At 66.5% G+C, this 115,343-nt stretch carries 98 protein-coding genes, 2 tRNA genes and 2 pseudogenes (2 of these 102 cut by a window edge); 24 read left to right on the top strand and 78 right to left on the bottom strand.

Features of this window, described 5'->3' with window-relative positions:
* From tatC to F8O09_RS01470, 11 genes are all read right to left on the bottom strand, one after another.
* On the bottom strand, positions 1-56 hold the 5' portion of the coding sequence (tatC, locus tag F8O09_RS01520; RefSeq protein WP_225732801.1) for a twin-arginine translocase subunit TatC. It extends 805 nt beyond the left edge of the window; the window shows 56 of its 861 coding nt (coding positions 1-56); it begins with the start codon at positions 54-56; its stop codon lies beyond the left edge, outside the window.
* A 13-nt stretch (positions 57-69) separates the two neighbouring features.
* Positions 70-384, bottom strand: a complete 315-nt coding sequence (gene tatA, locus F8O09_RS01515; protein ID WP_158031480.1) for a Sec-independent protein translocase subunit TatA — start codon at positions 382-384, stop codon at positions 70-72.
* An 87-nt stretch (positions 385-471) separates the two neighbouring features.
* The gene (locus F8O09_RS01510) at positions 472-792 is read right to left on the bottom strand and encodes a hypothetical protein (RefSeq protein ID WP_158031481.1); all 321 of its coding nucleotides are present in this window, start codon (positions 790-792) and stop codon (positions 472-474) included.
* A gap of 10 nt (positions 793-802) precedes the next feature.
* Positions 803-1,813: a helix-turn-helix transcriptional regulator gene (locus F8O09_RS01505; protein WP_158053699.1), complete on the bottom strand. Its 1,011-nt coding sequence runs from the start codon at positions 1,811-1,813 to the stop codon at positions 803-805.
* Positions 1,810-2,937: a helix-turn-helix transcriptional regulator gene (locus F8O09_RS01500; RefSeq protein ID WP_158053698.1), complete on the bottom strand. Its 1,128-nt coding sequence runs from the start codon at positions 2,935-2,937 to the stop codon at positions 1,810-1,812. Before F8O09_RS01500 ends, F8O09_RS01505 begins: the two co-directional genes overlap by 4 nt.
* A gap of 4 nt (positions 2,938-2,941) precedes the next feature.
* Positions 2,942-3,901, bottom strand: coding sequence for a hypothetical protein (locus tag F8O09_RS01495; RefSeq protein WP_158031484.1), 960 nt, complete (start codon positions 3,899-3,901; stop codon positions 2,942-2,944).
* Between the two features lie 24 nt (positions 3,902-3,925).
* A complete protein-coding gene (locus F8O09_RS01490; RefSeq protein WP_225732912.1) occupies positions 3,926-4,891 on the bottom strand; it encodes a tRNA (adenine-N1)-methyltransferase in 966 nt (321 codons plus the stop codon).
* A gap of 86 nt (positions 4,892-4,977) precedes the next feature.
* Positions 4,978-5,652 (bottom strand): HAD family hydrolase, encoded by a 675-nt coding sequence (locus tag F8O09_RS01485; RefSeq protein ID WP_158053697.1) that lies wholly within the window; start codon positions 5,650-5,652, stop codon positions 4,978-4,980.
* Positions 5,649-6,932, bottom strand: coding sequence for a cysteine--1-D-myo-inosityl 2-amino-2-deoxy-alpha-D-glucopyranoside ligase (gene mshC, locus F8O09_RS01480; protein WP_158053696.1), 1,284 nt, complete (start codon positions 6,930-6,932; stop codon positions 5,649-5,651). Before mshC ends, F8O09_RS01485 begins: the two co-directional genes overlap by 4 nt.
* A gap of 18 nt (positions 6,933-6,950) precedes the next feature.
* Positions 6,951-7,781, bottom strand: coding sequence for an undecaprenyl-diphosphate phosphatase (locus F8O09_RS01475; protein ID WP_158031488.1), 831 nt, complete (start codon positions 7,779-7,781; stop codon positions 6,951-6,953).
* A 150-nt stretch (positions 7,782-7,931) separates the two neighbouring features.
* Complete coding sequence (locus tag F8O09_RS01470; RefSeq protein WP_158053695.1) at positions 7,932-9,311, bottom strand: M20/M25/M40 family metallo-hydrolase; 1,380 nt, start codon at positions 9,309-9,311, stop codon at positions 7,932-7,934.
* A 208-nt stretch (positions 9,312-9,519) separates the two neighbouring features.
* On the opposite strand from F8O09_RS01470, the gene F8O09_RS01465 reads away from it, so the two are divergent.
* A tRNA-Leu gene (locus F8O09_RS01465) sits at positions 9,520-9,607 on the top strand.
* Between the two features lie 135 nt (positions 9,608-9,742).
* On the opposite strand, the gene F8O09_RS01460 is transcribed toward F8O09_RS01465, so the two are convergent.
* From F8O09_RS01460 to F8O09_RS01430, 7 genes are all read right to left on the bottom strand, one after another.
* A complete protein-coding gene (locus F8O09_RS01460; protein WP_158053694.1) occupies positions 9,743-11,029 on the bottom strand; it encodes a CynX/NimT family MFS transporter in 1,287 nt (428 codons plus the stop codon).
* Positions 11,022-11,789, bottom strand: a complete 768-nt coding sequence (locus F8O09_RS01455) for a sulfite exporter TauE/SafE family protein (RefSeq protein ID WP_158031491.1) — start codon at positions 11,787-11,789, stop codon at positions 11,022-11,024. The genes F8O09_RS01460 and F8O09_RS01455 overlap by 8 nt, the downstream gene beginning before the upstream one ends.
* 54 nt (positions 11,790-11,843) lie before the next feature.
* Positions 11,844-13,139, bottom strand: a complete 1,296-nt coding sequence (locus tag F8O09_RS01450) for a Dyp-type peroxidase (RefSeq protein ID WP_158053693.1) — start codon at positions 13,137-13,139, stop codon at positions 11,844-11,846.
* Positions 13,132-13,854, bottom strand: coding sequence for a copper chaperone PCu(A)C (locus tag F8O09_RS01445; protein ID WP_158053692.1), 723 nt, complete (start codon positions 13,852-13,854; stop codon positions 13,132-13,134). The genes F8O09_RS01450 and F8O09_RS01445 overlap by 8 nt, the downstream gene beginning before the upstream one ends.
* Positions 13,855-13,958: 104 nt before the next feature.
* Positions 13,959-14,594, bottom strand: coding sequence for a copper resistance CopC family protein (locus tag F8O09_RS01440; protein ID WP_192497510.1), 636 nt, complete (start codon positions 14,592-14,594; stop codon positions 13,959-13,961).
* A gap of 108 nt (positions 14,595-14,702) precedes the next feature.
* Positions 14,703-15,359, bottom strand: a complete 657-nt coding sequence (locus F8O09_RS01435; protein ID WP_158053690.1) for a hypothetical protein — start codon at positions 15,357-15,359, stop codon at positions 14,703-14,705.
* Between the two features lie 112 nt (positions 15,360-15,471).
* Positions 15,472-17,007: an acetyl-CoA hydrolase/transferase family protein gene (locus tag F8O09_RS01430; RefSeq protein WP_225732800.1), complete on the bottom strand. Its 1,536-nt coding sequence runs from the start codon at positions 17,005-17,007 to the stop codon at positions 15,472-15,474.
* 154 nt (positions 17,008-17,161) lie between these two features.
* Here F8O09_RS01430 and F8O09_RS01425 point away from each other — a divergent pair, with 154 nt between their 5' ends.
* Positions 17,162-17,761, top strand: a complete 600-nt coding sequence (locus F8O09_RS01425; protein ID WP_158053688.1) for a histidine phosphatase family protein — start codon at positions 17,162-17,164, stop codon at positions 17,759-17,761.
* 32 nt (positions 17,762-17,793) lie between these two features.
* On the opposite strand, the gene F8O09_RS01420 is transcribed toward F8O09_RS01425, so the two are convergent.
* Positions 17,794-18,924 (bottom strand): alcohol dehydrogenase catalytic domain-containing protein, encoded by a 1,131-nt coding sequence (locus F8O09_RS01420; protein WP_158053687.1) that lies wholly within the window; start codon positions 18,922-18,924, stop codon positions 17,794-17,796.
* Between the two features lie 166 nt (positions 18,925-19,090).
* Here F8O09_RS01420 and F8O09_RS01415 point away from each other — a divergent pair, with 166 nt between their 5' ends.
* Positions 19,091-20,743, top strand: coding sequence for a helix-turn-helix domain-containing protein (locus tag F8O09_RS01415; protein WP_158053686.1), 1,653 nt, complete (start codon positions 19,091-19,093; stop codon positions 20,741-20,743).
* Positions 20,744-20,753: 10 nt separating this feature from the next.
* Here the strand turns inward: F8O09_RS01415 and F8O09_RS01410 are convergent, their stop codons facing one another.
* Positions 20,754-21,641 (bottom strand): alpha/beta fold hydrolase, encoded by an 888-nt coding sequence (locus F8O09_RS01410; protein WP_158053685.1) that lies wholly within the window; start codon positions 21,639-21,641, stop codon positions 20,754-20,756.
* 67 nt (positions 21,642-21,708) lie between these two features.
* Between F8O09_RS01410 and F8O09_RS01405 the strand changes: the two genes are divergently transcribed.
* Positions 21,709-22,416 (top strand): 3'-5' exonuclease, encoded by a 708-nt coding sequence (locus F8O09_RS01405; protein WP_192497509.1) that lies wholly within the window; start codon positions 21,709-21,711, stop codon positions 22,414-22,416.
* Positions 22,417-22,539: 123 nt separating this feature from the next.
* On the opposite strand, the gene F8O09_RS01400 is transcribed toward F8O09_RS01405, so the two are convergent.
* Positions 22,540-22,797: a type B 50S ribosomal protein L31 gene (locus F8O09_RS01400; protein ID WP_158031502.1), complete on the bottom strand. Its 258-nt coding sequence runs from the start codon at positions 22,795-22,797 to the stop codon at positions 22,540-22,542.
* 63 nt (positions 22,798-22,860) lie between these two features.
* Complete coding sequence (locus F8O09_RS01395) at positions 22,861-23,649, bottom strand: ABC transporter ATP-binding protein (RefSeq protein WP_158053683.1); 789 nt, start codon at positions 23,647-23,649, stop codon at positions 22,861-22,863.
* Between the two features lie 103 nt (positions 23,650-23,752).
* Between F8O09_RS01395 and serB the strand changes: the two genes are divergently transcribed.
* Positions 23,753-24,397: a phosphoserine phosphatase SerB gene (serB, locus tag F8O09_RS01390; RefSeq protein WP_225732799.1), complete on the top strand. Its 645-nt coding sequence runs from the start codon at positions 23,753-23,755 to the stop codon at positions 24,395-24,397.
* 38 nt (positions 24,398-24,435) lie between these two features.
* Here serB and fabG read toward each other — a convergent pair whose 3' ends face one another.
* Positions 24,436-25,152: a 3-oxoacyl-ACP reductase FabG gene (gene fabG / locus F8O09_RS01385; protein ID WP_158031504.1), complete on the bottom strand. Its 717-nt coding sequence runs from the start codon at positions 25,150-25,152 to the stop codon at positions 24,436-24,438.
* A 197-nt stretch (positions 25,153-25,349) separates the two neighbouring features.
* Here fabG and F8O09_RS01380 point away from each other — a divergent pair, with 197 nt between their 5' ends.
* Entirely contained in the window at positions 25,350-25,832 is a 483-nt protein-coding gene (locus tag F8O09_RS01380) for a DUF3099 domain-containing protein (protein WP_158053682.1), read from the top strand.
* Entirely contained in the window at positions 25,829-26,758 is a 930-nt protein-coding gene (locus F8O09_RS01375; RefSeq protein WP_158053681.1) for an SURF1 family protein, read from the top strand. Before F8O09_RS01380 ends, F8O09_RS01375 begins: the two co-directional genes overlap by 4 nt.
* A 64-nt stretch (positions 26,759-26,822) precedes the next feature.
* Here F8O09_RS01375 and F8O09_RS01370 read toward each other — a convergent pair whose 3' ends face one another.
* The 6 genes from F8O09_RS01370 to sufB form a co-directional block, all read right to left on the bottom strand.
* The gene (locus tag F8O09_RS01370) at positions 26,823-28,418 is read right to left on the bottom strand and encodes an ABC-F family ATP-binding cassette domain-containing protein (protein WP_158031507.1); all 1,596 of its coding nucleotides are present in this window, start codon (positions 28,416-28,418) and stop codon (positions 26,823-26,825) included.
* Positions 28,419-28,723: 305 nt separating this feature from the next.
* Complete coding sequence (locus tag F8O09_RS01365) at positions 28,724-29,047, bottom strand: metal-sulfur cluster assembly factor (RefSeq protein ID WP_158053680.1); 324 nt, start codon at positions 29,045-29,047, stop codon at positions 28,724-28,726.
* Positions 29,047-29,814, bottom strand: a complete 768-nt coding sequence (sufC, locus tag F8O09_RS01360) for a Fe-S cluster assembly ATPase SufC (RefSeq protein ID WP_158031509.1) — start codon at positions 29,812-29,814, stop codon at positions 29,047-29,049. The genes F8O09_RS01365 and sufC overlap by 1 nt, the downstream gene beginning before the upstream one ends.
* Before the next feature lie 41 nt (positions 29,815-29,855).
* A complete protein-coding gene (locus F8O09_RS01355) occupies positions 29,856-30,203 on the bottom strand; it encodes a non-heme iron oxygenase ferredoxin subunit (RefSeq protein ID WP_158031510.1) in 348 nt (115 codons plus the stop codon).
* Positions 30,204-30,205: 2 nt separating this feature from the next.
* Entirely contained in the window at positions 30,206-31,363 is a 1,158-nt protein-coding gene (gene sufD / locus F8O09_RS01350) for a Fe-S cluster assembly protein SufD (RefSeq protein ID WP_225732798.1), read from the bottom strand.
* A 15-nt stretch (positions 31,364-31,378) separates the two neighbouring features.
* On the bottom strand, positions 31,379-32,797 hold the full coding sequence (gene sufB / locus F8O09_RS01345) for a Fe-S cluster assembly protein SufB (protein ID WP_158031512.1): 1,419 nt from the start codon (positions 32,795-32,797) through the stop codon (positions 31,379-31,381).
* Positions 32,798-32,959: 162 nt separating this feature from the next.
* Between sufB and F8O09_RS01340 the strand changes: the two genes are divergently transcribed.
* Positions 32,960-33,985, top strand: a complete 1,026-nt coding sequence (locus F8O09_RS01340) for a COX15/CtaA family protein (protein ID WP_158054410.1) — start codon at positions 32,960-32,962, stop codon at positions 33,983-33,985.
* Positions 33,986-34,008: 23 nt separating this feature from the next.
* Here the strand turns inward: F8O09_RS01340 and F8O09_RS01335 are convergent, their stop codons facing one another.
* Positions 34,009-34,401 (bottom strand): MGMT family protein, encoded by a 393-nt coding sequence (locus F8O09_RS01335; protein ID WP_158053679.1) that lies wholly within the window; start codon positions 34,399-34,401, stop codon positions 34,009-34,011.
* Positions 34,402-34,418: 17 nt separating this feature from the next.
* On the bottom strand, positions 34,419-35,456 hold the full coding sequence (locus tag F8O09_RS01330) for a heme o synthase (RefSeq protein WP_158053678.1): 1,038 nt from the start codon (positions 35,454-35,456) through the stop codon (positions 34,419-34,421).
* A gap of 268 nt (positions 35,457-35,724) precedes the next feature.
* Between F8O09_RS01330 and tkt the strand changes: the two genes are divergently transcribed.
* Genes tkt through pgl form a run of 6 tightly spaced genes read left to right on the top strand, consistent with a single transcriptional unit; the run spans position 35,725 to position 44,135 of the window.
* Complete coding sequence (tkt, locus tag F8O09_RS01325; RefSeq protein WP_158053677.1) at positions 35,725-37,869, top strand: transketolase; 2,145 nt, start codon at positions 35,725-35,727, stop codon at positions 37,867-37,869.
* Position 37,870: 1 nt separating this feature from the next.
* A complete protein-coding gene (gene tal / locus F8O09_RS01320; RefSeq protein ID WP_158053676.1) occupies positions 37,871-39,013 on the top strand; it encodes a transaldolase in 1,143 nt (380 codons plus the stop codon).
* The gene (locus tag F8O09_RS01315) at positions 39,010-40,809 is read left to right on the top strand and encodes a glucose-6-phosphate isomerase (protein ID WP_158053675.1); all 1,800 of its coding nucleotides are present in this window, start codon (positions 39,010-39,012) and stop codon (positions 40,807-40,809) included. Before tal ends, F8O09_RS01315 begins: the two co-directional genes overlap by 4 nt.
* A 35-nt stretch (positions 40,810-40,844) precedes the next feature.
* Positions 40,845-42,380 carry a glucose-6-phosphate dehydrogenase gene (gene zwf, locus F8O09_RS01310; protein WP_158053674.1) on the top strand — a complete coding sequence of 512 codons (1,536 nt, stop codon included), beginning with the start codon at positions 40,845-40,847 and terminating at the stop codon, positions 42,378-42,380.
* On the top strand, positions 42,377-43,318 hold the full coding sequence (locus F8O09_RS01305) for a glucose-6-phosphate dehydrogenase assembly protein OpcA (protein ID WP_192496706.1): 942 nt from the start codon (positions 42,377-42,379) through the stop codon (positions 43,316-43,318). The genes zwf and F8O09_RS01305 overlap by 4 nt, the downstream gene beginning before the upstream one ends.
* A complete protein-coding gene (gene pgl / locus F8O09_RS01300; RefSeq protein WP_192497508.1) occupies positions 43,308-44,135 on the top strand; it encodes a 6-phosphogluconolactonase in 828 nt (275 codons plus the stop codon). The genes F8O09_RS01305 and pgl overlap by 11 nt, the downstream gene beginning before the upstream one ends.
* 35 nt (positions 44,136-44,170) lie before the next feature.
* On the opposite strand, the gene F8O09_RS01295 is transcribed toward pgl, so the two are convergent.
* The 16 genes from F8O09_RS01295 to polA all read right to left on the bottom strand — a co-directional run bounded on the left by F8O09_RS01295 (position 44,171) and on the right by polA (position 65,903).
* Positions 44,171-45,403 carry a multidrug effflux MFS transporter gene (locus F8O09_RS01295; protein WP_158053672.1) on the bottom strand — a complete coding sequence of 411 codons (1,233 nt, stop codon included), beginning with the start codon at positions 45,401-45,403 and terminating at the stop codon, positions 44,171-44,173.
* A 19-nt stretch (positions 45,404-45,422) separates the two neighbouring features.
* The gene (secG, locus tag F8O09_RS01290) at positions 45,423-45,671 is read right to left on the bottom strand and encodes a preprotein translocase subunit SecG (RefSeq protein ID WP_158031523.1); all 249 of its coding nucleotides are present in this window, start codon (positions 45,669-45,671) and stop codon (positions 45,423-45,425) included.
* 108 nt (positions 45,672-45,779) lie between these two features.
* On the bottom strand, positions 45,780-46,676 hold the full coding sequence (gene tpiA, locus F8O09_RS01285) for a triose-phosphate isomerase (RefSeq protein WP_158053671.1): 897 nt from the start codon (positions 46,674-46,676) through the stop codon (positions 45,780-45,782).
* Entirely contained in the window at positions 46,673-47,893 is a 1,221-nt protein-coding gene (locus F8O09_RS01280) for a phosphoglycerate kinase (RefSeq protein ID WP_158053670.1), read from the bottom strand. Before F8O09_RS01280 ends, tpiA begins: the two co-directional genes overlap by 4 nt.
* An 8-nt stretch (positions 47,894-47,901) precedes the next feature.
* Entirely contained in the window at positions 47,902-48,912 is a 1,011-nt protein-coding gene (gap, locus tag F8O09_RS01275) for a type I glyceraldehyde-3-phosphate dehydrogenase (protein WP_158031526.1), read from the bottom strand.
* A gap of 249 nt (positions 48,913-49,161) precedes the next feature.
* Positions 49,162-49,782 carry a superoxide dismutase gene (locus F8O09_RS01270; protein ID WP_158053669.1) on the bottom strand — a complete coding sequence of 207 codons (621 nt, stop codon included), beginning with the start codon at positions 49,780-49,782 and terminating at the stop codon, positions 49,162-49,164.
* A gap of 179 nt (positions 49,783-49,961) precedes the next feature.
* The gene (gene whiA / locus F8O09_RS01265) at positions 49,962-50,924 is read right to left on the bottom strand and encodes a DNA-binding protein WhiA (RefSeq protein ID WP_158031528.1); all 963 of its coding nucleotides are present in this window, start codon (positions 50,922-50,924) and stop codon (positions 49,962-49,964) included.
* 6 nt (positions 50,925-50,930) lie between these two features.
* The gene (gene rapZ / locus F8O09_RS01260; protein WP_412973564.1) at positions 50,931-51,878 is read right to left on the bottom strand and encodes an RNase adapter RapZ; all 948 of its coding nucleotides are present in this window, start codon (positions 51,876-51,878) and stop codon (positions 50,931-50,933) included.
* Positions 51,844-53,784: an excinuclease ABC subunit UvrC gene (gene uvrC / locus F8O09_RS01255; RefSeq protein ID WP_158053667.1), complete on the bottom strand. Its 1,941-nt coding sequence runs from the start codon at positions 53,782-53,784 to the stop codon at positions 51,844-51,846. The genes rapZ and uvrC overlap by 35 nt, the downstream gene beginning before the upstream one ends.
* A gap of 2 nt (positions 53,785-53,786) precedes the next feature.
* The gene (gene uvrA, locus F8O09_RS01250) at positions 53,787-56,711 is read right to left on the bottom strand and encodes an excinuclease ABC subunit UvrA (RefSeq protein ID WP_158054409.1); all 2,925 of its coding nucleotides are present in this window, start codon (positions 56,709-56,711) and stop codon (positions 53,787-53,789) included.
* 257 nt (positions 56,712-56,968) lie between these two features.
* The gene (gene uvrB / locus F8O09_RS01245) at positions 56,969-59,107 is read right to left on the bottom strand and encodes an excinuclease ABC subunit UvrB (RefSeq protein ID WP_158053666.1); all 2,139 of its coding nucleotides are present in this window, start codon (positions 59,105-59,107) and stop codon (positions 56,969-56,971) included.
* A 57-nt stretch (positions 59,108-59,164) separates the two neighbouring features.
* On the bottom strand, positions 59,165-59,455 hold the full coding sequence (locus tag F8O09_RS01240) for a GNAT family N-acetyltransferase (protein WP_158031532.1): 291 nt from the start codon (positions 59,453-59,455) through the stop codon (positions 59,165-59,167).
* Positions 59,456-59,510: 55 nt separating this feature from the next.
* Entirely contained in the window at positions 59,511-60,110 is a 600-nt protein-coding gene (gene coaE / locus F8O09_RS01235; RefSeq protein WP_158031533.1) for a dephospho-CoA kinase, read from the bottom strand.
* A 284-nt stretch (positions 60,111-60,394) separates the two neighbouring features.
* On the bottom strand, positions 60,395-61,852 hold the full coding sequence (gene rpsA, locus F8O09_RS01230) for a 30S ribosomal protein S1 (RefSeq protein ID WP_158031534.1): 1,458 nt from the start codon (positions 61,850-61,852) through the stop codon (positions 60,395-60,397).
* Positions 61,853-62,046: 194 nt separating this feature from the next.
* The gene (locus F8O09_RS01225; RefSeq protein WP_158053665.1) at positions 62,047-63,054 is read right to left on the bottom strand and encodes a thiamine-phosphate kinase; all 1,008 of its coding nucleotides are present in this window, start codon (positions 63,052-63,054) and stop codon (positions 62,047-62,049) included.
* Positions 63,054-65,903, bottom strand: a complete 2,850-nt coding sequence (polA, locus tag F8O09_RS01220; protein WP_158054408.1) for a DNA polymerase I — start codon at positions 65,901-65,903, stop codon at positions 63,054-63,056. Before polA ends, F8O09_RS01225 begins: the two co-directional genes overlap by 1 nt.
* A 145-nt stretch (positions 65,904-66,048) precedes the next feature.
* Between polA and F8O09_RS01215 the strand changes: the two genes are divergently transcribed.
* Positions 66,049-66,480 (top strand): PaaI family thioesterase, encoded by a 432-nt coding sequence (locus F8O09_RS01215; RefSeq protein WP_158053664.1) that lies wholly within the window; start codon positions 66,049-66,051, stop codon positions 66,478-66,480.
* Positions 66,481-66,631: 151 nt separating this feature from the next.
* Here the strand turns inward: F8O09_RS01215 and F8O09_RS01210 are convergent, their stop codons facing one another.
* Complete coding sequence (locus tag F8O09_RS01210) at positions 66,632-67,300, bottom strand: ANTAR domain-containing response regulator (protein WP_158038226.1); 669 nt, start codon at positions 67,298-67,300, stop codon at positions 66,632-66,634.
* Positions 67,301-67,403: 103 nt separating this feature from the next.
* Between F8O09_RS01210 and F8O09_RS01205 the strand changes: the two genes are divergently transcribed.
* Positions 67,404-67,486, top strand: a tRNA-Leu gene (locus F8O09_RS01205).
* Between the two features lie 59 nt (positions 67,487-67,545).
* A complete protein-coding gene (locus F8O09_RS10380) occupies positions 67,546-69,237 on the top strand; it encodes an alpha/beta-hydrolase family protein (RefSeq protein ID WP_192497507.1) in 1,692 nt (563 codons plus the stop codon).
* Between the two features lie 12 nt (positions 69,238-69,249).
* Here F8O09_RS10380 and F8O09_RS01190 read toward each other — a convergent pair whose 3' ends face one another.
* From F8O09_RS01190 to F8O09_RS01180, 3 genes are all read right to left on the bottom strand, one after another.
* Positions 69,250-70,533 (bottom strand): SLC13 family permease, encoded by a 1,284-nt coding sequence (locus tag F8O09_RS01190; RefSeq protein WP_158053662.1) that lies wholly within the window; start codon positions 70,531-70,533, stop codon positions 69,250-69,252.
* Between the two features lie 158 nt (positions 70,534-70,691).
* The gene (gene mgtA / locus F8O09_RS01185) at positions 70,692-73,340 is read right to left on the bottom strand and encodes a magnesium-translocating P-type ATPase (RefSeq protein ID WP_158053661.1); all 2,649 of its coding nucleotides are present in this window, start codon (positions 73,338-73,340) and stop codon (positions 70,692-70,694) included.
* 55 nt (positions 73,341-73,395) lie between these two features.
* Positions 73,396-74,838: an FAD-binding oxidoreductase gene (locus tag F8O09_RS01180; RefSeq protein ID WP_158031541.1), complete on the bottom strand. Its 1,443-nt coding sequence runs from the start codon at positions 74,836-74,838 to the stop codon at positions 73,396-73,398.
* 191 nt (positions 74,839-75,029) lie between these two features.
* Between F8O09_RS01180 and F8O09_RS01175 the strand changes: the two genes are divergently transcribed.
* From F8O09_RS01175 to mnhG, 6 genes are read left to right on the top strand one after another with little or no spacing between them, the layout of a single operon-like run.
* Entirely contained in the window at positions 75,030-78,050 is a 3,021-nt protein-coding gene (locus tag F8O09_RS01175; protein WP_225732796.1) for a Na+/H+ antiporter subunit A, read from the top strand.
* Positions 78,047-78,577 carry an NADH-quinone oxidoreductase subunit K gene (locus F8O09_RS01170; RefSeq protein WP_158053660.1) on the top strand — a complete coding sequence of 177 codons (531 nt, stop codon included), beginning with the start codon at positions 78,047-78,049 and terminating at the stop codon, positions 78,575-78,577. Before F8O09_RS01175 ends, F8O09_RS01170 begins: the two co-directional genes overlap by 4 nt.
* Entirely contained in the window at positions 78,574-80,151 is a 1,578-nt protein-coding gene (locus F8O09_RS01165; RefSeq protein WP_158053659.1) for a Na+/H+ antiporter subunit D, read from the top strand. Before F8O09_RS01170 ends, F8O09_RS01165 begins: the two co-directional genes overlap by 4 nt.
* Positions 80,148-80,801, top strand: coding sequence for a Na+/H+ antiporter subunit E (locus tag F8O09_RS01160; protein WP_158053658.1), 654 nt, complete (start codon positions 80,148-80,150; stop codon positions 80,799-80,801). Before F8O09_RS01165 ends, F8O09_RS01160 begins: the two co-directional genes overlap by 4 nt.
* 4 nt (positions 80,802-80,805) lie before the next feature.
* The gene (locus F8O09_RS01155) at positions 80,806-81,111 is read left to right on the top strand and encodes a monovalent cation/H+ antiporter complex subunit F (RefSeq protein WP_158031545.1); all 306 of its coding nucleotides are present in this window, start codon (positions 80,806-80,808) and stop codon (positions 81,109-81,111) included.
* Complete coding sequence (gene mnhG, locus F8O09_RS01150; protein WP_158042904.1) at positions 81,101-81,481, top strand: monovalent cation/H(+) antiporter subunit G; 381 nt, start codon at positions 81,101-81,103, stop codon at positions 81,479-81,481. The genes F8O09_RS01155 and mnhG overlap by 11 nt, the downstream gene beginning before the upstream one ends.
* Positions 81,482-81,501: 20 nt before the next feature.
* Here the strand turns inward: mnhG and pyk are convergent, their stop codons facing one another.
* The 15 genes from pyk to rpe form a co-directional block, all read right to left on the bottom strand.
* Positions 81,502-83,004, bottom strand: a complete 1,503-nt coding sequence (gene pyk, locus F8O09_RS01145; RefSeq protein ID WP_158053657.1) for a pyruvate kinase — start codon at positions 83,002-83,004, stop codon at positions 81,502-81,504.
* Positions 83,005-83,112: 108 nt separating this feature from the next.
* On the bottom strand, positions 83,113-84,588 hold the full coding sequence (locus F8O09_RS01140) for a glutamate synthase subunit beta (protein ID WP_158053656.1): 1,476 nt from the start codon (positions 84,586-84,588) through the stop codon (positions 83,113-83,115).
* Positions 84,581-89,197, bottom strand: coding sequence for a glutamate synthase large subunit (gene gltB, locus F8O09_RS01135; RefSeq protein ID WP_158053655.1), 4,617 nt, complete (start codon positions 89,195-89,197; stop codon positions 84,581-84,583). Before gltB ends, F8O09_RS01140 begins: the two co-directional genes overlap by 8 nt.
* A 199-nt stretch (positions 89,198-89,396) precedes the next feature.
* Entirely contained in the window at positions 89,397-90,347 is a 951-nt protein-coding gene (gene lgt / locus F8O09_RS01130) for a prolipoprotein diacylglyceryl transferase (RefSeq protein ID WP_158053654.1), read from the bottom strand.
* A gap of 36 nt (positions 90,348-90,383) precedes the next feature.
* Positions 90,384-91,187, bottom strand: coding sequence for a tryptophan synthase subunit alpha (trpA, locus tag F8O09_RS01125; RefSeq protein ID WP_158031551.1), 804 nt, complete (start codon positions 91,185-91,187; stop codon positions 90,384-90,386).
* Entirely contained in the window at positions 91,184-92,458 is a 1,275-nt protein-coding gene (gene trpB / locus F8O09_RS01120) for a tryptophan synthase subunit beta (RefSeq protein ID WP_158031552.1), read from the bottom strand. Before trpB ends, trpA begins: the two co-directional genes overlap by 4 nt.
* 174 nt (positions 92,459-92,632) lie before the next feature.
* A complete protein-coding gene (gene trpC / locus F8O09_RS01115) occupies positions 92,633-93,403 on the bottom strand; it encodes an indole-3-glycerol phosphate synthase TrpC (RefSeq protein ID WP_412973579.1) in 771 nt (256 codons plus the stop codon).
* Positions 93,404-93,412: 9 nt separating this feature from the next.
* A complete protein-coding gene (locus F8O09_RS01110; RefSeq protein WP_412973462.1) occupies positions 93,413-93,643 on the bottom strand; it encodes a DUF6704 family protein in 231 nt (76 codons plus the stop codon).
* 5 nt (positions 93,644-93,648) lie between these two features.
* Positions 93,649-94,392: a Trp biosynthesis-associated membrane protein gene (locus F8O09_RS01105; protein ID WP_158053652.1), complete on the bottom strand. Its 744-nt coding sequence runs from the start codon at positions 94,390-94,392 to the stop codon at positions 93,649-93,651.
* On the bottom strand, positions 94,389-95,954 hold the full coding sequence (locus tag F8O09_RS01100; RefSeq protein ID WP_318655738.1) for a chorismate-binding protein: 1,566 nt from the start codon (positions 95,952-95,954) through the stop codon (positions 94,389-94,391). The genes F8O09_RS01105 and F8O09_RS01100 overlap by 4 nt, the downstream gene beginning before the upstream one ends.
* Complete coding sequence (gene hisI / locus F8O09_RS01095; protein WP_158053650.1) at positions 95,954-96,301, bottom strand: phosphoribosyl-AMP cyclohydrolase; 348 nt, start codon at positions 96,299-96,301, stop codon at positions 95,954-95,956. Before hisI ends, F8O09_RS01100 begins: the two co-directional genes overlap by 1 nt.
* Positions 96,298-97,149: an imidazole glycerol phosphate synthase subunit HisF gene (hisF, locus tag F8O09_RS01090; protein WP_158031558.1), complete on the bottom strand. Its 852-nt coding sequence runs from the start codon at positions 97,147-97,149 to the stop codon at positions 96,298-96,300. The genes hisI and hisF overlap by 4 nt, the downstream gene beginning before the upstream one ends.
* Positions 97,150-98,007, bottom strand: a complete 858-nt coding sequence (gene hisG / locus F8O09_RS01085) for an ATP phosphoribosyltransferase (RefSeq protein WP_158031559.1) — start codon at positions 98,005-98,007, stop codon at positions 97,150-97,152. It lies immediately after the preceding gene.
* 152 nt (positions 98,008-98,159) lie between these two features.
* Positions 98,160-98,423 carry a phosphoribosyl-ATP diphosphatase gene (locus F8O09_RS01080; protein WP_158031560.1) on the bottom strand — a complete coding sequence of 88 codons (264 nt, stop codon included), beginning with the start codon at positions 98,421-98,423 and terminating at the stop codon, positions 98,160-98,162.
* Positions 98,424-98,521: 98 nt separating this feature from the next.
* Entirely contained in the window at positions 98,522-99,211 is a 690-nt protein-coding gene (rpe, locus tag F8O09_RS01075; protein ID WP_158053649.1) for a ribulose-phosphate 3-epimerase, read from the bottom strand.
* Between the two features lie 128 nt (positions 99,212-99,339).
* Here rpe and F8O09_RS01070 point away from each other — a divergent pair, with 128 nt between their 5' ends.
* Entirely contained in the window at positions 99,340-101,112 is a 1,773-nt protein-coding gene (locus F8O09_RS01070) for an oleate hydratase (protein ID WP_158053648.1), read from the top strand.
* A gap of 63 nt (positions 101,113-101,175) precedes the next feature.
* Here F8O09_RS01070 and F8O09_RS01065 read toward each other — a convergent pair whose 3' ends face one another.
* The 12 genes and pseudogenes from F8O09_RS01065 to carB form a co-directional block, all read right to left on the bottom strand.
* Positions 101,176-102,525: a sugar porter family MFS transporter gene (locus F8O09_RS01065; RefSeq protein WP_158054405.1), complete on the bottom strand. Its 1,350-nt coding sequence runs from the start codon at positions 102,523-102,525 to the stop codon at positions 101,176-101,178.
* 145 nt (positions 102,526-102,670) lie between these two features.
* Positions 102,671-103,666: an EamA family transporter RarD gene (gene rarD, locus F8O09_RS01060; protein ID WP_225732794.1), complete on the bottom strand. Its 996-nt coding sequence runs from the start codon at positions 103,664-103,666 to the stop codon at positions 102,671-102,673.
* Entirely contained in the window at positions 103,666-105,180 is a 1,515-nt protein-coding gene (locus tag F8O09_RS01055) for a transcription antitermination factor NusB (protein WP_158053647.1), read from the bottom strand. Before F8O09_RS01055 ends, rarD begins: the two co-directional genes overlap by 1 nt.
* Positions 105,177-106,133, bottom strand: coding sequence for a methionyl-tRNA formyltransferase (fmt, locus tag F8O09_RS01050; RefSeq protein WP_158053646.1), 957 nt, complete (start codon positions 106,131-106,133; stop codon positions 105,177-105,179). The genes F8O09_RS01055 and fmt overlap by 4 nt, the downstream gene beginning before the upstream one ends.
* A gap of 102 nt (positions 106,134-106,235) precedes the next feature.
* Positions 106,236-107,381 (bottom strand): hypothetical protein, encoded by a 1,146-nt coding sequence (locus tag F8O09_RS01045; protein WP_158053645.1) that lies wholly within the window; start codon positions 107,379-107,381, stop codon positions 106,236-106,238.
* Between the two features lie 136 nt (positions 107,382-107,517).
* Positions 107,518-109,428 (bottom strand): hypothetical protein, encoded by a 1,911-nt coding sequence (locus tag F8O09_RS01040; protein ID WP_158053644.1) that lies wholly within the window; start codon positions 109,426-109,428, stop codon positions 107,518-107,520.
* 86 nt (positions 109,429-109,514) lie between these two features.
* Positions 109,515-110,717: a methionine adenosyltransferase gene (gene metK, locus F8O09_RS01035; protein ID WP_158031566.1), complete on the bottom strand. Its 1,203-nt coding sequence runs from the start codon at positions 110,715-110,717 to the stop codon at positions 109,515-109,517.
* Between the two features lie 207 nt (positions 110,718-110,924).
* The gene (gene coaBC / locus F8O09_RS01030; RefSeq protein WP_158053643.1) at positions 110,925-112,109 is read right to left on the bottom strand and encodes a bifunctional phosphopantothenoylcysteine decarboxylase/phosphopantothenate--cysteine ligase CoaBC; all 1,185 of its coding nucleotides are present in this window, start codon (positions 112,107-112,109) and stop codon (positions 110,925-110,927) included.
* Positions 112,110-112,243: 134 nt separating this feature from the next.
* Positions 112,244-112,495, bottom strand: a pseudogene (gene rpoZ, locus F8O09_RS01025) (DNA-directed RNA polymerase subunit omega); the annotation flags it as partial.
* 2 nt (positions 112,496-112,497) lie between these two features.
* Positions 112,498-113,061, bottom strand: a pseudogene (gene gmk / locus F8O09_RS01020) (guanylate kinase); the annotation flags it as partial.
* A gap of 32 nt (positions 113,062-113,093) precedes the next feature.
* The gene (pyrF, locus tag F8O09_RS01015) at positions 113,094-113,966 is read right to left on the bottom strand and encodes an orotidine-5'-phosphate decarboxylase (RefSeq protein WP_225732793.1); all 873 of its coding nucleotides are present in this window, start codon (positions 113,964-113,966) and stop codon (positions 113,094-113,096) included.
* Positions 113,963-115,343: the 3' portion of a carbamoyl-phosphate synthase large subunit gene (gene carB, locus F8O09_RS01010; protein ID WP_158038075.1), read on the bottom strand. The gene runs 1,922 nt beyond the window's last position; 1,381 of the gene's 3,303 nt are visible here — the last part of the coding sequence; its start codon lies off the right edge, out of view; the stop codon is at positions 113,963-113,965. Before carB ends, pyrF begins: the two co-directional genes overlap by 4 nt.

Genomic DNA, 115,343 nt, shown 5'->3' with positions numbered 1-115,343 from the left:
ACCAAGTGCTGCGCGATCGACATCGTGCCGTCGCGACTCTTCTTCGTCTGAGACACCGCCGTGCCGGTGTCAGGCGTTCTTCGGCGCGTCGCCCTCAGCAGGCTGTGTGGGCGCCGGCTGAACCGGCTGCTGCTGCACGGGCTGCTGTACGGGCGCCGGCTGCTGCACCGGTGCCTGGCCTGACGTCATTGGCGACGACTGCTCGCTCTGCTGGTTCGACCGAGTCAATTCCTGATCGGCGGCTTTGTCTGCTTCGAGTCCCTTCACCTCTTTGCGGAAGATGCGCATGGACTGCCCCAGGCTCTTCGCCAGACCGGGCAGCTTCGGCGCACCGAAGAGCAGCAGGATGACGAGGACGATGATGATGATCTGCCAAGGTTTCATTGCGGTCGCTCCAAGGGTGTGGGGAATCGTGATCAGTATAGCGGTGCGTTCGGTGTCACCGAGCCGGTGCCGCTGGCTGTGGGAGTGTCAGGATCGAGCCCGTCGCAGACGACGGTACTTCGCCCGAGCCGCACGCGCCGCCATGACGCGACGCCGCTGGGCCTCTTCGATCTCACTCGACGTCAGAGAGAGACCCTCGTCGTCGAGGCTGATCCTGGTATCGGGGCGCAGCCGCTGCTGGAGGAGGCCGATCTGAGCGGTCAGCGGACCCAGCGACTTCGGAATCTCGTCGACGGCGGCCATCAGCTGACGTGCCGACCGACGATACCGCGGCACGCGGACGCAGGCCACGAGAGCCAGCGCCAGCAGCGCCAGGACGACCACGCCCAGAGAGATCCAGAAGAACATGATCACGATCCTACTCGTCAGGTGACTCGTCGGACGAGGCCAGCTCGGCATCCACAGAGGCCGCCAGCGCGCGACGAGCATGGTCGGCCACAGCCTCGCGCACCGATGCCGGAGCGAGGATGCGAACGCGCCCGGGCAGCGAACTCACGTGTCTCACGAGTGCAGGCACCGATGCGACTCGCACCAGGCGGCGCACCGGCCAGCTCACATCGTCGGTCAGACGCTCTCCGAACGCCATGAGCACACCGGCGGCCTCGGCCTGCACCTCGAGAGTGACGGTGATGGGCTCGGCCTCGTCGTCTCTGCTCACGGTGTCGACGGATGCCGAGGTCGACTGGCCGTGATCGGCTGCGATCGGCGGTCTTGCGCTGCGGGCGACCGCCGCCATGCGATCGAGCCGGAAGGTGCGTCGGCGCGGCAGGCCCGTGCTGTCGACGCCGTCGACTCCCGAGAGGTACCAGATGCCCTGGGTCATGCGCACGCGTTCGACGGTGACCGTGCGGTGCGATCGGTGCCCGGAGGCCGAGGTGTAGTCGAACTCCACCGCGCCCCGGTCGGCGCCGCAGGCCCGCAGCAGCGCGATCGTCTCGGCGAAGCGTCCCTCGCTGCGAGCCGTGACCGTGCCGCCGCCCAGTCGAGCGGCGAGTCGGGTGGCCGCAGCGCGTCGCTCGTCGGGCAGCAGTGCGGCCAGATAGTTCAGCGCCGCAGAGAGCCCTGCGAGCTCGGCGGTCGAGAAGCGCTGCACATGGTTCAGACCCACGGAGTTCGTGATCGTCACCCGGTCGTTGAGCTCGAAGTCGTCATAGTCGATGTCAAAGAGGTTGCCTGGATCGTAGGCCGCTGAGTCACCGGGCACACCCACAAGGGGCAGCATGCGCACGGTGTCTCGTACCTGCTCGGCGGGCACGTCGAACCATTCGGAGATCGATTCGACGGTCGCGCCAGGGTTGGCCACCACCCACGGCACCAGCACCAAGGCGAATCCGAGGCGCTGCATGGCTGCGTTCGACTGGTCGCTCATCGCTCGCCCTCTCCGGTGTGGTCGGCCAGCAGACGGCGCAGCTTGGCCTCGACACGGGTGCGCAGGCTCTCGGGCGAGATCACGGTCACCTCGTCGCCGTACCCGGTGATCTCGTCGGCGAGCAGGTCGTAGTCCGTCGTCAGCACGTCGAACGTCGTCTCGGGCGTCGCCGCATCGCCGACGGCATGCAGTCGGTCGCCGAGGCGCACCGCAGCCTCGCTGCCTGGTCGCACCTGCAGCCGGGCGCTCTGTTCCTGGCGCAGTCGCTCGAGGTCGGCGACGACCGACTCAGCCCACTCCTCGCGGCTGCGTTCGGCGGCGATCGTCTGCGCGTCGCGCACACGGCCGCTCTGCAGCTCGCTCTCCTCGAGGGGCCGGACGACTCCGCGGATGCGCTGCAGCAGAAAAGTGCGCCGCAGCTCCGGGGCGTCCAGTCGCTCCGCACGCTTCGGCAGACGGTCGAGGTCGACGCCGTGCACATGCCAGCGGCCGTCGACCAGCACGACCGCCAGCGGCAGCAGCGTGCGCCGCGTGGTGCGCTGATGATCCTGCGTGTGGTAGTCGAAGCGCACGATGCGGCCTTCGAGCACGGCAGACTGGAGCGGCCGCAGGTTCGGTTCGTAGACCATGAGATCGAGCAGACCGCCGACCACCAGCTCAGCCGAACGCTCCTGTGCAGCGTCGGACGCGGCATCGCGGTCAGCGGCGGCGTCCTGGGGCGCGCCAAGGGCTCGGGCCCGTTCTGCGACCCTTCGGCCTTCCGGTGCGTCAAGCCGCGAGAGCAGCAGAGCCGCGGCGGTGAGCAGACCGAGATCGGCGCCGCTGAGCTCGAGGTCTTCTGGCAGCGCATACGCCTGCTCGTCGATGTGATACCGAGTGAGCTGGTTGTCACCGGGAGTCCAGACATCGTCGGCGGCGACGACGTCGATGCCGAGGGCACGCAGCGCGGCTTTGTCCCGTTCGAACCGTCGTTCGAGCGCCGACATCGAGACTCCGGACGCCAAGTCGTCGCTGTACCCCGACACCTCGCTCAGGATCTGTCGCTTCGTGAGGCCGAAGCGTGTGTGCTGGAGGGCCAGTACGAGATTGAGCATCCGCTCCTGCGCGGTCACCCGATCGGCCATGGTCTCACTCAGCAGCCGGAGTGCGTGCCAGCACGTCGATCACCAGCAGATCGCCGACCTGCGACTGATAGCTGGTCGGCACGTGCACGATGACCTGCGAACCGATCGGCACCGACGTGAGGGTGCGCTCCATCAGCCCTAAGAACGCGTCGTCCGAATCGTCCAGCTTCAGCTGAGTGAGCTGTCCGTCGTCCCACGTCGACTGCAGCACCTTGGCGCTGCGGGTCTTCGCCGAGGTGTCGAACATCGTCATCTGCAGCTGCACGGTGTCGCCTGCCTGGGCGGTCTCTTTCGAATCGCCTTTGACCAGCACAGCCGACTCGGGTGCTCCGGCGGATGAGTATTCGTCGCCCAGCACCAGCCCAGGTCGGCCTGTCGTGTCGCGCACCACCTGCGGGAATCCGTTGACCGGTGCCTGTTCCGCGCCGTGGGCCCGAGCCGGGAAGCTGTCTCGCACGGTGCCGATCACGACGACGTCGCCGGCACCGCTGCCGTCCGTCGAACTGGGATCTGCTCCGTCGACGTTGGGCACCACCAGGGTGAAGACGTCACCCACGCGCTGACCTTTGAGCGCGTCTGCGATCGCTCCATAGACAGGAGAGTTCAGACCGCGCAGAAATGACACCGACACAGCGGGGAGATCTGCGGCCTGGCCGAGCGCCTTGCCGGTCTTCAGATTGAACATGCTCACGCCCAGCAGCACTGCGTCCTGATCGACGTCGACGAAGCGGCCGTCGCCGGCGCTGCCGATGCTCAGCTGTGTTCCGTCGACCTGCAGATCCGGCTTCGGGTCGATGCTCGACCGCGAGAGGTCGAAGTCCGAGGCGACCACCGCATCCGACGCGTCGCCGGATGCGACTGCACGATCGGGCTGCGACGAGCACCCCGCGAGCAGCGCACCGACCAGTGCGAGCACACCCACACCGGCGCCGATGGTCGATCTCATGGCCTTCTGTGAACGCATGTGTTCTCCAATCCGTGTGACAGCCTACTCGGCTGCCCGCTGCTCGCGCTGACGCTGCGCCGTGCGCACCGACTTGCGCAGCTTCTTCTCAGACGTGTTCCGCGCACCGACCGAGCCTGGCGTCCAGACGGCCAGGTCGTCGGGGTCGAAGGCGTCTTTGGCCGGTCGGCGAGAGATCTCGGGGAGGTCGACCCCATCGGCCAGCCTGCGAGCCGACGTGAGAAAGCCGGTGTGACCGATCATGCGATGTTCGGGGCGCACGGCGAGTCCCTCGACGTGCCACTCGCGTTCCATCGTCTCGGTGGCCTGCGGCACTGTGAAGCAGCCGCGATCGCGAATCGTCTCGGACACGCGCGACAGCTGCGTGACAGTCGCGACGTAGACCACGAGCACACCGCCGGGTCGCAGAGCCGCCGCCGCCGCGTCGATCGTCTCCCACGGCGCGAGCATGTCGAGGATGACTGCATCGGCCGAGCCGTCGGCGACCACCGCAGGCAGCTCCTGCTGCAGATCGCCGACCGTCACCGTCCAGTTCTCGGGGTGACGGCCGAAGTGTCCGCTGACGTTCGCATCCGCGATCTCGGCGAACTCCTCGCGTCGCTCGAACGAGAACAGTCTGCCGGAATCGCCCAGGCTGCGCAGCAGCCACATGCTCAGGGCGCCCGACCCGACACCCGCCTCGACCACCCGCGCCCCGGGGTGCACGTCGGCCAGCGCCAGAATCTGCACGGCGTCTTTCGGATAGATGATCGCGGCGCCGCGTGGCATCGACAGCACCTCGTCACGCAGCAGCGGGCGCAGCGCCAGGTAGCGCACGCCCTGCGTCGACTCGATCACGCTGCCGTCGGGAGCGCCGATGAGGTCGTCATGACGAATCGCGCCCTTGTTGGTGTGAAACTCGGCGCCGCGCTGCAGAATCAGCGTGTGCATCCGGGCCTTTGGGCCGGTCAGCTGCACTTTATCGCCGACGCGAAGGGCGCCGTGCTGCATCTCGCCTCCTGCGCTCGACGAGTCATGGGCGGTGGCCTCGTGCTGCGGTGCGGCTGGGGTGTGGTCAGTCATCTCGTCTGTCTCGTTCATGCGTTGTGCATCTGCTCTGCGACCGTCTGACGCAGCAGTGCGACGTCGACTCCTTGCAGTGTCTCCCACAGCAGATAGTCGCTCGATTCGGGCAGCGGAAGCACGCAGGGCACCGCGATGGTCAGCAGACCTGCGGCGGATGCGCTGCTCACGCCCGTCTGGGAGTCTTCGAAGGCGATCGTCCCGGCGGCACTCGTGCCCAAGTGTTCGAGCGCGGTGAGGTACGGATCGGGGTGGGGCTTGCCGTGTGCGACCCGATCGCCGGTGATCACATGCTGGAACACGCCGGCTGGGGCCGCCTCGGCAATGGCGCTCGCCGTGTCGGCGTGCGACATCGTTACGATCGACTGCGGGACGCCTGCGTCACGCAGCTCCTGCAGCAGGTCGAGCACGCCCGGCCGCCAGGGAATGCCCAGTGAGGCGTAGCGATCGGCCACGCCAGCGCTCACTGTGCGGATGACCTCTTCGACCGGCAGATCGACCCCAGCAGCGATCACGAGTCGGGCCATGACGTCGAGCGCCGCTCCCACGCTGGCCTTGGCGTCCTGCTCGGTCCAGACTCCGCCGTGCTCGCCGACGAGGTCGACCTCAGACTCTATCCAGTAGCGCTCGGAGTCGATCAGGGTGCCGTCCATATCCCAGCAGACGGCTTCGAGCTCACCTGCGCTCATGCGACATCGGCCTTTCTGGTCAGATCGATGCCAAGCAGCGCCTGCGCGGCGTCCGCGATGAGCTCCGGCGCCTCAGGGCTGTCGGCCCAGGCGTCGAGCACGCTCAGTGCGCGCGGCGCATCGAGGTCGTTGGCCAGGGCCTGGCGAAGATTCGCCAGCACCGGGTTGTCGGCCTCACGACGGTGGTCGCTGCCCTGCATGGCCACCTGATAGGCGCTGCGCCACTCAGCCAGACGCTCCTGTGCCTTGGCCACGTCGGCGTCGTGCCACTCCCAGTCGGAACGGTAGTGATGTGTGAAGACGGCAGCCCGGACGGCATCCGGTTCGATGCCGGCGTCGCGCAGACGGTGTACGAACACGAGATTGCCCAGCGACTTGCTCATCTTGCGGCCTCGGTATGCGACCATGCCCACATGGCTGTAGATGCGGGCCAAGGGCAGCTCGTTGATCGCCGTGGCGTGGCCTGACGACATCTCATGGTGTGGGAAGATCAGGTCTGACCCGCCGCCCTGCACGTCGAAGTTCGGCCCGAGACAGCGTTCGGCGATGACCGAGCACTCGATGTGCCAGCCGGGACGACCGACCGGCAGCCCGATCACCTGCCAGGAGGGCTCGCCCTGTCGTTCGGCTCTCCACAGCAGTGGGTCGAGACGATCACGTTTGCCGGGGCGCTTGGGGTCTCCCCCACGCTCTGCGAAGAAGCGCACCATCTGTTCGAGCGAGTAGCGCGACTCTTCGCCGAGCGTCCACGCGGCCAGCGCCGCGTCTGCGGCGCGCACGTCGAAGTAGATGTCCTCTTCGGCGTCGGGGCTCTCGACGCGATAGGCGAAGCCGCGTTCGATCAGTTCGAGAACCGCCTGACCGATCTCATCGATGACTTCGGTGACTCCCACGAGATGCGCTGGCGCAAGCGCCGACAGCCAGGCCATGTCGGTACGGTAGAGCTCGATCTGTTGGGCCGCCAGAGCCTCCCAGTCGGCACCGGTCTGCTCCGCGCGCTCCAGCAGAGGGTCGTCGACGTCGGTGACGTTCTGCGCATACTGCACGGCGACTCCGCTGTCGACAAGAGCCCGGTTCAGCAGATCGTAGGCGAGATAGGTGGTGGCATGGCCGATGTGCGTGGCATCGTAGGGGGTGATGCCGCAGACGTACAGACGTGCGGTGCGGCCGTCTTCGGACGCCGGCTGCAGCGCATCGCTCGCGTGATCGTAGATGCGCACCGGGCGTGGGGCGGCCGCAGAGGGCAGATGGGGCGGTGCAGGTGTCGACCAACTCTTCACAGTACGAGCCTAACGTTCTCAGGCGGCGATGACGCCGGTGCTCAGCAGAATGATCAGTGCGACGCCGAGCACCACTCGGTAGATCACGAACGGCGCGAACGAACCGCGCTGCAGGTATTTCATCAGACGGTCGATGACGAACCAGCCCACGACGAACGACACGATGGTCGCCACCAGGGTCGGGAGGAACTCAGGAACATCATGGGTCTCTCCGCGAACCGACTCGATCAGCTGGAAGAATCCCGAGATCACTACGGCTGGTACGGCGAGATAGAACGAGTACTTCGCCGCTGTCGGGCGATCGTAGGAGAGTCCGCGGCCGACGGTGGTCGTACCGCCTGACCGAGAGACGCCGGGGATCAGCGCGAGCGCCTGACCCAGCCCCATGAACAGACCGTCTCGCAGGGTCAAGTCGCCGAGGCTCTTGCGCTTCGGCGCCCAGCGGTCGACCGCACCGAGCACGATGCCGAAGACGATGAGCATGATGGCCACGATCCAGAGACTGCGCAGCGTGGTCTCGATCTGGTCTTTGAAGAGCAGCCCCAAGACTCCGATCGGAATGGTGCCGATGATGATGACCCACCCCATGCGCGCATCGGGGTCGTTGCGAGGGATGCGGCCGAACAGCGCTGCGAACCAGGCCCTGACGATTCGGACGAAGTCCTTCCAGAAGTAGACGATCACGGCTGCTTCGGTGCCCAGCTGGATGATGGCTGTGAACGCCGCCCCGGGGTCTTCCGCTCCCGGCAGGAACTCGCCGACGATGCGCAGATGCGCGCTCGATGAGATGGGCAGGAACTCAGTGAGCCCCTGCACCAGTCCGAGGATGAGGGCGTCGAGGATGGACAACAGCACACCTTTCCGGTGATCAGCACTTGGTGATGTCAGGCACGGACGCGAAGAGCGCGCCGTGGCAGGCCCGTCGGCTTCGCACGGGTGCCGCACACCAGACTAGACCACCGACGCCGGCATCCGCCGAACCGGGTGTCACGGGCTCGGTCAGTACCGTTCGAGCAGATCGCCGAGCACCTCTTCGCCGAACAGCAGAGCCGAGAGCGGAATGCGCTCGTCGACCGCATGATACGAACCCGGAAAGTCGAAGTCGTCTGGCACTCGGGTCGGCACGAACCCGTATCCGGTGATGCCCAGCTGAGTGAGACACACGTTGTCGGTGCCGGCGTTCAGCAGATATGGAAGCACGACCGCCTCAGGGTCGTGCAGGGCGATCGACTCCTGGATCGCCTGGACGAAGTCGCCGTCGAACGACGATTCGTAGCCGATGCCCTGTTCGATGATCTCGATGGCGACGTCGGGGCCAGCAGCCTCACGAACCCGCGCGAGCACCGGTTCCTCCTGTCCGGGCAGAGGGCGCACATCGACGAGCGCCTCGGCCGACGCCGGAATGACGTTCTGCATGTATCCGGCGTTGATGACAGTGGGAGTCGTGGTGTTGCGCAGCGTGGCGCTCAGAAACGGTTTCGCGAAGCCCGCGGCGGCGACCACGTCTTCGGGCGGCGTTGAGGCGGGCAGTCCGGCCAGATCGCGGATGCCTTCGACCAGCGCTCGCGTCGTCTCGGTCAGCTCGATCGGCCATTCGATCGCCCCGATCGCAGAGACCGCCCGCGCGATCGCGGTGACTGGGTTGTCATGGTTCACCGCCGAAGCGTGGCCGGCCGTACCGCGTGCTCGCAGCCGCAGCCAGGTATGCCCCTTCTCTCCTGTCTGCAGGAGATACGCCCGTCGGTCACCGACGGTGATCGTGTACCCTCCGACCTCGCTCAGAGCCACTCGAGCATCGGCGAAGAGCTCTGGATGCTGACGTACCAGCCAGGCGGCACCGGCCGCGCCACCGGCCTCCTCGTCGGCGAAGAATGCCAGGATGACGTCGCGTCGCGGTCGTCTGCCCTGCTCGGTGAAGTGCTGCACGTTCGCCAGGATCAGACCGAGCATGTTCTTCATGTCGACGCTGCCCCGCCCCCACAGACAGCCGTCGCGAATGACTCCGGCGAAGGGATCGACGCTCCAGTCGCTCGCGTCGGCCGGCACCACATCGGTGTGGCCGTGCAGCACCAGCGGAGGAAGCGTGCTGTCTTGTCCCGGCCAGCGCGCGATGACGCTGGGACGCGCCGGGGCATCCGGCGTCGCTGCGGGACCGACGATCACGGGGTCGAGCCCCTGCGAGCGCAGGAAGTCTGCGATGTAGGCCGCCGCCGGACCCTCTCCTTTGGCGTTGCCGCCGCCGTAGTTCGTCGTGTCGAAGCGCACCAGGTCGCGAACGATGCGCACCACATCCGGCAGGTCGGCGTCATCGTCACCATGACGAGCAGCACTGACGTGTGAGTCTGAGGGAACGCCTGCAGCGTCGTCATGAATGACCATGACGAAATCGTATCCTGCCGCACGCTGGTGACTGCTCCCGACCGACCACGAGCGTCATCTGTACGGCAGGAGACATGCCCGGGATACACCCACCCGGCACCCTCAGATCGCCGGTCTCAGGCCGATTCGGTGCGACGTGCCCCACCAGTTTTCCCACTTCACGGCAAACGTGCTAATCTCATCTGGTGCCCTGCGGGGCACAGCACCAGCCCGGGTGGCGGAATAGGTAGACGCGCTAGCTTGAGGTGCTAGTCCACAAATTATCGTGGGTAGGGGTTCAAGTCCCCTCTCGGGCACAGAACGAAGCCCCTCGGAATCATCGGTTCCGAGGGGCTTCTCGCATTCTGCCTGGGGGCTGGGCATTATTCCTTGAGTCTGGACGTGACTCTTCCGGCCGGCCCGATGGTCTGGGCGCGGAGGCCGACCCGATGTCAGCGACGTGCTGGATCGCCGACGTAGCCGGGTCGAGTGCCGATGACTGCGAACGGCAGTGAGATCGCGACGCAGGCCAGCAGATAGGCCAACGGCAGCGTCCATCCCCCAGAGAGGTCATGCAGCAGACCGAACAGGAACGGCCCTGCGGCGGCGATGAGATACCCGACGCCCTGGACGAACGCGGACAGCTGAGAGGCATGCATCTGCGTACGCGCCCGCAGGGGGATCAGCACCAGGATCATGCAGAACGTCAGTGGCCCGAGACCGAGCGCTGCCACCCAGAGCATCGACAAGTGGCCCGGTGACACCATGAGCCCGATCAGGCCGACGGCGAAGCAGACCGTCGACACAGCCAGCAACGGGCGAAGCGTCGCCTGGCGGGAGGTCATCGGAGGTATGACCACCCCGAGCAGAATGCCGAGAGCGGTGAACAGCGACAGTCCGAATGCCGCCGAGGCCGCGTCGACGCCGGCGTCGCGCAGCAGCGCAGGCAGCCACGCGAACATGGCATAGACGACCGTCGACTGGGCAGCCATCATGACCGCGATACCCCACCCCTGCCAGGTTCGCCACACTTGCAGGCTCTTCCCGGGCGCATCTGCCGCGCTGACCGTGCTGCGGTTGTCGACGTTGGTGCCGCCGGCAGCGGTCTCGCGCATCGCAGGAGGGGCGGGAGCGTCGCCTGGCTCGGACTCGCGCGGGCTGCGACGGCTCGTCAGGATCACGACGCCCCACAGCAGTGCGGCAAGGAACGCGGGTACGGCCCACGAGGCGAGCCCGATACGCCAGCCGACGGCATGAGACAGTACGACGATGTAGATCGGCGGCACAGCGGTGCTGAGCCCGAGCGTGATGCTGTAGGCCGAGGTCATCGTGCCCACATGACGCGGGAAGAACAGTTTGATGGTCGGCGGTGCCACGATGTTGCCGACGCCGATCGCCAAGAAGATGAGTCCGGTGCTCAGACCGAAGGCGAGGTCGCTGTTCGTCGACGCGCGCAGTACCTGGCCCCCGGCGGTCACGACCATGGCGGCGCCGGCGAGCGCCGGAAGCGACATGCGTCGGACGAGCAGCGGGGTGATCAGACCGGCGCCGGCGAAGAGCAGCTGCGGAAGTGCACCGATCACGCCCTGCATGACGGTGTCGAGTTCGACGTCCTGGTTCACCAAGTCGACGATCGGCGACAGAATCGTCGCCGCACCACGCAGGTTGAGCGCGGTGAGCACGATCGCGCAGGCTGCAAGCAGGCGTCGCTGCTGCTGCCCAGGTGGAGCGTCAACCACGTTTCAGGGCCTTTCTCACCATCTGCAGAGCGCTCAGCACCAGCAGCACGGCGAAGAGGGCCATGGCCAGGCGCGTGTCGATCACGTGCACGAGCCATCCGCCGAAGATGGTAGTCAGCGACCCCGGAAGTCCGATAGCGGCGGCCAGTCGCAGACTGACGTTGTGGTTGCGCAGGTTGCCGTACGTGCCGCTCACCCCGCTCGGGAGCATCGCGATGAGCGAGGAGCTCTTCGCCAGATTCGGGTCGAGTCCGAGCGTCAGCACGAGAACGGGAACGATGATCAGGCCGCCCCCGATTCCGAGCAGCCCTGCCAGCGCGCCGACGAGCAGGCCGAAGCAGACCAAAAGGGCCAGCGTCAGCGGCTGCGGCGCGAACCCGGTGCCCTCGACAGGCAGATCGATGAAGAGCCGAACCGCCGTCGCAACCATCGCCAACGCGAAGAAGAGCTGCAGCACCTTCGGTTTGACGCGCTGCAGCAGCCAGGTGCCGAGAAACGCCCCGAAGAACGACCCGAAGCCGATGGCGAGCCCGGGAACGAGGTCGATCGTGCCATGAGAGGCATAGGTGATCACCCCGACGATGGCGATGGGAACGGTCGCAGCCAGCGACGTGCCGCTGGCAAGACGTTGGCTCAGCCCGAGCATGACCAGCACCGGCACCATGATGATGCCGCCGCCGACGCCGAAGAGCCCGGAGAGCACCCCGGCGAACGCTCCGAGCACAGCGCCCTTGACCATCAGCGATCGCGTAATCTTCACCGAACCAGCCTAGACCAGCCGACGGCGTCTCGAATCACTTCGCTTGGGTCGCACTCAGCCGAGCACGGTCTCGCCGACGTAGCCGCCCACGTCGCAGCCTGGAGGAATCGCGAACGCGGCGGAGCCGATCGGCACGGTCCACTGGTTGAGCAGATCCATGTCGGCGAGCGACTGCTGCACCGGTACGAACTGCTGCATGATGTCGGCCTGCCAGGCACCGAACAGCAGACCGACGTCGGCGACGCCCTCGGCATCCACACCGTCGTCGTAGCTGTAGCCGCGACGCAGGATGCGCACCCGGCCGTCGGCCTGACGGGCGCGACGCATATGTGCGGCAAGGTCGATGACCGGAAAGCCGACGGAGTTCTTGGCGTCGAAGTCCGGCTCGTCGAACTCATCGGTGCCGGTCAGCGGGGCGCCCGAACCGAGACGGCGTCCGATGCTGTTCTCTCGGCCGACGGGGTCGACCTCGTCCCAAGTCTCCAGATTCATCCGAATCCGACGAAGAACGAGCGTGGTGCCGTTCTCTGCCCACGGGGCGAATCCTCCCGATGCGCCCCACACCTGCTGCTCGAACGCGTCGGTGCCGGGACGGGGGTTCACCGTGCCGTCTTTCTGCCCGAAGAGGTTGCGCGGCGTGGCCGTCGGCGGCTCGCTGTGCCGGGCACGCTGAAAGCCCTGCTGACGCCAGGCCACCGTGGCGAAGAAGCGCATGTTCTTGATCATGACTCGTTCGGTATGCGAAAGGGTGATCGGATCATCGCAGCCGATCATCAGCAGAAGGTCTCCGCCGCTGAACTCCGGCCGCAGACGGTCGATCGAGAAGGCGGGCAGGCCTCCCACACCGGGCGGCGGGGTACGACCTGCGAGTTCGAACACGCGCGCTCCGAAGCCGATCGTCACCGTGAGCCGCGCAGCAGGCGTCGCCAGATCGGGGTCGCTCATCGCCAGCGACGGCACGCCCCGAGTCAGACGAGAGGCGTCGTCGCTGATGATGCGCAGTGCACGCCGCAGCTGCTCGACGCCGGTCTCCGGGCGCAGTGTGAAACCGAGGTAGCCGACGTGCGCCGGTGCCGGGGCTTCTACGGCCGCCTGTCGACGACCGTAGAAGGCGACCGTCTCATCGCCGGTGACCACGGCATCCGCCGAGGTCGGCCCGGCGGGCATGAGACGCTCGCGCACCACCCAGCCGCCCCCGGCGCCGACGACCAGACCTGCCGCAGTCGCCCCGGCGCCGGTCAGCAGACCGCGCCGGGTGAATCGACCGGCGCCGCTGGAGGGGTGAGTCGCCGAAGCCGACGAACCGTCAGACCTCGACGGCTCGCTCTCCACGGGGTCGTGGTCAGCCATGGTGGTGCTCCGACATGCCGTCGCCGTTCGTGGCAGTCGGCCCGTCGTCGTCCATCTTCATGTTCGGGTCATCGGTGTAGCTCTCTTTGGCGCCGGTGTACTGACGCACCGGTGCCGCGAACTGTGCTGAAGTCCCGTCTTCGAAGTGCAGAGTGATCGAGACGCTGTCACCAGGCTGCAGAGACTTCTGCAGCGACATGAGCATGATGTGGTTGCCGCCGGGCTGCAGATCGAGCGCACCGTCGGTCGGAACCATGAAGCCGCCCTCTTTCTCGCGCATCGTGGTCGAACCTCCGTCGGCGACGGTCTCGTGCAGCTGGGTCATGCCAGAGGCATCTGACTCCGCAGAGACCAGATGCAGGCTCTGCCCCGTCGTCGAGTGCAGAGAGGCGAATGCGGCTGTCATCGGATGTGCGTCGCCGTCAGCGTCGACCGCTTTCACCCAGGGATCGCAGATCTGCACCTCGCCCGCGGTCTCGCACTGCTGTGCGGCCGCCGAGCTCGAGGCGCTGTCGGAGGCGTTCGAGCTGTCCGAGCTCGACGAGGCCGCACAGCCGGAGAGCATGCCGGCGGCCAGCGCGAGGCCGCTCACGGCCACGCCCCACCGCCTGCCGAGGCCGCCTCGATGCAGCGTCTCCGCCGTCTCGATCGCACGCTGATCTGCCGTGATGCGTCGGGTCTGTGCCGACGACTGTAGGTTGTCGTTGTTCTTCATGATGAGTTCTTTCGGGTTCGCGGAATGCGCGAACCGCAGTTCGCCCGTTCCGCTGTGTCTGTTTCTGAGGGAGGCGGAGTCGAGAGTCGTTCGACCCCACACCGTCACTTCTGGGGGCGGCGGCTGCGCCGAACGCCCAGCACGATCGCTGCCACGCCGATCACGACGACGATGCCGGTGATCACCCAGGCGACGATCGCGCCGCTGTGGTCGACGTCGTCGCTCTGGCCGTCGGCCTGCGCCTCGGCTGATGCGCTTGGTGCGGCGGATGCGTTGCTCGCGCTCGCCTGACCGCTCGCGTCGGGTGTCTCGTCGGCTGCTGGGGCGTCTGGCGACGCGAGGTCGAATGTGAACGTTCCTTCGACGGGATGCCCGTCACTCGAGACCACATGCCAGGCCACGGAGTAGGTGCCGTTGGCCGTGATCGTCACCGGCACGGTCACGACCCTTCCCTCGACGGCCGCCAAGCCGTCGCCGGCGACCGAGGCGCCGTCCGGTCCGTGCACCTGAATCTGGTTCGCGACGCCGGTGAGCACATCGTTGTTGAAAGTCAGTGCGACCTGAGTCGGCGCGGTCGTCAGCGCCGCTCCGGCTGCCGGGTCAGACGACACGAGAACGTCATGGGCGTGTGCGCGGCCTGTCGCCCACGGCTGCAGTGTGAGCAGCAGACCGACGAGCAGCGCGATCGCCGCAGTGAGCGTGGTTCGCGTGCGCGCAGGCGCGATGGATTGATTGTGCATTGAGTGGGTCTTTCGTCTGAGTTCTGAGAACCGATGCCGCATCTCACCAGGAGGGAGCGGGCTGACGCGCGAGACGGCGTCAGCGTGCGGCGCGGCGATGTGCTGGATTCAGAGAAAGACGGGTGGTCCGCGCAGCGTGCGCACACTGCCGAAGCAGCGACGGCGCAGGGTGTGTGCAGCGTCGGCGAACGACACCTGCAGCAGGCGCGCTGTCGCACCCGCAGGCTGCAGGGCGAGCGTCAGCCAGGCGACGACGCCGCTGAGCAGTCGCGTCACGAGACGTTCCGTGCTGGGCAGCATGCCGAGCCAGAGCAGACAGAGAACAATGGCAAGACCGTGGGCGACCAGCATGGTGGGACCCATCGCATGAGCCGGCAAGGATGCGATCGAATGCGAGAGTGCCGTGTCCGACATCGACGTCATCACCGCCGAACCGGCACCGTGATGGTGGGCGCCAGCCACGGCGACAGCCGGCGGCAGCCCTCCCCCTGAGAGACTCGAGGCGCTCTGATCGAGGCTGAGCAGCACGTGAAGGATGCCCTGTCCGAGAGCGACTGCCAGCACTGCGGAACCCCATTGGCCCACGCGCCGCAGAGCGAGCAGCAGAATGGGCGCCGTGAGCACGACGGCAATGACGAAGGCGAACGCAGTCGGGGCATGGTGTTCGACCGCTGTGTGGGCAAGCCATCCCACAGAGACCGAGAACACGGCACTGAGGTAGGCGCGCAGCACTCTGTGCGCGCTCGACTGCCTCTGCCTGTGCATGATGGGCTCAGTCTATCGGTTCTCACGAATGATGTGAGCTGCGCAGACCGAGACAGGGGGCGTGAGCCGAACCCGGCGCACGCCCCTGTCGTCCAAGGTGCTGCTGTGTGGATCAGTCCTGTTTCATCGATCCGGTGTCGAGGAAGCGCTGGTGCCAGCTGAGCGCCTCTGGCAGGATGTGCGGCGTCTGCCCCGCGTTCGGCTGTGCGTTGGCACGGTCGAAGTAGTCGCGCAGCTGGTCGCGGTAGTCGGGGTGCGCGATCGCGATCATGGCCTCCGCGCGCTGACGAGGCGTCTTGCCGCGCAGATCGGCGAAGCCGAACTCCGTGACGACCACCATGGTGTCGTGCTCGGTGTGGTCGATGTGCGACGCGAACGGAACGATCGCCGAGATATTGCCGTTCTTCGCCGTCGAGGGGCTCAGGAAGATCGAGATGTAGCCGTTGCGAGCGAAGTCTCCCGAGCCGCCGATGCCGTTCATCATCTTGGTGCCCATGATGTGAGTCGAGTTGACGTTGCCGTAGATGTCGGCTTCGAGCATGCCGTTCATCGCGACGACGCCGATGCGACGAATGAGCTCGGGGTTGTTCGAGATCTCTTGAGGCCGCAGCAGAATGTGCTTGTTGTAGAAGTCGATGTTGTCACGGAACTCGTTCACTGCATCGGGGCTCAATGAGAGCGCCGTCGCAGAGGCGAGCTCGACGGTGCCTGACTTGATGAGGTCGAGCATGCCGTCCTGGATCACCTCGGAGTAGCATTCCAGCCCCTGGTATCCGGCGCGCTCCAGCCCCGCCAGCACGGCGTTGGCGACGTTGCCGATGCCCGACTGCAGCGGCAGCAGCCGCCCCTCGGGCAGACGGCCCGCGGCCTCCTCCTGTTTGAAGAACTCGACCACGTTGTCGCCGATGGCCTTCGAGCATTCGTCCAGCGGAGTGAACTTGGTGTTGCGGTCGCCGCCCTCGGTCTCGATGACCGCGACGACTTTGTCAGGGTCGACCCGAAGACGACCGATGCCGATGCGGTCGTGCGCCGTGTTGAGCGGAATCGGCTGACGATTCGGCGGGGTGCCGATCGAGTAGTAGACGTCGTGCACGCCGTCGAGCTGCTCAGGCTGCCACTCGTTGACCTCGAGGATCACCTTGTCGGCCTGCTCGATGTAGGTCTTGTTGTTGCCGAGCGAGGTCGAGGGAATCAGGTCGCCGTTCTCGTCGATGCCCGAGATCTCGATGACCGCGAAGTCCAAGTGGTCGAAGAACCCCTCTTCGACCTGCTGTGCCAGATGTGAGAGATGCGTGTCGATGTAGCCGACCTCGCCCGAGTTGATCTGCTTGCGCAGAGCGCCGTCGGTCGAGAAGGGAGTGCGAAACGAGATGGCCTCCTCTTCTGCGAGGATGCCGTCGAGCGCATGGTCGGTCGATGCCCCCGTGTACACCTTGATGCTGAAATCCTGCTCGTTCGCATGCAGTGCATGCGCCCGCTTTGCGAGAGCCTCGGGAACCGCCTTCGGATACCCGGCACCCACGAAGCCGCTGAATCCGACGGCAGCGCCATCGTGAATCAGGGCCGCAGCGTCGTCGGCCGTAACGATCTTGCTGCGGAAGATCTCGCTACGGATACGGTCTGTGTTCTTAACGTCATTGGTAGCCACGCTTCTCATGCTAGCCCACTGGGATGAGGGTCCCCGACCGCCGCAGAGGAATCGTATACAGAGTCTGCGGATACACTGATTTCGGCTCATTCAGGATCGTTCGTCCAGAGTCGAGCGACGGACGCGTGTGCGGCGGGAGGCGAGGAAGGTGCTCATGGATACGACCCTGTGTCTGGTCAGGCACGGAGAGACCGACTGGAACGCGGAGCACCGCATCCAGGGAGGCACCGACATTCCGCTCAACGACACCGGCCGTGCTCAGGCGCTCGCCGCGGCACAGAGCCTCATGCGCCATTCGTGGACCGGGATCTACTCCAGCCCGCTGTGCCGAGCCTTCGAGACCGCCGAGATCATCGCGGCCGAGCTCCGTCTGCCTGCACCGCTGCGCATCCCTGCAGTGCATGAGCGCAGGTTCGGCGAGATCGAGGGGCTCACCCTCGAGGAGCGCATCGCCCGCTTCGGCGACGAGACCGAGGTGCCCGGACTCGAGAGCCGTGCGGACGTCGTCGCTCGCGCACAGCCAGCGCTCACGGCGCTCGCTCACCAGCACCCCGGCGAGCAGCTGCTGATCGTCTCGCATGGCGGCGTGATCGGTTCGCTGATGCGCTTCGTGACGGATTCTCGACGCCCCCGCCCACAGGAGTACATTCACAACGGAAGTGCGAACGAGTTCAGCGTCTCACCGACCGGTCACTGGTCGCTGAGCCGCTATGACGCCCGCCCAGGGCGCACGGAGTACCGCCCGGTTCCCTGAACCTCCACACCCGAGAAGAGGTGAACGGCCGCTCATGCAGCAGCAGCCTCACCCGCACCGTCGAAGAGGATGACTTGACGCACGGCACGGCCGTCGGCGAGTTCGTCCATCGCTTCGTTGATCTGGTCGAGCGTGATGATTCGAGAGATCAGCTTCTCGACGGGCAGCTTGCCGCTGCGCCACCAGTCCGCGAACTTCGGGATGTCGCGTGAGGGCACTGCGGAGCCCAAGTAGCTGCCGATGATCGTACGGGCCTGACCGGTGATCACCGTCGGCGAGACCTCTGAGCGCGCGTCAGGATGCGGCAGACCGACCGTCACGGTGCGTCCGCCCGGCTTGGTCGCCCAGAACGCCGTCTCGAATGCCTTGGGGTGTCCGGCGCACTCGATGACGTGGTCGGCCTTGATCCCCTGCTCTGCGACCTCGGCCGGCGTGTAGACCGCCGTCGCGCCGAGCTCCAGAGCGCGCTCGAGCTTGTCGGGCAGCGCGTCGACGGCGAGCACGTCGCCCTTGCCGACCGCGAGCGCCGAGATGAGCGCCGACATGCCAACGCCGCCGAGTCCGACGACCATGACGGTGTCACCGTCATCAGGCTGCACGGCGTTGAGCATGGCTCCTCCGCCGGTCAGCACGGCGCAGCCCAGCACTGCGGCGATCTCGGGCGGCACGTCGTTGCCGACCGGCACGACCGAAGCGCGGTCGACGACGGCTCGCGTGGCAAACCCGGAGACTCCGAGGTGGTGCTTGACCTCTTCGCCGTCTCGGGTCAGATGATGTGTGCCGTGCAGCAGCACGCCGGCTTCGTTCGCCGCAGTGCCCGGAACACAGGGCAGACGCCCGTCGGTGGCGCATCCCTCGCACTCGCCGCAACGAGGCAGAAAGGTGAGCGTCACTCGGTCGCCGATGCGCAGGTCGGTCACCTCGTTGCCGAAGGCCTCGACGATTCCGGCCGCCTCGTGTCCGAGCAGCATCGGCACCGGGCGGGGGCGATTGCCGTCGACGACGGAAAGGTCTGAGTGGCAGATGCCTGCGGCCTCGATGCGCACGAGCACCTCGGTGGGCCCCGGATCGGTGAGTTCGAGTGTGCTGACCGTGATGGGCTTCGATTCGACGTACGGACGGCTGCGTCCGATCTCTTCCAGCACTGCTCCGGTGATCTGCATGATGGTGCTCCTCTGCTCGCCGTGACACTGCGCGCTGGCCGTTCACGGGACTCCGTTGTCTTGGCGTCGGTCTGCTCCACTGTGGAAGCAGATCACTACTGACAATACGAAGATCGAAGAACTGCAGCGATGGCAGGCAGACCATATGTGAGGCACAATCATATGCGTGACGCACAACCTCGCGCAGGGCAGAGAACAGTTGCAGCAGGTGCTGCTCGACACCGCGGCAGATCTCACCGAGCTGCGCGATCTGGAGGCGGTGCTGCAGGCGATCGTGCATCGCACGCGAGTGCTTCTCTCGACCGATATGGCCTATATCAGTCTGACCGATTTCGAACATGGCGAGACGTACATCCGTCATGCCGAGGGGGTGATCACGCAGGCCTATCGAACGATCCGACAGCCGTTGGGCACCGGTGTGCTCGGGCAGGTCGCCACGGGTCTCGCACCGGTCCAGTCCTCGAACTACGCCGAAGACCCAGAGATCGAGCATCTCGCCGAGATTGACGAGATCGTGCAGGGCGAGGGCGTCCAGGCTGTCATGGGCGTACCGCTCACCGTCACCGGACGCGTCATCGGCGCTCTGCTCGTGGCCGAACGGCACAGTCGTCTCTTCTCAGCCGCTGAGATCGCGGCGGTGGACTCACTCGGACGGTACGCCGCAATCGCGATCGACAACTCCATGCGTTTCGAATCGCTGACCAGGCTCGTCGAGCAGCTCTCCAGCCGACAGCGCCGCGACGCAGACGAGCTCGCCCTGACCACTCACGTGCTCGATCTGGATCGGCGGCTCATGGAAACGGTCATGGGCACGCCGGACGCCGAGCACCTGCTCATGATCGGCCGGTCGGCTCTGGCAGTCGATCTCGCCTTCTACGACGCTGACGGCTCGATGGTCGCCGCCACTTCTGGCCGTGCGCCCGAGGCTGACGCGCAGTCGTACGTCTCCGTGGTCGCCGCAGGTGAGACGCTGGGACGAGTCGTTGCGGATCGACTGCTCAGTGAGACAGAACGCACTCTGCTCGAACGGGTCGCCGTGCACCTGGCCCTCGCGGTGCTCTTCGAACGGGCCGAAGAGGATGCCGACCTCCGTCGTCAGTCTGAGGTCGTCGAAGACATCATCGACGGTCGCGAGCACTCCCGTGAGCGCATCGAACGCCGTCTGAAGCACTGGGGCATCCGTTCTGGGGAACCGCTGCTGTGCGTCGCGATCGAAGTGCCCGACCAAGACCGTCGCCGTCTGCTGCAGCTGCTGAGCGGCCTGCGAATGCGCTGCGTGCTGATGTCGTCGCATTCGGGCCATGTCTGCATGGTGACGGTCGACACGCAGTGGGAGCAGCGCGTCCGCGACCTCTTCGCAGCACGCGGTTGGACGCTGAGAGCCGGCGTCGAGGGCCCCTTCGACGACCCGCGGCTCATCGGCAGCGGGCACGAGCGAGCTGAGCTGGCATTGCATTCCTTGGACACTCTGCAGCGCGACGGCATCGTGCACGGCGAGCAGCTGGGGCTGCTGGGCGTCGTCCTCGGACTGGCTCGACGCGGGCAGACGCCGCAGTCGCTGACGGCGCCGATCGACGGCTTGATCGCCTACGACCACACGCACCACACAGATCTCACGAACACGGCGTACGTCTATCTGGAGTCCGAGGGCAACACGGCGCTCACCGGTGAACTCCTCAGCGTGCACCGCAACACCGTTCGCCAGAGGCTCGAGCGCATCAGCACGGTCCTCGGCGCAGGTTGGGACGCCTCGCCTCGCAGGCTCGGAGTGCATCTGGCCCTGCGCATCCGTGACGCCCAGGTGACGCTCGATCGCTGACCGATCAGGCTCACACCGGTGCGCACACGAACGGTCGAACCCAGCTGTCAGCCTGGCGCCAGGCCTCATAGTGAACAAGATGACCGACGCCCTCGACGACCTCAAGACGAGCGTTCGGGAGAGCCTCGACGAACGTGCGCTGCGACGTGAGCGGCACGATGTCGTCGCGGTCGCCGGCGATGACGAGCACAGGCATGGTCAGTTTGTCGGCATACTCCCCCGTGTCATGTGTGATCGAGGTGTGGAAGGCCTCGAGCAGACCCGACGGAGAGTCGAACACCGAGAAGTACGCCTGGTGCTGAGCATGGATCCACGCTCGCAGCCGAGGGTCATGCGTCTTCGCCATGATCTCACTCATGACCCGCACGACGAGTCGCATCGAGAGCACCCGACGCGCGGCGCCCTCGGGGAGCAGTGCGGTGAGCCGGTAGTAGCCGAGCGCGGCAAGGCTGCCGAGGCGCTGCGGTCCCTGCAGCGCCGGCTGACTGATGGGGTTGATCAGCACGACTCGGCTCGGCTGCAGACCGGATGCGACGGCGGCGCAGACCACGATCGACCCGAACGAGTGACCCAGCACCGGCGCTTCGGGCAGTCCGATGGCAGCGGTGAAACGTCTCAGCCATGTCGCATACGCATCGATGGTGTTGCCTGCGGCGAGGCTCTCGGACTGCCCGAAGCCGGGCAGATCCGGCGAGATGACCCGCATGTCGGGCGGGAGGCCCTTGGCGATCAGGTCGAGGCCTTCATGGGTGCCGCGAAATCCGTGCACAAGCACGATAGTGGGCGTATCCGCGCTGTGCGCGCGCGACTGGTCATTCGACCGGGCGGATGCCGTCTCGCCGTAGACCCAATACGTCGTGGTCGTGCCGTCGATCACCGTCTGCTTGCGCTCAGCCATCCGCTCAGTCTACGTCGCGCCCACGGGAGTTCCGCTCATGTCACAGGTCGCCGCTAGACTTCAGCACATGGAAAACACCCCGAAACTGCCTGAGTGGGCACGCGACCTCTTTGTCTTCGACACCGAGACGACAGGGGTGAACACCGACACCGCGCGCATCGTCAGCGCCTATATCGGCAGACTCGACGCATCTGGAGCCGTCACCGCAGAACGCTCATGGCTGATTGATCCAGGAGTCGAGATCCCCTGGCAGGCGCAGAAGGTGCACGGCATCAGCACCGAACAGGCTCGGGCCGAGGGTCAGCAGGCCGCCGAAGCCGTGGCCGAGATCGTGACCGCTCTCCGTGCGGCACTCGAACGGGGGGTGCCGGTGGTGGCGTACAACGCCCCGTATGACTTCTCGATCGTGCACAGCGAGGCGCTGCGCTATGGCATCGCCCCGCTCGTCAATCCGAGCCCCATCATCGATCCGCTGGTCATCGACAAAGCCGTCGACACGTATCGCCGTGGCAAGCGCACACTCACAGTCACGACCGAGCACTACGGAGTGCGGCTCGACGATGCGCATCATGCCTCTGCCGATGCGCTCGCCGCCGGCCGTCTTGCGCAGGCCATCGCCCAGGCATACCCGGAACGGCTCGATGTGAGCGCCCAGCAGCTGCACACCGACCAGATCGGCTGGGCTCAAGAGCAGGCCGACAGTTTCATCGACTACATGCGCAAGACACGCGGAATGACCGACTTCTGGACGAGTGGCAGCTGGCCCGTCCGCTGACTGCAGCCGACGCCTGGGGCGCACCGGGCGGGCAGGTGTGGAAACACAGCTTGCAGCCCAGAAGACACAGAAAGAGGGACGCCATCTCTGGCGTCCCTCTTTCTGCTATCGCGTGCGAGTGGCTCAGGAAAGCTTGCCGAAGCCCTTGTACCGCGAGTTGAACTTCTCGACGCGACCGGCCGAGTCCATGATGCGCTGCTTGCCCGTGTAGAACGGGTGCGACACCGACGAGATCTCGACGTCATAGACCGGGTAGGTCTTGCCGTCGGTCCACTCGATGGTCTTGTCCGACTTCACCGTCGAGCGGGTGAGGAAGGTGTCGCCGCTCGCCAGGTCGCGGAACACGACCGGAGCGTAGTCGGGGTGAATGCCTTTTTTCATTGAGTGATCCTTTTGTTCGTACTCAGACGATTCTGCACGCGATGCGCATAAGCCAAGCTGACACTATACCAGATTCGCGCGCGCTGCGTAGCGTCCCTCGTTCTCGGTCACAGTCAGCGGCAGCCCGTACAGCTCGCTGAGCCTCTCGCTGATGACGACCTGGTTGATGGGGCCCTGTCGCATGACCTTGCCGTCTTTCAGCAGCAGAGCGTGCGTGAAGTTGCGCGGAATCTCCTCCACGTGATGCGTCACCGACACCAGGGCGGGCGCGCCGGGGGCGACGGCGTACTCCCCGAGCAGCTGCAGCAGCTCTTCGCGCGCACCGAGATCGAGATTGGCCGTGGGCTCGTCGAGCAGCAGAACCTCAGGGTCGCTCATCACCGCCCGAGCGATCTGCACACGCTTGCGCTCGCCGTCGCTCAGCGAGCCGAAGCGACGGTGGCTGAGCGGCTCGAGCTGCCAGTCGCGCAGCATTGAGTGCGCACGGTCGAGATCGAGCTCGTCGTACTTCTCGTTCCAGCGGCCGGTCACGCCATAGACGGCCGTGAGCACGGCGTCGAGCACCGATTCATTCGCCGGAATGCGCGCTCCAGTGGTCGACGATGCGACGCCGATGCGGGGTCTGAGGTCGAAGACGTCGACACGCCCGAGCTGCTCGCCCAGCACGCGCACCTCCCCCGTGCTGGGGTGCAGCTGAGCGCTCGCCACGTTCAGCAGCGTGGTCTTGCCTGCGCCGTTCGGGCCGAGCACCACCCAGCGCTCGTCGCCTTCGACGCGCCACGAGACGTCGTCGAGCAGGGCGCGGCCAGAGCGCCGCACGCTGACATGCTGAAGATCGAGCACTGTAGTCATGGGCTCCAGCCTAGAACATGCCTTCGACTTCTTGGAACGCCGCACCGTGTGTTGACGTCACCCGATGAGCCTGGGGTGACGTCCCTGCCGGTAGACTGGGTCGGTGACCGTCTCAATGCTCGTCGTGACCGATGTCGACTCCACGCTCATCCAGGACGAGGTGATCGAGCTGCTCGCCGATGCGGCCGGCGTCCGTGCCGACGTCGCGGCCGTGACCGAACGGGCCATGCGCGGTGAGATCGACTTTCGTGAGAGCCTGACCGAGCGTGTCGCCACTCTGGGCGGTCTGCCCGAATCTGTGGTCATGGATGTGGTCGACCGTGTGCGGGTCAGTCCCGGCGCCGAGCAGCTCATTTCGGCTGTGCATGCGCACGACGGCCGCATCGGGGCGGTCTCCGGAGGCTTCAGCCAGATTCTCGAGCCGCTGGCCGACCGTCTCGGCCTCGACCTCTGGGCGGCCAATGTGCTCGAGATCGTCGACGGGCGACTGACCGGACGGGTCAGCGGTGAGATCGTCGACGGTCGGCGCAAGGCCGATCTGCTGACGCAGTGGGCCGCGGAGCTCCAGGTTCCGCTGGCACGTACTGTGGCGATCGGCGACGGCGCCAACGATCTGGTCATGATGCGCACGGCCGGCACCTCGATCGGGTATCGCCCGAAGCCGGTGGTGGCGGCGCAGGCCGACCATGTCATCCTGCCGCCCGCAGGGCTGGACTCAGCCGTGCCGTACCTGCCGATCGGCGACTGACCCCCGCCGCTGCCTCGGAAGGCCGGAGCCGCGGGGCGTCAGTGCCCCATCCCGAGGCCGCCGTCGACCGGGATGACCGCACCGCTGATGTAGCCGGCGTCGTCTGAGGCCAGCCAGGCAATCGTGCGCGCCACGTCGTCGACCGAACCGAAACGCCCCGCAGGAATCGCTTTCAGGTATTCGGCCCGCTGCTTCTCGTTGAGCTCCGCCGTCATGTCGGTCTCGATGAAGCCCGGGGCGACCACGTTCGCCGTGATGCCGCGTGCCCCCAGCTCGCGCGTCACCGAGCGTGCGATGCCGATGAGGCCGCTCTTGGCCGCGGCGTAGTTCACCTGGCCCGCTGAGCCGTAGAGGCCGACGACGCTCGACAGCAGGATGATGCGCCCCCAGCGCGCTTTGATCTGCCCCTTGACCACGCTCTTGATCGAGCGGAACACCCCGGTGAGGTTGGTGTCGATCACCGATGAGAAGTCGTCCTCGCTCATCCGCAGCAGAAGTGTGTCGTGTGTGATGCCCGCGTTGGCGACCAGAATCGCCACCGGTCCAAGCTGCTGCTCGACCTCGGACACCGCCGTGTTCAACGACGCCTGGTCGGTGACGTCCGCATGCACTGTCAGTGTGCCCTCGGGCCCGGACCCGTGCCGAGCGGTGACGGCGACGGGATACCCGCGGCGCACGAACTCCTCGGCGACCGCTCGGCCGATGCCGCGGTTGCCTCCGGTGATCAGAACGACGCGTGCTTCGGCTGCAGACATGAGGGACTCCTTGTGATGATCGATTCGGCGAGAAGGATGCGACATGGCCGAGACGGATCGGCCCATGCCCGCTGCATCCGTCTTAGACTATAGTCACGGGCGTGTGTACGCTCGCGTCACCGGCTTCTCGGGTCGGTGCAGCGCAACGGGGCATCTCTGACCCGGTGCGTTCGTCAAGCCCGCAGGAGGTGATCGACATGCCGAACCGCCAGGTCGCCGTCGTCACCCACGCCCCGAACTCTCCCAGAGACGACCGCGTGCGACGCATGGTGCACTACTCGATCGCCATGGGCATCCGCATCGTCTGCCTGCTCGCACTCTTCGTCGTACCGGGCTGGTGGAAGCTCATCCCAGCGTTCGGTGCGGCGTTTCTGCCCTACTACGCAGTGGTCATCGCGAACCTGCCCAAGCGCGTCAATGACGACGGCTTTCAGTCGATCGTGCAGCAGGCCATCAGTCAGGATGCGCACGCGCACAGTGCAGCCGCGGATCGCGCCGAGACGATCACCGTCGACGAGCCCACGTTCGCCGGAGACGACGCGGCGTTCGACACCAGCCAGGACGGCACTCGGTCGCACTCCGATTCCGTTGGCTCAGACTCACGGGCACTCCGTCCGGTGCCGTCAGGCGTCATTTCATCAGCGAGTCAGCATGATCAGCTGACTCTGCATCACGCATGAGCGCGGCGAAGACGCGGCCACCTCTGCTGGCGGCGCTGGGCAAGCTCCGCCCGTGGGAATGGATCGGCTATCTCGCCGGCGTCGTCGTCTTCGCCGTCATCTGCGTGATGCTGTCTCGCTGGCAGTTCGATCGCCGTGACCAGGCTGTCGCCGAGATCGCCAAAGTCACCAACAACTGGTCGGCGCCGGCTGCAGAGCTGCCCGATCTGGTTCCCGGCCTCGACGACTTCGACGAAGCCGACGAATACCGAAAGGTGCTGCTGCACGGCACGTATCTGACCGACGAGCAGCTGCTGGTGCGCAATCGTCCCCTGAACGGACAGCCCGGGTTCGAGGTGCTCGTTCCGTTGCGACTCGACGATGACCCGGCGTCTGCTGACTCGACGACGACCACAGCCGGCCGCGTCTTCTTCGTGAATCGAGGATGGCTCCCCACGGGGTCTGACGGCGACGCTCCCGCCGACGTGCTCGCGCCGCCGTCGGGTGAGGTCGAGGTGGTCGCCCGGCTGCGTCCGGCACAGCCTGAGGTCGACCGCTCGGCCCCAGACGGGCAGATCGCCAGCTTCGCTCTTCAGCAGGTCGTCGACCGATTCGACCTCTCCCCCGCCTACACGGCGGCCTACGGACAGATGGAGTCTGAGTCGCCTGCCGCGGCCGATCGACCGCAGATCATTCCGCAGCCCAGTCTCAGCGAGGGCAGCCACCTCTCGTATGCCCTGCAGTGGATCGCCTTCGCCGTACTCGCCTTCGTCGGATTCGGCTACTCGATCAGGCAGACGCTGCGTCGCATCGAAGAGACCGGCAACGACGAGGTCATCGCGCAGCAGCGCCGCCGTCAGGGCAGCCGTCGACACGACGACGACACCGACTACGAAGACGCGCTGATCGATGCCGCAGCACGACACAGGAGTACTCCGGACGAGTGATGCCGGTCGCTGTCGGGCCGTCCAGCGCGACAGCTCCGACCGGATGCCGCCGCGAACCGCGGCTTCAGGCCAGCGAGATCAGATCGGCGTACTCGGCGGTCCAGATGTCTTCAGTCGCCTCAGGCATGATGACCACGCGCTCTGGGTCGAGCGCGAGCACCGCGCCTTCGTCATGACTGACCATGATCACGGCGCCCTCGTAGTGCGAGAGCGCGTCGAGGATCTGCTCTCGACTGGCCGGATCGAGGTTGTTGGTCGGCTCGTCGAGCAGCAGCACGTTGGCGCTCGAGACCACCAGTCGAGCCAGTGCGAGTCGCGTCTTCTCACCGCCGGAGAGCACACCGGCAGGTTTCAGCACGTCGTCACCGGTGAACAGGAACGAGCCGAGCACGCTGCGCGCCTCGCGTTCGCTGAGATCGGCGCCGTCGAGCATGTTCTGCAGCAGCGTTCTGTCGCCGTTCAGCGTCTCATGCTCCTGCGCGTAGTACCCGAGCTTGGCGCCGTGGCCGAGCTCCACCACACCGGAGTCCGGCTTGTCGACCCCAGCGAGGATGCGCAGCAGCGTCGTCTTGCCCGCACCGTTGAAGCCCAGAATGACCACGCGCGACCCACGGTCGATCGCAAGGTCGACCGAGGTGAAGATCTCAAGCGACCCGTAGCTCTTCGAGATGCCCTTGGCCATGAGCGGCGTCTTGCCGCAGGCGGCGGGCTTCGGAAAGCGGATGTTCGCGACCCGATCGGCCTGGCGCGGGCCTTCGAGCCCTTCGACCAGTTTCTCGGCCCGCCGCTGCATCTGATGTGCCGCCGCGGCCTTGGTGGCCTTCGCACCGAAGCGAGCCGCCTGCTGCTGCAGCTGGGTGGCCTTCTTCTCGGCGTTGGCCCGTTCGCGCTTGCGTCGCTCTTCGTCGGCGATGCGCTGCCTCTGGTAGAGCTTCCAGCCCATGTTGTAGATGTCGATCGTCAGGCGGATCGCATCGAGATAGAAGACACGGTTGACCGTCTCTTCGATCAGTCGCACATCGTGGCTGATCACGATGAGCGCCCCCTGATACTTCTGCAGAAACCCGCGCAGCCACATCACCGAGTCGTGGTCGAGATGGTTGGTCGGTTCGTCGAGCACCATGGTGTCGGCGTTGGCGAAGAGAATGCGTGCGAGATCGACGCGGCGTCGCTGGCCGCCCGAGAGCGTGCCCAGAGGCTGGGCGAGCAGACGATCGTCGAGTCCCAGATTGTTCGCGATCACTGAGGCGTCGGCTTCGGCCGAGTAGCCGTCGAGCGCCTCGAAGCGGTCGGTCAGTCGGCCGAATCGGGCCATCGCCTTCTCGGCGACCTCCGGGTCGGGCGACCCCATGTCGTCCTGCGCCTGTTTGAGCTGGGCAGAGAGATGCCCGAGCTCACGGGCGTCGAGGATGTGATCGAGCGCCTTCTGATCGGGATGCCCAGCTTTTGGATCCTGCGCCAAGTAGCCGAAGACACCTCTGCGCTCGACCTCCCCGTGAGCCGGCAGCAGCTCCCCGGCCAGCACTTTGGTGAGCGTGGTCTTGCCTGCGCCGTTGCGCCCGACCAACCCTACTTTGTCGCCCTTGTCGACGCGGAAGTTCACTCCGCTCATCAGGGTGCGGGCACCCACTCTGATCTCAAGATCTTTAACGGCGAGCACTCGCGGTCCTTCTTCTGCTGTGGTTCTGCGCGGCGTCTGATGCGCAGTGATTCGTTCGCGGTTCTGTGCGGCGGCCGACAGGTGACGTCTGCACGGCTCGGGCGCACGGCGTGTCTGCGCCGACCCGATCAGTCAGTATACGGTACCTGCCTGGCTCCGCGTCAGATGCGCATGACGGGCCGTCTGTCGCACATGCGCCGCAGAGCGGGTCTGGGCGCCCTGCGGCGCCCACGAGATGCGAAGAGCGCGGCCGGACGTGAAATGCTCCACGCCGGTCGCGCTCGTTCGATGGGATGCTGCGGTCGTCAGATCGAGAAACCGAGCGCCCGCATCATGTCGCGTCCCTCAGGTGTGATGCGCTCTGGGCCCCACGGCGGCATCCACACCCAGTTGATGCGAAAGGACGGCACGACGTCTTTCAGCGAGGCGGTGATCTGCTCCTCGAGCACGTCGGTCAGCGGGCAGCCGGCCGAGGTGAGCGTCATGCTGATCACCAGTTCGCCGTCCTCGTCGAACGAGAGGTCGTAGACGAGACCGAGGTCGACGATGTTGACGTCGAGTTCGGGGTCGACGACTTCGCGCAGCGCGTCTTCGATCTCGTCGTACTTCTCTGGCGAGGGCTCAGCCATCAGACCAGGGCCTCGTTGGGATCGAGGAAGCGATCGTAGCCTTCGTCCTCGAGACGGGTGGCGAGCTCAGGGCCGCCTTCTTCGGCCACCCTGCCCTTGACGATCACGTGCACGAACTGCGGCTTGATGTAGCGCAGGATGCGGGTGTAGTGCGTGATCAGGATCAGACCGGTGTCATTGTTCTCGTGCACGCGGTTGACGCCCTCTGAGACGATGCGCAGGGCGTCGACGTCAAGGCCGGAGTCCGTCTCGTCGAGCACGGCGAACTTGGGCTTGAGCAGCTCCATCTGCAGAATCTCATGACGCTTCTTCTCTCCGCCCGAGAAGTTCTCGTTCACGTTGCGCTCGAGGAAGTCGTCGCTCATGCGCAGCTCTTTCATCGAGCCCTTGACCTGCTTGACCCAGTCGCGCAGTTTCGGTGCCTCGCCGTCGATGGCCGTCTTGGCGGTGCGCAGAAAGTTGCTCACCGTGACACCGGGGATCTCGACCGGATACTGCATGGCAAGGAAGAGCCCGGCGCGGGCGCGCTCGTCAGCGCTCTTGTCGAGCATCTCTTCGCCATCGAGCTTCACCGAACCGCTCTTGACGATGTAGCCGGGGTGACCGGCGAGCGAGTAGGCCAGCGTCGACTTGCCCGAGCCGTTGGGGCCCATGATGGCGTGCACCTCGCCCGTGTTGATGGTGAGGCTGATGCCGTTGAGAATCGGCTTCTCGCCTTGGTCGGTCTCGACGCTGACGTGGAGATCTCGGATTTCCAGTGATGACATGGTGTTTCTTTCTGTGAGGTTCAGTTGTTCCGAACGCGAGCTCAGCCTTGGGCGAGCGTGCCCTTCGGATCTATGTAGATGTCGCCGTCTCTGATTTCGACCGCGTAGACGGGAACCGGCTCGTAGGCCGGCAGTGTGAGCGGCTTGCCGGTCGTCAGATCGAACTTCGACCCGTGAGCCCAGCATTCCAGTGTGCAGCCTTCGACGAAGCCCTCTGAGAGCGAGATGTCTCCGTGCGAGCAGCGGTCGCCGATCGCATGCACTTCGCCCTCAGCGGTCTTGACCAGAGCGATCGGCTCGTCACCGATGGTGACGCGCAGCGGAGCCTCCGGGTCGAGCTCGTCAAGCGAGCAGACTCTGACGAGGTGGTTGGTCTCGGTGTCAGACATGCTCACACCTCCGTATGCAGCAGCTCTGCCTCGACAGCCCGCTCCAGACGTTCCTCCAACGGGGCGTAGCCGATGCGCTGGATGACCTCGATCAGGAACCCGCGCACGACCATCCGCTTCGCCTCGTCCTCGGTGATGCCGCGCGACTCGAAGTAGAACAGCTGCTCTTCGTCGAATCGGCCAGTGGCCGAAGCATGACCGGCGCCGATGATCTCTCCGGTCTCGATCTCGAGGTTCGGCACCGAATCGGCGCGAGCCCCATCGGTCAGCAGCAGGTTGCGGTTGAGCTCATAGGTGTCGGTGTCTTCGGCGTCAGCCCGGATCAGCACGTCGCCGATCCAGACGGTGCGTGCGCCTTCGCCCTGCAGCGCGCCCTTGTACGTCACCCGTGATACGCAGTTCGACTCATTGTGGTCGACGTAGACCTGCTGTTCCAAGTGCTGATGCGCGTCGGCGAAGTAGATGCCGTCGAGCTCGACGTTGGCGCCCGGCCCGTCGAAGCGAGCCGACGGGTTCACCCGCACGACGCCTCCGCCGAGGTTGACCACGACGTGTCGCAGATGAGCCGAGCGGCCGATCGTGATGAAGTGCTCGGCATCGTGCACTGCCGTGTCGTTCCACTCCTGCAGCGTGATGACGGTGAGATCTGCCTCAGCCTCGACCACGATTTCGACGTTCTCGGCCAGGTTCGCATCGCCCTGGTTCTCAAGCACGACGATCGCCTTGCTGTGCGGCTTGGCGGTGATCACCGTGTGAGCCGCGCGAGGAACGTCGCCCAGCTGGCCTCGCGTGACGAACACCGGGTCGGCGAGCTCCGCGTCGGCCGGAATCGTGATGCTCAGCGCCTGGGCGAAGCCGCTCCAGGCCGCTGCCGAGACGTAGTCTTCGGGCAGCGTCTGCGACGATCCGACGACTTTGTCTGTGCGAGCCACCCACACAGCGGTGACGCCCTCAGGCGCGGTGAACGTGTAGTCGTACGTGCTGCCGTCGAGTTCGCCGAACAGCGCGGCAATGCGATCGAGCGGCGTGTTCTTCCACACCAGCTCGCGATTGCTCGGCTTGCTGAACTTCGAGACATCGGTCGAGGCGAAGCGCTGGGAGCGAGTCTGCACCGGCACGTCGTACCCGTGGCTGTGCTCTTTCAGTCCTTGCTGTGTCACTGTGTCAGTCACTTCCTAGCCCACTGATCCTTCCATTTGCACTTCGATGAGCTTGTTGAGCTCGAGGGCGTACTCCATCGGCAGCTCGCGCGCGATCGGTTCGATGAATCCGCGGATGATCATGGCCATCGCTTCGTCTTCTGGCATGCCTCGACTCATCAGGTAGAAGAGCTGCTCTTCGCTCACTTTGGAGACCGTCGCCTCGTGCCCCATGGTGACGTCGTCCACGCGGATGTCGACAGCCGGATAGGTGTCGGACCGGGAGATGTTGTCGACCAGCAGCGCGTCGCAGCGCACCGTGTTCGCCGAGTGGTGAGCGTTCTCGCCGAAGCGCACCTCGCCACGGTAGCCGGCACGACCGCCGCCACGGGCGATCGACTTCGAGACGATCGACGACTGAGTGTACGGCGCGAGATGAATCATCTTGGCGCCCGGGTCCTGATGCTGTCCCTCGCCGGCGAAGGCGACGGAGAGCGTCTCACCGCGAGCGTGCTCGCCGACCAGATAAATGCTGGGGTACTTCATCGTGACCTTCGAGCCGATGTTGCCGTCGATCCACTCCATCGTCGCCCCCTCCTCGGCGATGGCACGCTTGGTGACGAGGTTGTACACGTTGTTCGACCAGTTCTGAATCGTCGTGTAACGCACGCGTGCGTTCTTCTTCACGATGATCTCGACCACTGCGGAGTGCAGCGAGTCCGTCTTGTAGATCGGCGCGGTGCAGCCTTCGATGTAGTGCACGTAGCTGCCTTCGTCGGCAATGATCAGGGTGCGTTCGAACTGCCCCATGTTCTCGGTGTTGATGCGGAAGTATGCCTGCAGCGGAATCTCCACATGCACGCCCTTCGGCACGTACACGAACGAGCCGCCTGACCAGACGGCGGTGTTGAGCGCAGCGAACTTGTTGTCGCCTGCCGGGATGACCGTGCCGAAGTACTCTTCGAACAGGTCGGGGTGCTCACGCAGCGCGGTGTCGGTGTCCAGGAAGATCACGCCCTGCTCTTCGAGATCCTGGCGAATCTGGTGGTACACGACCTCGGACTCGTACTGTGCGGCCACACCGGCGACCAGTCGCTGTCGCTCGGCCTCGGGGATGCCGAGCTTCTCGTACGTCTTGCGGATATCTTCGGGCAGCTCTTCCCACGACTCGGCCTGCTTCTCGGTCGAGCGCACGAAGTACTTGATGTTGTCGAAGTCGACGCCGCTCAGATCTGCACCCCACATCGGCATGGGTTTGCGATCGAACATCTGCAGACCCTTGAGCCTGCGCTTCAGCATCCACTCAGGCTCGTTCTTGAGCTTGGAGATGTGGCGAACGACTTTCTCGCTCAGGCCGCGCTGGGCATGTTCGCCGGCGGCATCGGGGTCGGCCCAGCCGAATTCATACTGACCCAGGCCTTCGAGCTCGGGGTTCTTCTCGAGAATCTCGCTCACGGTAGTGTTTCCTCTCTCGCCCTCGTTCAGCGGTTGTTGCCGCCGGGCACGCTCACTCCTCACAGCGAGCAGTCTCCACTCTAGTCTGTGGTTCTCTTACTGCAACGGATATCTCGGGTGTCGCATTCCTCCGCACCGACGAGGTGCGAGATAATGGAAAACATGCATGCCCACGACCGCACAGACGGAGTCGCAGACGCTGCTCAGACAGCCGATTCCTCCGCTGAGAAGCGCCACTCCCCCGCACCACGCCCTTCCGTCGACCCTCTTCTCCGGGTTCCCGGCGTCGGTGTTCGCGCCGCAGCCATAGCCGCGCTGATCGCGAACGTCGTGATCATCGCGACCGGCGGTCTCGTGCGCCTGACCGGCTCAGGTCTCGGCTGCGACACCTGGCCGAAGTGCACCCCAGACGCGTTCACCACCACACCCGAGCAGGGCATCCACGGTCTCATCGAATTCGGCAACCGCACGCTGTCAGGTGTGATGCTGATCATCGCTCTGTGGGGACTCATCGCGGTCTACCGCGGCGCGCGACGCCGTCGCGATCTGATCACCTTGGCCTGGGTGCAGGCGGCCGGCATCATCGTGCAGGCGGTGGTCGGTGGCATGGTGGTGCTGTTCCATCTCACCTGGAACCTCGTCGGCTTCCACTACCTTCTGTCGATCGTGCTCGTCGCGTTCATGGCGGTCTTCGCGATTCGCGCGCATGCTCCGGGCGGCCCCCGTGCTCGGGCAGTGCGCCTGCCGACCCTGATTCTCACGCACGTCATGACCCTGGTGCTCGCGGTGACGGTGGTCGTCGGCGTCTTCGCCACGGGCTCAGGGCCGCACTCGGGCGATCCGTCTGAGGTCGTGCGCACCGGGTTCGACGCCGAGTTCGTCTACCACGTGCATGCCTGGTCAGGCTATGTGCTCTTCGCGCTGACGCTCGTGGTCGTCGTGCTCTCGCTGCGCGAGCACGTCGGATTCCGCAAATGGGCGGTCGCTCTGGTCTGCGTGCAGATCGTGCAGATCGTGGTCGGCATCTCGCAGGCCCGACTGCACCTGCCGGGCAGTCTGGTTCTCGTGCACATGGTGCTGGCCGCCGTGCTCACGGCCGCCGCCGTCGCGACCGTACTGGCGCTGAAACGACCGACCGCCGAGCTCGACGGGACTGCCGCAGGCAGGCCCGCAGGAGCCACCGCCTAGCGCATCCTCGATCTGACGTCCCGTCAGACCCGTGTCAGATCGTGGCCGGGATCGGCGCCGTTCAGTCGCACTTCTGCCACTGGAGCCGCCACGGCTGCCGCCTCAGGGGCGCCACCGGGCTGCGGCAAGGTCGACCGTGCCGTTCCACGCATCGGCGTCTGCTCCCGTTTATAGTGCAGCCGAGCCCGTTCTTCGAGTTCCGCAGGAAGAGAGCCCGTCGACGAGACGACACGCCACCACGGCAGGTCGGCTCCGCTGTCGCGCATGACCCGGCCGACGGCCCGAGAGGCGCGGGATCCGAGCAGCGCAGCGACGTCACCGTATGAGAGGGCCCGACCTGTCGGGATCATCGACACCAAGGCGAAGACCTGTTCAGAGAACGGCAGCGCCTCGAGGTCACGAGTCACGCCCGACATCGGTGAACTCACCCGCCTCAGAATGGCAGGTACAGCAGCGGATCGACCGCGACGGCGAGAAAGAGCAGGCTCAAGTAGGCGATCGAACCGTGGAACACGGTCATCGATCGGCTGCCGTCGCCGCGCAGGCTCTCGGAGTACAGCGCGTGCGTCTGCCACATGAACCAGCCGCCGCTCAGCACCGCGGTCACCGTGTAGATCCAGCCCATGCCGCCGATCGGGACGAGCAGCAGCGAACAGGCCACCAGAGCCCACGTGTACAGGACGATCTGCAGACCGACGACGCTGCGGCCGCGTACGACGGGAAGCATGGGCACGTCTGCGGTCGAATAGTCGTCTCGGTATTTGACCGCCAACGGCCAGTAGTGCGGCGGCGTCCACAGAAAGATCAGCCCGAACAGAATCAGCGATTCCCAGCTGAGCGACTCAGTGACCGCGGCCCAGCCGATGAAGACCGGCATGCAGCCTGCGATCCCGCCCCAGACGATGTTCTGCGAGGTGCGGCGCTTCAGCAGCATCGTATAGACGACCACGTAGAAGAAGATGGCGAAGGCCGACAGAAACGCGGCGAACCAGTTCGTGGTGGCCCAGAGCCAGCCGATCGAGATCAGACCAGCGATCCATGAGAAAGCGAGCGCCTGGCGGTCGGTGAGTTCGCCGGTGACGAGCGGACGATGCTGCGTGCGCTTCATCAGCCGATCGATGTCGCGGTCGAGGTAGCAGTTGAAGGCGTTCGCACTCGCAGCGCTCAGCGTGCCGCCGATCAGGGTGTTCAGCACGAGCCAGATGTTCGGGATGCCGTGGGCAGCGAGAATCATCGTGGGCACGGTCGTGACCAGCAGCAGCTCGATGATGCGCGGCTTGCTCAGTGCGAGATAAGCATGGAACCGACCGGTGAACCAGTCACGCCGCGTGCCGCCGGCGGCGAGCGCGGCCTTCAGACTGTGGTCGGCGGCAGGATGCGCTGTCTGGGGCGCGTCAGACGCTCTCGCCACGACGTCTGCACCGGTCTCGTCTTCGACCACAGCTGCGGGCTTGGACTCTACCTCGGACATACACCCTCATTCGGCAATCGTGGGAACGTGCACTCAGGACCCGCTGGGCAGGCGCAGACGCACAGGTTCTTTACAGTCTAAAGCAGGCGCCTGACAAGCGCCATGCTCGCTCCGCGCGCGTTGCGGGGCTCGCCGCGCGGGGCGTGCAGGCCTCTCGGCTCGTCGACGAGGGCTTCTCTATACTTGTTGCTGTCGTGCGTGCACGGCCGGGTCTGTGCCCGCGCCGGTGTCAGCACATCTGTATCCCGAGATACCGAGGAGACCCCGAGTGGCGACTTTGCAGTGGAATGACACGGACCGAAAGGCAGTCGACACCGCGCGCGTGCTCGCCGCCGATGCCGTTGAGAAAATCGGATCAGGGCATCCGGGCACGGCGATGAGCCTCGCCCCCGTCGCCTATCTGCTCTATCAGCAGTTTCTGCGGCACGATCCGTCAGATCCGAACTGGATCGGCCGTGACCGGTTCGTTCTTTCACCCGGGCACACCTCCCTCACGCTCTACACGCAGCTCTTCTACTCCGGCTACGGCCTCGAGCTGAAAGACCTCGAACAGCTGCGCGCACCGGGGTCGCTGACTCCCGGTCACCCCGAGTACGGTCACACGCCGGGCGTCGAGATCACCACCGGCCCCTTGGGCCAGGGGCTCGCCAGCGCCGTCGGCTTCGCCTACGCGCAGCGCTACGAACGCACTCTGTTCGACCCTGAGGCTCCGGCTGGTCAGAGTCCCTTCGACCATACAATCTGGGTGATCGCCTCGGACGGCGACCTGCAGGAGGGCGTGACCAGCGAGGCCAGCTCGCTCGCCGGCAGCCAGGAGCTCGGCAACCTCGTGGTCATCTATGACGACAATCACATCTCGATCGAGGACGACACGAACATCGCCTTCAGCGAAGACGTCCTCGCCCGCTACGCCTCGTACGGCTGGCACACCCAGCGTGTGGACTGGACCGCTACGGGCGAGTACCGCGAAGACATGCCCGCGCTCTTCGACGCGCTGACCAGTGCCAGAGCCGAGACGAAGCGCCCGTCGATCATCGCGCTGCGCACCATCATCGGCTGGCCCAGCCCGAACAAGCAGAACACGGGCGGCATCCACGGTTCGAAGCTCGGCACCGACGAACTGCGTGCACTGAAAGAGCACCTTGGATTCGATCCCGAGCAGCATTTCGTCGTCGACGACGACGTGCTCGCTCACGTTCGAGAGGTTCGCGACCGCGGCGCTGAACTGCATCGCCGGTGGAACGCCGACTTCCAGGCCTGGCAGCAGCGCGAGCCAGAACGCGCCGCTCTGCTGCAGCGGCTGCAGCAGGGGCGTCTGCCCAGCGAGCTGCAGCAGGCGCTGCCGGAGTTCGAGGCCGGCACGTCGCTGGCCACCCGCGCCGCCAGCGGCAAGGTCATCAACGCACTGGCTCCTCTGCTCCCCGAGCTGTGGGGCGGTTCGGCCGACCTCGCAGGCTCGAACAACACCACGATCACCGGCGCAGACTCCTTCGGCCCCGTCGATCGCGGCACCGACACCTGGCACACGTCGCCCGGTGGACGAGTGCTGCACTTCGGCATCCGCGAGCACGCCATGGCCTCCATTCTCAACGGCATCGTGCTGCACGGCCCGACTCGGCCGTTCGGCGGCACCTTCCTCATCTTCAGCGACTATCAGCGCCCCGCACTCCGGCTGGCCGCGCTGATGGGCGTGCCGTCGATCTTCGTCTGGACACATGACTCCATCGGCCTCGGCGAAGACGGCCCGACCCATCAGCCGGTCGAACAGCTCGCGTCGCTGCGTGCCATCCCGGGATTCACCGTCGTGCGTCCCGCCGACGCCAACGAGACCGCCTATGCCTGGCTCGGCATGCTCGGCCAGCGCAGCGGCCCGGCAGGCATCGTGCTCACCCGCCAGGGCGTGCCCACGTTCGAACGCGCCGAGAGCCCCGTCGGCGATCGGCTGGCCCCTGCTCGCGGCACGCTGCGCGGCGCCTATGTGCTCGCCGAGGCGCGCAGCGGCAGCCCCGAGGTGATCCTCATCGCCACCGGCAGCGAGGTGCAGCTGGCTCTTGAGGCTCGCCTGACACTTGAAGACGAGGGCATCTCGACGCGAGTGGTGTCGGCCCCCAGCCTCGAATGGTTCGAGAACCAGGACGACGACTACCGCGAGAGCGTGCTGCCCGGCAGCGTGCGTGCACGCGTCTCGGTGGAGGCCGGCACGGCACTCACATGGCGCGGCATCGTCGGTGACTTCGGTCGCAGCGTGAGCCTTGAGCACTACGGCGCCTCGGCCGACGCCAAGACGCTGTTCACACAGTTCGGCATCACGGCCTCGGCGGTCGTCGAGGCCGCCCACAGCTCGCTCAACGCCGCACACGCCGGCCTGCAGATCTCAGGCGCTGCCGGCGACGAGCAGAATCAGGAGAACTGACATGACCGCATCCTCCGACGCATCATCAGCCGACGCACCGCTCTCGGCGCTCGGCGACCTCTCTGCAGCTGGCGTGAGCGTCTGGCTCGACGACCTCAGCCGATCGCGCATCCGCACCGGCGATCTGCAGCGGCTGATCAACACCCGTGACGTCGTCGGCGTCACGACCAACCCCAGCATCTTCGACGCCGCACTGGCCGACGGGGCTGCCTACGCCGATCAGCTCGATCAGCTGGCTGCCGCCGGAGCATCCGCAGACGAGGCGGTGCGGCAGCTGACCACGGTGGACGTCGCCGAAGCGGCCGAGCTGCTGCGCCCGATCTACAAGCAGTCGAACGGAGTCGACGGCCGGGTCTCGATCGAGGTCGACCCGTTTCTCGCGCACGACACCGAGGCGACGCTGGCGCAGGCACGAGACCTCTGGCGGGAGATCGCCCGCCCGAACCTGATGGTCAAGATTCCCGGCACCGAAGAGGGTCTGCCCGCAATCGCCGATGCGACGGCAGCGGGCATCAGCGTCAACGTCACGCTGATCTTCGGGGTCGACCGGTACCGCGAGGTCATCAACGCCTACCTGACCGGCCTGGAGCGCGCACACGCCGACGGCATCGACATCTCGAGCATCCACTCGGTCGCCTCGTTCTTCGTCTCTCGCGTCGACGTCGAGGTGAACAAGCGCCTCGACGCGTTGGGCGTCAGCCACGACGAAGGCCTGCACAACACCGCCGCTCTCGCCAACGCACGGGCCGCATATCAGGCGTTCACCGACTCGCTCGACACCGAACGCTGGCGCACACTCGCTCAGCGCGGCGGCAACCCGCAGCGTCCGCTCTGGGCCTCCACCGGTGTGAAAGACCCCGAGCTGCCAGACACCACGTACGTGACCGGGCTGGTCGCAGAGCACACCGTGAACACGATGCCCGAGAAGACCCTCGAAGCCACTTTCGACCACGGAGTCATCGGCCCCGAGCGCATTCCCGACCAAGTCGAAGCCGCTGTCGAGCAGCTCGATCGCCTCGCCGCCGTCGGCATCGATCTGCACGACGTGACCACGGTGCTCGAAGCCGAAGGGGTCACAAAGTTCACCGATGCGTGGACGCATCTGCTCGAAACCGTCGATACCGCTGTCAAGGAGCGCCGATGACCACCGAACCCAGCACACCAGCCGCAACGCCGACCCAGCATCCGCTGCGCGTCGTCACGCCCGGGGCACTCGCCGACCGGGCGCAGCCCGCCCTGCGGCGCCTGATCGACGAGCGCTTCGCCTCTCGTCTCGCCGCAGGCGACGCCACGATCTGGGGTGCCGACGCTCAGCCGGAGGCCGCCAAGCGGCTTGGCTGGGTGCACGCTGACGCCGTCAGCGCGCCCTTGGTCGACGAGATCGTCGCACTGCGCGACCATCTGCATGCGCAGGGCGTCGACCGAATCGTTCTCGCCGGCATGGGTGGTTCGTCACTGGCTCCCGAGGTGATCACCATCGCCGCCGACGTCGCCCTGCACATTCTCGACACGACCGACCCGCAGCAGCTGCGTCGCGTACTCGATCACGACATCGAACGCACCGCACTGGTCGTCTCGTCAAAGTCGGGGTCGACGCTCGAGACCGACTCACAGCGTCGTGCCTTCGCCGCGGCGTTCACCGCTGCCGGCATCGACCCGGCCGAGCGCATCATCATCGTGACCGACCCCGGTTCGCCGCTCGACGCGCTGGCCCGCCAGGCCGGGCACCACGTCTTCAACGCAGACCCGAACGTCGGCGGTCGATATTCGGCGCTGACCGCGTTCGGCCTCGTGCCGTCGGGCCTCGCCGGAGCCGACATCGCAGGTCTGCTCGCCGACGCGCATGCGGCACTCCCCGCACTGCTCGCCGATGCCGAGTCGAACCCGGCTCTACAGCTCGCGGCCGCTCTCGCCGCCGATCCTGAGCATGTCGACAAGTTCGCGGTGGCCTGCGAGGATGCCGGCCGACTCACCGACCTGCCGGCATGGATCGAGCAGCTGGTCGCCGAGTCGACGGGCAAGCTCGGTCGCGGGGTGCTGCCGATCGCCGTGGACACCGGAGAATTCGAGGTCGCCGCCGAAGACCGGCGTGACTCGACGGCCGCTGCGCGACTGGCCGAGCTCACCGGAGCCCCCAAGCCGAACCGCCCGGCCGACGTCGTGCCTGTCGCCGTGGTGGACGCCCTGCCGGATGCCCCTGCCGACCATGCGGTCTGGGTGGCCGGCTCGCTGGGCGCACAGTTCATGACCTGGGAGATCGCCACGGCTGCGCTCGGTCTGCTGCTCGGCATCAATCCCTTCGACCAGCCCGATGTCGAGAGCGCGAAGGCCGCGGCTCGCGACCTCCTCGAGCACCCGGTCGAAGGCGGCGCTCCGCTGCTGGTCGACGACACGCTCGCCCTCTTCGTTCCGGGCACCGACGAGGCGGCCTCGGCCGTCGCATCCGCCAGCACGCTCGAAGGGGCGCTGCGACGGCTGCTCGGCCAGGTCGACCCGGCGCTCGGTTACGTGGCCGTGCAGGTCTATGCCGACCGTGAGGGGCTTGCCGACCTCGGCGAGCGTCGCGGGCGTCTGGCCGCCGCGCTGCGCCGCCCCGTGACCTTCGGCTGGGGGCCGCGCTTTCTGCACTCGACCGGGCAGTACCACAAGGGCGGCCCCGCTCAGGGCGTCTTCCTGCAGCTCACCCGTGTGAGCGACGATCCGCTCCCCATTCCCGAGCGACCGTTCGGCTTCGCCCAGCTCATCCGGGCACAGGCGACCGGCGACGCCCAGGTGCTCGCAGCACACGGTCTGCCGGTGCTGCGCATCGAGGCGTCCGACGACGCCGGGCTGGCACGTGCGCTGGATGTCGCAGTACGGGTCGCATCGCAGGTGACGGACGCCCGTGACTCCTCCGGCGCCGGTCTCTCGGGGCGCGACACGAACTCGCAGTCACGATGACCGCCGGTTCTCGGGGTCCGTTCGAGCAGCTGGCGATGCAGCCCGCTGATCTGCAGCTGAACCCGTTGCGCAGCAGCAACGATCGTCGGCTGCTGCGCATCGCGGGGCCGGCCGCCCTGGTGATCTTCGGCGTCACCGGCGACCTCGCCCAGCGCAAACTGCTGCCGGCGATCTACGACCTCGCCAACCGAGGCCTGCTCTCGCCGGCGTTCAGTCTGGTCGGCTTCGGGCGTCGCGAGTGGAGCGATCAGCAGTTCGCCGAATTCGTGCTGACAGCGGTCAGGAACGGTGCTCGCACGCCGTTTCGTCAGAAGGTGTGGGATCAGCTGGCTGCCGGCCTGCGGTTCGTGACCGGTGCCTTCGACGACCCGGACGCCTACATCGCCCTCGACGACACGCTCTCGGAGCTGGCGCGCACGCGCGGCACTCGAGGCAACGCGGCGTTCTATCTGTCGATCCCGCCGCGCCACTTCTCGGCCGTCTGCGACCACCTGGCTCGTCAGGGGCTGGCCAACCACGACGATCAGACCTGGCGTCGTGTCGTCATCGAGAAGCCCTTCGGGCACGACCTGCGCAGTGCTCAGGCGCTGAACGCGGTCGTCGAGCGGGTGTTCGCGCCAGACGACATCTTTCGCATCGACCATTACCTCGGCAAAGAGACCGTGCAGAACATTCTGGCGTTCCGATTCGCCAACTCGATCTTCGAGCCGCTCTGGAACGCCAACTACGTCGATCACGTGCAGATCACCATGGCCGAAGACATCGGCATCGGCGGCCGTGCGGGCTATTACGACGGCATCGGCGCAGCGCGCGACGTCATCCAGAACCACCTGCTGCAGCTGCTGGCTCTGACGGCGATGGAAGAGCCCACGTCGCTCACCCCGTCTGCCCTGAGAAGAGAGAAGATCAAGGTGCTGGGCGCGCTCGGTCTGCCCGACGATCTTGCGGTGCACACCGCACGCGGACAGTACTTGGGCGGGTGGCAGGGCGGCCGACAGGTGCGCGGCTATCTGGACGAGGAGGGCATCGCGCCCGACTCCGTCACCGAGACCTACGCCGCATTCCGCGTCGACGTGCACACACGCCGCTGGGCCGGTGTGCCCTTCTACCTGCGAGCCGGCAAACGACTCGGCCGCCGCGTGACCGAGATCGCCCTCGTCTTCAAGCAGATTCCGCAGCAGCTCTTCGGCACCCATCAGACCGCCGCGCTCGGCCCGAACGCCCTGGTCATCCGCGTGCAGCCCGACGAGGGCATCACGCTGCGCTTCGGCTCGAAGGTGCCCGACACCAACATGACGGTGCGCGACGTGAGCATGGACTTCACCTACGGCCACTCGTTCGCCGAGGCCAGCCCTGAAGCCTACGAACGGCTGATCCTCGACGTGCTGCTCGGCGACCCGCCCCTGTTTCCGCGACACCGCGAGGTCGAACTCGGCTGGCAGGTGCTCGACCCGATCGAGCAGTTCTGGGCCTCGAACGGCCGCCCAGAGGGCTACCGAGCCGGCACATGGGGGCCCTCCAGTGCCGATCGCATGCTGGCCCTCGACAACAGAGAGTGGCGTCGCCCATGATCATCGATCTCACTGACACAGACACGCCGTCGATCTCGAAGCGGCTGAGTCGGGAGCGCGAGGCCACCGGCTTCAGCGCTCTAGGACGCGTGCTCACACTGGTCGTGATCGCACGAGCCGACGACGAGGCACGAGCGATCGCCACCGCAGTCGCCGCGTCTCAGGAGCATCCGATGCGGGTGCTCGTGCTGATCCCGCAGCCCGAAGCCGACGCCGACCGGCTCGACGCACAGCTGCGCCTCGGCAACGACACTGGCGCCAGCGAGGTGATCGTGATGCGCGCCCTCGGTGCGGTCGCCTCGGCCCTTGACACGATCGTGATCGGTCTGCTGCTGCCCGATGCCCCGGTCGTGCTCTGGCTGGCCAACGGCGATGTGGATGCCCCGCTCGGGTCGCTCGCAGAACTCGCGGCTCGGCGTGTCTCAGACGTCGGCCGCTGCAGCGATCCGGTCGGTTCTCTGCTCGACGCCGCCCGCGCCTATCGACCGGGCGACACCGACCTGGCATGGTCGCAGATCAGCGTGCTGCGCGCCCAGCTCGCGGCGACTCTCGACCAGCCTCCGCATCTGACCGTGACAGCCGCTGCGCTCACCGGCAGCCCGAACTCGCCGGAGTTCCTGCTGCTCTCCGCGTGGCTGGCGCTGCGTCTCGGCGTTCCCGTCGCCATGCACGACTCGACGTCGTCACTGCCGGTGTCCGAGGTCCGACTCACCCGCCCCGACGGAGACATCGTTCTCTGCGGCGATCCGGCCGCAGGCATGAGCCGGCTCACGCTCCCGGGGCTCCCCGAGCAGCAGCTGCCCCTCACCCAGCGCACCGAAGCGGAGTGTCTCTCTGAGGAGCTGCGCCGACTCGACCAGGACCGCGTCTTCGGCGAAGTGCTGCGCTCGGGACTGCCGCTGATTCTCGAAGCACAGGGCGACGATGATGACGCCTGAGCCCGAGTCAGCAGCCGGCGTCACGCGACCGCCGCTCACCCATCTGCAGGTGCCGAACGTCCAGGCGGGCGTTTCCGCGGCCGTCGAAACGGTGCTGCAGCGTCTCAGCGCGTTCGCCGCGAGACGCCGCACCGAGAATCCCTTCGCCGACTCACCGGGTCTGTCCGGCGAACAAGCGGTGTCGGCTCGTGCGTTCAATCTGGCGCTGACCGGCGGCGGATCGGGCTCGGCCGTGACTCAGACACTCGCCGAGCACGCCGAGATCGACTGGTCGATGGTGCACCTCTGGTACGGAGACGAACGGTGGGTCGACCGAGGCTCGGCCGATCGCAACGATGTGGTGGCGCTCGACGCGCAGCACCGTCGAGCAGCCTTCGCCGAAGCCGAGCTGCATCGCATCGCCGCTGCAGACGACGGGATCTCCGTCGAGGCCGCCGCCTCGGCCTATGCCGTCGATCTCGCCACCAATGTGTCGCAGCGCGATCCGGAGTCAGCACTGCCGGCGCTCGACCTCGTGCTGCTTGGTGTGGGCCCCGACGGGCACGTCGCCTCGATCTTTCCCCACCATCAGAGCGCTGTTGCGGGTTCGAGCGACAGCCCCGCCAGCACCATCGCCGTGCGCAGCAGTCCGAAGCCTCCCCCGACTCGGGTGTCGCTGACGCTCAGCACGATCCGCGCCGCCAGCCATGTCGTGCTCATCGCCTGCGGCGACGAGAAGCGTGCTGCCGTTCGAGAGATCCTCGCCGGCGAGCCTCTGCCTGCAGGACTGGCCCGGGGGCGTCGTTCGACTCTGCTCATCAGCACTCCGCAGAGCTGATGCGGCCGCACCGCGGCTGACGCGACGTGGCTCGGTCAGCCGAAGTGCAGGGCGCGGGACTCCTTCGTGCAGAGCAACGCTGCGAAGGCCGCCACCAGCGCGCAGGCGAGCATGACCGCCACGACGGTGTGAAGCGAAATGCTCCCAGTGATCGTGACCATCGGGGTGACCGCAGCTGCCAGTGCATACTGCGAAGCGCCCATGAGCGCGGATGCGATGCCTGCGCCACGCCGCTGTCGGCCCAGTCCCAGCGCCGTGCTGTTGGCGATGATGACGGGGAACGGCGCCCCTGCGAGGCTGACCAGCACGAGCAGAGCCCAGAGAGCCGGTGCGCTCGATCCTGTGCCGGCATCCGTCGCCGACACGACGACGAACAGAACCACGGCGCAGCACGCCTGAAAGACGACGGCGGTCACCAGCAGACGCCACATGCCCAGACGGCGCACGAGACGCGTATTGAGCACGCCGGCGGCCAATGTGCCGACTGCGAAGATCGCCATGCAGAGAGAGAACTGGCGTTCGTCGAGGCCGTAGACGAGCTGAAGCACGACAGAAGAGCTCGAGATCCAGGTGAAGAGCACGCCGAAGCCGAAGACCTGCATGAGGGTGAACCCGATGAACGACCGGTCTCGCATGACAGAGCCGAGCATGCTGCCGACCTCTCGGAGCCCGCCACGCACCCGTCCGGTGGCCGGCAGAGACTCCCCCAGCACGAAGACACTCGCGAGCAGCATCAGCACGGCCACGCAGGTGAGCACCCACAGCACGCCTCGCCAGCCGATGTGAGGAATGAGCAGGCCACCGGCGACCGGAGCGAGCACAGGCGCGAGACCGTTGACGATGCCGATGAAGCCGAAGAGTCTCGCCAGCTGCACGCCGTGGCTGACATCACGAGCGATGGCGCGACCGATGACGACGCCGGCACACCCGCTGAACCCCTGGATGAAACGCCAGATGCAGAGCCACACGATGCTCGGTGACATCGTGGCGAACAGGCTCGAGACGACGAAGAGCGCTCCGGCCGCGAGCAGCGGCCGACGCCGACCGAGCATGTCACTGGCCGGCCCCCAGAACAGCTGCCCGCCGCCCATGCCGAGCATGAAGAGCGAGAGAGTGAGCTGCACCGACGCCTGTGAAGTCTGCAGGTCGCCTGAGACCAGGGGGAACCCCGGCAGGTACATATCGGTCGCCAGAGGTGCGACCATGCTGAGCAGGCCGAGGGCGCCGATCAGCGCCGGCCCGTACTTCGGGGCCGTTGTGTGGGTCACTGTGGAGCTGAGTGTGCGGTCAGATCTGGCCGAAACGAATCATCAGGCCGATGCCGACGATCGAGACGAACCAGAGCACTGAGACCACGACGGTGATGCGATTCAGGTTGCGCTGGGCCACGCCCGACGCACTGAGGCTGCTGGTGGTGCCGCCGCCGAACATGTCGCTCAGGCCGCCGCCACGCCCCTTGTGCAGCAGGATGAGCAGTGTCAGCAGGATGCTGGTCACTGTCAGCAGCACATTGAGCACGATGATGAGAGCAGTCACGATGGCCTTTCGTCGTCAGGATGCCCAGCACGGAGCCGGGCAACATCCGCCAGTATACCGGGGATGTCACCCGACGGCATCTTCCGCACGGCGGCGGGTCGCCAGACGTCAGGCGGTGCGCACGTGACGACGAAACTGAGCGATGCCCGCAAAGCTGGCGGCATCGAGGCTCGCGCCGCCCACCAGGGCACCGTCGATGTCGGGCTGAGCGAGGAAGCCCGCGACGTTGTCGACGGCGACCGAGCCGCCGTAGAGGATGCGCGTGGCCGCTGCGACGGCGTCGGCACGCTCGGCCCCCAGCGGCGCGCGCAGCGCCTCTCCGAGGGCTCCGCGCAGACGCCCGATGACTTCTTGGGCCTGCTGCGCAGTCGCGGCCTTCCCGCTGCCGATGGCCCACACCGGCTCGTAGGCGATGACGATCTCGGCCGTCTCGCCGGCATCCGCACGCTTGGCCAGTTCAGCTGCGAACTCGGACACTGCCCCCTGAAGCTGCTGGACGGGAACCGCCGCCGGGCCTTTCGCCTCAAGGTCGGCTGCCGTCTCACCGACGCAGATCAGCGGAACCAGCCCGTGGCGGATTGCCGCCAGAGCCTTGCGTCCGACCTGAGCGTCGTCTTCGTGGTGGTACGACCGTCGCTCAGAGTGCCCGACGATCGCGTACTTGGCGTCGAGGCGGTTCAGGAAGGCACCCGAGATGTCTCCGGTGAATGCCCCGTGGTCGTGTTCGGAGACATCCTGCGCGCCGAAGGTGATCGGCAGTTTGTCAGCCGCGACCAGCGACTGCACCGACCGCAGGTCGGTGAACGGCGGGAAGACGGCCACTTCGACGTCGTCGAAGTCGTGATCGGCGTCACGCAGCGTCCAGGCGACCTTCTGCACCAGCGCGATGGCGTGCAGATGGTCGATGTTCATCTTCCAGTTGCCCGCGATCAGCGGAGTGCGCTCCCCGACGGGGTGCGCTCCTGCGGAACGGTCCTCGGTTCGTTTGCTGTTGCGCAGACTCATTCGGCCGACCACCCCAGCACGTCGAGGCCGGGCAGAGCCTTGCCTTCGAGCAGTTCGAGGCCGGCGCCGCCGCCGGTCGAGATGTGGCCGAAGTCACGCTCGGTGTAGCCGAAGGAACGTGCGGCCGCAGCCGAGTCACCGCCTCCGACGACGCTGTACCCCTCGGTCTCGGTCAGCGCACGCGCGACGGCACGGGTGCCGCCGGCGAACGCCGCGAACTCGAACACGCCCATCGGGCCGTTCCAGAACACGGTCTTCGACTGCCGGATGACCTCGGCGAACTGTTCGGCGGTCTTGGGGCCAACGTCGAGTCCCATGACGTCGGCGCCGAGATCGCTCGCTTCGATCGCATCGACCGCGGTCACGCGGTGGGCGGCGTCTTCTGCGAAGCGGTCGGCCACGATGATGTCGACCGGAAGCTGCAGGTGCACGCCGAGGCGCTCGGCCTCGTCGAGATAGCCGCGCACGGTGTCGATCTGATCTGCCTCGACCAGGCTCTTGCCGATCTTCTCGCCGCGTGCGGCCAAGAAGGTGTACACCATTCCTCCGCCGATGAGCAGGTGATCGACTTTGGGCAGCAGATTGTCGATGACGGCGAGCTTGTCTGAGACCTTCGCTCCGCCGAGCACGACAGTGTAGGGATGCTCCGGCGAGCCGAGCAGATGGCCGAGGGCCTGCAGCTCGGTCTCGATCAGCAGCCCCGCGGCGTGCGGCAGCAGGGTGGCCAGCTCGTACACGCTGGCCTGTTTGCGATGCACGACGCCGAAACCGTCTGATACGAACGCGTCGCCGAATGCGGCGAGCTGTGCGGCGAACGCACGGCGCTCCTCTGCGTCCTTCGACGTCTCAGCGGCGTTGAAGCGCAGATTCTCGAGCAGTACGACGCCGCCCTCTCCGAGCTCACCGATCTGCTGACGGGCGGAGTCGCCCACGGTGTCGGTCGCGAACGCGACCTCCGTGCCCAGCAGCTCGCCCAGGCGCACGGCCACCGGCTCGAGTGAGAGCTCGGGAACGACCTGTCCTTTGGGGCGCCCCAGGTGGGCCACGATGATCAGGCTGGCACCGGCTTCGAGCAGCCGACGATACGTCGGCAGCGATGCACGGATGCGGCCGTCATCGGTGATGGCGCCGTCTTTGAGCGGCACATTGAGGTCGCTGCGCACGATGACGCGGCGTCCGGCGAGCGAGCCGAGCGATTCAATCGTCTTGAGAGACATGTGCAGGCTCAGCCCAGCTTCGACGCGACGAGCTTGGTCAGGTCGACGACGCGGCTCGAGTAGCCGAACTCGTTGTCGTACCAGCCGACGAGTTTCACCGTGCTGCCGACGACGCGAACCAGAGGGGCGTCGAAGACGGTCGAGTACTGGTTGCCGACGATGTCGCTCGAGACGATGGGAGCCTCGCTGTACTGCAGGTAGCCCTTGAGCGTGGTGGCAGCCGCCTCGCGGTAGACGGCGAGGATGTCGTCGACCGTGACCTGCTTCGACGACTCGATCGTCACATCGGTCAGCGAGCCGTCGGGCACCGGCACGCGCACGGCATAGCCGTCGAGCTTGCCCTTGAGCTCGGGGATGACGAGGCCGATGGCCTTGGCGGCACCCGTCGTGGTCGGCACGATGTTGATCGCGGCCGCGCGGGCACGGCGCAGGTCTTTGTGCTTGGAGTCGACGAGACGCTGGTCGCCGGTGTATGCGTGCACGGTGGTCATGAGGCCGCGTTCGATGCCGAAGGTGTCGAGGAACGGCTTCAGCAGGGGCGCGAGGCAGTTCGTGGTGCACGACGCGTTCGAGATGACGTCGTGTCGCTCGGGATCGTAGAGGTCGTCGTTGACGCCCATGACGAATGTGGCGTCTTCGTGCTTGGCCGGAGCCGTGATGATGACCTTCTTGGCCCCCGCCTCGATATGAGCCCGGGCGTTGTCGGCGTCGTTGAACTTGCCGGTGCCCTCGATCACGATGTCGACGCCCTGATCGCCCCAGCCGAGCTCGCGAGGATCGCGTGAGCTGAGCGCCGTGATCTCACGGCCGTCGACGATGAGCTTGCCCGGTGCCGTCTCGACGTCATGGTCCCAGATGCCGTGCACGGAATCGTACTTGAGCAGGTGAGCCTGGGTCTCCAGGTCGCGAAGGTCGTTCGCGGCGACGATCTCGAAATTGGTGTCCTGCTGGTCGAGAGCCGCACGCAGGACAGTCCTGCCGATGCGACCGAATCCGTTGATCCCAACCCGAACTGTCACGAGCGTTCTCCTTCGATGCTTCGATGCGTCACGTATTCGACGGGAGATGTCCCGCCACAGCCATTCTACTGAACTCCGTCAGGCTCCGCCGCTCGGGCGCTCGAAGAGGCCGACCGTCGCAGCGAGATCCATCCCCCGAAACGCAAAGCACCCCACGGCATCCGTCGGATGCGTGGGGTGCTCGGTCGACCGGGAGTGTCTCTCGGTCTGTGCGCTGAGGCGATCGTCCGCCTCTTCGGCCCGGGACGGTCAGAGGGTGATGATGCCCTGAGTGCCGTTCTTGGCGGCTGCGAAGCGCTCGGCGACGTTCTGCCAGTTCGCGATGTTCCAGATCGCCTTGACGTAGTCGGCCTTCACGTTCAGGTAGTCGAGGTAGAAGGCGTGCTCCCACATGTCGACCAGGAACACCGGCACGGTCGCCGCAGCGTGGTTCGACTGGTGATCGTGCAGCTGCTCGATGATGAGGCGCTGGCCGAGGCTGTCCCATGACAGGGCAGCCCAGCCCGAACCCTGGATGCCCAGCGCTGCGGCCGCGAACTGCGCCTGGAAGTTCTCGAACGAGCCGAAGAACTCGGTGATGGCGGCGTCGAGCTCACCCTCGGGACGCTGCGTGTCGGGGCCGAGGTTGGTCCAGAAGATGGTGTGGTTGACGTGGCCGGCCAGGTTGAAGGCGAGATCCTTCTCAAGCTGGTTGATGTCGCCGTAGCTGCCGCCCTCGCGAGCGGCCTCGAGCTTCTCGAGTGCGCTGTTGGCGCCCTTGACGTAGTTCGCATGGTGCTTGTCGTGATGCAGCTCCATGATCTTTCCGCTGATCGACGGCTCCAGCGCCGAGTAATCGTAGGGAAGATCGGGAAGGGTGTAGACAGACATGACAACTCCTCACAGTTCACAGATGTGACGGTCGAAACCGACCGCCCTGTGTGCGAGTGTACTCAGCTGTGGCGGCGAACGACGCAAGAGATGCGCAATGTCATACGACGTTCACTGACCGCGAAATGCTTGTTCGGTCAATTGCCTGAAGACGGCGTGCGCACCTGTCTGAGGGTCGATCAGCGCACGCTGTCGGGCACGTTGGCCTCGGTGCCCGGCACTCCCAGCTCTTTCGCACGGCGATCGGCCATGGCCAGCAGACGACGGATGCGACCGGCCACGGCATCCTTCGTCAGCACGGGATCGGCGAGGCGGCCCAGTTCGTCGAGACTCGCCTGCCGGTGCTGCAGGCGAAGATCGCCTGCCTGACGCAGATGATCGGGGATGTCGTCGCCGAGGATCTCGAGCGCCCGCTCGACGCGCGCGCTGGCTGCGACGGCTGCCTGAGCCGAGCGCCGCAGGTTCGCGTCGTCGAAGTTCACCAGTCGGTTGACGTTGGCTCGCACTTCACGACGGTGCCGCACCTCTTCCCACTCTTCGAGCGTATGCGTCGCGCCGAGCAGGCGCAGCATCGTCGCGATCGCCTCGGGCTCGCGCACCACCACTCGGTGCGACCCGCGGATCTCGCGTGCCTTCGTGACGACGCCGACGCGACGGGCCGTGCCCACGAGGGCCATCGCCGCCTCAGCGACCGGGCACACCACTTCGAGTGCCGAGCTGCGCCCGGGATCGCTCAGCGAGCCGGCCGCCAGAAACGCTCCCCGCCAGACGGCGCAGGAGATCTCGGGCGAACCGTTGACCAACGCGCTCGGCAGACCGCGCACGGGACGATTGCGGGTGTCGGTCATCCCGGTCTGGCGAGCCAGAATCTCTCCCCCGCGCGGGATGCGCAGCACGTACTCGCCGGGTGCTCCGACGCTCTCGACGAGCTGTGCCGGAGCACCGTACAGTTCGGCAAGGCCGCGCCGCACCCGTTCAGTGAGTTCGGGAGAGTCGAGCACGACCTCGATGACGATATGACCGGAGATGTGATGCAGACCGCCCGCGAAACGCAGCAGACTGGCGAGCTCAGCTGCGCGCAGTCGACCGGTCGGGTATCGGTGCCTCATGAGCTCCTGTTTGACTTGGGCTGTCAGTGGCACCGCAGGTCATTCCTTTCCAAGGTCTCTGTGTGTGACTTCGACGATGAGATCTGGGTGTTTGCGCAGTCTGCGCGCCATCTCGTTCGCCGTGGCCACCGAGCGATGTTTGCCTCCCGTGCACCCGAAGGCGAACATCGCGTGACGCTTGTTCTCACGCAGATATCCGTCTATCACTGTGCCCAGCACACGCTCGTAGTCACTCAGGAACTCCTGTGCTCCTGGCTGGCCGAGCACATATTCTCTCACATCGTCGTCAGCACCGGTGTGCGCTCGAAGCTCTTCGACCCAGAACGGATTCGGCAGAAAGCGCATGTCTGCCACCATGTCGGCGTCGAGCGGAATGCCGTATTTGAAGCCGAAACTGGTGATCGTCACGGTGACGGTGTCGGCCTGGTCGCCGCCGAAGAGGTCAAAGGCACGGTTGGTCAGCTGATGCACGTTGAGACCGGTGGTGTCGATGATGGTGTCGGCACGACCGCGCAGTCCCGCAAGCAGCTGACGCTCAGCCCGGATGCGCTCGACCAGCGTGCCACCGCTCTGCAGCGGGTGCGGACGCCGCACCTTCTCGAATCGCCGAACGAGTTCGGCGTCGCTCGCCTCGAGATAGACCACACGCATCGGCACGGCGAGGCCGTTGAGCGCATCGAGCTGTGCGTCGAGATCGCTGAACACCGTGCCCCCGCGCACGTCGATGACGACAGCCAGGCGACGGATGTCGTGCTCGCCGTCTTCGACGAAGTGCGCCAGCGGAACCAGCATCTTGGGCGGCAGGTTGTCGATCACGTACCAGCCCATATCTTCAAGCGCGTTCGCAACGGTCGAGCGTCCGGCACCTGAGAGCCCGGTCAGGATCAGAAACTCGCTGCGCTCTGCGTTCGGCTGCGCGCCTGCGGACGTCGCAGAGTCCGCCTGCACGGGGTCACTCTGCACTGTCTCGCTCACGCTCGCCTTCATGATCATCAACCTTAGCCCGATTGCGGTGCTGCCATTCAGCGAGTCTCTGGGCCGTCGTCGCGCCGATGCCGGGCACGGCGCAGAGCTCATCGACGCCGGCCTCGGCTACACGGGCCGGAGAGCCGAAGTGACGCAGCAGATCGCGTGCGCGACGGTCGCCGATGCCCGGCACTGCGGCGAGGTCGGTCTCATAGGCTTTGGTGCGGGAGTTGCGCTGGTAGGTGATCGCGAATCGATGGGCCTCGTCACGGATGCGCTGCACCATGAACATCGCCTCGCTGTTGCGCGGGAGGATCACCGGGTAGTCGTCGTCCGGCACCCAGAGCTCCTCGAGGCGTTTGGCGATGCCGGCCAACGCGATGCGGTCGGCGAACCCGTGCTCTTCGAGCGCACGCTTCGCGGCCGCCACCTGAGGTGCACCGCCGTCGACGATGATGAGGCTCGGAAAGTACTGGAACGAGTTCTGCCGAGGGTCTCGGGGAGCATCCGAGGGCGATCCCGCCGGACTCTGCTGCTCCCGCAGATGTGCGAGACGACGTGAGATGACCTGGTGGATCGAGGCGGTGTCGTCGTTGGTGCCCACGATCGAGAACTTGCGGTAGTCCCGCTTCTTCGGCAGGCCGTCTTCGAAGACCACCATCGAGGCCACGACATCGGTGCCGCCGAGATGTGAGATGTCGTAGCACTCCATGCGCAGCGGCGCTTCGCTCATGCCCAGCGCCCGCGCGATCTCGGTCAGAGCGCTGCTGCGCGCCACATAGTCGCTGGCACGCTTCATCTTGTACTGCCTCAGCGCCTCAGCGGCGTTCGTGGTGACCGTCTGCTGCAGCGAGAGCTTCTCACCGCGCTGCGGCACGCGAAGATGGACCGGACCGCCCCGACGACGCTCGAGCAGCTCGGTGACGGCCTCGGCATCCGCCGGCATCGCAGGCAGCAGAATCTGCACCGGCACGGTCAGGGGACGATCCGCATCATCGAGATAGACGTGCTGCAGCGCCTGAGCCAGGAACTCGGAGTCAGGCATCTCGAGCTCTTTGTCGATGAGCCAGGTGCGCACGCCGCGAATGCGTCCGCCGCGAACCATGAACACGTGCACGGCTGCGTGCAGATCGTCGTCGCTGATGCCGAGCACGTCGGCGTTCTCGTGGTCGGAGAGCACGACCGCCGTCGAGGCGAGCACGGAGTCGAGGGCCTGCAGCTGATCACGCAGCCGCGCCGCCTGCTCGAACTCGAGGTCGTCGCTGGCGCGCTGCATCCGCTGCCGCAGGTCACGAATATAGGTCTGATCCTGACCTGCCATGAAGCGGATCACGTGCCGAGCGGTCTCTCTGTGCTCTTCGATCGAGACCCGACCGACGCAGGGGGCCGAGCATTTGCCGATGTCGCCGAGCAGACAGGGCTTGCCGGTGCGCTGTGCGCGCTTCAGCGTGGAGGCCTTGCAGCTGCGCATCGGGAACACTTTGAGCAGTGAGTCGATGGTCGAGCGCAGGTCGTAGACCTTGACATACGGCCCGAAGTATCGATCGCCCTTTTTGTGCCGGCCCCGTGTGATCGTGACGCGAGGGATCTCTTCGGACATCGTGAGTGCGAGGTACGGGTACGACTTGTCGTCTTTGAACTGCACGTTGAACGGCGGATCGAACTCTTTGATCCAGGTGTATTCGAGCTGCAGCGCCTCGAACTCGCTGCCCACGATCGTCCACCGCAGCTCACGGGCGGTCGTGACCATGCGTCGAGTGCGCTCGTGCAGCGTGTGCAGCGGAGCGAAGTAGCTGCTGAGCCGTGCACGCAGGTTCTTCGCCTTGCCGACGTAGATCACGCGGCCGTTGGCGTCGAGCCACCGGTACACTCCCGGCTTCGACGGGATGTCACCCGTGCGCGGTCGCCACGAGAGGTCTTCGGCCACGGTCAGCGGGCCTTCCCCGCCGAACTCGTCGCTGCGCCCTCAGCCGGGGGCGTCGCGGCATTTCGGTCGAAGATCTCGGCCAGGAATGCTCCAGTGTGGCTCTCAGGCACCCGGGCGACCTCTTCCGGGGTGCCCTCAGCGACGACCGTGCCACCGCCCGAGCCGCCCTCAGGCCCCATGTCGATGATCCAGTCGGCGCTCTTGATCACGTCGAGGTTGTGCTCGATGACGATCACCGTATTGCCCTTGTCGACGAGTTCGCGCAGCACGATGAGCAGCTTGCGCACGTCTTCGAAGTGCAGACCCGTCGTGGGCTCGTCGAGCACATAGACGCTTCGCCCGTTCGAACGACGCTGCAGTTCGGTGGCGAGCTTCACGCGCTGGGCCTCTCCGCCCGAGAGCGTCGTGGCGCTCTGCCCCAAGGTCACGTAGCCGAGCCCGACGTCGACCAGCGTCTTCATGTAACGGTGGATGCTGTTGATCGGCTCGAAGAACTCGGCGGCCTGAGCGATGGACATGTCGAGCACCTCGGCGATGTTCTTGCCCTTGTAGCGCACGGCGAGCGTGTCGCGGTTGTATCGAGCGCCGTGGCAGACCTCGCAGTCGACATAGACGTCTGGCAGAAAGTTCATCTCGATCTTGAGCGTGCCGTCGCCGTTGCAGGCCTCGCAGCGGCCTCCCTTGACGTTGAACGAGAAGCGACCTGGAAGGTACCCGCGCGCCTGAGCCTCGGGCGTCTGCGCGAAGAGCTTGCGAATCTGATCGAACACTCCAGTGTAGGTCGCCGGGTTCGACCGCGGAGTGCGGCCGATCGGACTCTGATCGACGTGCACCACTTTGTCGAGCTGTGAGATGCCGGTGATGCGAGTGTGTTTGCCGGCCACGTTGCGCGCATGGTTGAGCTTCTGAGCGAGCACGCGATAGAGGATGTCATTGACCAGCGTAGACTTGCCCGAACCGCTGACCCCGGTCACCACGGTCATCACCCCGATCGGGAAGCTCACGTCGACGTCGCGCAGATTGTTCTCACGAGCGCCCACCACCGAGATCTGTCGCTGCTTCGAGGTGCGGTGTCGCTTCTCGGGCAGCGGGATGCTGCGGCGCCCCGCCAAGTAGTCGCCCGTGATCGAGTCGCGATTCTGCAGCAGGGCCTCGTAACTGCCCGAGTGAATCACTCGGCCGCCGTTGACGCCCGCACCCGGGCCGATGTCGACGATCCAGTCGGCTGCCTGAATGGTCTCTTCGTCGTGCTCGACCACGAGCAGCGTGTTGCCGAGATCTCGAAGCTTGCGCAGCGTCGCGATCAGCCGGCGGTTGTCACGTTGGTGCAGCCCGATCGAGGGCTCGTCGAGCACGTACAGCACTCCGGTCAGACCTGATCCGATCTGCGTCGCCAGGCGGATGCGCTGGGCCTCACCGCCGGAGAGCGTTCCAGCAGTACGCGAGAGCGAGAGGTAGTCGAGGCCGACCTCGAGCAGAAAGTCGAGTCGGGCGCGCACCTCGCGCAGCACCGGCTCGGCGATTGCCGTCTCACGCTGGCCGAGACGCAGGTGGCTGAAGAACTCGGCGGTCTGGTCGAGCGGCATCTTGACGACGTCCCAGATGCTGAGGCCGTCGACTTTGACCGAGAGCACCTCTGGCTTCAGTCGGGCTCCGTGGCACACTGAGCAGGGCACCTCGCGCAGGTACGGTTCGTAGCGATCACGCTGCGCGTCGCTCTCGGCTTCGAGCCAATGACGGTGCACGTAGGGCAGCACTCCTTCGAACCCGCTGGTGTACTTGATCTCGCGTCCGAAGCGGTTGCGGTAGCGCACCTTCACGTTGAAGTCTTTGCCGTTGAGCACCAGCGCCCGGGCTTTCGCACTGAGCTTGTGCCATGACGTGTCGAGCGAGAAGCCGTTCTCATCGGCCAGGCCTTCGAGCACGTGCTCGAAGAAGTGCGAGAGCCCTTTGCTCTGCGTGCTCCACGGCAGAATGGCTCCGTCGTGAATCGACGCCTCAGGGTCGCCGATGACCAGTTCTTCGTCGACGCTCATCGCCGTGCCGAGGCCGGAGCACTCGGGGCAGGCGCCGAAGGGTGCGTTGAACGAGAAGGTCCGCGGTTCGAAGTCGGTGACCGTGATGGTGTGGCCGTTGGGGCACGAGAGGTCTTCGCTGAAGACCCGCTGACGCTCCCCTGACTCGTCGTCATCGGAGCGATCGACGAAGTCGGCGATCACCAGTCCGTCCGCCGCTTTCAGCGCCGTCTCGACCGAATCGGTGAGCCGCGTGTCGATTCCCGGCCGCGCAACCAGACGGTCGACGACCACCGAGATGTCGTGTTTGAAGGTCTTCTTCAGCTTGGGCGCCTCTGAGAGCTGCACAGTCTCTCCGTCGACGACGGCACGTGCGAAGCCCTGGGCCTGCAGGTTGGCCAGAAGGTCGACGAACTCGCCCTTGCGCTGACGCACCACCGGGGCGAGCACTTGGAAGCGCGTGCCCTCTGGCAGTTTGAGCAGTTCGTCGACGATCTGCTGCACCGTCTGACGCTGAATCACCGCGTCGCACACCGGGCAATGCGGAGTGCCCGCACGGCTGAACAGCAGTCTCAGATAGTCGTAGATCTCGGTGATGGTGCCGACGGTCGACCGCGGGTTGCGGTTCGTCGACTTCTGATCGATCGAGACCGCGGGGCTCAGCCCCTCGATGAAGTCGACGTCGGGGCGGTCGACCTGCCCGAGAAACTGCCGCGCATAGGCAGAGAGGCTCTCGACGTAGCGACGCTGCCCCTCGGCGAAGATGGTGTCGAAGGCGAGTGACGACTTGCCCGAGCCGCTGAGCCCGGTGAAGAGCACCAACGAATCGCGGGGAAAGCTCACATCGATGTTGCGCAGGTTGTGCACCCGCGCGCCGCGCACCTCGATACGGTCGTTGGCTCGTTTCTGCATGCGACCGGGATGTGCGCTGCGAGTCTCAGCGGATTCCGACTGGTCTGCCTCTGCCTGCTTCGAGAGGCGAGCCTGCGCCGTCGTCTCGCTCGCTGTGGGTGCTGCGCCGTTCTGCGCGGTGCTGCTGGCCTGGTGCGTCATGATGATCTTCTTCGTGAGGTCGTCGGTGCTGGGGGATGTCGGAGTCGTATGGTTCTGGCGTCGTGCGCGCACTCATGCCGTGTTGCGCTGAGTGCGGATGCCGGAGCGGGGCACACTCATCGGAGATCGGCTTTCTGCACACTGCGCAGTTCGCTCTTCACGTCTTTGAGCTCATCGCGCAGGCGTGCCGCCAGTTCGAACTGCAGCTCTTTGGCTGCCTGAAGCATCTGCTCGTTGAGCTCGGCCGCCAGCTTCGAGAGCTCTTCGACGCCGTGGGCGTCTTCGAATCGGGGGGCCGGGCCTGCGTCTCCGGTGGAGCCGATCGTGGTCTCGACCCCGACGGCGTCGGCGGTCTTCTGATGGCCGCGGCCGTGTTTTGCCGCCGCGCCTCGGCCTTTGCGACCGTGACCCGACATGAGCTCTTGGGTGTCTTGGTCTTCGCGGATGATCTGGTCGGTGATGTCGGCGATCTTCTTTCGCAGCGGCTGCGGGTCGATGCCGTGGTCGTCGTTGTACTGCTTCTGGATCTCGCGCCGCCGATTCGTCTCATCGATGGCTCGACGCATCGAGTCGGTGACGGTGTCGGCATACATGTGCACCTCGCCGCTGACGTTTCGTGCGGCTCGACCGATCGTCTGCACCAGTGAGGTGGTCGAACGCAGGAACCCCTCTTTGTCGGCATCGAGGATCGCTACGAGGCTGACCTCGGGAAGGTCGAGCCCCTCGCGCAGCAGGTTGATGCCGACGAGCACGTCGAAGGTGCCTCGGCGCAGTTCGGTGAGCAGCTCGACGCGGCGCAGCGTGTCGACGTCGGAGTGCAGGTACTCGACGCGCACGCCGTTGTCTGCGAGGAACTCGGTGAGGTCTTCGGACATCTTCTTGGTCAGCGTGGTGACGAGCACGCGTTCGCTGCGGTCAACGCGCTGCCTGATCTGTTCGAGCAGGTCGTCGATCTGTCCCTTGGAGGGTTTGACCACGACGAGCGGATCGAGCAGGCCGGTGGGGCGGATGATCTGCTCGACGACGCCGTCGGCGTGCGACAGCTCGTACTGCCCTGGGGTGGCCGAGAGGTAGACGGTCTGCCCGACGCGGTTTTCGAACTCGCTCCACCGCAGCGGTCGGTTGTCCATGGCGCTGGGCAGGCGGAAGCCGTGCTCGACGAGCGTGCGCTTGCGCGAGGCATCGCCTTCGTACATGCCCCCGATCTGCGGCACGGTGACGTGAGACTCGTCGATGACGGTCAGAAAGTCGTCGGGAAAGTAGTCGAGCAGGCAGTGCGGAGGCTCTCCAGGGGCACGACCGTCGATATAGCGGGAGTAGTTCTCGATGCCGCTGCAGAACCCGATCTGCTCGAGCATCTCGAGGTCGTAGCTGGTGCGCATCTTCAGACGCTGGGCCTCGAGCAGCTTGTTCTGCTTCTCGAATTCGTGCAGCCGCACATCGAGATCGTCCTGGATCTCGCCGATGGCGCGACGCATCGTCTGGTCGCTGGCGACGTAGTGCGATGCAGGGAAGATCGCGACTGTGTCTTCGCTCTTCAATATCTCGCCGGTCAGCGGATGCAGCGACGAGAGCGACTCGATCTCGTCGCCGAAGAGCTCGATGCGCATCGCCTGCTCGTCATAGACCGGGATGATCTCGATGGTGTCACCGCGCACGCGGAAGTTGCCGCGCACGAACTCGACGTCATTGCGCTTGTACTGCATATCGAGAAATCGATGAATCAGCTCGTCGCGGTCGATGCGGTCGCCCACGTGCAGCGACAGCATCGCCTGCAGGTATTCGTCAGGGGTGGCCAGACCGTAGATGCACGACACCGTCGAGACCACGATCACGTCACGCCTGCTCAGCAGTGAGCGCGTGGCCGAGTGACGCAGACGTTCGACCTCGGCGTTGACCGATGAGTCTTTCTCGATGAAGGTATCGGTCTGGGGAACGTAGGCCTCAGGCTGGTAGTAGTCGTAATACGACACGAAGTACTCGACGGCGTTGTTCGGCAGCAGCTCGCGAAACTCGTTGGCGAGCTGAGCGGCCAGCGTCTTATTGTGCGCGAGCACGAGTGTGGGACGCTGCACTCGTTCGATGAGCCATGCAGTCGTCGCCGACTTGCCCGTACCGGTCGCGCCGAGCAGCACGACATCGCGCTCGCCATCGCGAAGACGATGCTCGAGCTGATCGATCGCTTGAGGCTGATCGCCGGAGGGCTGATAGGGGCTGACGACCTCGAACGGTCGTACTTCACGGGTCGGCTGCACGGTTACAGTCTAGTCGCAGAGTCGCCTGATATCGAACCTATGTTCGAATGGACGTCCTCAGTCGGCGAGAATCGAATTCCACTCGGGATGTCGCTCGAACCACCGCGCCGCATACCAGCAGGTGGGTCGGATGCGCAGCCCGCCCTGCTGGCTGATCAGAGTGACGGCCTGTTCGACTGCCTGGCCCGCATAGCCATGACCGCGCAGCGCCGGCGGCGTGAAGACATGGGTCAGCGCGATGACGGACTGTCGGTTGATGGAATAGTCGACTGCGCTGAGCAGTGCACCGTCTTCATCGCGCAGAACGAAACGCTCGGCCTCGATGTCTTGTGTGAATGTGGTGCTCATGGCCTCAATGGTAGCGGAGCCCTTCGGCTTTGTCAGCGACGATGCCGCCGACCGATCAGAGGTATGCCGCTGCCATCTGGTGCCAGATCTGCAGAGCGTTGCGCTCGGTGTCGGCGATCGTTCCGGAGGCGTCGACCACGAAGTCGGCGATCGCCTCACGCTCTTCGTCGCTGACCTGTGCGGCGACCCGCTGAGACGCCTCGACGACGGTGTACGCACGTTCGGCGATCAGACGATCGATCCGAGTCTGTTCCGGAGCGCTGACGGTCACCACGGCGTCGAATGGCTGGGGCAGGTCGGCTTCGACGAGCAGAGGCACGTCGTAGATCACGATCGACTCGTCCGGAGCCCCGGCGATTCGCTCGGCCACGCGGTCGCGCACCCGTGGGTGCACGATGGCGTTCAGCTGCGCGAGCTTCGCGGGGTCGTTGAAGACCTGTTCGGCCAATGCCTTGCGGTTCAGGGTGCCGTCGGGGTTCATCACCTCGTCGCCGAACGTCTCGTGAATCTCGTGCAGAGCGGGCTGTCCGGGTTCGACGACCTCGCGCGACACCTTGTCGGCGTCGATCACACGGGCGCCTTGTCGGGCGAAGATGCCGGCCACAGTCGACTTGCCTGCAGCGATTCCACCAGTGAGTGCGATGACAGTTGGCATGTGTCCACTGTATCGCCCGCGACCCCAGCCACGGGCTCGAACACGGGCTCGACCAGGGGCGCTCCCATCCCTCTGCCGCCGCAGGCGCACCGTCGCAGGACGCCCCTCGTCACAGTTCACGCGCCCGCACTCGCACACCGGAGTGACGGTCACCGCAGAGTGACGCCAGTACGCAGAAGACCGCCCCGCACACCGAAGAACGGTATGCGGGGCGGTCTGTCAGAACTCTCGGAACATCTCAGTGCAACGGCACAGGCCGCTGCGTCTCAGACGCTCCGACGAACTCAGTGCTGTTCGAGCTGCTCCTTGAGCGCGGCGAGCGACGCGTCGTCAGCCAGCGTGCCCTCGTGCTCGTTCGAGCTGTACGAAGTCGCCGAAGTCGACTCGCTTGCGCCGAAGCCGGCCTCGGACTCCTTGGCGTTCTGCTCGGCGACCTGCTTCTTGTGAGCCTCCCACAGAGCCTGAGCCTTGGCGTACTCCTGCTCCCACTTCTCGCGGGCCTCTTCGAAGCCGGGCTTCCACTCGTTGGTCTCGGGGTCGAAGCCTTCGGGGTACTTGTAGTTGCCCTGCTCGTCGTACTCGGTCACCATGCCGTACAGCGCGGGATCGAAGTCGGTCGACTCGGGATCGATGCCCTCGTTGGCCTGCTTGAGCGACAGCGAGATGCGACGACGGTCGAGGTCGATGTCGATGATGCGCACGAAGACCTCCTGGCCGACCTGCACGACCTGCTCGGCGAGGTCGATGTGGCGGTTCGAGAGCTCCGAGATGTGCACCAGGCCCTCGATGCCGTCGGCGACACGCACAAACGCGCCGAACGGAACGAGCTTGGTGACCTTGCCGGGGGCCAGCTGGCCGATGGCGTGGGTGCGGGCGAAGACCTGCCACGGATCTTCCTGCGTCGCCTTGAGAGACAGCGAGACGCGCTCGCGGTCACGCTCGACGGAGAGCACCTCGACGGTGACCTCCTGGCCGACCTTGACCACGTCTGACGCGTGCTCGATGTGCTTCCAGCTGAGCTCCGAGACGTGCACGAGGCCGTCGACGCCGCCGAGGTCGACGAATGCGCCGAAGTTGACGATCGACGAGACGACGCCCTTGCGAATCTGGCCCGGGCGCAGCTCGTTGAGGAACGAGGTGCGGGTGGCCGACTGGGTCTCTTCGAGCAGAGCACGACGCGACAGCACCACGTTGTTGCGGTTCTTGTCGAGCTCAAGGATCTTGGCCTCGAGCTCCTGGCCCAGGTACGGCGTCAGGTCGCGCACTCGGCGCAGCTCAATCAGCGATGCGGGCAGGAAGCCACGCAGGCCGATGTCGACGATCAGGCCGCCCTTGACGACCTCGATGACCGTGCCCTTGACGACACCGTCAGCTTCCTTGATCTTCTCGACGTCGCCCCAGGCGCGCTCGTACTGCGCACGCTTCTTCGACAGGATGAGGCGGCCTTCTTTGTCTTCTTTCTGAAGAACCAGCGCCTCGACCTCGTCGCCGACCTTGACGACCTCGTCGGGATCGACGTCATGCTTGATCGAGAGCTCGCGTGAGGGAATGACACCCTCGGTCTTGTAGCCGACATCGAGGAGTACCTCGTCGCGGTCGATCTTGACGACGGTGCCTGTGATGAGGTCGCCGTCATTGAAGAATTTCAGCGTCTTTTCGACCGCTGCCAGGAAGTCCTCTGATGAGCCGATGTCGTTGACGGCGATCTGCTCGGGGGCCTTCTGGTCGATTTCAGTTGACATTGAGTGGGTACTCCAGTGCGTGTGCTGCTCAGGTCGGGCGAGCTCGGCATTGGCCGCACTCTACTGCTCCCGACGATGGATGTTGGTGTGGACCGCACTCGGCTTGAGCATGATCCATTGTGCAACAATACCGGGTCTGATAAGCACCTGGCAAACACATCACCCGCGACACGCCGCAGTTCTCCAGGCTGACCTCAGCTGTGTCGAAAGTGGTCGAAGCCCAAGTACTCCGTGGGTCGACCGCTGAGCAGCACGCCGTGTTCGCCGCGTTCGATCACGGTGCCCACCGCCTCGAAGCCTTCGGGCAGCGCGGCGTCTGCCGCGAACGTGCCGAGCAGGCCGAAGTCCTCCCCTCCTGCCATGACGAGCTCCCACGGGTCGACCCCGAGAGTGTGACGCGTCCAGCCGAGATCGGCGCAGCGCCCAGCCAGCGCGCCCGAGACGAAGTCGAGGGTGACGTCGGACGCAGCGGCGATTCTGGCGGCGTCGCGCGCGAGCCCGTCTGACACATCGATGAGAGAGTGCGCGCCGTACGCAGCCGCACGCGCACCCAGCGAGACCGGAGGGTGCGGACGCAGCTGGGCATCCACCGCATGCTGAATCGCGCCGGTGCGCTCGAGGCCGCGCAGGTCAGGATCGTCTGTGCGCTCGCCCATCAGAATGCGCAGACCGGCGGCCGCGAACCCGAGCAGACCGGCATAGGCGACGACGTCGCCGAGCAGCGCGCCGCCGCGGGTCACGGGCTCAGCCACCTCGCCGTAGCTCGTCGCCTGCGAGGTGAACAGGCGGGCGTGTGAGAGGTCGCCGCCCCAGATCGACACCTGTGGAGCGAGTTCGTCCACGGCGTCGCGCACACCTCGCGCATACCCGATGAGGTCGGCAACGGTCGCATCGTGTCCGAGCCCCAGAGCCATCACCAGCCCGGTCGGCTGTGCGCCCATCGCCCCGATGTCCGAGAGATTGACCGCTGCGGTCTTCCAGCCGACGTCGTACGCGCTGAACTCGGGGAAGACGAAGTCTTCGTGCTCGATCAGCATGTCGCTCGAAGTGACCAGGCGCAGCCCGGGGGTCACCGTGATGACCGCGGCGTCGTCGTTCTCGACCTCGGTCGGGTGCTCCCCCGCCGGGTACGCCTGACGCAGAATCGCGACGATCTGCTCTTCGGCGAGATCGCCGACACGAGTGGCGAGTGAGACCTTCATCAGTGCGCGGCCTTGTTCCAGCTGGTGCCGGTGCCGATGTGCACGTCGAGCGGCACATCGAGGCTGGCCGCGTTTCCCATCGCGTCGGTGACGAGATCGCGGACGGCCTCCAGCTCGCCGTCGGCCACTTCGAGGATGAGTTCGTCATGCACCTGCAGCAGCAGCCGCGAGCGCAGCCCCTGCGTCGCGAGACGTCGGTCGACGGCCAGCATGGCGAGCTTGATGATGTCGGCGGCGCTGCCCTGAATGGGCGCGTTGAGAGCGGCGCGCTCGGCATTGTCGCGCACCCGACGGTCACGCGAGTGCAGGTCGCCGAAGGGGCGACGTCGCCCGTAGATCGTCTCGGTGTAGCCATCGACGCGAGCCTGCTCGACCACGTTGCGCAGATAGTCGCGCACGCCGCCGAACCGCCGGAAGTAGCCTGACATCAGATCTTTGGCCTCATCGCGCGTGATGCGCAGCTGGTTGGCCAGCCCGAAGGCGCTGAGCCCGTAGACGAGCCCATAGCTCATCGCCTTGACCTTCGAACGCATCTCGGGAGTCACTTCATCGGGAGTCACGCCGAACACCTTCGACCCCACGTAGCGGTGCAGATCCTCACCCGAGTTGAACGCCTCGATCAGGCCTTCGTCGCGCGAGACGTGCGCCATGATGCGCATCTCGATCTGCGAGTAGTCGGCACTGATCAGCGTCTCGTACTCGGGAGCCGAGACGAACTGATCGCGAATGCGCCGCCCCTCTTCGGTGCGCACCGGAATGTTCTGCAGATTGGGGTCGGTCGAGCTCAGGCGGCCGGTCGCGGTGCCGGTCTGCTGATACGTCGTGTGGATGCGGCCGTCGTCTGCGACGGTGCGACGCAGACTGACCACCATCTGGGCGAGCTTGGTCGCGTCGCGGTGTGCGGCGAGCAGCTCGAGGAACGGGTGCTGCGTCTGCTCGTAGAGCGCGGTGAGCGCCGCCTGGTTGGTCGAGTAGCCGGTCTTCGTCTTTCGGGTCTTGGGCATGCCCAGCTCGTCGAAGAGCACCTGCTGCAGCTGCTTCGGGCTGGCCAGGTTCGTCTCGTGCCCGATGACTTTGTAGGCCTCTGAGGCGATGTCGCGGGCTTTGTCGGCGAAGCTGTCGCCGAGCTGTTCGAGCCCGTCGACGTCGACTGCGATGCCGGTCGCCTCCATCTTCGCCAACACGGGCGAGAGCGGCAGTTCGATGTCGCGCAGCACCTGACCGCCGCGAGTGGTGTCGAGCGAGCGCACGAGCTCGCGCCCGAGCACGAGGGTCTGCCATGCGGCGAGCGCGGTGTCGCGGTCTGCCCCCGACGGGCCCGCTGAGCCGTCCGCGTTCGACGAAGCCTCCTCGTCTGCCTCGCCCGCAACGTCGAAGAGCGCGTCATCGGCGACCTCGTGCTCGAACTGCGAGGTGAAGAAGAGGTCTTCGCTCGCGCGCAGCGAGTAGTCGCTGCGCGTCGAGTCGAAGAGGTACCAGGCCAGCTCGGAGTCGAGCACGATCCCACCGACGGCCTCCCCCACACTGCGCTCCGCCGCATCACGCGGCGCGGTGATGCCTGCACGGTCGAGCTCGTGCAGCATCTGCTTGAGGCCGTGCACCGCTTTGGGGTGCTCGCCTGCCAGCCACTGATGCAGAGATTCGCGGGTCGTCGTGTCAGAGCCGTCGGGCAGCGCGGCGACGCGCGACTCGTCTGCCGTGGCGAGCGCCATGGCGATGGGGCCGCCGTCTGCGATCTCGAATGCCAGACCGACCGTGGCATCCGCCCCGAGTGACGCAGCCCAGGCGAGCAGCGCCGTCACCGAGGCGGCCTTGGTCGCGACTGGGGGTTCGGCCGTGATGACAGGCACCGGCAGACCGCCGTTGTGCGTCTGCCCGAACGAGGATGCCATGGTCGCCTGAGCTGGCGCACTCGCGTTCGCACCGGCTCCGTTCGGTCCGGCGTCGATGCCGCTGACCGGCACCGCACGCTGCTTGACCTTGTGCAGCTGCCCGTCGAGCCCCTGCACACGCGCCTTCATGGTGCGCAGCTCGAGTTCGGTGAAGACCTGTTCGACGCGCTCGTGATCGACGCCACGCACTCTGAGATCATCGAGGGTGACGGGCAGCTCGAGATCGCGGCGCAGCCGGTTCAGCCGACGGTTGCGCTCGACGTCGCTGATGTGTGCTCGCAGGCTCTCGCCCACCTTGCCCTTGATGGCGTCTGCGCTGGCGATGATGTCGTAGACGTCGCCGTACTTGTTGATCCATTTGGCCGCGGTCTTGGGCCCCACGCCGGGCACTCCCGGCAGGTTGTCGCTGGTCTCGCCGACCAGGGCGGCGATGTCTGGGTAGTGCTCGGGCGGCACGCCGTACTTCTCGTGCACGGCGTCAGGGGTGAAGCGGGACAGCTGGCTGACGCCTTTGACCGGGTAGAGCAGCGTCACGTTCTCGTCGACGAGCTGAAAGGTGTCGCGGTCGCCGCTGACGACCAGCACGCGCTCGCCGGCCTGCTCGGCGACGAGGCTCAGTGTGGCGAGGATGTCATCGGCCTCGAAGTTCTCTTTGGTGATGACCGTGATGTTCATCGCTTCGAGCACCTGCTGCAGGTGCTCGACCTGACCTTTGAACTCCTCTGGCGTCTCGCCGCGCGTGCCCTTGTACTCGGGGTATTCCTCGGTGCGGAACGAGTGACGCGAGAGGTCGAAGGCGACCGCGATGCGAGTCGGACGTTCTTTGTCGAGGAGGTTCAGCAGCATCCCAAGAAAGCCGTGGATGGCGTTGGTATGCAGGCCCGACTCAAGCTGGAAGCTCTCGGGCGGCAGAGCGTAGAAGGCGCGGAAGGCGAGCGAGTGCCCGTCGATGACCATCAGGGTGTCTCGGGAGGTGTCAGTCACGCCCACCACCTTACCCGGCGAATCACGGAGCGGCCGTGCTCGTCTCATGCGGGCTGCCACGTCGGGTATCCTCTGCTGCACGAGCGATTCCGCACGTCACAGACCCGAAGGAGTGCACATGTCGATCATCGATGCGGCCCGAACGGATGCGGCCCGGCGCCTGCTGGAGCAGCGGGGCACGCTGGGCGAGCTCGCCGAGAAACTGGGCATCACATTGGTGAGCCTCTCAGCCGACGAGGCGGTGGCCACGATGCCCGCCGAGGGCAACCGCCAGCCCTATGGCGTCGTCAACGGCGGAGCCTACGTGACCCTCGGCGAGACCCTGGGGTCGTTCGCTGCGAACGTGCACGCGATCGATCGCGACAAGGTGGCGGTGGGCATCGAGATCAACGCGACGCACACCCGCTCGGTGCGCACCGGCACGGTGACCGGCACCTGCCGGGCGCTGCACCTCGGCGGAACGCTGACCACACACGAGATCACGATCACCGACGAGCAGGATCGTCTGATCTCGACGGTGCGCATCACGAACTTTCTGCGCAACGCGTGACCGGGGAGGCGGACGGTGCGGCTCCCCAGCGCAGATGACAGACGCAGATGACAGACGCCACACCGGTTCATGTCGGTGTGGCGTCTGATCGAGTCTCTGTCTGATCTCTGTCTGAGACGGCGTCTGCGTATCGGTCTGCGACCGTCAGCGGCTATTCGGCGTCGTCATGGTGCGGCTTGGGATGCTCGCTTTTCGAAGCGTGGTGATCGCCCTTGCCGTGGTGGTCGCCTTTGCCGTGCTCTTTGCCATGGTCTGGATCGAGCTGCTGGATGACGGCCTGGGCGACCTCGCGCATCGTGGCGCGACGATCCATGCTGGCCTTCTGAATCCAGCGAAAGGCCTCGGGCTCGGTCATGCCCATGCGCTGGTTGAGCAGGCCCTTTGCGCGGTCGAGCAGTTTGCGGGTCTCAAAACGCTCGACGATGTCGGCGACTTCGTCTTCGAGGGCCTTGAACTGCGCGTGGCGCGAGAGTGCGATCTCGATCGCCGGAATCAGCTCTGCCGGGGTGAAGGGCTTGACCACATAGGCCATCGCGCCCGCCTCGGAGGCCCGCTCGACGAGTTCTTTCTGGCTGAACGCGGTCAGCAGCACGACAGGGGCGATGCCCTCGTCGGTGATGTGCTGAGCGGCGGTGATGCCGTCCATCTCAGGCATCTTGACATCGAAGACGACGAGATCGGGCTTCAGCTCACGAGCGAGCTCAAGGCCCTTCGCGCCGTCGCCGGCCTCGCCGACGACGTCGAACCCGGCGTCTTGCAGGGTGTCGACGATATCCATGCGGATGAGCGACTCGTCTTCGGCGACGACCACGCGTCGCATCGGTTTGGGGGCTGCGGTTTCATCACTCACACGCCTAGCTTACGGTATGATGACGTCGGCCGTGTGTCGTCGGCCGACCACCGGTCGGTCTTCGATGATGCTGGCCCAAGTGGCGGAATGGCAGACGCGGGGCACTCAAAATGCTCTGCCCGAGAGGGCGTGTGGGTTCGACTCCCACCTTGGGCACTGTTTTCTCTATCTGCCACCGGTTTTCGGCGATGACGCGCCACGTCTACACTCGTGAGGTGACCACCACCCCGCGCCAGACGCTCACTCAAGTCGCGCAGCGGATCTTTCGAGTGCTCAGCAGCAACTTCGACCTCGTCGGTCTGGTCATCGGGCTGAACCTCTTCTGGGCGTCGCTCACGCCATCGCTCATGCCTCGCAGCTGGTACTGGCAGGGGCTGATCAGCGGCATCCTCGTCGTGATCGGCTACGGTCTCGGCACGCTCCTAGGTCATATCGTGCGCGCACTGATCAGCTGGCGCCCGTCCAAGGCCCTCGGGCAGCGCGTCTCGCTGGCATGCCTCACGATCGTGATGGTCGTGAACGTCTACTGGCTGTCGATCTATGTCTGGTGGCAGGACAGCGTGTATCCGCTCAGCGGCTTCACGCGCCCCCAGCTCAGCCTCGTGCAGATCATCGGTCAGACCGTGCTGATCGTGCTCATGACCATCGCCGTCGCCTGGGGCATCCTGCTGATCGTCCGAATCGGACGGCGTGCGATCGGCACGTTCTGGCGCTTCCTGATGCACCGCAGCGGCATACGTCGCATGCCTCCGTTCTTCGGCCGCACGGTGGCCTTCGTCGTGGTCGTCGTGGCGCTGGCCCTGGTGTTCGACACCAGCGTGCGCCCCACACTCCTCGGCGTCATGGACAGCTTCTACACCACGAAGAACGACCGTGACGCCGGGCTCGAACAGCCGACCGATCCGCTGCGATCCGGCAGCGACGCATCCCTCGTCTCGTGGAACTCTCTGGGCTGGCCGGGCAAGACCTTCGTGCAGAGCGGCCCGAGCACCGACGAGATCCAGTCGTTCAACCCGGGACAGCCGACGGTCGACCCCATTCGCGTCTACGTCGGCAAAGAGTTCTCGAACAACATCTCGGAACAGGCTCGCATCGCGGTCAAAGAGCTCGAACGCACCGACGCCTTCGACCGTCAGGCCCTGCAGATCGTGGTCACCACCGGCACCGGCTGGGTTGACACTCAGTCGACCAGACCGCTCGAATATCTCTACAACGGCGACGTGGCAACCGTATCGATGCAGTACTCGTTTCTGCCCAGCGCGCTGTCGTTCGTCTTCGACCGCGACCGCGTGGAGCAGACCGCACGCTCGCTGATCACCGGCGTTCGAGAGGCGGTCGACCGGCACGAGGCGCAGACCGGTCATCGCCCCAAGCTCTTCGTCTACGCGCAGAGCCTCGGTGCGTACGGCACGCAGAACGCCTTTCCCGACCTGAGCGATCTCGTGGCGGGCACTGACGGCATCGTCTTCGCCGGCACGCCCGGCATCAGCGAGACGCACCAGCGTATGACCGCCATGCGCAACGGATCGCCCTGCGTCGAGACCGAGGGCCAGTCGGTGCTGTTCGTCGAGCGTCGCGAAGACATCGACGCGGTCTGTGCTGGGCGGCCGCGCCTGATGTACATGCAGAACGTCTCAGACCCGGTGGTGAAATGGCAGAGCAGTCTGATCTGGCGTGAGCCCGACTGGGTGGCCGCCGAGAAGGCGAAGGGGCAGCTCACCCCGTATTTCACGTGGATGCCCGGGGTCACCTATCTGCAGATGACGCTCGACATGCTCATCTCGGGTTGGGCGCCGGCGCTCTACGGCCACAACTACGGATCGAGCGCCGTTCCGGCCTGGCAGCGTCTCTCCGGGGTGCAGTGGGACGACGCACGCACCGACCGACTCATGGACACCATCAGGTGAGTCGTCGGGGTCTCAGCGCATGCCCGCCCACGTCGGCACCGCGGCGACGAGCCACCCGACCGCCGGTCCGATGAGACACATCAGGCCTGCGTAGATCAGCATGCGCCGGTAGTACCAGTCACGGATTCTCTCATCCACGTTGGCCAGCAGCATCGCTCCGTTGGTGGAGAACGGGCTGATGTCGACGATGGTGGCCGAGAAGGCCAGCGCTGCGACGAATCCGGCGATACTCACCTCGCTCTGCTGCAGGAACGGAACGGCCAGCGCGATCACGACGCCGATGATGCCGAGCGACGAGGCCAGTGCCGAGACGAAGCCTGCGAGGTAGAAGAGCAGCAGCGCCGCGATCAGCGGTATCGCGATCGCCTGGATCCCTCCAGACACCCACTCCACGGTGCCGGCCGACTCGAGCACGGCGATGTAGGTCAGCACCCCGGTGATCAGCACGAGCACCGACCATGAGACGCGTTTCAGCGCCTGCGTGCCCTCGGACGGGCTGATGCAGGCCAGCACGATCCCGACTCCGAGGCAGACCACGCCGATGTTGAGGTTGAAGATCAGAACCAGGACGACCATGATCGCCAGACCTGTCAGAGTGAGCAGCTGAGACCGGTTGAGGCGCCCGGAGCGGGTGACTGCCCCGGCTGCGGCAGCAGTGCTGCCCACAGCGGATGCGCGAGTCGCATGCTCTGCCATCTCGGGGTCGTCTCTCCCGCGCAGCACGAACCAGGTGACCAGCGCGAAGAGCACGTTGAGCACGAACGGAATGGCGAAGAGCGAGAGCGGAGCGGTCGGCAGACCCTGCTTCTCGAGGTAGCCGTTGATGAACACCCCGTAGACGCTGATCGGAGAGAAGGCTCCGGCCAAGGCGCCGTGGACGACCAACAGGCCCATCATCAGCTGATTCATGCGGTTTCGCCGGGCGAAGCTCAGCGCCAGCGGAGTGATGATCGCGACGGCGAACAGCGCGCCGCATGCGATCAGCACGGCCGTGAGCGCGAAGAAGATCCACGGGGCCAGGTGGTGACGTCTGCCGATCAGCTTCATACAGCCGCCGACGAGCACTTCGATCGCTCCGTTGTTCTGCGCGAAGCCGAACAGGAACGTCAGTCCCAACAGCGACACGAACAGATCGACGGGGAACCCCGCCCAGATCTCTTTGACGTCCATGCCGAGCATGGTCGATCCGAGGGCGAACGCGGCGACGAATCCGAGCACGCCCATGTTGACGCCTCGCCACGTGGCGAGCACGAACATGACGGCGAGCAGCAGGATTGAGACGATTTCAGGGCTCATGGACGAGTGGCTTTCGGGGGTGTCGCACGAGTGACAGGCGGTATCGCCAGCGTCACTGTGCGGAGGTTGGTCTGCGGCGGCTCGTGGCCAGGGCCCGCCGACCAGTGGTATCGGTCATCGGGCCGAGACGATGATACCGTGCTGACAGCCGACGCCGTTCATCCGCGATGCAGAGCCTCGATGAACCGCCGCTTCAGCAGTTCGTTGCAGGCGAGGTACGCCAGCGAGATCACGATCACGGCGGCCATCAGCATCCCCGAGACCGCATCCAGCCCAAGCACGCCGGCCAGCGGCGAATAGGGCACCCACAGCGTGAACACGCCCACGATCACGCTCAGCACGACCAACCCACGGCCCGGACGAGTGCGGAAGAGCGGCCGGGCCGAACGCATGGAGAAGAGCACGATGAGTTCGGTGATCGTCGATTCGAGGAACCAGGCGCTGCGGAACGTCACGTCGTCGGTGTGGAACACCTGCATCAGCACGACGAAGGTGATGATGTCGAAGGCAGCCGACAGCAGGCCGAAGACCAGCATGAAGTTGCGGATCGCCGCGATGTTCCACTGACCGGGGCGTCTGACCAGCTCGTCGTCGACGCGATCCGACGCGATCGCCATCGAGGGCAGGTCTGTGAGAAAGTTCAGCACCAGAACCTGACGGGGCAGCAGCGGCAGAAACGGCAGGAAGATGCTCGCGACGGCCATCGAGATCATGTTCCCGAAGCTCGCGCTGGTCGTCACACGCACATACTTCAGAGTGTTCGCAAACGTCTCTCTGCCGAGTCGTACGCCGTCGTTGACCACCCCGAGACTCTTGTCGAGCAGCACGACCGAAGCCGCGTCGCGGGCGACCGGATGCGCGGTGTCAACCGAAATGCCGACATCGGCTGCGTGCAGGGCGGGTGCGTCGTTGATGCCGTCGCCGAGATAGGCCACACCGTGCTCTCCCCCGCTGCGCTGGTCGCCACGGTCGAGGTTCAGTCGCAGGGTGCGCACGATACGTGCTTTGTGGGCAGGCTCGACTTCGGCGTAGACGTCGGTGTCGGTCACGGCCGCCGAGAGTTCGTCGTCGCTCATGCGATCGATCTCGGGCCCGGTCAGCACGGTGTCGTCGTCGAGCCGAAGCTCACGGGCCACGTGGCCGGCGGCATAGCGGTTGTCGCCGGTGATGACTTTGACGCGCACGCCGGAGTCGCGCAGCGCAGCGATGTCCTGCTGCACATCGGCCTTGATCGGATCATGGAAGCAGAGCAGGCCGCGCAGGGTGAGCCCCTGCTCGTCGTCGGCGGTCATCCGGTGTTCACCCGGCTCAGCGGCATCGGCTCGACGCGTCGCCAGCCCCAGCACGCGGTACCCTTCGCCGCTCAGCGCGCGAAAGCGTTCGTCGAGTTCGCTGCGGTGGGCGTCGAGCGGCTCGTCTCGGCCGTCGATGCGCACGGTGGCGCAGGTGTCCAGCACTTTGTCGAAGGCCCCTTTACAGACCAGCAGCGGGCCGCGCGCCACGCCTGCCGTGGCATCCGCCGCCGACCCGTCGTCGTCGACGCCGTCGACCAGCACGCTCAGCCGCTTGCGTGAGAAGTCGTACGGAAGCTCCCCCACGGCTCGCGCGCTCGGGGGCACGGTGGCCTGGGCGAGCACCGCCTGATCGAGCGGATTCGCGAAACCGGTCTGCAGCCCGGCGTTGAGCACGGCCAACCGGCCGACCGCCTCGTCAGAGCGCCCCGACGGATCGGCCGCGAGGTCGAGGCCGGCCGACCCGATCGTCACGGTGCCCGTCTTGTCTGTGCAGAGGACCGAGACCGAGCCGAGATCTTCGATGGCGTCGAGCCGCTTCACGATCACTTTGCGGCGAGCCATCTTGCGTGCCCCCGTCGCCAGGCTGACCGAGGTGATGGCCGGCAGCATCTGCGGAGTCAGCCCGATCGCGAGCGCGACAGCGAACATCAGCGCTTCCAGCACCTCGCGACCGAGCACCCAGTTCACGACGAAGATGAACACGGTGAGCACGATCATGAGGCGCAGCAGCAGTGTGCCGAACTTCGTCATGCCTCGCTGGAACTGCGTCGGCCCGGTTCTGCCGGTCAGCTGCGCCGAGAGCCGGCCGAACTCCGTCTGCGTGCCCGTGTGCACGACGAGAGCACGCGCGGTGCCGCTCACGACGTGAGACCCCTGGAAGACGGCGTTGAGACGACCCGAGAGCGCGGCGTCTGCGGCCACGTCGGCATGGGCGTTCTTCTCGACCGGGAAGGTCTCTCCCGTGAGGCTCGACTCGTCGACCAGCAGGCTGTCGGCGTCAAGCAGACGGGCGTCGGCGGGAATGAGCGATCCGGCCGAGAGCACGACGATGTCTCCGGGCACGATCGACGCGACCGGCACTTCAGAGTCGCGCCCGTCGCGTCGGACGATCGCCGTGGTCGCGACTCGACTCATCAGCTCGCGCACGGCGTTCCCGGCGCGATGCTCCTGCCAGAAGCCGAGCAGACCTGAGGCGAGCACGATCAGTATCACGATGAAGCCGTCGACTGCGTCGGCCACGATGAACGAGATGACCGCGGCCACCAGCAGAATGAGCGTGATCGGGCTGCTGAACTGTCGCAGCACTGCCCGAACGACGGCAAATGCTCCCGCGTCAGCGCCGGTTGTGGTGTGTCGCGTGTCGAGACGCTGCGCGGCGGCCCCGGGGGTCAGCCCGGCAACGGGGTCGTCAGTGCCGAGACGCCGAAGCAGGTCTGGAACTGCCACCGCCCACCAGGTGTCTTTGGCCTGGGGAGCATTGGCGGGCGAGACCGAATGAGACCGAGTGCGCATGACCCCAAGTCTAAGTGCGCTCACGACCTCGCGGGCTGAGTGCTCGCTGGGCTGCTCAGAGCTTCTTGCCGGGGTTCAGTATTCCGCGCGGGTCGAACGCCGCCTTCACACGAATCTGCAGAGCCAGGAGCTCGGACGAGAACTCGGTGCCGAGCGCGCTGCGCTTGAGCGTGCCCACCCCGTGCTCGCCGGTGATGGTGCCGCCGAGCTCGATGGTGCGAGTGAGGATCTGCTCATAGGCGCGGTGTGCTCGGGCCAGGCTGTCGGCGTCGCCTGCGACATAGCCGACGATCGGGTGCAGGTTGCCGTCGCCCACGTGCCCGCCGGTCGCCACCGGCGCACCGGTCTCGGCTGCGGCCTGCTCGATCACGCGCAGCAGCTTCAGCAGCCGACCTCGCGGCACCGCGATGTCTTCGGTGAGCAGCGTGCCGAACTCCGCGTAGAGAGCCGGATGCAGCTGACGGCGGATCTCAAGCAGCGCATCGACTTCGGCCGCGTTCCGGGCCAGGTCGATGCGCACCGCATGATGGCTCTCGAAGATGCGCTGATATTCGGCGACGTCTTCGGTGGCGCGCCCGATCTCGTCGGATTCGACGATCAGCATGGCGGCGACGTCATCGGGCAGCTTCGCGTTCGGGTTGAAATGGTTGATCGCCTGAATCGTGCGCTGGTCGAGCATCTCGAGTGCGCTTGGCCTGCGGGCGTTCGACGCCGTCTCGGCGGCTGCGGCGAGCGCGTCCTCCAGCGTGGGAAAGAGCGCTGCAGCGCCGGCGGCCTCACCGGGCAGCGGACGCAGCGCCAGGGTGGCCTGCGTCACGATGCCGAGGGTGCCCTCGGAGCCGACGATCAGACTCGTGAGGTCGAGCCCGGCGACACCTTTCACCGAGTCGTGCCCGGTGCGCACGACGGTGCCGTCGGCCAGCACCACCGTCAGGCTGCGCACTGAGTCGCCGGTGACGCCGTACTTCACGCAGCGCATGCCGCCTGCGTTGGTGACGATGTTGCCGCCGATCGAGCTGATGTGCACCGATCCCGGATCGACTGGATAGAACAGCCCCTGCTCACGCACGGCAGCCGCCAGATCACCGGTGATCACGCCTGGTTGCACGGTGACCAGCTGGTCGTCGACGTCGATGCGCAGAATGCGGTTCATCAGGGTGAGGTCGAGCAGGATCGCACCGGGAACCGCATCGGCACCGCCGACGACCCCGGTACGGGTGCCCTGCGGCACCACGGGAATCACCAGATCGTTGGCGATCGCCATGACGGCGGCGACCTCTTCGGTGCTGGTCGGCAGCACCAGTGCGAGGGCCAGCGCCGGGGAGTCGTCGACGCCGGTGTCGTGGCCGTGGTCGAGCAGCTCGGCGCGGCCGGTGACGACGTGATCGGCGCCGAGAGCCTCGGTCAGGCGAGCGACTGCGCTGCGCTGCGCGTCGCTGAGCAGGACGCTGGAGGATGTTGCGAGTGGGTCTGTGGGTGCATCGGCTGCAGTGTTCATGATGGAGTCAAGCTTACCCTCGTCAGCTTCACGACCTGCCTGCGAACCGCAGGGAGCCGATCGAGCGTCCGAGGCGCCCGAGCCCGGCGGCCACGCCGCTGGGGCCGGAAGCGAACGGGTAGTATTGGGAATATTCTTCCCGACGCATACGTTTGAGACCCTGAATGCCCCCGATCTCGTGAGGTGAGTCCGTGCCCGTAGCCTTCGTCGCAGTACTGGTCGCCATGCTCATAGCCTGGCCATCTGTGCGACGTTGGGGATCACGCGGGTTCATGCCGATCGGCACTGTCGTCGCCGTCGCTTTCCTCGCCCTGCTCGCCGAAGCGCCGAAGGTACTCTCCGGAGCGGTTCCGGCGTTCGATCTGCCGTGGATTCCGCAGCTCGGGGTGAGCCTCTCGTTCCAGCTGGACGCCCTGAGCTGGGCGATGTCGCTGGTCGTCACCGGCGTCGGCGCGCTGGTGCTGTTCTACTGCAGCGCCTACTTCACCGACTCCGAGCCCTCTCTCAGCCGGTTCGCCACGCTGCTGACCAGCTTCGCCGCAGTCATGCTCGGTCTGGTCACCAGCGACGACATCGTCGTGATGTTCGTGTTCTGGGAGGTCACGAGCGTGCTCTCCTACCTGTTGATCGGGCACACCTCTGACCGACGGGAGTCGAGAGGCGCTGCGCTCCAGGCGCTGCTGGTGACGACCTTCGGCGGGCTGATCATGCTGGTGGGCGTGGCCATTCTGGTGGTCGACAACGGCACGACCTCTCTGACTCAGATCGTCGCAGACCCCGCGATGAGCGCCGGCACGCCCTGGGCGGTGCTCATGATCGTGATCGGCGCACTGAGCAAGTCGGCGATCGTCCCATTCCACTTCTGGCTGCCATCGGCCATGGCCGGCCCCACACCGGTGAGCGCCTACCTGCACTCGGCGGCAATGGTCAAGGCGGGCATCTATCTGGTGCTGCGCTTCGCGCCCGGCTACGCCCAAGTGCCGGGGTGGCACGAAGTGCTGGTTCCGCTCGGCCTCGTCACACTGCTGATCGGCGGCTGGCGAGCCCTGCGTCAGTATGACTTGAAGCTGCTGCTGGCCTACGGCACCGTCAGCCAGCTCGGCCTGCTCATCACCGTCGCCGCGATCGGCACCCATGACGCTGCGGTCGCGGCTCTGGCTCTGCTCGTCGCCCACTCGCTGTTCAAGGCCAGCCTGTTCATGATCGTCGGAGTCATCGATCACAACTTCGGCACCCGGGATCTGCGAGCGCTGCGAGGTCTCGGGCGCGGCCATCCGCTGCTCGCGGTCGTCACCGCGCTGAGCGCGGCATCGATGGCAGGGCTGCCACCGATGCTGGGGTTCCTGGCCAAAGAGAGCGCTCTGACGGCCATGCTCGACTGGCAGCACGGCTGGTCGGTCTGGGTGACGGCAGTCGCCGCACTCGGATCCGTGCTCACCGTCGCGTACTCTGCTCGGTTCGCCTTCGGAGCCCTCAGCAGCCGCCCGCGCAAGACCGGATCGTCCAACGTCGACACCAGCACCGTGCACGTGCTCGTCGACTGCAGCCAGCCACAGGCGCACGGCAATGTGGGGCTCATCGGCCCGGTCATCCTCTTGGGGCTCTCGCTGCTGCTGGCGATCTGGCCGACCGGCCTCGACCATCTCGCGACGGCGACCGCCGCGGCGCTGCCCGCCGGTGAGCATCCGCTGCATCTCGCCCTCTGGCACGGCTTCACCCCGGCCTTGGGCATCAGTGTGATCGTCATCGCACTCGGAGCGCTGCTCTTCGTGCTGCGACGACCCGTGGCGAAGCTCCAGGCCAGAGTGCCGGACTGGATCGAACTCTCCCGGTGGTATTCGGCGACGCTCGCCGCGACGGACTGGATCTCGGCTCGGGTGACGCTGTTCGCACAGCGCGGCGGTCTGCCCGGCTATCTGGGCACCGTCTTCGTCGCCTTCGTCGCGGCGCTCGGACTGGCTCTGCTGCGCGTGCAGCTCTGGCCCGGCGAGATGGTGCCGTTCCACTCCGTCGCACAGCTCGGCATCGCCGCCCTGATGGCCGTCGCGGCCCTCGCCGCCGTCCGTGCCCGGCGCCGTCTGCTGGCCATGCTCTTGGTCGGAGCCACCGGCTACGGCATGGTCGCGCTCTTCACGCTGCAGGGCGCCCCCGACCTCGCACTCACGCAGCTGCTGGTCGAGACCGTGACCCTCGTGATCTTCGTGCTGGTCGCGCGTCGACTTCCTCGGCATTTCGAACGAGCCGAAGGAATCAAGCGGGTCTGGCCCAAGGCCGTCATCGCCGTCGCCGTCGGGGCGGTCATGGCCGGCGTCGCACTCGCCGTCGTGGGTGCGCGCAGCCAGACGCCGATCTCAGCCCAGATGCCCGATCTGGCATATCTCGAAGGGCACGGTCGCAACGTGGTCAACGTGCTTCTCGTCGATCTGCGTGGCTGGGACACCATGGGCGAGATCTCGGTGCTGGTCGCCGTCGCCACGGGTGTGGCCAGTCTGGTCTTCGTCACGCACCGCACCGGCAGAGTCCCCTCGATCAGCGCCCAGGGCCAGCGGCGCCGTCGTCTGCAGCGTCTGGCACCCGTCGTCGAACCGGTCACCGGGGCCCTGCCCGTGGTCGACCCCAGCACCGGCCGTCCCGTCAGTCAGACGGCACTGCAGCGCACCATTGACGCGCACGACGAGGTCGACGACGACAGCACCCGCCGAAGCTGGCTGATGGCCGGCCGAACCTTGGCCCCCGATCATCGGTCGCTGATGGTCGAGGTCGTCGTCCGGCTGCTCTTCCTGCCGCTCATGCTGATCTCGGTGATGCTGCTGATCGCCGGGCACAACCAGCCCGGCGGCGGCTTCGCAGGCGGACTCGTCGCCGGTCTCGCCCTGGTGCTGCGCTATCTGGCCGCCGGCCGCTACGAGCTCGGGGAGGCCCTTCCGGTGCCCCCAGGTGTCCTGCTCGGCACCGGGCTCGCCACAGCGGTCGGCACGGGAGCCCTCTCGATGCTCTTCGGCGAACCGTTCCTCACCTCGCTGTGGTGGCAGGCGACGCTGCCGATCTTCGGTGAGGTGAAGCTCGGCACCCCCACACTCTTCGACATCGGCGTCTATCTCGTCGTGCTCGGGCTGGTGTTCGACGTACTGCGCTCACTCGGCGCTGGCATCGACGAGCAGTCCGTCTCGGACGAATCGATCGTCGACGACTGGGCGGAGGGCGTGCGATGAGCGTCTCCCTCACTCTGATCGTCTTGATGGCCGTCATGTACGCCTGCGGCGTCTATGCGATGCTCGAGCGCAGCCTCAGTCGAATCCTGATCGGCTTTCTGCTCATCGGCAACGCGACGAACCTGCTTCTCATCATCGTCGCAGGCCCGCCCGGAGAGGCACCGATCGTCGAAGACGGCGTCACCAGCGACCAGATGGCCGATCCTCTGCCGCAGGCCCTCACGCTCACCGCCATCGTGATCACTTTCGGCATCACCGCGCTGCTGCTGGCGCTGATCTACCGAAACTGGCGGCTGTCTCGCCAGGAGCACACCGAGGAGCACACGGCAGTGCCCGGCTCAGACCTGCATGCCGATGACGAGACCGCCATGCTCGTGCGACAGGCCGCGGGCGATGACGCCGCTCTACACCAGGCCATCGACGCCAGCGACGCGAACGACAGCCGCGACGATGTCTCCGACGCAGACGACGACTCGAGCACCGCATCCGCACAAAACCGCCACGATCGACAGAGAGGCCATCGATGAACATCGCACAGCTGCTGCCGATCATCGTCGCGCTGCCGCTCGCGGCCGCGGCGACCTCGCTGCTGCTCGGGCGGCGCCCCAAGACACAGATCGTGGTCACCCTCGGCACCCTGCTGGTCGTGCTCGGCATCGGCGTCGCCACTCTGGTGGCCGCCGATCATGACAATGTCGTGAGCATCGTGCTGGGCGGCTGGCAGGCGCCATGGGGCATCTCGCTGGTGGCCGACCGGCTCAGCGCTCTGCTCGTCGTCGTCGCCACGACCATGCTGCTCGGCGTCTTGGTCTACGCCATCGGTCAGGGCATCACCGACGGAGACGCCGAGACGCCCGTGACGATCTTCCAGCCGACCTACTTGGTGCTCGCAGCCGGACTCTTCAACGCCTTTCTGGCCGGCGACCTGTTCAACATGTTCGTCGGCTTCGAGATCATGCTCGCGGCAAGCTATGTGCTGATCACCCTCGGCGGAACCGGCCCGCGCATCCGTTCGGGAGTCATCTACATCGTCGTCTCACTGGTCTCGTCGGTGTTCTTTCTCGTCGCGATCGCTCTGCTCTACGGCGCGACCGGCACAGTGAACATGGCGCAGCTCGCCCAGCGCATTCCCGAGCTGCCTGCCGAGACGCAGACCATCGTGCATCTGTCGCTGCTGCTCGGCTTCTGCATAAAGGCGGCGGTCTTCCCGCTGTCGTTCTGGCTGCCCGACTCATACCCGACCGCACCGGCACCTGTGACGGCGGTGTTCGCCGGCCTGCTCACCAAAGTCGGCGTCTACGCGATCATCCGCACCGAGACGCTGCTCTTCGCCCATCACGACGTGAGCGCGCCGCTGATGACCCTCGCATTCTTCACGCTGCTGATCGGCATCATGGGCGCGATCGCTCAGGCCGACATCAGGCGACTGCTCTCGTTCACCCTGGTCAGCCACATCGGCTACATGCTCTTCGGCATCGCCCTGGGCACGCAGGCGGGCATCGCAGCCACGATCTACTACATGGTGCATCACATCACCGTGCAGACCACCCTCTTCCTGGCGGTCGGCCTGGTCGAACGAGTCGGCGGCACCACGTCGCTGACGCGGCTCAGCGGAGTGCTCAACGCCTCGCCGCTGATCTCGGCGCTGTTCCTGGTGCCCGCGCTCAACCTCGGCGGCATCCCGCCGTTCAGCGGGTTCATCGGCAAGCTCGCCCTGATCCTGGCCGGCGTGCAGACGGCCAACTGGCTGACTTGGGTGGTCATCGGAGCGATGATCCTCACTTCGCTGCTGACGCTGTACCCTCTGGCCCGGGTCTGGAACCTCGGTTTCTGGCGACCCGCGATCGACCCCGACCGCCGGCACAGCCGCATGCTCCGATCGCTGCAGGAGAACCCGTTGGCCCCGCCCCGCAGAGTCGCGCAGCGTGACGTGTCGAAGCTGATGATCTCGGCAACCGCAGGCATGGTCGTGCTCACCCTCGCGCTCACGGTCTTCGCCGGGCCCCTGCTGGGCTTCGCCGACCGGGCCGCGACCACCGTGGCAGACCCGCTCTGGATGATCGCCACCCTGCTCGGCCCGCTGAGCGGAGGTGCCGCATGAGACAGAGGCTCAGGGCCGGCTGGCAGGAGCTGCTCACCGTCATCGTGCTCACGGTCGTCTGGTGCCTGCTTTGGGGCAAGCTCGACGCGTTCACCGTGATCGGCGGGCTGGTGATCAGCTGGATGCTGGTCGCGATGTTCTATCTGCCGCCGCTCGAGATCACCGGGCGTCTGCATCCGATCTCGGCGGCCTACGCCTTCGTGCGACTGACCCTCGACATCATCCGCGCCTCGATGATCGTCGCCGTGCAGGCACTCTGGCCCTGGTGGCGGCCCACCGGTGCCGTGGTCAAATTCGATCTGCACACCACCGACGACCTCATCATCACCCTGACGGCTGAGGCGATCTCGCTGGTGCCGGGCTCGCTGGTCGTCGAGATCGACCGCAACAACGGAGTGCTGTACGTACATGCTTTCGGCGTGCGGACTGCGGCCGACATCGAACGCGCCCGCTGTCAGGCGCTCGACCAGGAGGCTCGCATCATCATGGCGTTGGGCAGCTCCGCCGAGCGGCAGGCGGTGCGAGGTCTGGCCGCCCGTCGGCGTGCGGATGCGCGAAGGGGCCCGCATCACGACAGCGGCTCCGACTCGACGCAGGCTCACACATCACCCGTCGATCTGTCGACGCCGACGTCACGAGAGGAGCGCTGACATCATGCCCACCTGGCTCACGATCCTGCTGGTGGTCGTCTACGGGGCGACTGCTGCACTGTGCATTCTGCGCATCGTGCGCGGACCGAGCGTTCTCGACCGCATCGTCGCCTCAGACGTGCTGCTGGTGACGCTGATGTGCGCTCTCGGCACCGAGATGGCCGTGACCGGACACACGCACACCATGCCGATTCTGATCGTGCTCGCGATGTTCGGGGTGATCGGGTCATTCGCCGTGTCACGCTTTCTGGTCACGGCGAAAGATCCGCTGCGCGACGAAGCACCGGAGGAGGCCGCAGATGGACGGTGACACGATTCGCTTCACGATCGCCGGGGTGCTGCTCGGCCTGGGCGCGCTGCTCTCGCTCTCGGCCGCAGTCGGCCTGCTGCGCTTTCCCGATCTGCTTTCGCGCATGCATGCGGCCACCAAGCCGCAGATTCTCGGGCTCATCTGCGTCACCGCGGCGATCGCCGTGCTGAACCCCACTCCCCTGGTGATCGGCACCGCGATCGTGCTCATCACTCTGCAGATGCTCACCGCCCCCATCGCAGCCCATATGGTCGGGCGCGCTCACTATCGCAGCGACGATCTGCGAGACGATCTGCTCGTGGTCGACGAGCTCGCCGAGCACATCGCCGAGGCCGACGAGGAGCACAGCGGCTCCCCGAACGTGCGCTGAACGGTGCCGCGGGGCGATGATCAGCGGATGATCGTCTCTCGACTCTCGGCGACTGCGCTCTGCATCATCTGTGCCGTGGTCTGCCGGTACCCCGGCGCGGCCTGTCCGACCGCCTCGCCGACGGTGAGCACCCGCAGGTCGTTGGTCGACCCGGGGATGCCGGGCGGGCTCCCGGCGGCGACGATGACGCGCTCACCCGGTTTCGCCCGCCCCGAGTCGATCAGATAGGTGTCGACGCTCAGCACGATCTCGTCCGTGGTCTGCAGAAACGGCACGAGCACCGACTCCACGCCCCAGATCGGCGTCATCGCACGCCGAGTCGAATCGTCATAGGTGAAGACCAGCAGCGGCAGCTCGTCACGCAGGCGCGAGACCCGACGTGCCGTGTTGCCGCTGGCGGTGAAGACGCACAGATACTTCGCATCGACATGGTGCGCCACCTCGACGGCCGCGCGGGTGATGGCGCCGGCCAGAGTGTGCGGCTGAGTGCCGAGCGGCGGAATGCGATGCAGGCCGTGCTGCTCGATCGACTCGATGATGTTCGACATCGTCTGCACCGTCTCGACCGGGTGGGCGCCCACCGAGGTCTCGCCGCTGAGCATGAGTGCGTCGGCGCCGTCCAGCACCGCGTTCGCGCAGTCTGACGCCTCGGCGCGGGTCGGGCGTGCGCTGGTGATCATCGATTCGAGCATCTGTGTGGCGACGATCACGGGGCGGGCACACTGACGCGCGAGCTCGATGGCACGCTTCTGCACGACCGGCACCTGCTCGAGGGGCAGTTCGACCCCCAAATCGCCGCGAGCCACCATCACCATGTCGAACGCCTCGGTGATCGTGTCGAGCACCTCGACGGCCTGGGGCTTCTCGATCTTGGCGATCACCGGCAGCCGCACGCCATGGGCGGCCATCACCTCGCGCACCGCGGTGACATCGTCGGGGCTGCGCACGAACGAGAGTGCGATCAGGTCGACGCCGAGGTCCAGTGCCCAGTGCAGGTTCTCTTCATCGCGATCGCTCAGTGCGGGAACATCCACCGCCACACCGGGCAGGTTGATGCCCTTGTGGTCTGAGACACGGCCGCCCACGACCACCTCGCAGGTGACGTCTGTGGCGTCCACGGCAGTGGCTCGCAGCGAGATGTTCCCGTCGTCGATCAGCAGCTGGTCGCCGACGCTCACGTTCTTGGGCAGGTCGGCGAAGGTGGTGCCCACGATGTCGGCGTCACCCGGCACATCGCGCGTGGTGATCGTGAACGTGTCGCCGACGGCGAGGGTCTGCGGCCCCGCAGCGAACTGCGCCAGCCGGATCTTCGGCCCCTGCAGATCGACCAGCACGCCGACCGGTTTGTGCAGTCGAGCGGCGACTTCGCGCACCGTCTCGATGTAGCGCCGGTGCTGCTCGTGGTCGCCGTGACTCATGTTGATGCGGGCGACGTCCATGCCCGCACGGATCATGCTCTCGATGACCTCGGCGTCGTCCGTCGACGGCCCCAGTGTCGCGATGATCTTCGCTCTGCGTCGCATGCCACTCCAATCGGTTCGACAGTTCGTTCTGCCGAGTCAATTCTAGGCCGCTGCGTTGAACGTGAGACGAACGTCGCGGGTCACCGCCGATGTCGGGTCATCGCACGCTCACCGCACGCTCATCGCTCGGTCGTTGGCGGCGACCGGCCGCGGAAGCACGGTCTCGCCCTCGAGGTACTGGTCGACCTGCGCGGCGGCGGCCCGGCCCTCTGCGATCGCCCAGACGATGAGCGACTGTCCGCGTCCGGCGTCGCCCGCGACGAACACGCCGTCGACGTCGGTCGAGTAGTCGTTCTCGCGCTCCAGCGCGCCCCGGCCCGTCGTCGACAGGCCGATCTGCTCGTCTGCGCCGTTGACCTCGGGACCGGTGAAGCCCATCGCGATGAAGACCAAGTCAGCCTGCAGATCGCTCTCGGTGCCGTCTTTCGGGCCTCGCGAACCGTCGGCGCGGTACTCCGTCTCGGCGATGCGCAGCGCACGTACGTGTCCGTCATCGTCGCCGACGAACGCCTCGGTGCAGGCCAGGAACCTCCGCTCGCCGCCGTGTCCGTCGGCCTCTTCGTGCGAGGTCGAGACCTCGAAGAGCTTCGGCATGGTGGGCCAGGGCTCGTGATTCGACCTGGTGATGCCCGGCTGGCGACCGATGGCGAGGTTGGTCACCGATGCCGCCCCCTGTCGGATCGCGGTGCCGATGCAGTCTGAACCGGTGTCGCCTCCGCCGATGACGATGACGTGCTTGCCACGCGCGTCGATCTGGTCGGCGACCTCGTCGCCGGCCACGACTCGGTTCGCCTGGGTGAGATAGTCCATCGCGAAGTGGATGCCGTGGAGCTCCCGCCCCGGCATCGGCAGGTCTCGCGGCGTGGTCGCGCCCGTGGTCACGACGACGGCGTCAAAGCGCTCACGCAGCTGCTGCCACGAGATGTCGGTGCCGACGTTCACGCCGCTGCGGAAGCGGGTGCCCTCAGCCATCATCTGGTTCAGCCGGGCGTCGAGCACTTTCTTCTCGAGCTTGAAGTCGGGAATGCCGTAGCGCAGGAGCCCTCCGATGCGGTCGTCGCGTTCATAGACGACCACAGTGTGCCCGGCACGAGTGAGCTGCTGCGCCGCGGCGAGTCCTGCCGGGCCTGAGCCGACGACGGCCACGCTCTTGCCGCTCAGACGCTCCGGCTGATGCGGCTCGACCCAGCCGCGATCGTAGGCCTGGTCGATGATCGAGACCTCGATCTGCTTGATCGTGACCGCCGGCTGGTTGATGCCGAGCACGCAGGCCGACTCGCAGGGCGCCGGGCAGAGGCGTCCGGTGAACTCGGGAAAGTTGTTGGTCGCGTGCAGCCGTTCGATGGCATCCTGCGGATGCTGGCGCCAGACGAGATCGTTCCATTCCGGGATCAGGTTGCCGAGGGGGCAGCCGCTGTGGCAGAAGGGCACGCCGCAGTCCATGCAGCGCGACGACTGCTCCTGCAGCTGCAGCGGATCCTGGCGCTCGTAGACCTCTTTCCAGTCCATGATGCGCACGTCGACCGGACGCCGCTTGGGCAGGGCGCGATTGCGTACGGTGAGAAAACCATGTGGGTCAGCCACGAGTGACCTCCAAGATCGTGTTCCAGACCTCGGCGCCGTCGGGGTCAAGCCCCTGCGCCTCGGCGTCCGACCGGGCTCGCAGCACACGAGCGTAGTTGGTCGGCAGCAGTTTGGTGAAGTGCGTGACCGTCTCGTCGAAGTCGGCGAGCATGCGCTCGGCGACCGTCGACCCGGTCTCGATGCGGTGACGTTCGAGCAGGTCGTGCAGCAGTGCGATGTCGTCGGCGTCCAGCTCGAGCAGCTGCAGCTCGTTGCCCGCCAGCGCCTCGACGTTGATGCGATCGCGCTCGAGATCATGCACCAGGGCGATGCCGCCCGACATGCCGGCGCCGATGTTCCGGCCTGTGCGGCCGAGAATGACGGCCACGCCGCCCGTCATGTACTCGAGCGCGTGATCGCCCACGCCCTCGACCACGGCGGTCGCTCCCGAGTTGCGCACCAGAAAGCGTTCGCCGACGAGCCCCCGCAGCAGCATCGTGCCGCTGGTCGCCCCATAGCCGATCACGTTGCCGGCGATGACGTTGTGCTCGGCGACGAAGCGGGTGCCTGCAGGCGGGTACAGCACGAGCTGTCCGCCGCTGAGACCCTTGCCGACATAGTCGTTGCTGTCGCCTTCGAGACGCAGCGTGACGCCGTGCGGCAGAAAGGCGCCCAGTGACTGCCCGGCCGAGCCGTGCAGGGTGACGTCGATCGTGCCGTCGGGCAGCCCCTCGGCTCCGTGTGCCATCGTCACGTGATAGCCGAGCATGGTGCCGACCGCACGCTCCGTGTTGCGGATGCCCAAGTCGATGTGCACTGGTTCGCCGGTCTCGATCGCAGCCTGGGAGAGTGCGATGAGCTGATTGTCGAAGTGCTGCTCGAGCTCGTGATCCTGGTTGACCAGATGTCGTCTCGGTGCGTCGGCGGGCAGTTCCGGTCCGTGCAGAATCGGGTCGAGATCGAGCCCCTGAGCCTTGAGCTCCGTGGCGGCCGGGGCCACGTCGAGCAGATCTGTGCGACCGATCAGCTCATCCATGGTGCGCACACCGAGCTCGGCCATGTACTCGCGCACCTGCTGGGCGATGAACTCGAAGAAGGTCACCACGTGCTCGGCCTTGCCGGTGAAACGCGAACGCAGCTCAGGGTTCTGCGTCGCGACGCCGACCGGGCAGGTGTCTTTGTGGCAGACGCGCATCATGATGCAGCCCTCGACGACCAGTGCCGTCGTGGCGAACCCGAACTCCTCGGCCCCGAGCAGTGCGGCGATGATCACGTCGCGTCCGGTCTTGAGCTGGCCGTCGGCCTGCACGACGACGCGGTCGCGCAGCCCGTTGAGCTGCAGCGTCTGCTGCGTCTCGGCCAGGCCGATCTCCCACGGAGTGCCCGCATGCTTCAGCGAGTTCAGCGGGCTGGCGCCGGTGCCGCCGTCATGGCCTGAGACCAGCACCACGTCGGCCTTGGCCTTGGCGACGCCCGCGGCCACGGCGCCGATGCCGTTCTCGCTCACCAGCTTCACATGGATGCGCGCCTTCGGGTTGGCCCGCTTCAGATCGAAGATGAGCTGTTTGAGATCTTCGATCGAATAGATGTCGTGATGCGGGGGCGGCGAGATCAGTCCGACTCCCGCCGTCGAGTGCCGCGTGCGCGCGATCCACGGGTACATCTTCGCTCCCGGCAGCTGGCCGCCCTCACCGGGCTTGGCTCCTTGGGCGAGCTTGATCTGCAGGTCGTCGGCGTGCGCCAGGTACATGCTGGTCACCCCGAAGCGCCCCGAGGCCACCTGCTTGATGGAGCTGCGCCGTTCGGGATCGAGCAGCCTTTCGAGGTCTTCGCCGCCCTCACCGGTGTTGGACTTGCCGCCGATGCGATTCATCGCGATCGCGAGGGTCTGGTGGGCCTCCTGCGAGATCGAGCCGTAGCTCATCGCGCCGGTCGAGAACCGCTTGAACAGCTCGCTGGCCGGTTCGACCTCGTCGATGGGGATGCTCTGGCCGGGCTCGGTGCGCAGACGGAAGAGCCCGCGAATGGTCTTGAGCTCGCGCGACTGGTCGTCGACGAGATCGGTGTACTCCTTGAAGATGTCGTAGCGACGGGTCTTGGTGGAGTGCTGCAGACGGAAGATCGTGTCAGGGTTGAAGAGGTGAGCGGAGCCGTCGCGACGCCACTTGTACTCTCCGCCGACCGGCAGCTGCTGATGCACGGTGGCCGCAGGTTCGAGAGGGTACGCCAGTGCATGGCGTCGGGCATTGTCGTGCTCGATCTCGAGCAGGCCGATGCCGCCGAGCTTCGAGACGGTGCCGGTGAAGAACTCGTCGATAACCTCTTGGGAGATGCCGACCGCTTCGAAGGTCTGAGCGCCGACGTAGGAGGCCACCGTCGAGATGCCCATCTTCGACATGATCTTGAGCACGCCCTTGCCGAGCGCCTTGATCAGGTTGCGCACCGCGGTGTCGGCCGAGACGCCCTGCACCAGCCCGGAGCGCACAAGATCCTCTGCACTCTCCATGGCCAGATACGGGTTGACCGCACTCGCGCCGTAGCCGAGCAGAGTCGCGACGTGGTGCACCTCGCGCACATCGCCGGCTTCGGCGATCAGACCGACTCGGCGGCGACACTCCTGTCGCACCAGGTGGTGGTTGATGGCGCCGATGGCCAGCAGCGAGGGAATCGGAGCCTGTTCGGCTGTCGAGTCGCGGTCGCTGATCACGATGAACTCGACGCCGCGCTGCACGGCGGCAAGCGCTTCGTCGCACATCTCGTCGAGGCGACGGCGCAGACCGGTGACGCCGTCGTGCACCGGGTAGGTCGAGCGCAGCGTGACGGTGCCGGTGAAGCCGCTGCGGCGACCGACGTGCTGGATCTTCGCGAGCTGGTCGTTGGTGATGACCGGAAAGTCGATCCGCACCTGACGAGCCGACGCCGGTTCGAGGCTGAGCAGGTTCTGCTCTGGTCCGATGCCCGCAGAGAGCGCTGTCACCAGCTGCTCACGAATCGAGTCGAGCGGCGGGTTGGTGACCTGGGCGAAGGTCTGGGTGAAGTAGTCGAAGAGCAGGCGCGGCTTCTCGCTGAGTGCGGCGATCGGCGTGTCGGTGCCCATCGCGCCGAGCGGTTCGGCGCCGGCCTTGGCCATGGGGCCGATCAGCATGGCCAGGTCTTCTTCGGTGTAGCCGAAGGTTCGCTGACGACGGGACACCGAGGCACGGGTGTGCAGGATGTGCTCGCGCTCCGGCAGATCCTTCAGAGAGACCTGCACGTCGTCGAGCCATTTCTTCCACGGCTTCTGCTCGGCGAGCGTCTGCTTGACCTCGCTGTCTGGAACGATGCGACCGGCCTTGGTGTCGACCAGGAACATGCGACCGGGCTGCAGCCGCCCGCGGCGCATCACGTTCTCTGGTGCGACGTCGATGACGCCGGTCTCGCTGCCGACCACGACGAGCCCGTCACGGGTGATCACGTAGCGTCCCGGGCGCAGGCCGTTGCGGTCAAGCGTCGCGCCGACGAGCGTGCCGTCGGTGAACGAGATGGCGGCCGGCCCGTCCCAGGGCTCGATCAGGGTGGCATGGTAGGCGTAGAACGCCTTGAGCTCCGGGTCCATGTGCTCGTTGTGCTCCCACGCCTCGGGCACCATCATCAGCACCGCGTGCGGCAGCGAACGACCGCCGAGGTGCAGCAGCTCGAGCGTCTCGTCGAACGACGCGGAGTCGCTGCCGCCATCGGAGACCAGCGGAGTGAGACCGCTGAGGTCGCCGAGCAGCGGGCTGGAGATGTCCGCCTGACGAGCTCTCATGGAGTTGCGGTTGCCCTTCACCGTGTTGATCTCGCCGTTGTGCGCGATCATGCGGAACGGCTGCGCGAGGGGCCACGACGGGAAGGTGTTGGTCGAGTACCGGGAGTGCACGAGGGCCAGTTCGGTCTCGAAGCGTTCGTCAGAGAGGTCGGGAAAGAAGGGCTCGAGCTGCAGCGTCGTGACCATGCCTTTGTAGACGATGGTGCGGCTCGACAGCGACGGGATGAAGACGTCTGTGGTCTTGCTGGCACGGCGCCGAAGCCGGTAGACGATGCGGTCGAGTTCGATGCCGCGAGCGGTCGGCCCGTCGACTCCCAGCCGAGCCACGAAGATCTGCTCGAAGGCCGGCATCGTCTCCCGCGCCTGGGTGCCGATGGCGCTGTCGTCGGTGGGCACTTCGCGCCATCCGAGCACGGTCAGCCCCTCTTCGCGGGCGATGAGATCGATGGTGCGCTTCGCGCGCTCGCGCTGCACCTGATCGAGCGGCAGATAGATCATGCCGGCGGCGTACTCGCCTTTGTCCGGCAGGGCGAAGTCGACGACCTCGCTGAAGAAGCGATGCGGAATCTGCAGCAGAATGCCGGCGCCGTCACCCGTGCCGGCGTCAGAACCGACGGCACCGCGGTGTTCGAGGTTGCGCAGTGCGTTGAGCGCGTGATCGACGATGTCATGGCCGGGTGCTCCGCGCAGGGTGGCCACCATGGCCAGCCCGCAGGCGTCTTTCTCGGCTTCACGTCGGTAGAGACCGGCATCGCCGGGGATGTGACTGAACCGGGTGAACTCGGAGTCGGGCGCTGTGCCCGAATGGCGATGCTCTGCAGTGGATGCGGAGTGACTCTGCATTGTAGGACTCCTTCATGCGCGCCGGCTCAGAAGCGTCTGCTCGTATGCGCTCATGGTCACGAGAGCTCGTGTTCATGACGGCCGTGTTACGGCGCCATGACATCGCATGCTGATCCAGCGAGGAAGTCCAACTTTATCCGGCTATTGTTACCGGAATCTCACATTGTGTTACAGGCACGTTACAGAACCTGCGCCGATGTCAGCTGCGCTCGCTGGCTTTCGAGTCTGCTGCGGAGGCGACCTCGGCATCCGCCGAATCGGCGTCGACGGCAGCAGACGAGACGGCGACCTGCTCGAGCGCCTCGAGCCGGGCCAGATGCTCCGGCCGGTACGGGCTCGGCTCGGCACCGGGGTGACGGCGCGCCTGCACGAACATGATGACCAGGCCGATGACGACGACCGCGACAGCGCCCCACTGGTTCAGACGCGCACCGAGGAAGACGGCGATCGGATCGAGGCGCATACCCTCGACGAAGAATCGGCCGATGCCGTACCAGACCAGGTAGAGACCGAAGAGACGGCCCCACTGCAGCGCGAAGCGGCGCCCGGCCCAGAGCAGCACGAGCACGCCGATGAGGTTCCACATCGATTCGTAGAGAAAGGCCGGGTGGAAGAGCGTGCCTTCGGGCAGTCCCACCGGGAAGGCGCTGTTGCCCGCCGGGATCTGAATGCCCCACGGCAGGTTCGTCGGGGTTCCGAAGAGCTCGTTGTTGAAGTAGTTGCCCCACCGGCCGAGTGCCTGCGCGAGCAGGATGCCGGGGGCCGCCGCATCGAGCAGCGTGGTCAGCCGCAGGCCGGCGAGATGCGTGCCGATGACGGCTCCCACCACGCCGAGCAGCAGAGCGCCGAAGATCGCCAGACCGCCCTCCCAGATGTAGAGAAAGCGCAGCGGGTCGCCGGTGCCGGTGAAGTAGTCGGCCGGATGCGTGAAGACGTGGTAGAGGCGCCCGCCGATGATGCCGAACGGCACCGCCCACAGCGCCACATCGAGCACGGCCCAGCCGTCGGCCCCACGGTGTTTCAGGCGCACACCCGTGACCCAGCAGGCGAGCACGATGCCGATGGCGATGATCACACCGTAGTAGTGGATGGTGAGCGACCCGATGGAGAACGCTCCGGTGCCGGGGGTGGGAAAGCTGGCGAGATTCACGACTCGTATCCTAGTCTCTTCTGCTCGAGCGGCGGTCTAAGCGGTCGCTCGGGATGTCTTGCCGTCAGCGAGCTGCTCGGCGAGCGTCGCGACGGCGGACGCTCCCCCGTCTCGCAGAGCCCGCACGAACGCCGACCCCACGATGGCGCCGTCGGCGTAGCCGAGCACGTCGGCGACCTGATCGGGGCGCGAGATGCCGAGGCCGACCGCAAGGGGGCGGTCGGTGAACGCACGCAGTCGGGCGGTGAGCTTGCCGGCGCGCTCGTCAACCTCGGTGCGGGTGCCGGTGACGCCCATGGTCGACACCACGTAGACGAAGCCGCGCGAGGTGTCGGAGATCAGCCGCAGTCGTTCGTCCGACGACGTCGGAGCAGCGAGAAAGACGTGGTCGAGATCGTGCGCTTCAGCCGCGGTGATCCAGTCGGCGCCCTCGTCGGGCACCAGGTCGGGAGTGATGAGCCCGGCGCCGCCCGCCTGCTGCAGGTCTCGGGCGTACTCTTCGACGCCGTGCTGCAGAACGAGATTCCAGTACGACATGACCAGCACGGGCACGTCGACACGACGGCGGATCGCCTCGATCGCACGAAAGACGTCCGAGACGCGGAAGCCGCGCTCAAGCGCCGCACCGGTGGCCGCCTGGATGACCGGGCCGTCCATGACGGGATCTGAGTACGGCACGCCCAGCTCGATCACGTCGACGCCGTGCTCGGCCATTGCGACCACGGCGTCCACACTCGCGTCGAAATCGGGGAAGCCGACCGGAAGGTATCCGATCAGGGAGCCATGAGCACCGTCGTCACCGGATTCGGCACGGGTGCGCAGCAGCGGTTCGACGCTCATCGGCGTTCCTCCTTGGTCGCGGACTGATTCGTGTCGGCGGGCCTCTGCTCGCCGGGTCCGGCCATCTGCTCGGGGTCGGTGATGTACCCGAAATAGCGTGCCGCGGTCTCCATGTCTTTGTCACCGCGGCCGGAGAGCGAGACCAAGAGCACGGCGTCGGGTCCGAGCCGGCGGCCCTCACGGATCGCACCGGCGACGGCGTGTGCGGATTCGATCGCCGGAATGATGCCCTCGGTGCGCGACAGGTCGCGGAAGGCGCTCATGGCCTCGTCGTCGGTGACCGCCTCGTAGCGGGCACGTCCGATGTCAGAGAGCCATGAGTGCTCCGGGCCGACGCCCGGGTAGTCGAGGCCGGCAGAGATCGAATGGCTCTCGATGGTCTGGCCGTCGTCGTCTTGCAGCAGATAGCTCTTGGCACCGTGCAGGGTGCCGGAGCGGCCGCGCTCGATCGTCGCCGCATGGTGAGGTGTGTCGATGCCTTCGCCGCCGGCTTCGATGCCGAGCAGTGCCACTTCGGGGTCGTCGAGGAACGCGTTGAAGATGCCCATGGCATTCGAGCCGCCGCCGACGCAGGCGATGACTTCGTCGGGCAGCCGACCGATCTTCTCTGACAGCTGCTCGCGTGCCTCGTCGCCGATGACCTTCTGCAGATCGCGCACGATCTCGGGGAAGGGATGTGGCCCGGCGACGGTTCCCATCAGATAGTGCGTCGTGTCGAGGTTGGCGACCCAGTCGCGCAGCCCCTCGTTGATGGCGTCTTTCAGCGTGCGCGAACCGGTGCGTGCAGGCACCACCTCGGCTCCCAGCAGCTCCATGCGAGCGACGTTGAGCGCCTGGCGCTCGATGTCGACCTCGCCCATGTAGATCTGGCATTCGAAGCCGAACACCGCCGCAGCGGTCGCCGTGGCGACACCATGCTGGCCAGCCCCAGTCTCGGCGATCAGCCGTGTCTTGCCCATGCGTTTGGCGAGCAGCGCCTGCCCGAGCACGTTGTTGATCTTGTGCGCGCCGGTGTGGTTGAGGTCTTCGCGTTTGAGCCAGATCTTCGCGCCCCCGGCGAGCTCGCTGAGCCGCGGGGCGAAGGTGAGCAGCGACGGCCGACCGGTGTAGTCACGGGCGAGCCGTTCGATCTCGGCCTGGAACTCAGGGTCGGCCTGGGCCTCATGCCAGGTGCGATCGAGCTCGTCGAGTGCGGTGATGAGCGGCTCGGGCACGAACCTGCCGCCAAAGGCGCCGAAGTACGGCCCTGTCGTCTCGCTGAGCTTCGTCATGCGTTCCTTCCACACTGTTCGTTCACCCACACAGATTGTCCTCTGTGTGCAGGAGTGCCACAAGAATTTGTTCGGCCGGGCCGGCCGCACGAGCGAGGTGCCGGCGGAGGCTGATCGGTCGATCGCCTGCCTGCGACCTGGTCGGGATGTGCGGCCGACTCGGTCGAATCGACTTCAGACCCCGGTGAACTGCGGCAGCAGCTTTGCCGGGTCTCCCGTGACCAAGGCCTGGCCCACCAGCACGGCGTCTGCGCCGGCGGCGCGATAGTCGCGCACGTCTTCTGCGGTGCGCACCGCAGATTCGGCGACCTTCACGACGTCGTCGGGAATCTGTGCGGCGAGGGCGGAGAACCGCGACGGATCTTCGGCGAAGTCTTTGAGGTCACGCGCGTTGACTCCGATGATGCGTGCACCGCTGGCCACGGCTGCCCGCACCTCGTCGTCATTGTGCGTCTCGACCAGTGCGTGCATGCCCAATGACTCGGCCAGTTCGCGCAGAGTGCGCAGCCGGCTCTCTGAGAGACCGGCGACGATGAGCAGCACCAGGTCTGCGCCGGCGGCGCGCGCCTCGACGATCTGGTACTCAGTGGCGATGAAGTCTTTGCGCAGCACCGGCACGCGAACGCGCTGACGCACCGCGCGCAGGTCGTCGAGCGACCCTTTGAAACGCGTGCGCTCGGTGAGCACAGAGATGACCGAGGCCCCGTTGGCGGCGTAGGTCTCGGCGAGCAGCGCCGGATCGGGGATGTCGGCGAGATCGCCGCGCGAGGGGCTGGCACGCTTCACCTCGGCGATCACGTGGATGTGATCGCTTCTGGTCAGCGCCGCATAGCCGTCTCGTGCGGGCGGCTGCGCCGCAGCCAGCGACTGCACCTCTGCGAGCGGCGTCTGCGCCTCGCGCACTGCGGCATCGCCCAGCGCAGCCTCATACAGGCTGTCGAGAATGGTCATCGGTCAGTGCGACTTGTGCGCATACCTCGGGCTGTGCGCACCGAACCCTGCCTTCGAGAGCACGACGCCGACGATCACACCCACGGCAGCGACGATCGCAGCGACGAGCACGCCCACCGGATGACCGGCCACGAACGCGATGGTGCCGATGATGAAAGCCGCCAGCACGATGATCACCGCCGTCCATGCGGCCGGCGAGTTGCCGTGGCCGGGATTGATGATTTCTTCGCTGATCTCGCTCATTGCTCTCCTCGAGGTCTCGGATTCTGTTCAAGTGTACCCGGATCGTCCGGGCCGCCGTTGCGCCTGCGCGCTCGGTCGCCAGCCCCGTCGTCGAGGTCGTCGTCGTTCTCGGTCGGGTCGATTCCCACGGAGAAGGCGTCCCAGGTCTGGGCCGACTCGGCCGCATCCACCGGGCTCGGGCCTGAGACCGACGCTGCGGTCGGCTTCTGAAAACGACGCACGGTGCGCTTCCAGCGTCCGGCGACGACGAAGACCCACACCGCATGCACCACGATCAGCGCTGCTGCGGCCAGCGCCACCCAGACCCAGCCGGTCGACGTCGGCTCGCCCACCAAAGTCGCCAGTGTGCGAGGGCCGGAGACACCGGTCGCCTCGGCCAGCTGGTTCAGGCTGACGGCCAGCGGATCCCTCCACACGGTCTGCACCGACCAGATCGTGACCGCTCCGAGCACGCCCTCGATCACCGCGAGCACCCGCGTGAGCACGACGCCGCTGAGCCCCATCACAGCCGTCACAGCCAGGGCTGTGAGGCCGTAGGCCTGCACCGCTCCGACGGCCTGCTGCCCGGTGACGTGCACGGCTCCGTGGGCCGACCCCACCGACCAGTCCAGCCATGGCTGTGATGCGGACAGGGTCAGCACCCCGGCCAGAGCCAGCCCGATGACGACGACTCCGCCCCGGCCGCTTGCCCGCGATCGGGTCGGCTGCTTCGCCGTGGCCGCTGCGGGATGCTCACTCATGCCCGACCCGTTCGCTCGCGTCGATCGGCGGCGGGTCGCACGGTGGATGCGATGGCCACAGCCCGAAGCGGAGCGGCCGCCTTGTTGCGCGACTCCTGGTACTCGCTCTCAGGCACCGAGTCAGCGACGATGCCGGCGCCGGCCTGCACCGTGGCTCGGCCGCCGCTCAGCACAGCGGTGCGGATGGCGATGGCCAGATCGGCGTTGCCGGCGAAGTCGAAGTATCCGACCACTCCCCCGTAGACGCCGCGCCCGACGGGCTCGAGGTCTTCGATGATCTCAAGCGCCCTCGGTTTGGGAGCACCGCTGAGCGTGCCGGCCGGAAAGGTGGCTGCCAGCACGTCAACGGCGTCGACGCCTGCGCGGGTGACGCCCTCGACCGACGAGCTGATGTGCATGATGTGGCTGAACCGCTCGATGATCATGAACTCGCTGACCCGCACGCTGTGCGGCTCGCAGACTTTGAGCAGATCGTTGCGCGCAAGGTCGACGAGCATGAGATGTTCCGAGCGCTCTTTCTCATCGGCCAGCAGTTCGTCGGCCAGGTGAGCGTCGCGCTCCGGGGTCGTGCCGCGGGGCCGCGAGCCGGCGATCGGATGCGAGACGACGGCCCCGTCGGTCACCTTCACGAGCGCCTCGGGCGACGAACCGACCACATGCAGCAGCTCTCCGTCGGTGCCGCGGTGCGTCTGCAGATACATGTACGGGCTGGGGTTCAGCGTGCGCAGCACCCGATACACGTCGAGCGGGTCCGCCTGCGTCTCGAGGTCGAAGCGCTGGCTGATGACCACCTGGAAGATGTCGCCTGCGACGATGTGCTGCTTGGACTGTTCCACAGCGGCGAGGAAGTCGCCTCTGTCGGTGCGGTGGGCGGCCTGCGGCTCGACGTCGAAGTCCACGTCATCGATTGTAGCCGGCGTGGGCTCGGCGAGCTCTGCGACCAGCGAGCCCAGCGCATCCTGCGACTCCTGCCACAGTGCGTCAAGATCGCTGTCAGCGTCTACCAGCGCGTTGTGCACCAACCAGATCGTGCCGTAGCGATGGTCGATCGCGACCAGATCGCGCACGAACGACAGGCTCACCACCGGGGCGTTCGTCTCGGGCGGGTTGCGTCGCTCGATGTGCTCGAGTTCGCGGATGGCGTCCCAGGCGACGAATCCGACCAGGCCACTGGTCAGCGGTGGAACTCCGGGCACCGGCGCGGTGCGCCAGCGGCGCACGATGGTCTGAATCGCGTCGAACGCACGCTCCGGCGTGTCGCCGCCGAATGCACGCTCGGCGCTCAGGGACTCGTCATTCCAGCACGGGCGTCCGGCGGCATCCGTCGTCAGCGTGCCATAGGACGACGCGCCGACGAACGAGAACCGGCCCCACTCGCCGGCACTGTCGGCCGACTCCAGCAGGAACGTGCCCGGGCGCGAGTCGGCGATCTTGCGGTAGACGCCCATCGGGGTCTCAGAGTCGCCCAGGACGCGACGCACCACCGGGACGATCGCATGGCTCTGGGCGAGTTCGCGGAACCGCTCACGAGTGGTCGCGGCCGATCCGAATGCGGTGGTCATCATGACTCCTCGATCTCGCTCCACAGACGACGGCCCGTGAAGCAGGTTCGCGTGCCGGTGTGGCAGGCCGCGCCGATCTGATCGACGCGTGCGAGCAGGGTGTCGCCGTCGCAGTCGGCGTCGAGGGTGACGAGGCGCTGAGTGTGGCCGCTGGTCTCGCCCTTGCGCCAGATCTGCTGTCGCGAACGCGACCAGAAGACGGTGCGTCCCTCGGCCATGGTGAGTCGCACGGTCTCGGCGTTCATCCACGCCATCATGAGCACCTCGCCGGAGTCATACTGCTGCACGACGACGGGCACGAGCCCCTGGTCGTTGTAGCGGATGTCGTCGAGCGTGGTCATGGTCATTCCTGATTCTGAGACGCTGCTGCGGCCTGCGTCGCCTCGGTGACGGAGAAATCGGTGGTGCCCAGCCCGTCATGAGCGTCGGGCACGGCCCGCACTTCGAAGCCTGCGTCGGCCAGAGCCTGTTTGACGTCGGGGATGGCGACCTGCTGCCGGTGGAAGACGCTCGCGGCGAGAACGGCATCGGCACCTGCATGGGCGGCCTCCACGAAGTGCGCGACGGTGCCGGCGCCCCCGGAGGCGATGATCGGTGCAGCGACCAGCCCCCGCAGCCGAGCGATCAGGTCGAGGTCGAAGCCGTTCTGAGTGCCATCAGCGTCGATCGAGTTGACCAGCAGCTCGCCGGCCCCCAGGTCGACGGCGCGCTGAGCCCACTCGAGTGCGTCGACGTCGGTCTCGGTGCGGCCGCCGTGCGTGGTGACCACGAAGCCGGATGCGGTACGCGGGCTGCGCTTGATGTCGAGTGAGAGCACGGTCACCTGCGCGCCGAATCGGTCGGCGATCTCGGTGAGCACCTCGGGACGGGCGATCGCCGCCGAGTTGATGCCGATTTTGTCGGCGCCTGACGCCAGCAGTCGAGCGACCTGGTCGACGCCACGCACGCCCCCGCCGACGGTGAGCGGAATGAACACCTGCTCGGCGGTGCGCTGCACCACGTCATACATCGTCGCCCGGTTCTCGACCGTGGCGGTGACGTCGAGGAAGGTCACTTCGTCGGCGCCCTCGCGGTAGTAGCGCGCCGCCAGTTCGACCGGATCGCCCTCGTCGCGCAGATTCCTGAAGTTGACGCCTTTGACGACTCTGCCGTCTGCGACGTCGAGGCAGGGAATGACCCGGATCGCGAGCGTCATCTAGATTCTCGCCGTGTTCAGGGTGCTGACCAGAATGGCGCGGGCACCGGTCTTGTAGAGCTCGTCGACGGCGTCGTTGATGTGCTCACGCGGAGCCATCGCCCGCACCGCCACCCAGTCGGCGCGCGCCAGCGGCGAGACCGTCGGCGACTCGAGCCCCGGGGTGAGCCGGATGGCTGCGTCGAGCTCGGTCTTCGGCACGTCGTAGTCGAGCAGCACGTACTCGCGCGCGACGCGCACGCCCTGCAGACGCTCGCTGAGCACACGTGCTTCGTCTATCAGACGGCCGTCCGTCAGAGACTGAGGTGCTCCGATGAGCACCGCAGACGACGCCAGAATGATCGGCCCGAAGATGTGCAGCCCGGCGTAGCGCAGGGTCGTGCCCGTCTCGACCACGTCTGCGACGACATCAGCCACCCCGAGACGAATGGCGTTCTCGACGGCTCCGTCGAGGTGCACGAGCTTCACTGTGATGTCGTGCTGGGCGAGGAAGTCGGCCAGCAGCTTCGGGTAGCTCGTGGCGACCCGAAGACCATCGATGTCTTCGAGGGTGCTGTACTTGCCCTCAGGGCCGGCCAGACGGAACTTCGAACGGCCGAACTGCAGGTTGTCGACCTCGGTGGCCTCGGTCTCGGAGTCGAGCAGGAAGTCACGACCGGTGATGCCCACGTCGAGCGCGCCGGCACCCACGTAGGTGGCGATGTCACGGGGACGCAGGTAGAAGAACTCGACGCCGTTGTGCTCGTCGAGCACATAGAGGTCTTTGGTGTCTCGGCGGGTCGCATACCCAGCCTGTCTCAGCATGTCGAGGGCCGCCTGACTCAGCACGCCCTTGTTCGGAATCGCTACACGCAGCACTTTCTGTCTTTCTCGAGAGACGAGGCTCAGGCTCAGACGGGGCGAACCGAGGCCTCTGATCAGGTTATCGGGGAGTGAGGTCTGGGCGCGATCCGATCACACCGGACGAAGGTGCGACCGGGTGCCGCCCGACTCGTGTCGGAGCGTCTGACTCAGAGTTCGCGGTAGACGTCTTCGAGGCTGATGCCCTTCTTGATGAGCATGACCTGCAGATGGTAGATCAGCTGGCTGGCCTCCATCGCGAGCGCCTGATCGGTCTCGTGCTCGGCGGCGAGCCACACTTCGGCGGCCTCTTCGACGATCTTCTTGCCAATGGCATGCACGCCCGCGTCGAGTTCGACGACGGTCTTCGACCCCTCAGGGCGGGTGGCGGCCTTTTCGGTCAGTTCGCTGAACAGCTCTTCAAACGTCTTCATCGTGCTCAAGCCTACCGCGTGAATCCGTCGGGCGCGCATCCCGGCACACGCTCGGCGCGGACTGCGCTCGCCGGCTGCGAGCAGCACCGGCCGTGCGGTCAGCCTCGGCGAGCCAGCTCGGCCGCGGCGCGCAGCTCGGCGATCGCGACCCGCGCATCCGCCGCGGCGAAGACGCTCGAACCCGCAACCAGCGAATCCGCACCGGCAGACACCGCGATGGCGCCCGTATGCGCGTTGACTCCCCCGTCGACCTGCAGCACCAGATCGTCGAGTCCCTGCCGATCGGCGCGTTCGCGAAGCATCTGCAGCTTTCTCGTCGTGCCCGCCTCGATGTACGACTGCCCGCCGAATCCCGGTTCGACGGTCATCACGAGCACCCGGTCGAAGTATTCGAGCAGGTCGATGATCGTCTCGACCGGTGTGGCCGGCTTCAGCGCGATGCCGGCCTGGGCACCGAGCGACCGCAGCGTGCGTGCCACGCTCAGAGGCGAGGTCGCGGCTTCGAGGTGAAACGTGACCGCGTATGCGCCCAGTTCGGCGTAGGACGGCGCCCACCGGTCGGGGTCATCGATCATCAGATGCACGTCGAGCGGAATCGGCGAGTACTGCTGGATGTACTTCACCACGGGTGCGCCGAAGGTGAGGTTCGGCACGAAGTGGTTGTCCATCACGTCGATGTGCGCAGTGTCAGCCGTGGCGATCTGCTGCAGCGTGCCTTTCAGATCGCCCAGGTCTGCGTTGAGGATGCTGGGACTGATGTGCACCGGGTGCTTCGAGCGTGCCGTCATACGGCAGATTCTACCGCCGCCCGGACGAGCACGCGCTGCATGCCGGGCAATTGCGACGGCTTGTGTCCAGGACTGGTCGAACACAAAGAAATGAGTACACTCATTCTTAACTCGGAGAAAGAGGCTATATGTACTACAGCAACGGAAACTACGAGGCGTTCGCTCGCCCGAGGAAGCCGAAAGGCGCAGACGACAAGCGGGCCTGGATCGTCGGCAGCGGGCTGGCCGGTCTGTCTACGGCCGCATTCCTGGTGCGCGACGGACAGGTTCCCGGCGCACAGATCACGGTGCTCGAAGAGCTCGCGCTTCCCGGCGGCGCTCTGGACGGCATCAAGGAGCCAGAGAAGGGATTCGTCATCCGCGGCGGCCGCGAGATGGAGGACCACTTCGAGGTGCTGTGGGATCTCTTCCGTTCGATCCCCTCACTCGAGATCGAGGACGCCAGCGTGCTCGACGAGTTCTACTGGCTGAACAAAGACGACCCGAACTACTCTCTGCAGCGTGCCACGGTGAATCGTGGAGAGGACGCCCACACAGACGGAAAGTTCACCCTCAGCGCGAAGGCGCAGAAAGAGCTCACCAAGGTCTTTCTCGCCACACGCGCAGACATGGAGGGCAAGCGGATCAACGAGGTGCTCTCTCAGGAGTTCTTCGACAGCAATTTCTGGCTCTACTGGCGCACCATGTTCGCCTTCGAAGAGTGGCACTCCGCCCTCGAGTTCAAGCTGTACCTGCATCGCTTCGTGCACCATATCGGCGGTCTGCCGGATTTCTCGGCCCTCAAGTTCACCAAGTACAACCAGTACGAGTCGCTGGTGCTGCCGCTCGTCAAGTGGCTGCGCGAACAGGGCGTCGTCTTCCAGTACGACACCGAAGTCGTCAACGTGCACTTCTCGACCGAAGGCGACCGCAAGCGGGCCCGCAGGATCGACTGGGTGCGCGGTGGCGAGCCCGGCGGCGTCGACCTCACCGATGACGATCTCGTGTTCATGACGATCGGCTCGCTGACTGAGAACTCCGGTCAGGGCGACCACCACACGGCAGCGGTGCTGAACGAGGGGCCAGCCCCGGCCTGGGATCTCTGGCGTCGCATCGCCGAGCAGGATCCGGCGTTCGGCCGTCCCGAAGTCTTCGCCGGCAACATCGCCGAGAGCAAGTGGGAGTCGGCGACGGTGACCACCCTCGACGAGCGCATCCCGAAGTACATCGAACGCATCGCCAAACGCGACCCGTTCAGCGGCCGGGTCGTCACCGGCGGCATCGTGACCGCGAAAGACTCTGCCTGGCTGCTGTCCTGGACGGTCAACCGGCAGCCTCACTTCAAGAATCAGCCGAAGAACGAGATCGTGGTCTGGGTCTATGCCCTGCTGAGCGACGTGCCCGGCGACTACACCGGCAAGACCATCGAGGAGTCGACCGGCGAGGAGATCGTTCAGGAGTGGCTCTACCACCTGGGCGTTCCCGACGACGAGATTCGCGATCTGGCAGCTCACGCAGCCAAGTGCGTTCCGGTGATGATGCCCTACGTCACGTCGTTCTTCATGCCCAGGAAGGCCGGAGATCGGCCGGACGTGGTGCCCGAGGGAGCCGTCAACTTCGCGTTCATCGGCCAGTTCGCCGAATCGCGCGAACGGGACACGATCTTCACCACCGAGTACTCTGTGCGCACGGCGATGGAGGCGGTCTACCAGCTCCTCGACGTCGAACGCGGCGTTCCAGAGGTGTTCGCGTCGACCTACGACGTGCGTGCGCTGCTCGCAGCCGCGGTGCGACTGACCGACGGTGCCGGCATCGACGTGCCGGGCCCCGCATTCGTGCAGAAGTCCATCGAGAAGCGCATCGCAGACACCGAGATCGGCGAGCTGTTCAAGGAGTTCAAGGTGTTCGGCTCAGACGACTGATCCGTCTGCTCTGATCACTCGTTCGAGGGGCCGTTCGCCGCAGGGCGAACGGCCCCTCGGCAGTCATCGCCGCGTGAACAGCGCTTCGGTGTGCTCCAGCGAGACGCCCTTCGTCTCAGGAATGCGCCTGAGCACGAAGAAGAACGAATACACCGCAACCAGCGCATAGACCGCATAGGTCATCGGCAGCGACCACGCACCCAGCGACGGGAAGGTCACCGTCACGAAGAAGTTCGCGACCCACTGAGCGGCGGCGGCCACCCCCAGCGCACGACTGCGGATGCGACTCGGGAAGATCTCGCCCAGCAGCACCCACACCAGCGGCCCCCACGAAGCGCCGAAGCCGATGACGAAGAGATTCGCCGCCACAAGGGCGATGACGCCCCAGGGCGCAGGCAGGCTGGGTGATCCGTTCACATCCTCTGCGAATGAGAACCCCAAAGCCATGGCCCCCAATGACACCGCCATCACCACCGATCCGGTCAGCAGAATCGGCCGCCGGCCCACACGGTCGACGAGAGCGATCGCGACGATCGTCACCAGCACGTTCGTCACCGAGGTGATCACACTGATGGTGAGCGAATGACTCTCGGTGAATCCGACCGCCTTCCAGAGCGTCGTCGAATAGTAGAAGATCACATTGATGCCGACGAGCTGCTGCAGAGCAGACAGCACGATGCCGATCCACACGATCGGCTGCAGCCCGAGCTGCGGTCCGCGCAGTGACGCAGTCGACTGGCTGCGATCGGTCGCAATGGCCGTCTCGAGCTCGCCGATCGTGCCGTCCAGCGCCCGGCTCGGCGTCAGCTTCGCCAGCACCGCGCGCGCGGCCTTCTGGCGCCCGGCAGCCACCAGATAACGCGGAGACTCCGGCAGCAGCAGCGCAAGCACCCCGTAGACGGCGGCCGGGATCACTCCGACGAGCAGCATCCAACGCCAAGCCGGCAGGCCGAACCACAGCCCCTGTGCCGCGCCGCCGGCGCCGTGCGCCAGCAGCGAGTCAGACAGCAGCGCCGCGAAGATGCCGAGGGTGACCGCCAGCTGCTGCAGCGATCCCAGGCCGCCTCGAATGCGCTGTGGTGCGATCTCGGCGATGTACGCCGGGGCCACCACCGACGCGATGCCGACGCCGATGCCGCTCATCACCCGCCACAGAATCAGATCGGGCACGCTTATCGTGAACGCCGCACCGATCGAGCTGACGAAGAACATGATCGCGCCGATGCGCATCACCCACAGACGCCCCCAGCGGTCGGCGAGCGCACCCGCGAACATCGCCCCTGCGGCCGAGCCGAGCAGTGCGACCGCCACTACGAAGCCGGTCAGCGCGTCTCCGAGAGCGAAGTGATGATTGACCGAGTCGACCGCACCGTTGATCACCGAAGAGTCGAACCCGAAGAGAAAGCCGCCCATCGCCGCGGCAGAGGCGAGTGCCACCGCCCGTCGCCGAAACCGAGGCTCGATCTCTGGCGCCGATGCGGCGGGGGCTCCGTCGCCTCGTCGCTCGCCGATCTCGCCGGTCTGGTGCTGGTTCTCGGGCAGCGGGCTCACTGGTCTGTCAGGCACGGGCTCTGAGTCTAGCAATGCGATGCCTGCGGCCCTGCATGAGACCGTCGATGATGAGCAGCACGATCGACGCCCAGATCAGCATGAAGCCGATCAGGCGACTCGCCGGCATGGGCTCGTGCAGCACGGTGACGCCGATGACGAACTGCAGCGTCGGGCCCAGATACTGCAGAAAGCCGATCCAGCTGAGCGGCAGTCGGCGCGATGCCGCCGCGAAGGTGATCAGCGGAACCGCCGTGACCACACCGGCCGAGGCCAGCAGCAGCGAATGGCCCAGGCCGGTGCGCCCGAAGGTGAGACCTGTTCCGACGAACTCGACCAGCAGCAGCACGACCACGGCGACCGGCAGCAGCAGCGTGGTCTCGATCGTGAGGCCGCTGATCGCGTCGACGCGCTCGCCGACCTTCGACTTGATCAGCCCGTAGAAGCCGAAGCTGAACGCCAGTCCGAGCCCGATCCAGGGCATCTGCCCATAGGCCGCCACCAGCACGACCACGGCGACCGCGCTCAGCGCGACGGCGATCCACTGCATCCTGCCGAGACGGTCGTGCTGGACGAACACCGCGAGCAGAATCGTCACGATCGGGTTGATGAAGTAGCCGAGCGAGGCCTCGAGCACGTGCTCGGTGGTCACCGCAATCACATACAGCTGCCAGTTCGCATAGATCAGCAGCGCGGCTGCGGTGAGCGTCAGCAGCACACGCGCGTCACGAAACAGTGCGATGAGCTGACGCCACTGTCGGGTCGCGGTCACGAGCAGCGCGCAGAACACGGCAGAGAAGACGACGCGTGCGGCTACAAGCTCGAACGGCCCGGTCGGCGACATCAGCACGAAGTAGAGCGGCAGCGATCCCCAGATCAGATAGGTGCCGATGCCGAGCATCAGGCCGCTGCGTCGCGGCTGTCGCGACAACCGCTTCGAGCCGTCGACGCCTTCGGGCAGCGCGATGGGGCCCGTCGCCGTCTCTGGCGAGCTGTGCGGAGCCATCAGCGCCTCCTCAGCACCGAGACGAACATGCCGTCGCTCGCGTGCACATGCGGCCAGAGCTGCAGCCCTGGAGCACCTGAGCCGACCAGCGGTCTGTCACTCGCTCCGAGACCGGGCGCTGCACCGGGGCCGAGCCCGGCGTCAGCGTCGACGAGCATGCCCGCAGTGTCGAGCACATCCAGCGCTCCCGGCTGCCGCGCCAGCAGCGCGTCGATCTGTCGACGCGTCTCAGCCAGGTGCGGCGAACAGGTGACATAGGCGATCAGCGCCCCGGGTCGCGCCGATGCGACGGCTGCGTCGAGCAGCCGCTGCTGCAGGGCGGTCAGGTCGCGCAGATCCGTCGGCTGCTTGCGCCAGCGAGACTCCGGCCGGCGACGCAGCGCCCCCAACCCGGTGCACGGCGCGTCGATCAGCAGCCGATGCCACTGCCCCGACACCCGTTCGAGCTCGGTGGCGCCGTCGTGCTGGTCGACGGTGACGGCGCCGAACCCGGACTCCTCCAGCGCCCGCCGCACCAGATCGGCGCGGTGCGGCACCGGTTCGTTGGCGCGCAGCGCGGCCTGCGGCTCGTGCCGGGCGGCGAGCGCGGCGAGCAGCGCGGTCTTGCCGCCGGGGCCGGCGCACAGGTCGAGCCATCGCTCGCCCTCGTCGTCGGCAGATACGCCGGGCCGCTCGCCGCCGTCGGGTGCGGCCGCGAGCGCGAGGGCCGCCAGCTGAGAGCCGACGTCCTGCACTCGCACGCCGCGTCGACACAGCTCGATCGGATCGCCGTGTTCGAGCACTGCGCCGAACGGCGACAACGGGCTCGCCGTGGTGCCTGGAATGTCAGCGCGGTCGGCGACGCTCGGCAGCGCGACGAGGTTGACGGCCGGTGCGGCGTTGTCGGCGGCCAGCAACGCTTCGAGGTCTCCGTCGCGTCCGTCGGCGGCCAGCGACTTGCGCAGGGCGCGCACGATCCACTCGGGATGCGACCAGCGCACGCTGAGGTACCGGTCGGCAGGCAGTTCGGCCTGCAGCACGCTCACCCACTCGTCGAGGCTGCGCTCGGTGAGCCGACGCATGACGGCGTTGATCAGGCCCGCAGCCTTCGCCTCGCGTGTGCGCTTCGCCAGCGACACCGTCTCATTGACCGCGGCATGCCCGGGCACCCGCATGTGCAGCGCCTGATGTGCGCCGAGACGCAGGATGTCGCGCACGCGTCGGTCGAGTTCGCTCGCGTCGCGACGTGCGGCGCGGCTGATCAGCTCGTCGTAGAGCGCTCGCCAGCGCAGGGTGCCGTAGACGAGTTCGGTGACGAAGCCGCGGTCTCGCGGTTCGAGGCCGCTGTCTGCCAGGCGGGCCGGCAGCAGCAGGTTCGCATAGGCGTCGTTGGCATCGACCTCTTCGAGCACGCCGAGCGCGAGCCGACGCGGGTCGGCTCGACGCCGCTGCGGGCGGTCGCCGCCACGCTCATTGCGGTCGGAATCGTGTCGGCGGCCCTGAGGCCGGTCTGATCGGCGATCATTCCGGCTCATGCGAACACCGCCAGAGGCTGGTCGGCCGCGGCGCCCTGCTGGCGCAGACCGTTGGCCCAGTCACGGGCAGCCATGCCGCGCCTGCCGGCGGGCTGCACCTCGAGCAGTTCGAGCCAGCCGTCGGCTGCCGCCACGAGCACACGGCGCTGCCACAGCACGACGCTGCCGGCCGGCTGAAGCGACGGCGTCTGGGCCGCCGGATCAAGTCGTCCCAGACGCAGGACCTTGCAGGTGTCGCCGTCGAGGGTCGTCCACGCTCCCGGCTCGGGCGTCGCTGCGCGCCAGCGGTCGAACACCTGAGCGACAGGCTGCGTCCAGCTCAGGCGGCCGAACTCCCGATCGAGCTTGGCGGCCACGGTCACTTCGCCTTTCTGTGCGACAGGATGCGCGGTGCCGGCGGCCAGGGCATCCGCCACGGCCACGACGCTCTCTGCACCCTCGACGCCCATGCGCCGCAGCACCTCGCCGGCTGTCGCGTCGTCGAGACCCGCTACCGTCTGCTGCTCGTAGACGTCGCCGGCGTCGAGTTCGCTCGTCACGCCGATGACCGAGAAGCCGAGCGGGGCATCCCCCGCTGCGATCGCCCGCTGCACGGGGGCGGCGCCGCGCCAGCGCGGCAGCAGCGAGACGTGCAGGTTGATCCAGCCGTGCGCCGGCAGGTCGAGCAGGTCGTCAGGCAGAATCGCGCCGTAGGCGACGACGACCCCGAGGTCGACCGGACCGGCGGTCTCACGGATCTCGTCGAGCGCCTCGGCGGTGATGCGGGTGGCACGGACGACGGGCAGACCCTCGGCCTCTGCCAGCGCGGCCACAGGGCTCGGCGTCAGACGGCGGCGGCGCCCCAACGGGGCGTCCGGGCGGGTGACCACGGCGGCGATCTCATGGGGCGAGTCGATGATTCGGCGCAGCACGGTGGCTGCGATCTCAGGGGTTCCGGCAAAGATGATGCGCACCGCACCAGTGTACGTGGCGCGGTGCGCATCGGGTCATGCGCGCAGCGGATGCGCGTCGGCGAGCTGACCGCAGACGCCCGTGCCGCGGTCGATGCTCGTCGGTCAGGCCGGGAAGCGGCGCAGCGCGACGACCGGCCCCGTCCAGTAGTCCTGGTCGAGCACGGCTCCGCGCACGGCCACGACCTTTCCGCCGAGACGCAGCACGGTCAGCGCGATCTCTCCGAGCACGTCGTCAGAGCCCTCGTCCAGAGCCAGCGTGCCGGTCTCACCGTCGTAGTTGCCGTGCACGTGGCTGGTGATGTCATAGTAGAGCGTATCGATCGCGCCCTGTGCTGCGGCGCAACCCACGGCGGCGAGGTCGCGCTCGACGCGTGACCCGTCGCTCTCGCCGAGGCTGCGCAGCGCCGCATCGACGGTCTCGATGTTGTAGCGGGAGAGAAAGTGGCGGATGCGCTCGTCGACGGCGGCGGCCTGCAGATGGTCTGCCGCCTGCTCGATCACGGTGACGTCGCGTGCGGTGCTGTCGCTCGCCGCGAAGTGCTGCGGAAACATCTCGGCCAGCGGGCTCACGGCGAAGACCACCAGCGGCACCCGACCTTTCGGATCTGCACGCTGGAGCTCGGCAGCGGTGGCACGAGCCACCTCGCGTGCATACGCCGCATAGTAGAGCGAGCGATGGTTCTCGATCTTGCTCGGGCGGCTCGCCCGGTCTTTGCCCCCGTCGAGGTCTGGACTGCCGTTCGCCTCTTCGGCATCGGCCGGCCAGTCGCCCTCGGGCACGACCTTCTCGGCCCGGCTCTCAGGAGTCGCATGCCAGAGCGACCAGCCCTTGGCCGAGAGGGTCAGAGCATAGGCCTCCTGCAGCTGGCTGACCGCACGCAGCAGCGGGCCGACGGCGAACCGATTGCTCACGAAGACCGCGTCGTCGATGCGGCTGGGCAGCACGAAGACGTCGCTGAAGTCTGGTGAGACGAAGATGGCGAGCGACCGTGCGAGATCTGCCCAGACGTCGTTCTCAGCGAGTACTTCGTCACGACGCGTCTGAATCGCGTCGATGACGCTCTGCGGCTCACCGGCCACTTTCAGCTGCGATACGGCTTCGTCGAACAGGCTCTTCACGGCGGTCTGCGCACGTTCGCGCTCCGTCACCGTCGGCTGAGCGTCGACGTAGACCGTCACTGACGCCGGGCGCTCACCGGCGAGCTCCTGCAGAATCTCAGTGGTGGGAAGGGTGTACCGAATGGCCATGATCGCAACCTTTCACGCTGCGCGAAGCAGCGATGTTGGACGACGACGGCCGGTCACAGATTTGCGCTGGCCGCGCATCGTGTGTGCACACCCCATGGTACCGGTCTGGCGCCCGTCGGCCACCGCGACGGTCTGATCAGCTCGTCTGCAGCATGCGTACGTCGTCGGCGTGCACCCGCAGGCGACGCTGTCGGCGCACCGGACCGGTGGTGGCGCGCACCACTGCCGCCTTCAGCGCCCGTGCCGTGGCGGCACCGACCGAGTACGGCACCCGCAGCAGCGTCACCTCTTCGAGCGTGGGCTCGCCCTCGCCAGGCTCGCTGGGCAGCAGCTGGGTCTGAATGACTTCGACGCTCTCGGGCAGCTGCGCGTCGTCGAGCGCCTCCTGTGTGCCGCCCTGGGCCGTCGAGATCGAGAAGAAGCGCACGGCCGGCGGAAACCCCAGCGCGACGCGCTGAGCCAGCTCGTCGTGGGCGAACTGCGCGGCATCCCACTGCACCAGGGCATCGGCGAGTCTGCCCTGCACGCCGGTGAGCACGACCGTGGCGTCGGATCGTGCCAGTGCAGCCGCGGCGAACCAGTGCCGCATGGCGTCTTCGCTGGCCGTCAGCCCCTCGCGCGAGACGATGGAGAGCGCGTCGAGCAGCAGCACGGCTCCGTACCCGCTCGGGCACCGCGGTTCGCTGCCTGCGGTGGCCACGACGAGCGCCGGGCTCGCGCTCACCTGCTCGCGAGGCTGCTCGGCCGTGGCCACGATCACCGGCACCTCGCTGAACGCCCGACCGAGTTCGTCGGCCGTGCGCCCGGCGCCGGCCAGCTGCCGAGTGCCTTCGTCTGTGGTGACTTCGCGCTGGTAGCCGGCACGGGCCACCTGCACGAGCACCGGCCCGCTGGCCAGGGCCCGGCGCGCGATCGTATAGGCGATCTGCGGGATGCGCGCGAGCTGCAGCATGGGGTCGTCTCCCCAGATCGCGGCAGCGGGAATCACACGCGGATGCACCACCGGCACGCCCGGTTCGACATAGCCGATATCGACGAGACGCTGCACCGCGACCGACCGCGACGAAGAGAGGAACACCAAACGGCACCCGCTCTGCTGCTGTCGGATCAGGGCCACGTCGCGCAGATGCGCGTACGGGGCGTGCGGCTCGAGATACGAGGGGTCGCCGTCGTCGACGACGATCAGCTGCCCGAGGTGCTGGGCTGGCGCGTAGGCTGCGGCGCGCGTGGCGACGACGATGCGTGCGACCCCGCCGAGCACATCGAGAAACGACCGATACCGGGTGTCGTCATCGACGGCTCCGTCGAGCCTTGCGACGGTCTCGTCGGGAAACCGTTCGACGAGCGCGCCGTGCGCCTGAACGACGTCGCGCTGGTCGGGAACCGCGACGATCGTCGACTCTCCCCGCGCGAGCGCTTCGCGAACCAGGCCGACCACATCGGTGACCCAGGCAGAGACCACGCGGTTGTTCGAGATGAGGTCGCAGCCCACATGCGGCTGCTGATGCACTCGGGGATGCTCCCACGAGGCCACAGGATCGGCTGTCGACGGTGCGGTGCCGGGTGTGTCTTCGGCGACGCGTTCGCCGGCTGCGCCGGGCTCGGTCTCGTCGTCGGAGTCGACGTCTGAGCCCGGCCGAGGCTCACCGGTGAGGCGTGCGGCGGCCTCGGGATGCTTCGTCATCCACGTGCGTTCGGCTCTGGCATGACGTGCCGGCAGTGCGAGTCGCAGCACATCGGCTGCGGTGCCCGCCTGCCGGTCGGCCACCGCACGGGTGAGCGACCAAATCGCGGGGTCGAGCGGCGGAACGCTGCCGACCACTTTGCGAATCGGCTGCAGCTGCCCGTCATAGGAGGCGCTGGCACTGAGCGACGTCACCCATCCGTCGAGCTGCCGACGATGGCCGAACGGCACTTTGACCCGGCTGCCGACGCGAATGCGATCGACGAGATCGTCGGGAACGGCGTACTCGAAGTCGCGATCGAGATGCGGAAGCGGCGAGTCGATGCAGACGTGCGCGATGCGGGGCGTCGCGTCTGAGGTCATGCTGTCACACTACCCGACCCTACAGACACGACCTCGCCGTCATCCGGGGCGAGCACGTGGTGCTCTTCAGGCAGGAGTGTTCCTGTTCAGAGACCGGCGGCCTCGCGCAGCTGATCGACCTTGTCGAGACGCTCCCAAGTGAACCCGGGCTCGTCACGACCGAAGTGCCCGTAGGCGGCCGTGCGCTGGTAGACGGGCTGACGCAGTTCGAGGTTTTCGAGAATCGCCTCAGGGCGCAGGTCGAACACCTCGAGCAGCGCATCGGCGATGCGCCGATCGCTGCCGAGCGTGCCCGTGCCAAACGAGTCGGCGTAGAGTCCCACCGGACGCGCCTTGCCGATCGCGTAGGCCACCTGGATCTCAAGGCGCTTCGCTAGCCCCGCCGCGACCGCGTTCTTCGCAGCGTGGCGCAGGGCGTACGCGGCGGAGCGATCGACCTTCGACGGGTCTTTGCCGCTGAAGGCGCCCCCGCCGTGGTGAGCCGCTCCCCCATACGTGTCGACGATGATCTTGCGGCCGGTGAGCCCGGCGTCAGAACCCGGGCCGCCCTCGACGAAGCTGCCGGACGGGTTGATGTACGCCGTCATGCCCGCGGCGTCCAGCCCGCTGTCTGCGAGCACCGGGTCGATCACATGACGACGCACGGCCTCGTGGATCTCAGCGGTCGTGCGATCGGGATCATGCTGCGTCGAGACGACCACGGCATCCACCGTGCGCGGTACGGCGCCTTCATAGCCGAGCGTGACCTGGGCCTTGCCGTCCGGGCGCAGCCAGGGCAGCTCGCCGCTGTGCCGCAGCTCGGCCAGCCGACGGGTGAGCTTGTGCGCCATGGCGATCGGCGCCGGCATGAACTCGGGGGTCTCGTCGGTCGCATAGCCGAACATGATGCCCTGGTCGCCGGCGCCCTGGCGATCGAACGGGTCGGTCGAGCCGAGCTCGCGCACCTCGTACGAGGTGAGCACGCCGTCGCGAATCTCCTGCGACTGCTGCCCGATCGACAGCGAGACGCCGCAGCTGCGACCGTCGAAGCCCACGTCGCTCGAGGTGTAGCCGATGCCGGTGATGACGTCGCGAACGATCTGTGGAATCTCGACGTACCCCTCGGTCTTGATCTCGCCGACGACGTGCACGAGCCCGCGGGTCGCCACCGTCTCGACGGCCGTCAGCGACTGATCGTCGACTTCGAGCAGGGCGTCGAGAATCGCGTCTGAGACCTGGTCGCAGACCTTGTCGGGGTGTCCCTCTGTGACCGACTCACTGCTGATCAGTCGCAGTTCACTCTCACTCATGCGTCGTCCTCTACATTCGTTCGTCTTGCTCAGGTTCTCGTGCGCTCGCTCGTGCGCGCGCAGACGCGGCCGATCGTCGCCGTCAGATTGCTCATCATCGCTGCAGCGTCGAGGCTGCGACGCCAGGCGACTCCGTCACCAGGATCGAGCACACCGCAACCAGTGTGCGACACCCGGTCGCAGAACGCCAGTGTGTGTCGCCGCGCGTCAGATCGACAGGGCGACCTGATTCATCAGCACCTCGGCGACCTCGCGCTTGGGGCCGTTCACCTCGGCGACGATCTGCCCCTTGGCGTCGAGAATGGTCACGTCGGTGTCGTCGAAGCCGAAGGTCTTGCCCTCGCCGACCTCGTTGACCACCAGCAGATCGCAGCCCTTGCGCGCGATCTTGGCCCGGCCCAGCTCGAGCAGCCTCTCGCCCGACGCAGTCTCTGCGGCGAAGCCGACGATCAGGTTGCTGCGCCCCGAGCGGTGCGAGATCTCACTGAGGATGTCGGGATTGGCGATCAGCCGCAGGTTCAGCTCGCTGCCCTCCTGCGCTTTCTTCAGCTTCGCGCTGGCCGGGTCTGCAGGTCGGTAGTCGGCGATGGCGGCGGCCATGATAATGCAGTCGGCCTCGTCGGCGAGCGACTCGATCGCCTGCCGCATCGACTCGGTGTAGCGCGCCTTGATGACCTCGGCCCCGCGCGGGGTGTGCACGTCGAGGTGCCCGGCCACGATGATGACCTCGGCCCCGCGGGCGAGAGCCTCTTCGGCGATGGCCACGCCCTGCTTGCCCGACGAGTCGTTGCCCAGAAACCGCACCGGATCGACGCGCTCTCGGGTGCCGCCGGCGCTGATCACGATCGTTCGGCCGACCAGGTCTTTGGGGCGCAGACTGCGTTCGACGGCCTCGGCGATGATCTCGGGCTCGACCATGCGGCCGATGCCCTGATCGTCGCCCGTGAGCTGACCGACGTCTGGCCCGAGAATGCTCACTCCCCGGTCGCGCAGAGACTGGATGTTGGCCTGCGTCGCCGGATGCCGCCACATTTGCGAGTGCATGGCCGGAACGAAGATGACCGGCGCCTCGGCGACCAGCAGCGACGAGGTGAGCAGGTCGTCCGCCTGGCCCTGCACGGCGCGTGCGATGAGGTCGGCCGTCGCCGGGGCGACCACGACGAGATCGGCCTGCTCGCCGATCGAGACGTGACGCACCCGCGACACCTCGTCGAACAGCTCGGTCGAGACCGGGTTGCGCGAGATGGCCTCCCACGTCGGCAGTCCGACGAAGCGCAGCGCGTTCGCAGTCGGCACGACGTGCACGTCATGGCCGGCCTTCACCAGCAGACGAACAGCCTGCACGGCCTTGTACGCGGCGATGCCGCCGGCCACGCCGAAGAGGATGCGCACGGTGGTTAGTTCGCGGTGGTGTCGGCGGCAGCCGAATCAGCGGAGTCAGCGGTGCTGTCGAGCGCCTCACCGGCGACCGCGTCTGCGGCCGCTGCGTCGAGGGCGGCCTGCTTGGCTGCAGCCTCTTCGGCCGGGTCGATCTTGGTGAGCTCGAGCTTGTCTTCGGCGATCTCGCGCAGGGCGATCGAGAGCGACTCGTCTTCGACGTTCGCGTCGACCAGCGGGCCGACGTTGTTGAACAGGCTGCCGTCATGCAGATCTGAGTAGTAGTCGTTGATCTGGCGCGCCCGCTTCGAGGCGAAGATCACCAGCCCGAACTTCGAGTCGACGCGCTTCAGCAGCTCGTCGATGGGCGGGTTGATGATGCCTTCGTACGTGTTTGCCATATTCAGCGGGTCTCCTTCTGGGGATGAATTCCCATCAAGTGTACGACTTCGTTCGCGGCGCGTGCCACGGAGTCGTTCACAACTTCGTCATCGAACTCGCTTCGTGCGTCGAGTTCGACCTTTGCGGTCTCAAGTCTGCGCCGCTGCTCTTCGGCGGTCTCGGTGCCGCGCCCGACGAGGCGTCGCACCAGTTCGTCCCACGACGGAGGCGAAAGAAAGACGAGGCGGGCGTCAGGCGCGTTGCGACGCACTTGGCGTGCACCCTGCAGATCGATCTCGAGCAGCACGGGTCGGCCTTCGGCGAGCGCTTTGCGCACGGGGGCCTCGGGGGTGCCGTAGCGGTACGAGTTGTGCACTGTGGCGTATTCGAGCAACTCGTGCTGCGCGATCATGCGATCGAACTCGGCGTCGTCGACGAAGTAGTAGTGCACCCCGTCGATCTCGCCCGGCCGTGGCTTGCGCGTGGTCGCCGACACCGACAGGCACACCTGCGGGCAGTGCTCGCGAATGTAGGCGGCGACGGTGCCCTTGCCGACGGCGGTGGGGCCGGCGAGCACCGTCAGTCGCGCAGGGGTGATCTCGGTTTCTGCAGCGGTGGTCATGCCTGCAATTCTCCCACAGCCTCGGCGATGCGGTCGGCCAGCCCCTCGGAACCGCCGCGCAGCACCGACCGCGAGACGTTTGCGACGACGCGATGGCGAGCGCCGGGAAACAGCGTGTCGAGCTGGCTGAGCTGCGCGCCCTGCGCCCCGAACCCGGGCACGAGCAGCGGCAGCGTCGTCGGAGTCTCACGGATGTCGAGCCCGCGTGACACCGGAGCGTGCGTCGCGCCGAAGACGATGCCGAACGAGCCGAGCTCAGCAGCGGCGGCGACGTCGGTCGCGTTCCAGCCGGCCACGGCATCCGCCACCGACTCGGCGACCGTGCGCTCTTCTGCGATCACCGTCGCCGACTGCAGCGCCTCGGCCTCGGGATTGCTCGTCGCTGCGAGAACGAACAGCCCTGCCCCCTCAGTGCGGGCCAAATCGACCAACGGCGTCAGAGCGTCCACGCCTAAGTACGGCGAGATGGTGAGCGCATCGCTCGCCAGCGGCGCCTCGGCAGCCAGCCATGCCGACGCATAGCCCGCATTGGTCGAGCCGATGTCGCCGCGCTTGGCGTCTGCGATCACCAGCAGCCCGGCCGTCCTGGCTGCAGCGATCACACGTTCCAGCGCAGCGATGCCGCTCGACCCGAAGCGTTCGAAGAGCGCGACCTGCGGCTTGACGATGCCGACACGGCCGGCGGCGGCCTCCACCACAGTCAGGCCGAAGCGTTCGAGCGAGGCCGCGTTGTCGACGAATCCCCACTGCTCGATGAGCGCGGGGTGCGGGTCGATGCCCACGCACAGCCCGCCGAGACGCGTGATGGTCTCGGCGAGCCGTGCGCCGAAGGGACGCCGACCGGCGACCGGCAGGTCTGACTCGGTCACTGTGCTGCGGCCTCGGTGCGCAGCTGGTCGAACTCCTGCAGCGAGTGCACCTCGAACGGCCCGTCGACGACCTCGAGCGAGGTCACCAGCGCATTGAGCGCGGCGATCGTGGTGAACACCGGCACGCCGTGTGCGGTCGCCGCGGCACGAATCTCGTACCCGTCGGTGCGTCCCGTGCGCCCCTCAGGCGTGTTGATCACCAAGGCGATCCTGCCCGCGGTGATCAGGTCGACGATGTCCTCCTGCGCGTCGTTCAGCTTGTGCACGAGCGACGCCTCGATGCCGTTGCGGCGCAGCACCTGCAGAGTGCCAGCGGTCGCGACGATGTCGTACCCCATGGTCTGCAGACGCAGCACCGGCAGAACGACGTTGCGCTTGTCGTCGTCGGCGACCGAGACGAACACGGTGCCGCGGCGCGGCAGCGGGCCGTTGCTCGCGGTCTCGGCCTTGGCGAAGGCGACCGGGAAGTTCCAGTCGATGCCCATGACCTCGCCCGTCGAACGCATCTCGGGGCCGAGCAGCGAGTCGACGACCTTGCCCTCAGGCGTGGTGAAGCGGTTGAAGGGCAGCACGGCCTCTTTCACCGAGATCGGCGACGAGGCGGGCACGAAGGTGCTGTCCTGCTCGGGCAGCACCCCCTGCTCGCGCAGGTCTGCGATCGACTGTCCGGCCATGATGAGGCTGGCGGCCTTCGCCAGGGGCAGCCCCAATGCCTTCGACACGAACGGCACCGTGCGGCTGGCACGGGGGTTCGCCTCGATGACGTAGAGCACGCCTGCCGCGATCGCATACTGCACGTTCAGCAGCCCGTCGACGCCGATGCCCTTGGCGATGCCCAGGGTCGCCTGACGCACGGCGCGCAGGTGCGACTCGCCGAGGCTGACCGCGGGCAGCGAGCAGCTCGAGTCGCCGGAGTGGATGCCGGCCTCCTCGATGTGCTCCATGATGCCGCCGATGAAGAGCTCCTCGCCGTCGTACAGCGCATCGACGTCGAGTTCGACCGCGTCGTCCAGGAAGCGGTCGACGAGCAGCGGGTTCTCGGCGCTGACCAGCGCCTGATCTCCGATGCGCTCGAAGTAGTCGATGATCGACTCACGGTCGTAGACGATCTCCATGCCGCGGCCGCCGAGCACGAACGACGGGCGCACGAGCACGGGAAAGCCGATGTGCTCGGCCACTGAGAGGGCTTCGTCGACGTTGGTCGCGATGCCGTTGCGCGGCGCCAGCAGGTTCGCCTGTTCGAGGATCTCGGCGAACAGGCCGCGCTCCTCTGCCAGGTCGATGGCCTCGGGAGTGGTGCCGAGAATCGGCACGCCCGCGGCCTTCAGCCCCTTCGCCAGACCCAGCGGGGTCTGCCCGCCGAGCTGCACGATCACG

This window comes from Pseudoclavibacter sp. CFCC 11306 (genome assembly GCF_008831235.1).
In the GTDB taxonomy this organism is placed as follows: domain Bacteria; phylum Actinomycetota; class Actinomycetes; order Actinomycetales; family Microbacteriaceae; genus Pseudoclavibacter_A.
This window is presented reverse-complemented; position numbering and strand designations above follow the sequence as displayed.

Excerpts from the sequence above, each read along its gene's own strand:
- F8O09_RS01305 (WP_192496706.1), top strand. The coding sequence starts at position 42,377 with ATGATCATCGATCTCACTGACACAGACACGCCGTCGATCTCGAAGCGG.
- F8O09_RS01155 (WP_158031545.1), top strand. The coding sequence starts at position 80,806 with ATGCCCACCTGGCTCACGATCCTGCTGGTGGTCGTCTACGGGGCGACT.
- F8O09_RS01165 (WP_158053659.1), top strand. The coding sequence starts at position 78,574 with ATGAACATCGCACAGCTGCTGCCGATCATCGTCGCGCTGCCGCTCGCG.
- uvrA (WP_158054409.1), bottom strand. The coding sequence starts at position 56,711 with ATGCAGAAACGAGCCAACGACCGTATCGAGGTGCGCGGCGCGCGGGTG.
- F8O09_RS01445 (WP_158053692.1), bottom strand. The coding sequence starts at position 13,854 with ATGAAGAACAACGACAACCTACAGTCGTCGGCACAGACCCGACGCATC.
- F8O09_RS01485 (WP_158053697.1), bottom strand. The coding sequence starts at position 5,652 with ATGAGCGCAGGTGAGCTCGAAGCCGTCTGCTGGGATATGGACGGCACC.
- F8O09_RS01080 (WP_158031560.1), bottom strand. The coding sequence starts at position 98,423 with ATGAAGACGTTTGAAGAGCTGTTCAGCGAACTGACCGAAAAGGCCGCC.
- F8O09_RS01470 (WP_158053695.1), bottom strand. The coding sequence starts at position 9,311 with ATGGTCATTCATGACGACGCTGCAGGCGTTCCCTCAGACTCACACGTC.
- F8O09_RS01280 (WP_158053670.1), bottom strand. The coding sequence starts at position 47,893 with ATGTCTCTCAAGACGATTGAATCGCTCGGCTCGCTCGCCGGACGCCGC.
- F8O09_RS01335 (WP_158053679.1), bottom strand. The coding sequence starts at position 34,401 with ATGTCGGGCGTGACTCGTGACCTCGAGGCGCTGCCGTTCTCTGAACAG.
- gltB (WP_158053655.1), bottom strand. The coding sequence starts at position 89,197 with ATGCAGAGTCACTCCGCATCCACTGCAGAGCATCGCCATTCGGGCACA.
- F8O09_RS01340 (WP_158054410.1), top strand. The coding sequence starts at position 32,960 with ATGCATGCCCACGACCGCACAGACGGAGTCGCAGACGCTGCTCAGACA.
- hisF (WP_158031558.1), bottom strand. The coding sequence starts at position 97,149 with ATGACGCTCGCGATCCGGGTCATTCCCTGCCTCGACGTCGCAGACGGC.
- F8O09_RS01330 (WP_158053678.1), bottom strand. The coding sequence starts at position 35,456 with ATGTCCGAGGTAGAGTCCAAGCCCGCAGCTGTGGTCGAAGACGAGACC.
- F8O09_RS01045 (WP_158053645.1), bottom strand. The coding sequence starts at position 107,381 with ATGGCCATTCGGTACACCCTTCCCACCACTGAGATTCTGCAGGAGCTC.
- pgl (WP_192497508.1), top strand. The coding sequence starts at position 43,308 with ATGACGCCTGAGCCCGAGTCAGCAGCCGGCGTCACGCGACCGCCGCTC.
- F8O09_RS01410 (WP_158053685.1), bottom strand. The coding sequence starts at position 21,641 with ATGGCTGAGCGCAAGCAGACGGTGATCGACGGCACGACCACGACGTAT.
- F8O09_RS01400 (WP_158031502.1), bottom strand. The coding sequence starts at position 22,797 with ATGAAAAAAGGCATTCACCCCGACTACGCTCCGGTCGTGTTCCGCGAC.
- F8O09_RS01435 (WP_158053690.1), bottom strand. The coding sequence starts at position 15,359 with ATGCACAGGCAGAGGCAGTCGAGCGCGCACAGAGTGCTGCGCGCCTAC.
- F8O09_RS01450 (WP_158053693.1), bottom strand. The coding sequence starts at position 13,139 with ATGGCTGACCACGACCCCGTGGAGAGCGAGCCGTCGAGGTCTGACGGT.
- rarD (WP_225732794.1), bottom strand. The coding sequence starts at position 103,666 with ATGGCTCCGCACAGCTCGCCAGAGACGGCGACGGGCCCCATCGCGCTG.
- F8O09_RS01315 (WP_158053675.1), top strand. The coding sequence starts at position 39,010 with ATGACCACCGAACCCAGCACACCAGCCGCAACGCCGACCCAGCATCCG.
- mnhG (WP_158042904.1), top strand. The coding sequence starts at position 81,101 with ATGGACGGTGACACGATTCGCTTCACGATCGCCGGGGTGCTGCTCGGC.
- tal (WP_158053676.1), top strand. The coding sequence starts at position 37,871 with ATGACCGCATCCTCCGACGCATCATCAGCCGACGCACCGCTCTCGGCG.
- rapZ (WP_412973564.1), bottom strand. The coding sequence starts at position 51,878 with ATGAAGGCGAGCGTGAGCGAGACAGTGCAGAGTGACCCCGTGCAGGCG.
- F8O09_RS01380 (WP_158053682.1), top strand. The coding sequence starts at position 25,350 with ATGCCGAACCGCCAGGTCGCCGTCGTCACCCACGCCCCGAACTCTCCC.
- metK (WP_158031566.1), bottom strand. The coding sequence starts at position 110,717 with ATGAGTGAGAGTGAACTGCGACTGATCAGCAGTGAGTCGGTCACAGAG.
- F8O09_RS01420 (WP_158053687.1), bottom strand. The coding sequence starts at position 18,924 with ATGCAGATCACCGGAGCAGTGCTGGAAGAGATCGGACGCAGCCGTCCG.
- F8O09_RS01490 (WP_225732912.1), bottom strand. The coding sequence starts at position 4,891 with ATGCAGCACGGCGCCCTTCGCGTCGGCGATAAAGTGCAGCTGACCGGC.
- trpA (WP_158031551.1), bottom strand. The coding sequence starts at position 91,187 with ATGAGCGTCGAACCGCTGCTGCGCACCCGTGCCGAATCCGGTGACGAC.
- tpiA (WP_158053671.1), bottom strand. The coding sequence starts at position 46,676 with ATGAGTCTGCGCAACAGCAAACGAACCGAGGACCGTTCCGCAGGAGCG.
- zwf (WP_158053674.1), top strand. The coding sequence starts at position 40,845 with ATGCAGCCCGCTGATCTGCAGCTGAACCCGTTGCGCAGCAGCAACGAT.
- F8O09_RS01040 (WP_158053644.1), bottom strand. The coding sequence starts at position 109,428 with ATGACCTCAGACGCGACGCCCCGCATCGCGCACGTCTGCATCGACTCG.
- F8O09_RS01510 (WP_158031481.1), bottom strand. The coding sequence starts at position 792 with ATGTTCTTCTGGATCTCTCTGGGCGTGGTCGTCCTGGCGCTGCTGGCG.
- rpe (WP_158053649.1), bottom strand. The coding sequence starts at position 99,211 with ATGACGGCACGCTCGAAGCACCCGGTGCACATCAGTCCCAGCATCCTC.
- F8O09_RS01210 (WP_158038226.1), bottom strand. The coding sequence starts at position 67,300 with ATGCGACGCGTGGTCGTCGCCGAAGACGAGTCGCTCATCCGCATGGAT.
- F8O09_RS01405 (WP_192497509.1), top strand. The coding sequence starts at position 21,709 with ATGGAAAACACCCCGAAACTGCCTGAGTGGGCACGCGACCTCTTTGTC.
- F8O09_RS01270 (WP_158053669.1), bottom strand. The coding sequence starts at position 49,782 with ATGTCTGTCTACACCCTTCCCGATCTTCCCTACGATTACTCGGCGCTG.
- coaE (WP_158031533.1), bottom strand. The coding sequence starts at position 60,110 with ATGCCAACTGTCATCGCACTCACTGGTGGAATCGCTGCAGGCAAGTCG.
- F8O09_RS01425 (WP_158053688.1), top strand. The coding sequence starts at position 17,162 with ATGGATACGACCCTGTGTCTGGTCAGGCACGGAGAGACCGACTGGAAC.
- rpsA (WP_158031534.1), bottom strand. The coding sequence starts at position 61,852 with ATGTCAACTGAAATCGACCAGAAGGCCCCCGAGCAGATCGCCGTCAAC.
- F8O09_RS01395 (WP_158053683.1), bottom strand. The coding sequence starts at position 23,649 with ATGACTACAGTGCTCGATCTTCAGCATGTCAGCGTGCGGCGCTCTGGC.
- F8O09_RS01375 (WP_158053681.1), top strand. The coding sequence starts at position 25,829 with ATGAGCGCGGCGAAGACGCGGCCACCTCTGCTGGCGGCGCTGGGCAAG.
- F8O09_RS01240 (WP_158031532.1), bottom strand. The coding sequence starts at position 59,455 with ATGAGCACCACATTCACACAAGACATCGAGGCCGAGCGTTTCGTTCTG.
- F8O09_RS01440 (WP_192497510.1), bottom strand. The coding sequence starts at position 14,594 with ATGCACAATCAATCCATCGCGCCTGCGCGCACGCGAACCACGCTCACT.
- F8O09_RS01190 (WP_158053662.1), bottom strand. The coding sequence starts at position 70,533 with ATGAGCCCTGAAATCGTCTCAATCCTGCTGCTCGCCGTCATGTTCGTG.
- hisI (WP_158053650.1), bottom strand. The coding sequence starts at position 96,301 with ATGACCATGACCACGCTCGACGACATCCGCTACAACGACCAGGGGCTC.
- F8O09_RS01055 (WP_158053647.1), bottom strand. The coding sequence starts at position 105,180 with ATGAGCCGGAATGATCGCCGATCAGACCGGCCTCAGGGCCGCCGACAC.
- polA (WP_158054408.1), bottom strand. The coding sequence starts at position 65,903 with ATGGTCATCGACGGGCACTCGCTCGCCTTCCGCGCCTTCTACGCTCTG.
- F8O09_RS01100 (WP_318655738.1), bottom strand. The coding sequence starts at position 95,954 with ATGACCACCGCATTCGGATCGGCCGCGACCACTCGTGAGCGGTTCCGC.
- fabG (WP_158031504.1), bottom strand. The coding sequence starts at position 25,152 with ATGTCTGCAGCCGAAGCACGCGTCGTTCTGATCACCGGAGGCAACCGC.
- F8O09_RS01505 (WP_158053699.1), bottom strand. The coding sequence starts at position 1,813 with ATGAGCGACCAGTCGAACGCAGCCATGCAGCGCCTCGGATTCGCCTTG.
- F8O09_RS01065 (WP_158054405.1), bottom strand. The coding sequence starts at position 102,525 with ATGGGCGGCTTTCTCTTCGGGTTCGACTCTTCGGTGATCAACGGTGCG.
- F8O09_RS01355 (WP_158031510.1), bottom strand. The coding sequence starts at position 30,203 with ATGTCTGACACCGAGACCAACCACCTCGTCAGAGTCTGCTCGCTTGAC.
- F8O09_RS01070 (WP_158053648.1), top strand. The coding sequence starts at position 99,340 with ATGTACTACAGCAACGGAAACTACGAGGCGTTCGCTCGCCCGAGGAAG.
- F8O09_RS01215 (WP_158053664.1), top strand. The coding sequence starts at position 66,049 with ATGTCGATCATCGATGCGGCCCGAACGGATGCGGCCCGGCGCCTGCTG.
- mgtA (WP_158053661.1), bottom strand. The coding sequence starts at position 73,340 with ATGCGCACTCGGTCTCATTCGGTCTCGCCCGCCAATGCTCCCCAGGCC.
- pyk (WP_158053657.1), bottom strand. The coding sequence starts at position 83,004 with ATGCGACGCAGAGCGAAGATCATCGCGACACTGGGGCCGTCGACGGAC.
- F8O09_RS01160 (WP_158053658.1), top strand. The coding sequence starts at position 80,148 with ATGAGACAGAGGCTCAGGGCCGGCTGGCAGGAGCTGCTCACCGTCATC.
- F8O09_RS01495 (WP_158031484.1), bottom strand. The coding sequence starts at position 3,901 with ATGCGTTCACAGAAGGCCATGAGATCGACCATCGGCGCCGGTGTGGGT.
- F8O09_RS01180 (WP_158031541.1), bottom strand. The coding sequence starts at position 74,838 with ATGAACACTGCAGCCGATGCACCCACAGACCCACTCGCAACATCCTCC.
- F8O09_RS01105 (WP_158053652.1), bottom strand. The coding sequence starts at position 94,392 with ATGAGTGAGCATCCCGCAGCGGCCACGGCGAAGCAGCCGACCCGATCG.
- sufC (WP_158031509.1), bottom strand. The coding sequence starts at position 29,814 with ATGTCATCACTGGAAATCCGAGATCTCCACGTCAGCGTCGAGACCGAC.
- trpB (WP_158031552.1), bottom strand. The coding sequence starts at position 92,458 with ATGACGAAGCTCAGCGAGACGACAGGGCCGTACTTCGGCGCCTTTGGC.
- F8O09_RS01225 (WP_158053665.1), bottom strand. The coding sequence starts at position 63,054 with ATGAAGGTCTCACTCGCCACTCGTGTCGGCGATCTCGCCGAAGAGCAG.
- F8O09_RS01500 (WP_158053698.1), bottom strand. The coding sequence starts at position 2,937 with ATGGCCGATCGGGTGACCGCGCAGGAGCGGATGCTCAATCTCGTACTG.
- F8O09_RS01365 (WP_158053680.1), bottom strand. The coding sequence starts at position 29,047 with ATGGCTGAGCCCTCGCCAGAGAAGTACGACGAGATCGAAGACGCGCTG.
- F8O09_RS01170 (WP_158053660.1), top strand. The coding sequence starts at position 78,047 with ATGAGCGTCTCCCTCACTCTGATCGTCTTGATGGCCGTCATGTACGCC.
- tatA (WP_158031480.1), bottom strand. The coding sequence starts at position 384 with ATGAAACCTTGGCAGATCATCATCATCGTCCTCGTCATCCTGCTGCTC.